81 protein-coding genes (2 of these 81 running past the window's edge) are annotated in these 115,343 nt (G+C 39.9%); 36 read left to right on the top strand and 45 right to left on the bottom strand.

What is annotated here, in order from left to right; translation table 11 throughout:
• On the top strand, window positions 1-1,248 hold the 3' portion of the coding sequence (locus tag V6R21_RS06700) for a M28 family peptidase (RefSeq protein ID WP_334242001.1). 372 nt of this gene lie to the left of the window's left edge; 1,248 of the gene's 1,620 nt are visible here — the last part of the coding sequence; its start codon lies beyond the left edge, outside the window; its stop codon occupies window positions 1,246-1,248.
• A 357-nt stretch (window positions 1,249-1,605) separates the two neighbouring features.
• Here the strand turns inward: V6R21_RS06700 and V6R21_RS06705 are convergent, their stop codons facing one another.
• Together V6R21_RS06705 and nagB are read right to left on the bottom strand one after the other, a co-directional pair.
• Window positions 1,606-2,208, bottom strand: coding sequence for a hypothetical protein (locus tag V6R21_RS06705; protein ID WP_334242003.1), 603 nt, complete (start codon window positions 2,206-2,208; stop codon window positions 1,606-1,608).
• Window positions 2,209-2,377: 169 nt separating this feature from the next.
• On the bottom strand, window positions 2,378-4,288 hold the full coding sequence (gene nagB / locus V6R21_RS06710) for a glucosamine-6-phosphate deaminase (protein WP_334242005.1): 1,911 nt from the start codon (window positions 4,286-4,288) through the stop codon (window positions 2,378-2,380).
• 364 nt (window positions 4,289-4,652) lie between these two features.
• Between nagB and V6R21_RS06715 the strand changes: the two genes are divergently transcribed.
• From V6R21_RS06715 to V6R21_RS06740, 6 genes are all read left to right on the top strand, one after another.
• Window positions 4,653-5,387: a phosphatase PAP2 family protein gene (locus V6R21_RS06715; RefSeq protein ID WP_334242007.1), complete on the top strand. Its 735-nt coding sequence runs from the start codon at window positions 4,653-4,655 to the stop codon at window positions 5,385-5,387.
• A 56-nt stretch (window positions 5,388-5,443) separates the two neighbouring features.
• On the top strand, window positions 5,444-6,580 hold the full coding sequence (locus V6R21_RS06720) for an alpha/beta hydrolase-fold protein (protein ID WP_334242009.1): 1,137 nt from the start codon (window positions 5,444-5,446) through the stop codon (window positions 6,578-6,580).
• A 92-nt stretch (window positions 6,581-6,672) separates the two neighbouring features.
• On the top strand, window positions 6,673-7,173 hold the full coding sequence (locus V6R21_RS06725) for a GbsR/MarR family transcriptional regulator (RefSeq protein WP_334242011.1): 501 nt from the start codon (window positions 6,673-6,675) through the stop codon (window positions 7,171-7,173).
• Window positions 7,174-7,219: 46 nt separating this feature from the next.
• The gene (locus tag V6R21_RS06730) at window positions 7,220-7,567 is read left to right on the top strand and encodes a hypothetical protein (RefSeq protein WP_334242012.1); all 348 of its coding nucleotides are present in this window, start codon (window positions 7,220-7,222) and stop codon (window positions 7,565-7,567) included.
• 18 nt (window positions 7,568-7,585) lie between these two features.
• Complete coding sequence (locus V6R21_RS06735) at window positions 7,586-7,972, top strand: hypothetical protein (protein WP_334242015.1); 387 nt, start codon at window positions 7,586-7,588, stop codon at window positions 7,970-7,972.
• 37 nt (window positions 7,973-8,009) lie between these two features.
• Window positions 8,010-8,672 carry an energy transducer TonB gene (locus V6R21_RS06740; RefSeq protein WP_334242017.1) on the top strand — a complete coding sequence of 221 codons (663 nt, stop codon included), beginning with the start codon at window positions 8,010-8,012 and terminating at the stop codon, window positions 8,670-8,672.
• A 104-nt stretch (window positions 8,673-8,776) separates the two neighbouring features.
• Here the strand turns inward: V6R21_RS06740 and V6R21_RS06745 are convergent, their stop codons facing one another.
• The 3 genes from V6R21_RS06745 to V6R21_RS06755 form a co-directional block, all read right to left on the bottom strand.
• The gene (locus V6R21_RS06745) at window positions 8,777-11,203 is read right to left on the bottom strand and encodes a zinc-dependent metalloprotease (protein ID WP_334242019.1); all 2,427 of its coding nucleotides are present in this window, start codon (window positions 11,201-11,203) and stop codon (window positions 8,777-8,779) included.
• A 108-nt stretch (window positions 11,204-11,311) separates the two neighbouring features.
• The gene (locus tag V6R21_RS06750; RefSeq protein ID WP_334242021.1) at window positions 11,312-11,863 is read right to left on the bottom strand and encodes a hypothetical protein; all 552 of its coding nucleotides are present in this window, start codon (window positions 11,861-11,863) and stop codon (window positions 11,312-11,314) included.
• Window positions 11,864-11,925: 62 nt separating this feature from the next.
• Window positions 11,926-12,561 (bottom strand): DUF1801 domain-containing protein, encoded by a 636-nt coding sequence (locus tag V6R21_RS06755; RefSeq protein ID WP_334242023.1) that lies wholly within the window; start codon window positions 12,559-12,561, stop codon window positions 11,926-11,928.
• Between the two features lie 525 nt (window positions 12,562-13,086).
• On the opposite strand from V6R21_RS06755, the gene V6R21_RS06760 reads away from it, so the two are divergent.
• On the top strand, window positions 13,087-14,364 hold the full coding sequence (locus V6R21_RS06760; RefSeq protein WP_334242025.1) for an NAD(P)/FAD-dependent oxidoreductase: 1,278 nt from the start codon (window positions 13,087-13,089) through the stop codon (window positions 14,362-14,364).
• A 239-nt stretch (window positions 14,365-14,603) separates the two neighbouring features.
• Here the strand turns inward: V6R21_RS06760 and V6R21_RS06765 are convergent, their stop codons facing one another.
• The 9 genes from V6R21_RS06765 to V6R21_RS06805 all read right to left on the bottom strand — a co-directional run bounded on the left by V6R21_RS06765 (window position 14,604) and on the right by V6R21_RS06805 (window position 21,497).
• The gene (locus V6R21_RS06765) at window positions 14,604-15,005 is read right to left on the bottom strand and encodes a hypothetical protein (RefSeq protein WP_334242027.1); all 402 of its coding nucleotides are present in this window, start codon (window positions 15,003-15,005) and stop codon (window positions 14,604-14,606) included.
• Window positions 15,006-15,192: 187 nt separating this feature from the next.
• Window positions 15,193-16,416: an alpha/beta hydrolase-fold protein gene (locus V6R21_RS06770; RefSeq protein ID WP_334242029.1), complete on the bottom strand. Its 1,224-nt coding sequence runs from the start codon at window positions 16,414-16,416 to the stop codon at window positions 15,193-15,195.
• A gap of 26 nt (window positions 16,417-16,442) precedes the next feature.
• Window positions 16,443-16,847, bottom strand: a complete 405-nt coding sequence (locus tag V6R21_RS06775; RefSeq protein WP_334244916.1) for a TlpA family protein disulfide reductase — start codon at window positions 16,845-16,847, stop codon at window positions 16,443-16,445.
• 263 nt (window positions 16,848-17,110) lie between these two features.
• A complete protein-coding gene (locus tag V6R21_RS06780; RefSeq protein WP_334242031.1) occupies window positions 17,111-17,566 on the bottom strand; it encodes a hypothetical protein in 456 nt (151 codons plus the stop codon).
• Between the two features lie 410 nt (window positions 17,567-17,976).
• Window positions 17,977-19,179: an NO-inducible flavohemoprotein gene (gene hmpA / locus V6R21_RS06785; RefSeq protein ID WP_334242033.1), complete on the bottom strand. Its 1,203-nt coding sequence runs from the start codon at window positions 19,177-19,179 to the stop codon at window positions 17,977-17,979.
• A gap of 164 nt (window positions 19,180-19,343) precedes the next feature.
• Window positions 19,344-19,778 carry an RrF2 family transcriptional regulator gene (locus tag V6R21_RS06790; RefSeq protein WP_334242035.1) on the bottom strand — a complete coding sequence of 145 codons (435 nt, stop codon included), beginning with the start codon at window positions 19,776-19,778 and terminating at the stop codon, window positions 19,344-19,346.
• Between the two features lie 188 nt (window positions 19,779-19,966).
• Window positions 19,967-20,446 carry a hypothetical protein gene (locus V6R21_RS06795; protein WP_334242037.1) on the bottom strand — a complete coding sequence of 160 codons (480 nt, stop codon included), beginning with the start codon at window positions 20,444-20,446 and terminating at the stop codon, window positions 19,967-19,969.
• An 18-nt stretch (window positions 20,447-20,464) separates the two neighbouring features.
• The gene (locus V6R21_RS06800) at window positions 20,465-20,950 is read right to left on the bottom strand and encodes a YdeI/OmpD-associated family protein (RefSeq protein WP_334242039.1); all 486 of its coding nucleotides are present in this window, start codon (window positions 20,948-20,950) and stop codon (window positions 20,465-20,467) included.
• A gap of 4 nt (window positions 20,951-20,954) precedes the next feature.
• Window positions 20,955-21,497: a 3'-5' exonuclease gene (locus V6R21_RS06805; RefSeq protein WP_334242040.1), complete on the bottom strand. Its 543-nt coding sequence runs from the start codon at window positions 21,495-21,497 to the stop codon at window positions 20,955-20,957.
• Window positions 21,498-21,679: 182 nt separating this feature from the next.
• Here V6R21_RS06805 and V6R21_RS06810 point away from each other — a divergent pair, with 182 nt between their 5' ends.
• On the top strand, window positions 21,680-23,755 hold the full coding sequence (locus tag V6R21_RS06810) for a M48 family metalloprotease (protein WP_334242042.1): 2,076 nt from the start codon (window positions 21,680-21,682) through the stop codon (window positions 23,753-23,755).
• Between the two features lie 66 nt (window positions 23,756-23,821).
• Here the strand turns inward: V6R21_RS06810 and V6R21_RS06815 are convergent, their stop codons facing one another.
• On the bottom strand, window positions 23,822-24,652 hold the full coding sequence (locus V6R21_RS06815; RefSeq protein ID WP_334242044.1) for an alpha/beta hydrolase: 831 nt from the start codon (window positions 24,650-24,652) through the stop codon (window positions 23,822-23,824).
• Between the two features lie 244 nt (window positions 24,653-24,896).
• Between V6R21_RS06815 and V6R21_RS06820 the strand changes: the two genes are divergently transcribed.
• Window positions 24,897-25,340, top strand: a complete 444-nt coding sequence (locus V6R21_RS06820) for a MarR family winged helix-turn-helix transcriptional regulator (RefSeq protein ID WP_334242046.1) — start codon at window positions 24,897-24,899, stop codon at window positions 25,338-25,340.
• Between the two features lie 91 nt (window positions 25,341-25,431).
• The gene (locus V6R21_RS06825; protein WP_334242048.1) at window positions 25,432-25,845 is read left to right on the top strand and encodes an organic hydroperoxide resistance protein; all 414 of its coding nucleotides are present in this window, start codon (window positions 25,432-25,434) and stop codon (window positions 25,843-25,845) included.
• A gap of 75 nt (window positions 25,846-25,920) precedes the next feature.
• Here the strand turns inward: V6R21_RS06825 and V6R21_RS06830 are convergent, their stop codons facing one another.
• Window positions 25,921-27,390, bottom strand: coding sequence for a DUF389 domain-containing protein (locus V6R21_RS06830; RefSeq protein WP_334242050.1), 1,470 nt, complete (start codon window positions 27,388-27,390; stop codon window positions 25,921-25,923).
• A 286-nt stretch (window positions 27,391-27,676) separates the two neighbouring features.
• Here V6R21_RS06830 and V6R21_RS06835 point away from each other — a divergent pair, with 286 nt between their 5' ends.
• Both V6R21_RS06835 and V6R21_RS06840 read left to right on the top strand, forming a co-directional pair.
• A complete protein-coding gene (locus tag V6R21_RS06835) occupies window positions 27,677-29,758 on the top strand; it encodes a glycoside hydrolase family 97 protein (protein ID WP_334242052.1) in 2,082 nt (693 codons plus the stop codon).
• A 59-nt stretch (window positions 29,759-29,817) separates the two neighbouring features.
• Window positions 29,818-29,979, top strand: a complete 162-nt coding sequence (locus V6R21_RS06840) for a hypothetical protein (RefSeq protein WP_334242054.1) — start codon at window positions 29,818-29,820, stop codon at window positions 29,977-29,979.
• Window positions 29,980-30,048: 69 nt separating this feature from the next.
• Here V6R21_RS06840 and V6R21_RS06845 read toward each other — a convergent pair whose 3' ends face one another.
• Both V6R21_RS06845 and V6R21_RS06850 read right to left on the bottom strand, forming a co-directional pair.
• Window positions 30,049-30,270 (bottom strand): hypothetical protein, encoded by a 222-nt coding sequence (locus tag V6R21_RS06845; RefSeq protein WP_334242056.1) that lies wholly within the window; start codon window positions 30,268-30,270, stop codon window positions 30,049-30,051.
• Window positions 30,271-30,455: 185 nt separating this feature from the next.
• On the bottom strand, window positions 30,456-31,598 hold the full coding sequence (locus tag V6R21_RS06850) for an acyl-CoA dehydrogenase family protein (protein WP_334242058.1): 1,143 nt from the start codon (window positions 31,596-31,598) through the stop codon (window positions 30,456-30,458).
• Between the two features lie 453 nt (window positions 31,599-32,051).
• Here V6R21_RS06850 and V6R21_RS06855 point away from each other — a divergent pair, with 453 nt between their 5' ends.
• Window positions 32,052-32,504, top strand: a complete 453-nt coding sequence (locus V6R21_RS06855) for a hypothetical protein (RefSeq protein ID WP_334242060.1) — start codon at window positions 32,052-32,054, stop codon at window positions 32,502-32,504.
• A 48-nt stretch (window positions 32,505-32,552) separates the two neighbouring features.
• Here the strand turns inward: V6R21_RS06855 and V6R21_RS06860 are convergent, their stop codons facing one another.
• Complete coding sequence (locus tag V6R21_RS06860) at window positions 32,553-33,431, bottom strand: hypothetical protein (protein ID WP_334242061.1); 879 nt, start codon at window positions 33,429-33,431, stop codon at window positions 32,553-32,555.
• Between the two features lie 632 nt (window positions 33,432-34,063).
• Entirely contained in the window at window positions 34,064-35,911 is a 1,848-nt protein-coding gene (locus V6R21_RS06865) for a CocE/NonD family hydrolase (protein ID WP_334242063.1), read from the bottom strand.
• 196 nt (window positions 35,912-36,107) lie between these two features.
• Between V6R21_RS06865 and V6R21_RS06870 the strand changes: the two genes are divergently transcribed.
• Window positions 36,108-36,575 carry a MaoC family dehydratase gene (locus tag V6R21_RS06870; RefSeq protein WP_334242065.1) on the top strand — a complete coding sequence of 156 codons (468 nt, stop codon included), beginning with the start codon at window positions 36,108-36,110 and terminating at the stop codon, window positions 36,573-36,575.
• A gap of 50 nt (window positions 36,576-36,625) precedes the next feature.
• On the opposite strand, the gene V6R21_RS06875 is transcribed toward V6R21_RS06870, so the two are convergent.
• The 8 genes from V6R21_RS06875 to V6R21_RS06910 all read right to left on the bottom strand — a co-directional run bounded on the left by V6R21_RS06875 (window position 36,626) and on the right by V6R21_RS06910 (window position 46,331).
• Window positions 36,626-37,714, bottom strand: coding sequence for a hypothetical protein (locus V6R21_RS06875; protein ID WP_334242067.1), 1,089 nt, complete (start codon window positions 37,712-37,714; stop codon window positions 36,626-36,628).
• A 282-nt stretch (window positions 37,715-37,996) separates the two neighbouring features.
• Window positions 37,997-39,241 carry an aminotransferase class I/II-fold pyridoxal phosphate-dependent enzyme gene (locus V6R21_RS06880; protein ID WP_334242069.1) on the bottom strand — a complete coding sequence of 415 codons (1,245 nt, stop codon included), beginning with the start codon at window positions 39,239-39,241 and terminating at the stop codon, window positions 37,997-37,999.
• Window positions 39,242-39,362: 121 nt separating this feature from the next.
• A complete protein-coding gene (locus V6R21_RS06885) occupies window positions 39,363-39,965 on the bottom strand; it encodes a hypothetical protein (RefSeq protein ID WP_334242071.1) in 603 nt (200 codons plus the stop codon).
• A 154-nt stretch (window positions 39,966-40,119) separates the two neighbouring features.
• A complete protein-coding gene (locus tag V6R21_RS06890; RefSeq protein WP_334242072.1) occupies window positions 40,120-41,532 on the bottom strand; it encodes a PP2C family protein-serine/threonine phosphatase in 1,413 nt (470 codons plus the stop codon).
• 886 nt (window positions 41,533-42,418) lie between these two features.
• Window positions 42,419-43,774, bottom strand: a complete 1,356-nt coding sequence (gene creD / locus V6R21_RS06895; RefSeq protein ID WP_334242074.1) for a cell envelope integrity protein CreD — start codon at window positions 43,772-43,774, stop codon at window positions 42,419-42,421.
• An 18-nt stretch (window positions 43,775-43,792) separates the two neighbouring features.
• A complete protein-coding gene (locus tag V6R21_RS06900; RefSeq protein WP_334242076.1) occupies window positions 43,793-45,319 on the bottom strand; it encodes a DUF4153 domain-containing protein in 1,527 nt (508 codons plus the stop codon).
• Window positions 45,320-45,411: 92 nt separating this feature from the next.
• Window positions 45,412-45,714 (bottom strand): winged helix-turn-helix domain-containing protein, encoded by a 303-nt coding sequence (locus V6R21_RS06905; RefSeq protein WP_334242078.1) that lies wholly within the window; start codon window positions 45,712-45,714, stop codon window positions 45,412-45,414.
• The gene (locus tag V6R21_RS06910) at window positions 45,711-46,331 is read right to left on the bottom strand and encodes a hypothetical protein (RefSeq protein ID WP_334242079.1); all 621 of its coding nucleotides are present in this window, start codon (window positions 46,329-46,331) and stop codon (window positions 45,711-45,713) included. Before V6R21_RS06910 ends, V6R21_RS06905 begins: the two co-directional genes overlap by 4 nt.
• A 190-nt stretch (window positions 46,332-46,521) precedes the next feature.
• Between V6R21_RS06910 and tsaB the strand changes: the two genes are divergently transcribed.
• The 10 genes from tsaB to V6R21_RS06960 all read left to right on the top strand — a co-directional run bounded on the left by tsaB (window position 46,522) and on the right by V6R21_RS06960 (window position 67,018).
• Window positions 46,522-47,205, top strand: a complete 684-nt coding sequence (gene tsaB / locus V6R21_RS06915) for a tRNA (adenosine(37)-N6)-threonylcarbamoyltransferase complex dimerization subunit type 1 TsaB (protein WP_334242082.1) — start codon at window positions 46,522-46,524, stop codon at window positions 47,203-47,205.
• An 86-nt stretch (window positions 47,206-47,291) separates the two neighbouring features.
• The gene (gene priA / locus V6R21_RS06920; RefSeq protein WP_334242084.1) at window positions 47,292-49,826 is read left to right on the top strand and encodes a replication restart helicase PriA; all 2,535 of its coding nucleotides are present in this window, start codon (window positions 47,292-47,294) and stop codon (window positions 49,824-49,826) included.
• A 493-nt stretch (window positions 49,827-50,319) separates the two neighbouring features.
• On the top strand, window positions 50,320-51,705 hold the full coding sequence (locus V6R21_RS06925) for a right-handed parallel beta-helix repeat-containing protein (protein ID WP_334242087.1): 1,386 nt from the start codon (window positions 50,320-50,322) through the stop codon (window positions 51,703-51,705).
• Window positions 51,706-52,987: 1,282 nt separating this feature from the next.
• On the top strand, window positions 52,988-54,367 hold the full coding sequence (locus V6R21_RS06930; protein ID WP_334242089.1) for a NosD domain-containing protein: 1,380 nt from the start codon (window positions 52,988-52,990) through the stop codon (window positions 54,365-54,367).
• A 633-nt stretch (window positions 54,368-55,000) separates the two neighbouring features.
• Window positions 55,001-57,955 (top strand): SusC/RagA family TonB-linked outer membrane protein, encoded by a 2,955-nt coding sequence (locus V6R21_RS06935; protein WP_334242091.1) that lies wholly within the window; start codon window positions 55,001-55,003, stop codon window positions 57,953-57,955.
• 97 nt (window positions 57,956-58,052) lie between these two features.
• Window positions 58,053-59,618 (top strand): RagB/SusD family nutrient uptake outer membrane protein, encoded by a 1,566-nt coding sequence (locus tag V6R21_RS06940; RefSeq protein ID WP_334242093.1) that lies wholly within the window; start codon window positions 58,053-58,055, stop codon window positions 59,616-59,618.
• 493 nt (window positions 59,619-60,111) lie between these two features.
• Window positions 60,112-63,282, top strand: a complete 3,171-nt coding sequence (locus tag V6R21_RS06945; RefSeq protein ID WP_334242095.1) for a SusC/RagA family TonB-linked outer membrane protein — start codon at window positions 60,112-60,114, stop codon at window positions 63,280-63,282.
• Between the two features lie 95 nt (window positions 63,283-63,377).
• Window positions 63,378-64,886 carry a SusD/RagB family nutrient-binding outer membrane lipoprotein gene (locus V6R21_RS06950; protein ID WP_334242097.1) on the top strand — a complete coding sequence of 503 codons (1,509 nt, stop codon included), beginning with the start codon at window positions 63,378-63,380 and terminating at the stop codon, window positions 64,884-64,886.
• Window positions 64,887-64,966: 80 nt separating this feature from the next.
• Entirely contained in the window at window positions 64,967-66,049 is a 1,083-nt protein-coding gene (locus tag V6R21_RS06955; protein ID WP_334242099.1) for a hypothetical protein, read from the top strand.
• A gap of 120 nt (window positions 66,050-66,169) precedes the next feature.
• The gene (locus V6R21_RS06960) at window positions 66,170-67,018 is read left to right on the top strand and encodes a hypothetical protein (RefSeq protein ID WP_334242101.1); all 849 of its coding nucleotides are present in this window, start codon (window positions 66,170-66,172) and stop codon (window positions 67,016-67,018) included.
• 43 nt (window positions 67,019-67,061) lie between these two features.
• Here V6R21_RS06960 and V6R21_RS06965 read toward each other — a convergent pair whose 3' ends face one another.
• From V6R21_RS06965 to msrA, 7 genes are all read right to left on the bottom strand, one after another.
• On the bottom strand, window positions 67,062-67,820 hold the full coding sequence (locus V6R21_RS06965; protein WP_334242102.1) for a hypothetical protein: 759 nt from the start codon (window positions 67,818-67,820) through the stop codon (window positions 67,062-67,064).
• A 114-nt stretch (window positions 67,821-67,934) separates the two neighbouring features.
• The gene (locus tag V6R21_RS06970) at window positions 67,935-68,807 is read right to left on the bottom strand and encodes a DUF5777 family beta-barrel protein (RefSeq protein WP_334242105.1); all 873 of its coding nucleotides are present in this window, start codon (window positions 68,805-68,807) and stop codon (window positions 67,935-67,937) included.
• Window positions 68,804-69,343 carry a YceI family protein gene (locus V6R21_RS06975; protein WP_334242107.1) on the bottom strand — a complete coding sequence of 180 codons (540 nt, stop codon included), beginning with the start codon at window positions 69,341-69,343 and terminating at the stop codon, window positions 68,804-68,806. The genes V6R21_RS06970 and V6R21_RS06975 overlap by 4 nt, the downstream gene beginning before the upstream one ends.
• Complete coding sequence (locus tag V6R21_RS06980) at window positions 69,340-69,705, bottom strand: hypothetical protein (RefSeq protein ID WP_334242109.1); 366 nt, start codon at window positions 69,703-69,705, stop codon at window positions 69,340-69,342. Before V6R21_RS06980 ends, V6R21_RS06975 begins: the two co-directional genes overlap by 4 nt.
• Window positions 69,706-69,844: 139 nt before the next feature.
• Window positions 69,845-70,276 carry a DUF4174 domain-containing protein gene (locus V6R21_RS06985; protein WP_334242111.1) on the bottom strand — a complete coding sequence of 144 codons (432 nt, stop codon included), beginning with the start codon at window positions 70,274-70,276 and terminating at the stop codon, window positions 69,845-69,847.
• Window positions 70,277-70,357: 81 nt separating this feature from the next.
• The gene (locus V6R21_RS06990) at window positions 70,358-70,822 is read right to left on the bottom strand and encodes a hypothetical protein (RefSeq protein ID WP_334242113.1); all 465 of its coding nucleotides are present in this window, start codon (window positions 70,820-70,822) and stop codon (window positions 70,358-70,360) included.
• Window positions 70,823-70,971: 149 nt separating this feature from the next.
• The gene (gene msrA, locus V6R21_RS06995) at window positions 70,972-71,643 is read right to left on the bottom strand and encodes a peptide-methionine (S)-S-oxide reductase MsrA (RefSeq protein WP_334242114.1); all 672 of its coding nucleotides are present in this window, start codon (window positions 71,641-71,643) and stop codon (window positions 70,972-70,974) included.
• Between the two features lie 300 nt (window positions 71,644-71,943).
• On the opposite strand from msrA, the gene V6R21_RS07000 reads away from it, so the two are divergent.
• From V6R21_RS07000 to V6R21_RS07035, 8 genes are all read left to right on the top strand, one after another.
• The gene (locus tag V6R21_RS07000) at window positions 71,944-73,110 is read left to right on the top strand and encodes a hypothetical protein (protein WP_334242116.1); all 1,167 of its coding nucleotides are present in this window, start codon (window positions 71,944-71,946) and stop codon (window positions 73,108-73,110) included.
• A gap of 70 nt (window positions 73,111-73,180) precedes the next feature.
• Window positions 73,181-73,678: a hypothetical protein gene (locus V6R21_RS07005; RefSeq protein WP_334242118.1), complete on the top strand. Its 498-nt coding sequence runs from the start codon at window positions 73,181-73,183 to the stop codon at window positions 73,676-73,678.
• Window positions 73,679-74,110: 432 nt separating this feature from the next.
• Window positions 74,111-80,401, top strand: coding sequence for a PAS domain S-box protein (locus V6R21_RS07010; RefSeq protein ID WP_334242120.1), 6,291 nt, complete (start codon window positions 74,111-74,113; stop codon window positions 80,399-80,401).
• A 33-nt stretch (window positions 80,402-80,434) separates the two neighbouring features.
• Window positions 80,435-80,983: a SiaB family protein kinase gene (locus V6R21_RS07015; protein ID WP_334242121.1), complete on the top strand. Its 549-nt coding sequence runs from the start codon at window positions 80,435-80,437 to the stop codon at window positions 80,981-80,983.
• A gap of 57 nt (window positions 80,984-81,040) precedes the next feature.
• A complete protein-coding gene (locus tag V6R21_RS07020; protein ID WP_334242123.1) occupies window positions 81,041-81,421 on the top strand; it encodes a SiaC family regulatory phosphoprotein in 381 nt (126 codons plus the stop codon).
• Between the two features lie 501 nt (window positions 81,422-81,922).
• Complete coding sequence (locus V6R21_RS07025) at window positions 81,923-86,098, top strand: PAS domain S-box protein (protein ID WP_334242124.1); 4,176 nt, start codon at window positions 81,923-81,925, stop codon at window positions 86,096-86,098.
• Window positions 86,099-86,133: 35 nt separating this feature from the next.
• Complete coding sequence (locus V6R21_RS07030; protein ID WP_334242126.1) at window positions 86,134-86,679, top strand: SiaB family protein kinase; 546 nt, start codon at window positions 86,134-86,136, stop codon at window positions 86,677-86,679.
• Window positions 86,680-86,750: 71 nt separating this feature from the next.
• On the top strand, window positions 86,751-87,131 hold the full coding sequence (locus V6R21_RS07035; RefSeq protein ID WP_334242128.1) for a DUF1987 domain-containing protein: 381 nt from the start codon (window positions 86,751-86,753) through the stop codon (window positions 87,129-87,131).
• 49 nt (window positions 87,132-87,180) lie between these two features.
• Here the strand turns inward: V6R21_RS07035 and V6R21_RS07040 are convergent, their stop codons facing one another.
• The 3 genes from V6R21_RS07040 to V6R21_RS07050 are packed head-to-tail and all read right to left on the bottom strand — an operon-like array spanning window position 87,181 to window position 90,573.
• The gene (locus V6R21_RS07040; RefSeq protein WP_334242131.1) at window positions 87,181-87,876 is read right to left on the bottom strand and encodes an N-formylglutamate amidohydrolase; all 696 of its coding nucleotides are present in this window, start codon (window positions 87,874-87,876) and stop codon (window positions 87,181-87,183) included.
• Window positions 87,873-89,102, bottom strand: coding sequence for a glutamate-cysteine ligase family protein (locus V6R21_RS07045; protein ID WP_334242132.1), 1,230 nt, complete (start codon window positions 89,100-89,102; stop codon window positions 87,873-87,875). Before V6R21_RS07045 ends, V6R21_RS07040 begins: the two co-directional genes overlap by 4 nt.
• Window positions 89,074-90,573, bottom strand: a complete 1,500-nt coding sequence (locus V6R21_RS07050; RefSeq protein WP_334242134.1) for a RimK family protein — start codon at window positions 90,571-90,573, stop codon at window positions 89,074-89,076. Before V6R21_RS07050 ends, V6R21_RS07045 begins: the two co-directional genes overlap by 29 nt.
• A 498-nt stretch (window positions 90,574-91,071) precedes the next feature.
• Between V6R21_RS07050 and V6R21_RS07055 the strand changes: the two genes are divergently transcribed.
• A complete protein-coding gene (locus tag V6R21_RS07055) occupies window positions 91,072-92,661 on the top strand; it encodes a tetratricopeptide repeat protein (RefSeq protein ID WP_334242136.1) in 1,590 nt (529 codons plus the stop codon).
• A 78-nt stretch (window positions 92,662-92,739) separates the two neighbouring features.
• Here V6R21_RS07055 and V6R21_RS07060 read toward each other — a convergent pair whose 3' ends face one another.
• From V6R21_RS07060 to V6R21_RS07070, 3 genes are all read right to left on the bottom strand, one after another.
• Complete coding sequence (locus V6R21_RS07060; RefSeq protein WP_334242138.1) at window positions 92,740-94,656, bottom strand: outer membrane protein assembly factor BamB family protein; 1,917 nt, start codon at window positions 94,654-94,656, stop codon at window positions 92,740-92,742.
• A 280-nt stretch (window positions 94,657-94,936) separates the two neighbouring features.
• The gene (locus V6R21_RS07065; RefSeq protein ID WP_334242140.1) at window positions 94,937-96,268 is read right to left on the bottom strand and encodes a peptidoglycan DD-metalloendopeptidase family protein; all 1,332 of its coding nucleotides are present in this window, start codon (window positions 96,266-96,268) and stop codon (window positions 94,937-94,939) included.
• Between the two features lie 23 nt (window positions 96,269-96,291).
• Window positions 96,292-96,678, bottom strand: a complete 387-nt coding sequence (locus V6R21_RS07070) for a BlaI/MecI/CopY family transcriptional regulator (RefSeq protein WP_334242142.1) — start codon at window positions 96,676-96,678, stop codon at window positions 96,292-96,294.
• 497 nt (window positions 96,679-97,175) lie between these two features.
• Here V6R21_RS07070 and V6R21_RS07075 point away from each other — a divergent pair, with 497 nt between their 5' ends.
• Both V6R21_RS07075 and V6R21_RS07080 read left to right on the top strand, forming a co-directional pair.
• Entirely contained in the window at window positions 97,176-106,343 is a 9,168-nt protein-coding gene (locus tag V6R21_RS07075; protein ID WP_334242144.1) for a malectin domain-containing carbohydrate-binding protein, read from the top strand.
• Window positions 106,344-106,430: 87 nt separating this feature from the next.
• A complete protein-coding gene (locus V6R21_RS07080; RefSeq protein ID WP_334242146.1) occupies window positions 106,431-109,220 on the top strand; it encodes a T9SS type A sorting domain-containing protein in 2,790 nt (929 codons plus the stop codon).
• 62 nt (window positions 109,221-109,282) lie between these two features.
• Here the strand turns inward: V6R21_RS07080 and V6R21_RS07085 are convergent, their stop codons facing one another.
• From V6R21_RS07085 to V6R21_RS07100, 4 genes are all read right to left on the bottom strand, one after another.
• On the bottom strand, window positions 109,283-110,845 hold the full coding sequence (locus tag V6R21_RS07085; protein ID WP_334242148.1) for a hypothetical protein: 1,563 nt from the start codon (window positions 110,843-110,845) through the stop codon (window positions 109,283-109,285).
• A gap of 94 nt (window positions 110,846-110,939) precedes the next feature.
• Window positions 110,940-113,213, bottom strand: coding sequence for a hypothetical protein (locus V6R21_RS07090; RefSeq protein ID WP_334242150.1), 2,274 nt, complete (start codon window positions 113,211-113,213; stop codon window positions 110,940-110,942).
• Between the two features lie 179 nt (window positions 113,214-113,392).
• On the bottom strand, window positions 113,393-114,988 hold the full coding sequence (locus V6R21_RS07095; RefSeq protein WP_334242152.1) for a hypothetical protein: 1,596 nt from the start codon (window positions 114,986-114,988) through the stop codon (window positions 113,393-113,395).
• Window positions 114,989-115,157: 169 nt separating this feature from the next.
• Window positions 115,158-115,343 carry the end of a 7TM diverse intracellular signaling domain-containing protein gene (locus tag V6R21_RS07100; RefSeq protein ID WP_334242153.1) on the bottom strand. Its footprint extends 1,983 nt past the window's final position, so only the last 186 of its 2,169 coding nucleotides appear in the window; its start codon lies off the right edge, out of view — the gene reads right to left on this strand; it ends in the stop codon at window positions 115,158-115,160.

Below are 115,343 nucleotides of genomic sequence, written 5' to 3' on the forward strand. Positions count from 1 at the left end.
GGTTTCAAAGCAAATATCTTTGAAGACTTTTATCCTTATGGCAACTTTGAAGTAGCTGAGTCAGATACGGAGTTGGTATTTGCTGGTTATGGTCTTGAGACAGAAACATACTCAGATTTCAAGAACATTGATGTAAAAGGCAAAGGTGTTGTCATCCTTGAGCAGAACCCGAAAGACAAAGAGGGTAACCTGATTGGAGGAGAGGCAAACCTGAGACAGAAGATCAAGACCCTTAGTGATAAGGGAGCTAAGTTTGTAGTAGTAGCCCAAGAATCTGATAAGGCTTTTCAGGCAAAGCTGAACATGTACAAAAACTATCTGCAAGGTGCAGCGCTGTCGTTCAAAGAAGCTCAGACAGCACCATTCGGTATGCTTTTCACAAGCCCATCTAACGCAGCGAAACTGTTGGGTGTAGATGCAGGTAAGTTTGAGAAAGCACTGGCAAAAGCAGAAAAGAAAGGTGAGTCTCCTGCGGGCAGTTTTTCAGCAACAGCTAAGGTTAAAGCTGAGTTGTTGAAGCGCAAGGTGAGAACGGAAAATGTATTGGGCTTTATTGAAGGAACGGACCTGAAAGACGAAATCCTTGTAGTAACGTCTCACTACGATCACGTTGGTGTTACTGATGGCGTAGTTTACAACGGTGCGGATGATGATGGTTCAGGAAGTACGGGTCTGTTAGAGATTGTAGATGCTTTCTCTCAGGCTATGAAAGACGGTAACAGACCAAGAAGAAGTATCCTGTTTATGACCTTTACAGGAGAGGAAAAAGGTTTGTTAGGTTCTGAATACTATACAGACCATCCGGTATTCCCATTGGATAAAACAGTGGCAGACCTGAATATTGACATGATTGGTCGTGGCGATGAAGCGCACAAAGACAACCTTGACTTTGTTTACATCATTGGTTCAGACATGTTGTCATCAGACCTACACAAGATCAGTGAAGCTTCTGCTAAGAAATTTACGCCTGAGCTGACATTGGATTATCACTATAACCGTAAGGATAGCCCTGAGCGTTACTACTACCGTTCAGACCACTACAACTTTGCGAAAAATGGTATTCCGGTAATTTTCTACTTCAATGGAACACATGAAGACTACCACCAGCCTACTGATACTCCTGACAAGATTCAGTATGAGCAGCAAGCGCTAAGAGCACAATTGGTTTTTGCTACTGCTTGGGAGTTGGCTAACAGAGCGGAACGTCCAGTGGTAGATCAAAAAGAAGAAGAGAAGGCAGAAAACTAATCATTCCTGCTTTATAAGAAATAGAAAAAGCCATATCAAGCAAGCTGTTTGATATGGCTTTTCACTTTATAAATGATATCCGTATAGCATTTGCTTATAGCCAGACTTAGATGGCGAAGTAAGCAATGATTTCTAGAGCACCAACGGCAAGACCAGCCACTAATCCATAGAGCATGGCTTTTTCCAATACCTTGCTTGGTACCGCATCTCTTTTTTTCATGTATTGCCAGATTTAAGGTTCTTGCTTGACTTGCTTGTTACCTACATTGGCTTTAGCTGAAGCACATTTAATTGTGATAGGTTGCTTTACAAGTATAAGCACTTGATTTATGGTATTTGCAATAATAAACGTTTAGTTTACATTTTCAAATATTCAACTGGATTCTTCTGCGCTATAATTACCATGCATAACCGAAAGAAATCCCTCCCCCATTGTGTAAATGTATGCTCTCTAATAGCTGGAGTATACATTATTCGTATCAAGTTTTCCTTGATCCTGCTTTGATAACGATACCCCAGATTCCAAAAAGGAACCAGTTGTGTTCTTCCTGTCTTTTGAGTAGCATCTGTCGTATTGTCTTTGGCATTGAAAAAGAAAAATGGTGTTGCTCTAAACCCGATCTCTAAAAAATGGCGCTTTTTCCCAATCAAGTAGTTGAGCATTAATGGGATTGCTATATAGTTAGCATTGTCAGATTTATTATCGTCGGGCTTAATTGAAAAAGAGGACAATCCAATGCGGGTACCGAATCCTCGATTGGTACCCTTTGTCAGTCTGAAATCATAATTGAGGGAGTAGAGTATACCATTTCCTCCAAACTCAACGAACATAGTGTGAAGTAGCTCATCTGGTGAAGGACTTTCATCTTTCTCTTTAAGATAATGCTGAGCTTTGAGGGATGCCGTGTTTAGTAATAGGAAATAGGATAAGGTTAAAATGAAAAAATAGTACAGACGCATTGTTAGAGGATTTCGTAGATAAAAAATTGGGTCACCTAATATAATCCAATACTAAGTAGAATGTGAAATCAGTGTGCTTTTGAGTTGGAATGAATGGAGAGGAACTTGTAAAAACAAAAAAGCACATCAACTGATGTGCTCTTTCTGTTTGTTCTATTCAAAAATTAACTTAGAAAATGTATCTCACAAAGGCTTCCATGGCTGCATATTTTGATAAGCCAAGGGAGTCATAGAGTTCCGCTGTTTTAGCATTTCTTTCTTCAGCTCTTTCCCAGAATTCACGGTCATCATCACCTTGGAACATCACATTGTCTTTTTGTGATTGGTGATGGAAGATCGCTTTACGTTTTCTGTGTACCTGCTCAGGCGACATCGGTACTGCCATTTCAATTTCATGGACAGGCCATTCGTGCCATGCACCTCTATAAAGCCATACCCAGCAGTCTTTCATGTAGTCTTTATCCTTCAACTCCTCGAGTGAGGCAAAGATCGCATCCAAACATACACGGTGAGTGCCATGAGGGTCAGCTAAATCACCAGCAGCATAAATCTGGTGTGGTTGTACCTTTTCAATGATCTTGGTAATGATAGAGATGTCCTCTTCACTGAGTGGATTTTTTCTGACCTTACCCGTTTCGTAAAATGGCATATCCAAGAAATGAACACGCTCTTCAGGGATATTCATGGCACGCATTGCAGCAAGTGATTCCTCACGTCTGATTTTTCCCTTGATAGCTCTTACTGCAAACGAGTCAATATCTCCCTCTTCTTTAGCATTCAGGAAACCTAAAATCTCCTTGAACTGACTTTTTGACTCAGGTGTACTGAAATTGAAGTGGTCGTTGAATGACTTAACAAAGCGAGCATAACGACGTGCATCATCATCAGATACAGCAATATTACCAGATGTTTGGTAAGCTACATGAACCTCATGACCTTGCTGTACGAGACGGTCAAGCGTACCTCCCATCGAGATAACATCATCATCAGGGTGAGGAGAGAAGATCAGTACACGTTTCTTTGCTGGCTCAGCTCTCTCAGGGCGTTGTGTATCGTCCGCATTTGGCTTACCTCCAGGCCAACCTGTAATCGTGTGCTGCAGCATATTGAATGCCCTGATGTTGAGGTCATATACAGGACCATGAACAGTTACCAACTCATTTAGTCCACTCTCATTGTAGTCATGCTCAGTCAGCATCAAAACAGGTTTGTTGATTTTCAGAGAAAGCCAAACGACTGCTTTCTTGATCAGCTTATCGTCCCACTTACACTCTCTTACCAGCCAAGGGGTTGTATATCTTGTCAATTCCTGAGAAGCAGGTTCATCGAGGAATACCGTTACATTCTCATGTTTTTGAAGGAAAGTAGCAGGTACCTTGTCAGAAATTTCACCTTCTGTCATTCTGCCAACAATCTGTGCTTTACCAGAACCCCAAGCCATCATCACAATGCGTCGAGCTTTCATGATAATGCCTACACCCATTGTGATAGCTCTTCTTGGTACGTTGTCCAATCCGCCAAAACCAGCTGCTGCATCTTTACGGGTTAAGGCATCCAATGTTACCAATCTGGTTCTTGAGGTCTCAGTAGAGCCTGGTTCATTAAAACCAATGTGACCTGTACGACCAATACCCAGGATCTGGATATCGAGACCGCCCGCAGCCTTTATTTTCTGCTCATATTCAGCACAGAAAGCATATATATCTTTGATGTCAAGTGTACCATCAGGAATGTGAACATTCTTCATATCGATATCGATATGGTCGAATAAGTTCTCTTTCATAAAGCGTACATAACTGTGTACTGACTCAGGTTGCATCGGGTAGTATTCATCGAGGTTAAAAGTAACCACGTTTTTGAAACTCAACCCGTCTTCCTTGTGCATTCTGATCAGTTCATCGTAAACTTTTAGTGGAGATGAACCGGTAGCCAGTCCCAACACGGCTTTTTCACCTTTTTCGGCTTTATCCCTGATCAAATCAGCGATTTCACGTGCAATTTCAATAGACCCCTCTTGTGCTGAATCGAAAGTAAGTGTTTGTAACCTCTCGAATTCTCTATCTGGCATTACTGCGTTCATGGTATATCTTATTTGAAGTGGAATGTTGTTAATCAAATGTATTGTTTATTGGCTTTTTCTAACCAAGGTTGACGTTCCTATGAACAGAACAATGGTAGCAGGATATAATGCTCGTTTGTTCGCTTCCTACCAAGACAAAGATGGTTATATAATTTCTCAGAAAGTATCACTGAAACTGGGGAAAAGCAGAAATACCAAGAAGTGGTTATGAAACAGGGTGTGAAATGCTGCTAACTATTTTTTTCATGGAATGTTTAAATTTTTTGTAAATATTATTAAATTTGAATGAATTGTATTTGAGTAATTATTTATTGCATTACTCAAATATATAGATCTTTAACCTACTATCATTCAATCTATTATTATGAAAAATCAACTATCAGTGATGCTATGCATTTGCCTATGCATCTTTACATCCATTTTGTGTGCTCAGCAGCCTGACTCCTTGAATTCCCTTCCAACAAAAGCAGACATTCTCAACCTTGATCTTCCTAAACAGCCTTCAGCCAAATGGTATAAGTCAACCTTGTTCAAGACAACAGTTGTACCTGTAGCACTAATTGGTGGCGGTATGGCACTTTGGAATCAGAGAGATGAGGTCAAGGCATTGAGAGATCAGTATTTTGCAGACTTTCACACCTCTATTGATGACCACATGCATTATGCTCCTATAGCGGCAGTTTATGGGTTGAACCTTTTTGGCGTAAAAGGAAGAAATGGCGTAGGGAAGGCTACACTTTGTTTATTAGCCAGCTATGCTATTGCTTCTCCTATTGTAGCAGCCTTGAAAAAGAATACTAATGTCACTCGTCCGAGTGGAGGCGAAAACTCTTTTCCTTCATGGCATACTACGAGGGCATTTGTTGCAGCGTCTTTTCTGCATAAGGAGTATGGAAAGAAAAGTATCTGGTACAGCATAGGTGGTTATACCGTGGCTACCGCTACGGGTGTTTGTCGGTCGCTAAACAATGCCCATTGGGTGTCGGATATTTTGGTGGGAGCCGGAATCGGAATTCTGACAACGGAGGCAAGTTACCTGTTAATGGATTGGGCATCCGGCAAGTTGAAGAAAAGAAAGCTTGGAGACGCGTTGAAGTAAAAAAAGCGCATATTTAGCAATTGGAACATTCAATTACTTTTTAAGCCAATTGCATAATGAAAATAAACATACTGACAGGTTGCTTACTGATATTATTGTTTGCTTGCTCTTCTGAAGATAAAGTGAATGTAAAGATTGTATTGGAATCACCTGAATTGGAAGCAGACACCGAAGTCTATATTACAGGTAATGACTCCTTGCTTGGTAATTGGAATCCTGGAAAGGTGAAGATGAAAGCGAAAGGCAACGGGCAATGGGAAAAGACAGTAGCAGTATTACCTGAGACACCTTTGGCATTTAAGTTTACCCTTGGTTCATGGGAAAGAGAAGGAGCTGATGCGAATGGACAACCATTGCCTGATAACTCATTAAAAGTACATGCTGATACATCAGTAAGTTATGCGGTGAACTTCTGGAGAAATGGAGAGAAAATACCAGTAGAAGGACAGGTTACAGGTATTGTCAAGTATCATAAGGCAGTAAGAGGCAAAGGACTTCAACCTCGGGACTTGATTGTGTGGCTGCCACCTAATTACGATGATGAGGAAGGCAAAAATTACCCAGTGCTTTATATGCACGATGGCCAGAATATATTTGATCCTAATACAGCTTCATTCAAGGTAGATTGGCGAGTGGATGAAACAGCTGATAGCCTTATCAGACGTGAGCTTATCGAACCCATCATCATTGTGGGAATTTACAATACAACTGATCGCTCTAAAGAATATATACCAGGAAAGAAAGGAACTGCTTATATGGATTTTGTGGTCAATACGGTAAAACCAATGATAGATGAAAAATACCGTACACTGCCAGATCGTGAACATACAGCAACAGGTGGCTCATCAGCAGGTGGGATTATTTCTTTTATGCTGATGTGGGAGTACAATGAGGTATTCTCTAAAGCTATTTGTATGTCACCAGCCTTTAAAATTCAAGATATAGATTTTGTGGATGACGTATTGGATTATACAGGTCCTCAGAAAGATATCAAGGTATATATTGACAATGGAGGAGTTGAACTTGAGGAGAAGTTACAACCAGGAGTAGATGAGATGTTGAAAGCACTTAAGTCAAAGGGCTATAAAGAAGGGGAAGACTTTTGGTGGAGACATGACCCAAAGGCAAAACATTTTGAAAGTGCTTGGGCAAAACGAATGCCGGATGCTTTGGAGGTATTATTTAGGAAGTAATCAATCTGCTATTCTTAATGTTTGATATTATTTTTCATTCAAAACTTTCAATAATTATTGAAAGTTTTGAATTTCTGTGTTACATTTGATTTATGAAATACGGAGAGGCAAAAGAAAGGTACTTACAGGCTTGGGGAAGCTTGGGTAGCAGTTGGGGCGTGAGTCGTACAATGGCACAGGTTCATGCACTGTTGATGATCTCTACACAACCTGTTTCTACTGAAGAAATAATGGAAGAGTTGTCAATCTCAAGAGGGAACGTAAATATGAATGTTCGTGCATTGATCGATTGGGGTTTGGCTGAAAAGGTTTTTGTTCCTGGTGAACGCAAAGAGTTTTTCCGAACAGACAAGGATATTACGAACCTAGCTGTTCAGGTAGCGAAAGAGCGTAAGAAAAGGGAGCTGGAACCAATCCTTAAAGTTCTTTCTGAAGTAAATTCAGTAGAGGGGGATAGTCATGAAGTAGAGGAGTTTAGAAAAGTAACCACAGACTTACATCAGTTTGCATCTCAGTCTGATATGGTCTTGGAGCGATTTATCAACCAAAAGAGTAATTGGTTTCTGAAAATTCTAGGAAAACTCACCAAGTAATTTTTTTTATTCAAAAGTTTCAAAAATTATTGAAAGTTCAATAAGTATGAATCAAAATGAAATTGCATTTGGCTTGTATCTGATTGTAGCCACATTGACCACTGTTCTATTGGGAAAAAAGCTTTATGTCAAAGGCGAGGTATTCTTGAAGAGTATTTTTTCTGGAACTCCTAAACTGGTACAGCCAATCAATACAATTCTACTTATTGGCTTTTATCTGGTCAATATAGGGATGGTACTAGTTTACTTTACTCAAGAAATGAACCTATTGACAGTACTGGATATAGTGGAGTTTTTATTGACAAAGCTTGGGGGGATCTATTTGATAATAGGAGGGATGCATATGTTTAATTTATCTCTGTTCCTGTATTTGGAACATAAATTTGATTTATAATATCTAACTCAAAACAACATGGAAAATCTAATTATTGTAAAAGCTTATGTAATCTATTTACCAATTGTAATTGGCTTGACAGCATATGTAGCACATCAATTGTTCAAAAACAGTAAAGTGTTTATGCTAGATATTTTTCATGGTAGGGAAGAGATTGCAATGGCTACAAATCAGCTCTTCAAGATTGGTTTTTATCTGATAAATCTAGGGGCAGCACTTTTCATTCTTAAAATTTATCAACTTTCTAGCAATCAGGATATGATTGAAAAGCTTAGTTATAAAATTGGAGGTTTTTCAATCTACTTGGGTATTACTTTGTTTATGAACCTGTATCTATTTTTTAGAGGCAAAAGAAAAGCCAATACAAAAAGAATGGCTCTGAATCATGGGATGACTGAGGAATAAGGTATTTGAGTGTGAGTATTCCCAATATGGTTAGGATATGATGACATTACTATTTTTTACTAGAACTATGAATTATAAGAAGTTTTCTTTTTTAGTACTCCTGTGTTTTGTTGGGAGTCAGTTATTAGCTCAAGGTTATGAAACGGGAAAAATAAAAAGGGGAGTAAAAGTGGGGGTGTGGATGTATTATGATCAGAATGAAGAATGCCCCAGCTTAGTGATAGATTATGATAAGGCTTCAGTAATCTGTATTAAGCCTGATCATGAAAAGTACATGGTTAAGTTAGATTCCTCAAATTGGGTTCTAAGTGAGTTAAGTCGGCAGCCTCGATACATAGGCAGTTATCAGGAATTAATGCGAATTTTAGGTAAAAACATTTCTTACCCCAAAGTAGCTAAAGCAAAAAGAGTACAAGCTCAGGTATTTCTTGAGTTTGAAATAAGTGAGCATGGTCGAGCAACTAAATACCAAGTTTATAATGACCCAAATAATTACTTTACAGATGAAGTTATAGAAGCCTTTAAGTTAGTTCCTGACCTATGGTTAGCAGGTATTTATCAAAGTAAAGCAGTTCCAGCTAAAATGCTGATACCTATAGAATTTAGGATAAATAATTTGGATGCAGACCTTAATGGTATGACAGAATCTGATTTTTTAGGCAAAAAGCTAAATACTGTAGTAGTTATGGCTTATTTATAACGGATCAATATTTTTACAAGTTAAAGCGTATATAAGTAGCTTGGATTATATTAACCCCATCAATTAATTAACTGATGGGGTTATTTCTGAAATTTGAACATCCATTAAAAACCACAATGCATTCCAATAGGTGATCCATCAGGGATTTTTTCAACTTGATGGTCTGCAAATGCATCTGGGTTGAGCTTAAATCGCTTGATTTTTTCAGCCAATAGTAAGTTGTGTGCTTGCCATTCCGGAGCTTTTGACTTTTTGTTTTTCAGCCAGTTTTCCAGATTCTCTATTTGATAAAGTGCAATGGCTTTAGCCTGACTACTAGCAGAACTATTGGCTGCCAATCCCAATAAGTAATGCAGTGTTCTCTCATTGACCATTCGCTGTATTTCACTTTGGTAACTGTCTGGATTGGAATTGTTATCATCCATTTTTATGGTTGCATCCAGCAGTGTATTGGTAATATCCAACAGTGAAGGTTGTGTCTTGTCCATTGCATGGTGTTGTATCAGTCGGGTAGCCCGTTGTCCATTTAGCAGAAGGCTGAGACAGTGGTTGACCGAACTTTCAGCAGCAGCAATAGGATCGAAAGTAAGACCTGTATGTGACCCAAAGTGTTCTCTTGTTTTACTATACCCCATAGGCATCGGAGGTATATTGTTCAGTACTTGGTTAGGCACACTTAAAAACTGTGGTGTCAAGGTTTTGAGTAATGCATCGAGCGCTTGTTTTTGTTCATGAGGTGTAACAAAGCTTACTGCTTCCTGCCCGTCTCCCTTGACAGCATAGGTGTAGTGTATTCCTCCAATCACTTTTGCGGTAGCTTCCGCCTGATAACGATGCATAAGATAGACAGGAACCAATATGTCTTCAAATGTAGCCATTGGGCTGCCATCAGAGAGGCTGTTTGGGTTGATTTTCTGTAAGGCAACTTCTCTGACTTTGATTAAACGCTGAAGCTCTTGGGCTGCGTTTTGTCCATTGTCCCAAAGGTGTGCGTTTGCAGCTGCACTGCCATATGGACGTGCATCACGGTCTGAAAGGTAACGCAATTCTTTCTGGAGACTTTCTTGAATGATCTTTTCAAGTGCTGTTGGTTTGTCAGATCCTTCAGGGAAGTCACTGTAACCCCATTTAATTACCTGCTTGTCCCATTCGCCAATTCCGGTAGCATAGGCATTTGAGATGTCAATGCTGCCATTTTCACTTAACTCAATAAGTGGATGTGGATAGTCCATAACAGATGCCCTGTTATTCACACTGGCGGCAAAGTTATGGGCAATGCCCAAGGTATGTCCCACTTCGTGTGCAGCCAGCTGACGCAATCGTGCCAATGCCATGGCTTTCATCTCTTCTGTTGGGTGTACACCATCCTCAGATGGACTCAGAAGTCCCTGTGCGATCAGGTAATCCTGACGTACTCTTAAAGACCCCAAGGAGATATGTCCTTTGATGATTTCACCTGTTCTTGGATCAATTACTGATGCCCCATAACTCCAACCTCTGGTGGATCTGTGTACCCACTGAATAACATTGTATCGGACATCCAAAAGGTCTGCATCTTCAGGAAGCAGCTCGACACGGAAAGCGTTTTTGTAACCTGCTGCTTCAAAAGCCTGATTCCACCACGAAGCACCTTCCATCAATGCTGAACGAATTGGTTCTGGAGCACCACGGTCAAGGTAATACACAAGCGGTTCGATGGCTTCGCTGACAGAGGCGGCAGGGTCTTTCTTCTTGAGCCTATGACGGACTGGAAGTCTTTTGGTAAGCGGTTGGTCAATAGGAGTGGCATAATCCTGATAGGAGATGGAAAAGAAACCTGAGCGTGGGTCAAAAGGTCTCAGTTCAAAGTCATTGTCAGGCAATTCAATAAAGGAATGTCGCTGTCTGACTGTAATAGCTTCAGGACTTGGTACTACTGATCGAACCCAAGAGCCTTCAGGGCTTCCAGTGAAGGTCAGGATTACCTCAAACTCTGAATTCTTTGGAAAACTCTTGGTTCCCTCCTTATAAATGGCAGAGCGGCTACCGTCAAGTTTGTAATTACCTTGTTTGGCATTTTTGAGGGTGCCAGTGACATTATGAACATCACGAATAAAGAAGTCTGTAGCATCTACCCAAAAAGCACCATTTTCTTCCTTTTCAATCTTAAAGCCCCAAAGTACCGATTGTGCAAAAGCTTCCCTAACAGACTTAGCTTCCTCTGGATTGTCACTGACTGCACGGTAATCATAATTGGGTTGAATCAACAAGATTTTGTTACCTGCCCGTTGGAACTTTACAACTCTGTTGTGTCCTAACTGCCCTCTATCTAGCCCTATATCATTGGAGCCAACTCCACTGACAAGCGAATTGACATAAAGAAACTCCTTGTCCAGTTGATCGATTTTCAATTGAACTTTCCCAGTTTCTGTAGCATAACTGAAATCTATAAAACCCGAATAAGTAACCTCCTTGCTAAATCCTGAAGGAGCGTAAAGTGATAAAAAAGTAAGAATGAGAAATCCTAAAAAGAATTGGCTGTTTGTCTTCATAGTCAAAAGTTTAATTATTTGACTATAATTTATGAAAATAATATGAGAGTCATTGTAGGTGTAAGTGTTTAGTTGATTGTAGGTTAGGATGTAGCAATGAAATAAGTTTTAATCTTCAATTAAGTTAAAAGGAATGTTATTCTCCTTACATTTATCCAATAGCTTTTCAATGACTAGATTCAGTAAATCTTGATTTAAATCTCTCTTATAAATGAATTTTTTTACAATATCATTTTTGCTGGTAATGCAGATTTGATCCTTTTTTAACTTGATGTGTTGAATGTTGTTAAAACTGATTTCATGCTGTTCATTTAAGATGCCGAGTCGCCACTTAATTTTTTCTTCGCTTATTTCTAGAAATGGTGAAGTAGAAAAAAGAGACATGTCAAACATCCTTTTTATAAATCTTGGTAATTTCTTCTTAATAACGGTAGTGGAGAGAATAAGCACTGATAGTTCTAGTATAAAGAAAATATTAAGCAGGTCTTTTTCATAAATATATTCACTTATCATAATTAGATCCATAAGCAGCACTACGGAAGTAACTCTTTTTATTTTTCTGTCAATCTTGTGGTCATGGTCTGTTTTGTCCCTTCCGTGTACTACTTTAAAATAGCCTTCTTCCTTTATTATGGATAAATTGAACTCTTCTTTAATCATGGGTTAATTAAAATTGGATGTTCAAAAAGTATTGATTATTAGTTGTTTAGTTGGGTTGGTTCTCAGATGTATTTGTGGGATCCATCACAGTTAGGCATTTTTTTGGAATGTCCACATATACAGTCATTCAAACCCTTTCCATTGAGGATTCGCATTGTGTTTTTCTCAATCCTTGATTCACGGGTCTTGGATTGTTTAGGTTGTGAAAAGTGGAGTAGGTATCCTCTTTGTCTTCCAGGAGTCAGGTTTTCAAAAGCAGCTTTAAAGTCAGGGTCTTTCTCAAACTTTAGTTCTAATTCTTCTGGTACACTAAACTCTACGGTCTTTTTTGTTTCTACACTCAAACCTGCTTTCTCTACCTCTATTGCTTCAAATATATAAGCTTTGATAGTCGGCTCTAGCTTTTCAATTTCAGAAATGTCTGTAAATCTTATTTGTCGTGCAGATTGAACATTCTCAGTTTGCTGCACTAAAATACCTTCAGCATCATTGAGTAAAGCCCCTTTGTGAAATAGGAGTGCACAATAGTTTTTAAACTCATGAATTAAAAGGACGTTATTCTTTTTTAGAGTGTAGCAAGGGTGCATCCACTTATATTCTTCTTCTAGCCCACATTTGGCAACAATAGCTCTTAGCCTTGTCAGCTCTTTTTGCCATTTTCCTACATTGCTTAAGTATTCATCAACTTTAGGGTGCATAGTATTATGAGTGTTATATGTTTGATGCTTGTAACCGGTAGATCATCAGTAGGTTTGTTGTTCGTATTTATAATTGATCTTATCGTTAGGTTACATTTAAATAGTTAAAAATTTATTTCGGATAACTTACTGATAAAAAGGAAACCCAACCTAATATTATCCAAATAATAAACCTAGAGAAAGAGGGGCGATAGTAACGTGTTTTTTTACCTAGTTAAGGAGTAAATAGTCATACCTTCTTGGTAACCTTATGGCTGATAGAGCAGTTTATGAGTAGGGTAGTTAAATCAGGGAATGTTTATTTCTTAAACTGGCTTAAGTTTTTTCTGTATCAGGACTTGTAAGTTTGCTTAATATTAAGTGACAGTACGAACCCAGCAATGTAAACCGTTAACATTATTGGGTTCGTGTTGTTTTTGAATTTATAAAAGGTACTGTCAGGACTCCAAAAGCAGCTCATTCTGTTGACTTACTCATATTTACATAAAGCTTCCTTATATTATTGCAGTCTTAGAACTTGAAGTTATGAAAAAAACAATCGTTGTCGTTGGTGGTGGGTTTGCCGGAATTGAATTTGTCAAGAAGATGGCTAACAATGAACACTATCAAGTAATCTTGGTAGATGTGAATAACTATAACTTTTTCCCTCCATTGATCTATCAGGTCTCAACCGGTTTTATGGAGCCTTCAGCCATAAGTTACCCGTTCCGAAAGATTTTGCGCAAAAAGAAAAATGTCAGGTTTCGATTGGGTGAACTGAAGAGCGTCGTACCGGAAGAGCAAAAGATTGTTCTAAGTAATGGCGAGTTGCATTATGATATTTTAGTCATGGCAACAGGTACAGAGAGCAATTTTTTTGGTAACAAGAATATTGAGCAAAACAGCTTGCCAATGAAGACCATCAGTGATGCACTTTCGCTACGTAATACAATTTTGACAAGACTGGATCGGGCTACCCGATTTGAGGAAAGGGAAGAGCGAAAGAAGTTGCTCAGCTTTGTCATTGCTGGGGCTGGTCCTACAGGGGTTGAGCTTTCGGGTATCCTTGCTGAAATGAGGGCTTCTATTATGAGAAAGGACTACCCAGAACTAAGCCAAGAGGATTTGGGTGATATTTTCCTGATTGATGGTAACGATGCTGTATTGGCTGTAATGTCCAAAGATGCACAGCAGTATTCGGAAAAGAAGCTTCGCCAGTATGGGATTGAAATCAAGCTGAATACCTTGGTGAAGGATTTTAAAGATGAGACGGTTTACCTGTCTGACGGAACAGAAATTCCTTCCAAAAACTTGATATGGGCAGCAGGGGTGAAGGCAAAGCAGTTTGAAGGTTTTAACGCTGAGTGCATTGGACCTGGTGGGCGTATGAAAACAAATGCCTATAACTTGGTGGAAGGGTATGATAATATCTATGCCTTGGGTGACTGTGCTATTATGTTCACGGATGAAAACTATCCTAAAGGACACCCGCAACTTGCCCAACCTGCGATTCAGCAAGCTAAAAACCTGACAGAAAACTTATCAAGGGATAAAGACCGCTGGAAACCTTTCAAATACAAAGACAAAGGTTCATTGGCAATTATTGGTAGAAATAAGTCAGTGTTGGATTTTCCAGATCAGAAGCATAGCATGAAAGGATTTTTTGCTTGGCTGATATGGATTTTTGTCCACATCATGGGCTTGGTAAACTTCAAAAATAGGGTTCGTACATTTTTCAACTGGATTGGCTATTATATATTCAAAGACCAGTCTTTCAGGATGATTATCAAACCTAGCAGAAGAGATAAGAGTAAGGATGCATAGGGGATCAGTTGATCTAAAAATCTAAATTATATAGGAAAGTAAAAAGACCTTCATTTCTGTACTGCCAGAATATGAGGGTCTTTTTAGCTTAAGATGAAGTACCTTTAATAGCCTGTTACTCCTCTAGCTTTTTACCAATCACTTTTTCATTTTCCTGAATCAATGTTACACTGATTGTTGTTCCATTTTCATCCTGACTGAAGGTTAGTTGGGTTTGATGACACTAATAATGAGGAAGTTCATTTTATTTGTTCAACAATGTATAAAGTATTGGATATCCTTTCAGTCAATTCAAAATCCCTTGATTCAAAGTATAGGTAACCTTCTTCTATTTTCTTAGCACTCTCTTTAATCCACTCCTTAAGTAGCTCCTTGTCATTTTGTTCAAGTTCTTTAAAAATGACCTTTCTATTGTTATATAGGTCAGCATAATAAACTTCTACAAAATCAATAAAATTGCTGTATCCATTTGAAGTGATTTCAAGACTCCAATCTGATAACATTAATGGTAATTCTCTAAGGATTTTATAAAGCTCAATAAATACATTGTGTTCAAAATAGCTTCCATAATTTACATCATATCTCCACCAAGCCCAGAAAAAACGTATGATTGCATCTCTTTCAGCCTGGTCCCATTCCATCCATTTGCCATATTCGAGCTTTCCAAACACAACAAGGACATCCTTCTAAAATAGTATTAAAAGGGTACTTTGAGAAAGTCTTATATAAATCCTCTATAGCTATTTCAAAAGCTTCTACCATTTTTGTTCAGTCATCTGCGTAAACTTTCTTATTTAACTAAATTGAGATTCTGATAATATAAACTCATTAATTAGTTTTCTTTTGACTATTTAACTGCTCTAACTTTTCCTTTGACAGCGGATTGCCATCTATTTCAATAGCCTTGCCGTATGATTCGGCTGCCTTATCAGTGCTCCCTTCTGAAAGATAATAATCCCCTATGGAATCATGTACATTGGAGCTGTTTGGGAAGTTTTTGACATTCAATGCGAAAAATAAAATGGCACCTTGCAAGTCTTCCTTTTGCAGAAAGAAATAGCCTAAGTCATTGACCTGCTCCTGACTAGGTAATACTTCATATTTCAATTTTTCAGATACATTCTGGTAATGTCCTATGACTTTGCTAAATAAAGCTTCTCCTGTAATTTCAGGAGTAGTTCTAAGGATTTTGTCAAGGTCAAGAACATGCCAACTGAAGAAATATTTTAAGCCTTCATATGTGGAAACCGTTGGGACACTGATATGATTTTCGTTTGAGTAAAACTTCCATTGATAGGTCAGTTGATTGCTTACCATTTGGTCAAGTGCCTTTGCAAAAGTCAAGGTAGATCGTATGGTAGAAGTAACCCAAGTAGTGTCCTGAAGGGCAGTAAGTGTATCCATACTAGCAGGCATTGTATTGGCTACAGCCATATAGAGTAACTTGTCTTTGTAGCTTCCATTTTGAAGTAGCTCAACAGACTGATGATAAAACCGGTTTTCATGGGATTTGAGGCCGGGGTCAATAGCCAAGTAATTGGTGAAAAGTTCTGGATGGTTTGTGAGGGTACTAACAACAAATGACCCACCCGTGGAGTGACCAATCAATGTACGGTATGGAAGAGTAGCGTACTTGCTGTCTACATAGGGTATCAATTCACTTTCGATAAAGTTGGTAAACTTTTCGATACCACTGGAGGCAGGTTCACCTTCTGCCGGATCGTAGGGCTTTAGGTCTCTCTGGCGGTTGGTGTTGGGAATTGCGACAATGATTGATTCAGGACAAGAGGTATTGCCAAAAGAACTCATCTGTTTGACTAATCCAGCTGTGGAATGGAAGTACGCATTTCCATCCAGCAAGTAGATAACAGGGTATCGGGCATCACTAGCACTATCAAACGAGCTGGGGAGGTAGATCCAAATGCTTCTTTGCTCTTGAAGTACTGCTGAATATAGACTGTCTACTTTGCCAATGGTCAGTAGGTTATTGTCTTGTGCACGACAGTAAAATGCCGATAAAGAAATTAGTAGAACGGTTAAGAAGTTTTTCATATAAAGTCTATTGTTTTAGTTCTGTATCAGTTTCTCAATGCTATATCTATTTCTTCTTCAAGTGCAAGTGATGGTTCGTTAATGTTAGAATTAATTATTTTTCCATTTTTCCCAATAAGAATGTACCTAGGAATTGAGTTAATGTTGTAGTGGTTTCCAAATGCTGTATGCGTACTATTCTCAATAAAAAGGTCAAAGCCATCATTAGTAGGATTATCTTTTTCAACAAAGTCTAACCATCTATTCGTTTTTTCGTCAACAGAAATCATTAGAATCGCTAAGTTTGAGTTGTCTTGGTATTTCTTTGCAAAATCTTTAATTCTAGGTCTATGATTTAAGCATGGTCCACACCATGTCGCCCATGTGTCGATTAAAACAACTTTTCCTTTGAAATTTTTTAATTGGACTTCTTTTCCAAGAGTCGTAATTATTTGTTGAGAAGATGAAGTTCATCTCTTTGCTGATGAATTCATTATTGCTAGAGTGTAAATAGTTTAAAAGTGAATCACAAGAACTACTAGAGCTAACGTTGTTGTTGGAGATGTTGATTTCAAATTTTTTATTTGGTTCTAAATATAGGAGGTGGGAGTTCAGAAGCGGAATTGTATTTTTAGGTTTCCCCATTTTAAGTTTACCAAATGTTTATCTGTTATTTCACACTGAAAATTGGAGTTTTTGGGTTTAGCCAATGAGCTTATGATCTAGCTTGTTTGAATGCCTGCTTTTTGACTTCAATTTCAGTAAGCTTCAACTGGATTTCTTCTATATCTTTACTGGCCACATAACCTTTTACCAAAGCAGAGATAATTATAATCTTCATAAGTATTCCATTCGCTAAACTAGGAGGGTATATAGCACCAGCCAATAGGGTGAATCCTATATAAATGCTTATACCTGCAATGATTGATTTTCTTGGTTTTTTGCCAGCCAGAAGAGCAAGTCCTGCAAAAGTCAAGACATAAATGGTTGCTATAACAGTAAATACCGTGTTGTTTCCGTTTATGCCTTGAAATATGCCAAATACATTAATCAGTGCAATGGCTAAAAGTATTAATCGGGCTTCTCGTACCTTTCTTTTGCAAGAAAGCATCAGGTTATAGTTGATCACTTCATCTTGCCTGTTTATTTTTTCTTCTTGATTGATATTCATGAGATTTAAAAAGTTTTGATTAAAAAAAATAATTTGTCAAAATACAATCTAAAGTAAATCCTTATATAGTACAATCTGATTGTTGTTTTTTTGCTGTAATATCAGGTCCTGCCATTTGTTTCTGCACTGAAAACGAACCTAACAGTTTCACCAGTGGAATGATTGTAATTTTATCTCATTTGAGAATTCAAATTCTATATCTTCTTGGTTGTATTTTTTGTCTCAATGAAAGCTTACAAAGCTTGTTTGTAAGATCTCGAATCTAATAAATTATTCAGATTGTTAATTATAGAATTGGTTGACAGGTTAGACATTACTAACAGCGGCAATAAATTGTTGATAAAAAGTGCTTAGCCAAAAAAAGCCATTGACACTGAAGTCAATGGCTTTTTGCTGTCCAAAAATAAGGCTTATCCGACAGGGCATTCACTTTTTTTCAACTCGTCCATCGGACCGAAGAATTCGAAGTGAATATCTTCCTCTTCAACAGACAGTCTTTGGAGGATTTCCATTACATCTGCCATAAATGGTTTAGGCCCACAGAAATAAAATGCTGGTGAACCTTCTGGCATTACAGCTTTCAAAATATCTGCTGTCAACAGACCCTTGTAGTCTGGCTCGTCATGCTCCAGAGACTCGTTGTAGATGACTACAGACTTGCTGTTTTCGTTCAGGTGTTCTGCTATCTCATTGCGGAATGCATGTGTCTCCGAATTGAGGGCACATTGTATAAATGTAACCTTCCGATCTGTTTTAGCCAGTGCTTTGTACATGCTGATCAGTGGCGTAATGCCAACACCTCCGGCAATCAGTACAACTGGTTTTGTGGATTCTTCCAGCTTGAAATCTCCGGCAGGTATACCAATTTCCACCTGATCTCCTACGTTAACAGAAGCGTGCAGAAAATTAGAAACGGTACCGTTAGGATTACCTTCTTCTTTCTTGACACTGATACGGATCGTTTCCTGATTGCCAAAGTCCGACAGACTGTAGTTTCGGGTATGCAAGTGACTTTCACCAGGGATTTCTACAGATACGGCAATGTATTGCCCAGGCTGGAAAGGCGGTAGGGCACTTCCATCGGCGGGAGCCAGGTAAAAGGAAGTGATGACACTGCTTTCCGCTACACGTTTCACTACTTTGAATTTCTTTTTGCCTCTGTAGCCACCTGTCATGTTTTCTCTTTCGCTGTACAGTTTCTCTTCTTCCTTAATAAAAAGTGAGGCAAGATCACCATAAGCTTCAGCCCAGGCATCGATGATTTCTGGAGTGGCTGCATCGCCCAGTACTACCTTGATAGCTTCCAGCAGGTTTTCGCCTACAATCGGGTACATCTCCGGTGTGATGGACAGGGAACTGTGCTTCTGTGTAATGGCTGAGACTGCCCCTTTCAGCATATCCAGCTGGTCGATATATGTCGCATATTGGAAAATGGCACTGGCCAGTACCCTTGGCTGATCTCCTTTTGCCTGATGTGTCATGTTGAAAATATTCTTCAACTCGGGATGCTTTTCAAATAGCTGTTTGTAAAACTGTTTGGTGATGGCTTCACCATACTGTTGAAGTACTGGAGCGGTTGATTTTACAATCTCGATTGTGTTTTTGCTTGCCATGTTTAGCTTCGTTTGAGTGGATAATAGTTTTGATTTATTGTGTATTGATCAAGGTCCATTCATTATCATCAAGTAACTGTTGCAGTGATCATAGCTGATAACACATTGTTAAATGTATTTAGATGAATTTAAGACCTTTTTATCCTTTATTAGTTTAAATTTTTTTATCTCTTCAAAAAGCTTAAGCCTTTGTCGAGGTCAAGCGCCAGTTCTTCCAAAGAGGTTTGGCTCAAAAGCTGCTGAATGTCATTTCTGATTTTAAGAAAGCTGTGGTGAAGCGGACATGGCTTCTCATCATTGCATTTAGGTAATCCAAGCCCACACCCTGTAAATAGTTGGTCGCCGTCAATGATGCTGACAATCTCGATCAGTTTGGTCTTGCTGGCATCTTCCGGTCTTACTTCAAACCCACCGTTTGGCCCTTTAACAGATTGCAGGACTTTATTTTTAGTTAGCTGTTGAAGGATTTTAGCAGTGAACGCTTCAGGAGAGCCAATTTCTTTAGAAATGGCTTTAAGGGAAGTTCTTTCTCCATGAATCGATTTTGTGGTAATAAAGAGCATTGCCCTGATTCCATATTCACATGCTTTTGAAAACATCTTGTCCGGGGTTTTTGTGTGGGGCAAAAGTAAGTGGAAAATCTATTTCGGACAAATTTATCCTAATTAAAAATCTAATCATTTGTAAATACCATAAGTGGGTGATGAATAATGGTTTCTCAATCAGTGAAATCTGATGCTAACAAATGAGGAGGCAATTGAAATATTATACAGAAAAAAATGAAAGTCTATTGGAGACTTTTAAATGTTTCAATAGCAGATTGGAGCGTAGTGACAAGGGTATTTTTAGGAATGTCAATATGATAAACTTCCTTTGGCTGATGATCAGCATTACAGTTAGACTTGTCCCAACAGTGCCATACCAGTAAAGTTGAATCACCTTGATCAATTGCAAAAATAATATATTGGTCAATGGTCTCGTCTATACACCATAAGTGTTTGAAGTAATTTGTATCGTTATCATTAACCCTTTCTAATAGTAGTTTTTGGAATACTTGAGTTGGAGAAATCCCTTGAAATGATGGGTTTTTAAAATCATGCTGATAAAGCTTGTCCATCATTTTTTCAAGAGCATAGATATAGGTAGGTAAGTAGACAGGTTCGTCACTGATCAGCTTATTACCAAGGTAGAGCCGGATTGTTAAGCATGTCTTTTGAGGTTTTCCGATTATTTCAAAAGAGATATCTTGCTGTTGTCCAATTGTCATCACTTCAGTTGAATTGATTTAGTCATAAAACTTTAACCCTTGCTGTACCTTATCCATCATTTGGATAATTCTTTTGGCTTTGGTTTCATCGGTTTTGGCATTGTAAATCCAGTCCAGATAGGCTTTTTGTTCGCTATCAGAAAATGCCTGAAAATTCTCCCAAGCTTCTTTGGATTCGTTTTTGAAACATTCCATGATTTCGGCAGGTATCCCCAGAGGTGTTTCGTCCGAATAGAGGATGATATGTACTATATCACCTTCCTTTTTCTTGATCTTCTTTCTGATTTCAGCTTTTACAGGCAGAAATAATTTTTTGTTGCCCATCGGCATCAGTTTGTAGTGGTTCAATTCATAGTCATCTATTTTTCCCTTTACTTTTACCCATCCAAATGGGTTCTCCTTGTTCTGACGGGTTTCTGGTATTTCTGCATAGGTCCAGCCGCCTTTGCCGGGAAACTTTTTCAACAGGTAGTTGGCGTTTACGAGAGGTTTTTCTTCGGACATATTCTCAATAATTCCATTTATCAAAATACTTCAGAAAGATCTTGGCAATGTTTCGGGCATCATCAATCCCCCGATGGTGTGTTCCTTCCAATATAATTCCTTCACTTAAGAGTGCGTTTTTCATTCCAATCGCACGTTTCAGTTTTTTGAACTTGGCATACTGGTGCTTTAGACTGATGTGCTTGTCAGTCCAACTTGAATCAATACCATAAAGGAGGCAGTCGCTTTCAAATTGCTTTTTGTCGTAATATCCCCAAGAGCACAGCATGTAGTCTTCCGTATCAAATTGGAACCACTGTTTAAATGCTTGAATGGCTTCAGGAAAATGAGGAGCGTGGTCAATATCTTTTTGCTGTATGGAAGTCAGTTCTGTACAAAAATCACTCAGCTTGGGATTTTTTAGTGGTTTAACAAACTGCTCAAACGATGATATGATTTCTTGTTTTTCATTAACCAATACAGCGCCAATCTCGATTGTCTCATTCTTGTTTTTATCCATTTCTCCTTCCCAGCAGGTTGCCTCTAAATCTAAGATGATGTAGTTCATGTATGTTTAGTCCCTTATTGTTTGTTTATAAAAGTCTTAAAGTAGATCAATTCTTTTTTTAGTACAATTTCCCATTGTGCAGGCGTATGAAAAAGAATTGGATTTAGCTTCATTGGGGGAATTATCAAAAATCTAATGGCAACCTAATTCAAACATGAACTAAAATTTAAAATTGAATGAGAATGTATGAAATCAAACTGAGTCCAGAGTTTAAGTCCCAGACAAAGAAATCTATTTTTTCTATCGTATTTTTTATTCTGACCTATCTTATACTTCTAATATTGGCAGTAGGCTTAACGGCTCTGTGTGTATTTGGAGGTATTATGATTGTAATGACATTCCCAAGAATTTTAGGAATCGTTTTGGGTATTGGCTTGGCCAGTATTGGTTTTCTTGTCCTGTTTTTTCTGCTGAAGTTTATTTTCAAGTCACACAAAGTGGATCGTTCTCATTTGCAGGAGATCAAAAGGAAAGATGAACCTGAACTATTCAATATGCTGGATGCGATTGTTCAGCAAGTAGGAACCACCTTTCCCAAAAAAGTTTATCTATCTGCTGATGTAAATGCAGCAGTTTTTTATGATTCCAATTTTTGGAGCATGTTTCTGCCCGTACGCAAAAACCTACAGATTGGGTTGGGACTCGTGAATACCGTCACAGATATTGAGCTTAAGGCAATCTTAGCGCATGAGTTTGGGCATTTTTCTCAAAGGACGATGAAAGTGGGCAGCTATGTCTACAATGTGAACCAGGTTATTTATAACCTGTTGTATGATAATGAATCCTATGATAATGTGATTCAGTCATGGGCAGAAGTGAGTAGTTACTTTTCAATTTTTGTGGTGATCGCAGTACGTATCATTGAAGGAATTCAGGCAATATTGAGAAAGATGTATGAGGTGGTAAACAGGAATTATATGGCGCTGTCCCGTGAGATGGAGTTTCATGCCGATGAGATTGCAGCCAGTGTTACGGGTTATAAACCTCTGAAAAGTTCCCTGTTGAGGATTAAGTTGGCTGATCATGCTCACCAGTCTGTACTAAACTTTTATGGAGAGAAGGTTAAAGAAAATTTTAGGAGCGGGAACATGTTTCAGGAACAGTTTCATGTCATGAACTTTCTGGCGACGGAAGATAATATTCTGTTGGAAAATCAGCTACCAATGGTGTCCTTGAATGACCTTAACAGGTTTAACAAGTCTAGGCTTGTGATCAAGGATCAGTGGGCTTCGCATCCAAGCACTAAAGAGAGGATTGAGCGGTTGGAGCAGACAGGTTTGACAGCAGAAAAAGAAGTACATCAACCAGCAGGTAGTATCTTTCAGAATATAGAAAATACATACAGACATCAGACGGCAAAACTTTTTGAATCGGTTCAATATCAGGGAGAGTCGAAGGAGATGACCTTGGAAGAATTTCAGGATGCTTATAAAGCATACTATGAAGCCAATACTTTCTCTCGTTTCTATAATGGTTACTATGATGATAAACAACCAATCCGTTTCGATCTGAAGGCAGCAGCCGTAGAGGAGGAAACCACAGCCACAGCGGAAACTTTATTCTCTAACCAGCAGATTGAGCTGGTATATACTGCTTTCTCCTTGCAGAATGACATTGAGACCCTCAAACAGCTGGCAGGTAGTGGGCATGCGATCAAGACTTTTGATTATGACGGGAAAAAATATGCTAGCAGAGAAAGTGCAGGGCTTGCATCGAAACTTGCTGAGGAACTGAAGGAGCTTAATGAGCAGATCAAGCAGAATGATATCCGAATTTTCCAATTTTTCCTAAAACGAGAGCAGGAGTTGGGAGAGAGTTTACAGCTTAAAGCAATGTATCAGACATTTTTTGACTATGATACACAGATTGATGCAAAGAGCGGATTGTATACTGAGATGTTAGAAGCGCTTCAGTTTATCAACTATAATTTGCCATTTGAACAGATTCGGGAAAATTTTGCCAATCTAGCACCAAAGGAAGCAATCTTGAAACATGAGATTAAGGAACTGATGGAGAGTGAGCGTTATCAGCAGGAGATTACGCCAGAGATGCAAGAAAACTTTGAGCAGTATCTGTCAAAAAAATGGGAATACTTCGGACATGAGAATTATTTTGAACGACCACTTGAAATGCTTTTCAAGGTACTGAATAACTACGGTTACCTGTTGTCCAGAGGGTATTTTCTGATGAAGAAGGAGCTGCTTAATTATCAGGAGGAGCTGGTGAAGCGTCAGGAAACACTAGGAATAACAGGATGAGTATAGAATATGAACATACTTAATCGAAATCCCTCAACCATGATATTCACGGTTGAGGGATTTTTTTTATTCTCCTTTTTTGAGCTTTGTGATCCTCTTTACTTCATTCAGCAATAGCGGAAATGCAGGCTCTGTCATACCATGTCCGTAGCCATCCAGTTCAAATAGTCTGGTGTCCTTGTGACCTGCCACTTTCATCATACGCATCAGGTAGGCATTTTCTTCATACCTGCCGAGCATTTCCAGTTCCCTGTCACCTGTGATCAGTAGGAGCGGTGATGCATCCGGACGAACGTGGTAAAGTGGCGCTAAGTTATCCACGATAGGCTGTGTACCCGGAATACCTCTTTCTTCACGCACTGTAAAGTGGGTGATGGTGTGACCACTGAAAGGAATCAGTCCTGCGATGTCGTTGGCATCTATATCATGTTTGCCCAGCCATGACTTGTCCAGTCCGACCATGCTGGCAAGGTAACCACCAGCTGAGTGACCTGACACAAAAATCAGGGAAGGATCTCCTCCGTATTCCTTGATGTGCTTAAATGCCCAGCTCACTGCTGCGGCAGCATCTTCTATATAGGTTGGCGCTTTTATTTTTGGGTAAAGGCGATAGTTTACCCCAATTACGCATACTCCTTTTTCCTGTAGTGCGGCAGGCAGTTCCTTTTGTCCACCAGTCAGTCCACCACCATGAAACCATACAATGGTAGGAAAGTCCGTTACATTTTTCGGATAGTAAATGTCCAGAACACAACGCTCATTGATATAGGCATCAGACTTGTTGATGTCATCGCTGTAGTAATGGATGTTGCGTTTGGTTTCGTACGCTGTTGCTTTTTGTGCATAAGTGGTGAATGCAAGGAAAAAAGTCAGCAGTGTTAGTATTAGCTTATTCATTGTTGATAGGCTTTATATTTAGTGAATCTGAAATTATTTTAAAGCTAGTTGATTTTACTTTTGACCTTCTGAATCAGTTGTTGATCATTGGTTTATTACTAGTAATGATTATTTATCGCCTCAATCTAATTCATTCCTTATTTTGTTCAAATTTAGAGATGATATAATCACATTCAATTCAAGTATAAATTCTTTCGATTGAATAAATTGTGTAAAATTAAATTGTATACAATATATTTGTGTCATGGAAAACGATAAACAAGAAACTTGTGAGTGGTTAAAGCTGGATAATCAACTGTGTTTTCAGTTGTATGCATTGTCCAGAAAGATTACACAACTCTATGGACCAATGCTGAAAAAGCTGGATATCACTTACCCACAATACTTGATTTTTCTGGTGATGTGGGAACATAAGGAGTTATCCATTAAAGAAATAGGGTCGAGGTTGCATCTGGATACAGGAACGCTGACCCCTATGCTAAAGCGGATGGAGCAGAAAGGGTGGCTAACCAGACAGCGTGATAAGCAGGACGAAAGAGTAGTCAAGATTGCGTTGACAGAAAGCGGTTGGTCGTTGCAGCCTAAAGCCGTAGATATTCCAAAAGATCTGGTATGTGCTATGCACTTGGATTTGGAAGAGGCTGCACAAATGCGAGAGACATTGAAGGCATTAATGCAGAAACTGTAAGCATTACTCAAGTTTCATTGATGATGCTTTTTGAATAAGAAATTATAGTGACTTAATAATTCAACAAACAGAATATCTAAACACAATCAACATGAAAAATGCATTGTACACAGCAGCTGCGACTGCTTCTGGTGGAAGAAATGGAAAAGTAGTTTCAAGTGATGAAGTATTGGATCTTGAAGTAAGAATGCCAAAAGAACTGCAAGGCAGTGGTGGGCCTTTTACAAACCCTGAACAGCTTTTTGCGGCAGGTTATGCTGCGTGTTTTGATAGCGCACTTGGTTTGGTGGCTAGACAGCAAAAAGTAAATATCTCTCCATCTACTACAGCTGAAGTGAGCATTGGTCAGGATGAAACTGGTTTTGGCTTGGGTGTAAAGCTGAAAGTAAGTATTCCTGAGCTAGAAAGAGAGCAGGCGCAGAAGTTGGTAGAAGCAGCTCACCAAGTTTGTCCATACTCAAAAGCTACAAGAGGTAATATCGAAGTAGCATTGGAAGTGATCTGATAGTTTAGTTAGTTATAAATGTGCTTTTTCACCAAAAAGGGACAGTCTTTAGTTATTGACTGTCCCTTTTGGTTTTTATTCAGTTTGTATAATTAATGAGTCTACCATAACATTTTGTTTCTCCAATAGCAATAAGACTTTTAACCTGATCGCTTCATTGACTTTCTTGGCGTTATAATTGGGTGGTGTAGCTTTCCATTTAAGTTTTATATAATAGAGGGTATCCCTTTTTCCATTATTGTCTTCCGAAATTTCTTTTGATAAGGACAGCTTATTGAGGTTGGGATAGTCAATCATTAGTGACTTCCTGAGATAAGTCAAGTCCCAGTCAGCATTTTCGTTCTGCTGTGTGATTTGCTTAAGGGAATCTATCTGATCCTGGTAATACTTAATCGTTCCTTTTGTATGTTTCTCTCCAGCTTGTGTAATTAAGCTTTCAATGGCACGAACATCACTGTACTTGAACTGACGCTGAAATACTTTTAGTGATGTATTATCCAGATCATAATTAGGAAGCTGTGTCCGCCATAAAGCAATGGTTTGGTCTGGAATACTTCCGTGTGTCACATCCAATTCCATAAAGGTGGAATCTCGGTTGATGTAGGTGCTTCTGAAGTAAAGCTTGGTGTTCTTGTCGGTAATAGAGGGCTTGATGACTTCTGTGTAGAAATTATCGGAGTTGCTTAAGAAGATAGACTCTTTCACCAGTCGGTAGAACAGTAATCCGGAAGGGAGCATAACAATCAAGGTTCCGAACAGGATATACATCTTGACTTTGTGCTGTAATTTCTCATTCAGGAACTGCCGAACGGGAAACTGGATAAACCTGATGACCAAAACAGTGGATAAGCAGATAAAAAGGGAGTTTAGCAGGAACAAGTACATGGCACCAAAAAAGTAATCCCATTTTCCTAATGCAAAACCATATCCGGCAGTACAGAGAGGAGGCATTAGTGCTGTAGCAATGGCTACCCCTGGTACAACGGTATCCCTTTCACCTCTGGTGGCGGCAATAATACCTGCAAGCCCACCGAAAAAGGCAACCACAACATCAAGAATAGTGGGGAATGTTCTGCCTAACAACTCAGAGGTCTCCTTCTCGATAGGGGAAATGGTAAAGTACAGCGTAGAGGTTATCAGGCTGACAATGACCATTCTCATAAAGTTCCTTAGCGAACGGATGATAAGCTTGAAGTCGATCATGCCTACGCCAAGCCCGACTCCCCTGATTGGTCCCATCAAAGGCGAGATAAGCATGGCACCAATAATGACCGCAGGTGAGTTGGTATTCAGTCCTACAGATGCAACCGCAATAGAGCATATCAGTACCCAAATATTGTAGCCTTTGAACTCAACACTTTTCTCTATAGAAAGTATTGTCTGTTCATAATTGACGTCCTCATCAAAGCGAAGGCTATCTCTGGCATCATTTAATACCTGTTTGATGAGTTCACTAAGACTTTTTGAGGGTAATGCAGTAGGGTCCTCTTTGACGGGGCGTTTGAACCGAGGAAGTTCGTGGGGTTTTTTATGTTCGTCTTTCATACAGTCAGCCAAGAGGCATCAGTGAAGAATATATGCATTTACTGTTTCATAACAAGCATGAAGAATCTTTGGGTTCAAGAATGTATAGGAGAAAAAGCAGGAGAATTTTGTAGAAATGATAATGCGGCTTCACCATTAATTTGGTAGAGTGCAGATAGTATAATTGATGATCTGAGTTAGGTCATTGTTATCACAGTTGTTTCCTGTGTATTTTTAGATTAGAAATCTACTGAATAGCCTAAAGTGGCCTAGTCAGTTTAACTATTTTTTTATCAATTAAACTATCATGAAGAAGTTACGCTTTTTACTTCAATTTGTTTTTATCTCATTTCTGCTGTTTATGTCACAATGTGGGACTAAACAGTCTTCAGAAGTGGTTTCTCCTGATGGGAAACTGAAAGTTATTTTTTCATTGAATGAAGCAGGTAAGCCTTTTTATGCTGTACAATTTAAAGACAAGGCTATATTGGATACTTCTGCATTAGGCTTCCATTTCAAAGAACAACATGCTTTGGAAGAGAATTTTGAAATTATAGGAGTTGAACAGATGACCTATGATGAAAAGTGGAATCCTGTATGGGGAGAAGACAAGACTTTCTATAATCATGGTAATGAAATAAAGGTATTGCTTCGTGAAAAGATGGGAGATGAAAGGCTCTTGAACATTTATTTCAGGGCTTATGATGACGGTGTTGCCCTTCGATATGAAATTCCGCAGCAACAACGTATTTCTCAGTTTGAGATCACGGATGAACTGACGCAGTTCAATTTTACAGGAAATCCTACTGCATGGTGGCAGCCTGCCAATTTTGATACTTATGAGCTAAGGTATGCTGAGTCTCCATTATCTGAGGTATCGGGAGCCAATACGCCTATCACGTTGAAGGCAGAAGATAGCCTATACCTGAGTGTGCATGAAGCGGCATTGACTGATTATTCCGGCATGACATTGAAACAGGTGAAGGGAAATCTTTTTGAAGCGGATTTAGCTCCTTTTTCACCAAATGGAGATGTGAAAGTCAAGCAACAGGTGCCTATGCTGACACCTTGGAGAGTGATCAAGTTGGCAGAAACGGCTGGCGGATTGATTACATCTCATTTGATAGAAAACTTGAATGAACCAAGTAAGATCATCAATACATCATGGATCAAGCCCGGTAAGTATATTGGTATTTGGTGGGAGATGCACCTGAAAAAAGGAACTTGGGAGAATAAAAATGCTTCAGACTTTGAATCACTTCCGTTTGGGGGAAAACCGGAAAGTGGTCAATCAGGTATAGATAAAAGCCATTCAGCCAATACAGCCAATGCCAAGAAATATATTGACTTTGCCACCAAACATGGCATTAATGGTTTACTGATTGAAGGCTGGAACTTTGGCTGGGAAAGAGGATGGAAAGGTTTCAACTTTACCAAAGCCTATCCTGACTTTGATATCGCAGAGGTGGTACGATATGGGAAAGAACACAATGTATTCCTGATAGGACATCATGAAACAGGTGGTGAGGTCGGCAACTACGAAAAACAGTTGGAAGAAGCTTTTGCCTTTTACAATCAGTTGGGAATTCCGGCAGTGAAAACGGGGTATGTGTCCAACGAAGGACCTGTTGATATTAATGGAGAGAAGTTCCACCATCATGGGCAGCGTATGGTACAGCATTATAGAAAAGTGGTAGAGACAGCTGCCCGATATCAGATAATGGTTGTTGCACACGAACCCATTAAGCCAACGGGAATTCGTCGTACTTGGCCGAACCTACTGGCAGCTGAAGGTACCCGTGGACAGGAGTACAATGCTTGGGATCAGGAGGGAGGAAATAAACCTTGGCATACGACGGTATTGCCATTTACCCGTATGCTAGCAGGTCCGGTTGATTTTACACCAGGTATTTTCAATATCAAGTTTGATGAATACAGTAAGGAAAACCGTGTAAATACAACCTTAGCCAAACAGTTGGCACTTTATGTAGTACTTTATACGCCAATGCAGATGGCTGCCGACTTGCCAGAGCATTATGAAGGAAATGAGGCATTCAAGTTTATTGAGGACGTTCCTGTCAACTGGGATGAAACCAAGGTGTTGAATGGTGAAATAGGAAACTATGTGACCATTGCCCGACGTCATGGAAGTGATTGGTATATTGGAGCAATTACAGATGAAAATGCAAGATCAGTAGATATAGGGTTGGACTTCCTGAGAGAAGGGGCTACTTATGAGGCAACGATCTATGCAGACAGTCCCGATACAGATCTTGAACATAATCCTGCTGCATTTGACATCAGAAAACAAGAAGTGAAAAAAGGCAGTACGCTTACTTTGAAAATGACGCAAAGTGGTGGACAAGCCATAAGCCTTAAGATGAAATAAACCAATGTGCCGAAAAAGTGACCTATTTTACTTTTTCGGCTTTTTCTTTAAAAGAAACTATGAGACAGTTACTGGTCAGGCTGATGCGTAAGTTTTGGGGAGAAAGGGGAGATGAAAATTTCTCTACCTCACAGGTTTTTGTGTTTGCAGCAGGTTTGTCGCTCGTAGGAATTCTGGCATTGATGATTTTGCTGACGCTGATAAGTACATTGTTAGGATAAAAAGAAAGGCCGGTAGTACAAGTACTGCCGACCTCGTTATTAAAACATCCTAATCCATAAGAATGTGGTTTAATAATAACCTTTATAGGAAGGGCATATTGCGTTCCCGCCATGTTTAGCCCATTTTTCCTTCAGTTTTTTATGCTTCTTAATGCGTTTTTCCGTTGCCTTCATAGCCCTGTATCTAGCTGTACTGTTGTTTTGTGTCGCACAGGATGAAAATGATAGTACTGCTATGACCATTAAAGATACTTGAAGTAAACGGATTTTTGAGTTAGCGAGTAGTTTCATGAATGGTTGGTTTTATGAAACATAATTCATGATTGAATATAAACACGGTGCAAAGGTATGTATTGCAGATGTTTATGAGTTTTAAAGCTTGCTAATAAGTAATAAGGGAGGTTGAGAGGGGGATATAAAAAACTCCGCTCCCTGTCAGGAAGCGGAGTGTATTTGGTGTTATATGTGTGTAGATACTACTCTTTCAGGATGGCTCTAGAGATGACAAGTTTCTGAATCTCGGAGGTACCTTCCCCAATTGTACACAACTTGACATCCCTGTAGTATTTTTCTACTGGGTAGTCTTTGGTAAAGCCATATCCGCCAAAAATCTGCACAGCTTCATTAGATGCCTTGCAAGCAATCTCAGAAGCATAGTACTTCGCCATAGCAGACTCTTTGTTAATGCTTTTTCCCTGATTCTTTAATTCTGCAGCTTGCCAAATCAATAGCCTTGCAGCTTCGATTTCAGTAGCCATATCTGCCAGCTTAAAGGAAATACCTTGAAAAGTAGCAATTGGTTTACCAAACTGTTTACGCTCCTTGGCATAAGCAACAGAAGCTTCATAAGCACCTTGAGCAATACCCAAGCTTAAGGCTGCAATTGAGATCCTTCCACCATCCAGAACCTTCATGGATTGAACAAAGCCTTCTCCGACTTTACCCAGTACATTGTCTTGGTGTACACGACAGTCCTGAAAAATCAATTCGGCTGTCTCAGATGTTCGCATACCAAGCTTACGTTCTTTTCGGCCAGCGGAAAAGCCAGCTGTACCTTTTTCAATCACAAAGGCAGTCATGCCGTGAGAGTCTCCTACATCTCCAGTACGGGCAATCACGACAGCTATATTTCCACTAATCCCATGTGTAATGAAGTTTTTGGCACCGTTTAATACCCAATAATCACCATCTTTCTTGGCAACGGTCTTCATATTACCAGCGTCTGATCCTGTGTTAGGTTCTGTAAGTCCCCAAGCACCGATCCATTCGCCTGAAGCCAATTTTGGTAACCATTTTTTCTTTTGCTCTTCATTGCCGAATGCCAGTATGTGTCCAGTGCAAAGTGAGTTGTGGGCTGCCATTGAAAGGCCAATTCCTGGGTCAAATTTCGCAAGTTCAGCAATAGCACGGACATACTCATGGTATCCAAAACCACTACCGCCATAAGCTTCCGGAACAAGGACGCCCATCAGGCCTAATTCACCTAGTTTTTTGAAGACCTCGACAGGGAAGTGTTCGTTTTCATCCCATTCATCTCGATAAGGAGCAATGTGCATTTCTCCGAAATCACGCACAGACTGTGCGATCATTTCCTGGGTTTCTTGTTGTAATGTTTGCATATGTATGTATGGTTAGTAATAAAAGTCAGTGAGCCAAATACAGCCTGTGGTGTTGAGCTATAAGATGGTGTGTACTCGCTGACGTGGGTTTAACATAGCTTCCTGACAAGGTCAGTCAGCTTTTTGAATATGTGTCAGTTTATGGAGGACTTGCAGCAGAAGAGGCAGAACATGTATGTGGTTAGTGGTTCTGTTATTTAGCTTCGTACTTCAAGCCTTGCGTTTATATATTGTGTCTATTGTATTATTAGGTTATAGAATTATAAGAATAACTAAAATATTGGAACAAAGACAGTCTCTTAGTAGAAAAAGTTTACATGAAGACGCTATAATACAGGAAGAACGTGAATGTCCATGATGAGGAATATCTATAGGGAGATGTGAGTCACTTTTGTGTTTTAAGGAGAGCCTTAAATGTGTGGCTTATTATAAGTTTTATCTAAAGATTCTGTTTTGAAAACTATACAACTTGATGCTTCAGGGAAAATACCAAGCAAAATATTAAAACAGTATGGAGGACCTTATTCTTTTTTGAAAAAGGCATTTGTAAGTGGGATATCTCTAGCAGGGCTTGAATATAAACCCGAAACAGCCGATCATGCTGATAGAAAAGTATCACACTTTGAGAAATTACAAGACGGATTAGCGATTAGGGTTAATATGGGACAAAAATCAATATGCTTTTTGTTCTCATTTACGGAAATACAGAAAATCAGGCTAATGGTCGCAGCACTTTCAGACATGAAAAAAGCAGACCATTCAGGGAAAAGGGTTGGCTACTTAAGCCTATCGAATGGGCAGGAAAAACTCCAGTTTTTTGTGCCTTACTCAAAAGTAGGTGAAACAGCCAAGTATTTTGAAGCAATTGAGTTTACTTCTGTATTTGAGTTATGTGATAAAGGGTGAAAAACACTTCAGGTGGTTTAAATCAACACCTGAAGTGTCAGTTTAGTGTCATTGAATATATTCAATTCCTTTGTCAGGAAACCACTTCATAATCAGTTTGTGGAGTCTTTTTCGTGTATTTGGAATTCCTACCTTTACTGGGATTTTAAGTAAATCCATTTTACGTAACTCTTCTAACTCTTCATCTTGAGTTAGCCCACCTAGATGTGCTTTAACAAAGAATGAAGTGATGACTTCATTCCATCCCTCTTTGTTACCCCAATAGTGACCAATAATATCATCTGAAGCGACCATAGGAGTATCTTCATCAGCACATAATGCAACAGAGAAAGCAAACTGTTCAATCAGTCTTCTTGTGACTCCTCCTTTACACATGTCATCACAAATAGATAGGGAAAGGGGGATTGTATTCGAAAAATTTTTGTGAGAAATTCCAATTACTCCGGCGTTCCACATACAGTGTTCTGCATTGATAGTTACTCCGCCAAACGATTTGCCATTTGACTGGTCCCACATTTTCTTTTCAGTTTTAGAGCCTAATTCTGAAAGCTTTCCCTCATTAAGGTGCATTGTGTTGAAACCTTTGTCTAACCTGTTTTTGATTTCGGCTAAATCCCCATATAGAAAAGTGTCAGAATCAAGGTATAGTAATGATGTGTCTTTAAACTCATAGGCTATAGCTTCAACAGCTTTGATTTTAATCCTCCAAAAGAAATCATAAGGACCTCTCCAATCATTTAATGTTTGTTCATCAACACTCTTAACAATGACCCTACTGTCCTTTAAATGACTATAGTAAGAAGGAGCGTCTGTTACAATGATAATGTGGTCTACAAAGTCTTTTTGTAGCAGGAATGTGTATATCGAAAAGTTTGCCTGCTTGTGATTTTGGATATTATCTCCAAAAACAAGGTAGAGAATGTTCATTCTAAAATCTTTAGGTGTAGTGTGTAGTGTTAAATTGATTGCACCAATCGAAACGGATAGCTGTTTAGTTATGCAGTTGCTGTGCCACTTCCGTTGCAGACTGGTCGCAAAGATTGTGAAAAAAATGTTAAAAAGTGAAGAGGGTTGTCATCTAGGATATGGAATGAATATCAGAAGCAAGCTTAAAGGCATAAATTAAAGTTGGTAGAAGTAGGAGAGTGGGCGGTTGAAGTATGTAAAACAAAAATATAGTATGAAGTACAATGTTTTGTTTGAAATAAAGCTGAAAGTGAAGCTTTGAAAGAAATGCAGCGTTAAAAGATCAAGTTTTTGTAATACAAAAAGGTGAAAAACAACTCATAGTAAGTAAAGGCTTGATATGTTAAAAATATTCAAAATTCAATTTTTTTTGAAAGTATAATACCTATGAAAGATAGATGGTCTAGTTTTTGAAAAGATTACAGTAATTGTTTGAATAATGTAATATGATTGATAGAGTTAGCCTTATTAACCTTAATATCCTGTTTTGATGACTCATTAAGCAGCCCCGATTTCGGGGCTGTTTTTTTTGTAGGTAGCCTTGAACCAAGTAATGACTCGATTCAAGGCATTATTTTAATTAAATGGAACGCTTACTTCACAATGGAGACTTCCAAATAACTTCCTTTTTCATCGTGATAAACCTTGTGAGTGGCTTTTATAAAGTCGCTTTCTTCTGCATCAAATATATTTTCCACATACTTCTGAGGATTTCTGTCAAACAGAGGGAAAAACGTACTTTGGACTTGTACCATAATGCGGTGCCCTTTCTTGAAAGTGTGCAGCACATCTTGTAGTGGTAATGTTATTTCTGTACGCTTTTCAGGTGTAAATGGCTCTGGCTTACTAAAGCTGTTTCGGTAGCGTCCACGCATGATTTCACTACGCACCATTTGCTGATATCCTCCCAAATCCTTTTTGCCTTTTTCCTGTGTAAAGTCTTCAGGGTATACATCTATTAGTTTTACGACCCAGTCAGCATCAGTACCTGTCGTTGAAACGGTCAGTTTAGCAAGCAGTTCACCCGCAAGTGTTACATCTTCGGTAAGTATATCTGTCTGGAAAACCAACACATCTTCCCTTTTGCTGGCAAAGCGTTGGTCGCTGGCCATATAAGGCCTTGGTGTAAATCGTACTTCAGGGTGCTCAGTATGAGGTACAGGGTTGGTCGGGTCACTGATAAACTCTGAGTAAGTGTCTTTTCCCTGTTTTGATTTTGTTTCAGAAAGCATTCCATCTTGTTGGAAGTAGAGCTTTTTCTTGATAGTGTTGGCTGAAGGCCATTTATCAAATTTCATCCACTGCTTTTTTCCTGTATCAAACAGGTAAGCTTCAGGTAAAGGGTTTTCCGTTTTCCCTTTCAGATGATGGGCAAAGAATGGAAACTCGATTTCCTTTTGGTAAAAGTCAGAGATGTCAGAACCAAAGTATACATCACTGATGATCTGATCGCCTTTTACCCTTGCCCAATCTCCATGAGTCCATGGTCCCATGACAATTCGGTTATCCGCTTTTTTGTTACGTTTTTCGATAGTCTTGTAAATATTGAGAGGCCCGTAAAGGTCTTCAGCATCAAACCATCCACCAACTACCAGTACAGCATGGTCAATGTCATTTAAATGAGGCAATAGGTTTCGTTTTTGCCAGAACTGATCATAGTTAGGGTGGTCAGAGAGTTCTTGCCAAAAGAAATTGTCCTGTTTATAGTACTGGTCTGTGTTTTTAAGTGGACCTAGTTCCAAAAAGAAATCATAAGCACTTTTATCTTTTTGGGGCATCGCCATCTTGTCTCTGTACCATGCTTCTGTAGTCTTGCTATCTTTTTGGTAGCCGAATACAGGAGTTGCAAACCAATAGCTAAGTGTATAAGCTCCGCGATGGTGGAAATCGTCAAAATAGAAGTCCGCAATTGGTGCTTGTGGTGAAGCTGCTTTTAGGGCAGGGTGCGCTTTTACATTGCTGACTGCTGAATAGTGTCCGGGGTAGGAGATACCCCATGTTCCGATGTTTCCGTTATGTCTACCTTCTAGTTGCTTGAGGAGGTAGTCAATTGTATCATAAGTGTCGGTACTTTCGTCTGTAGCTTTCGGATCTGACTTCGAATCTACAATCGGGCGCATGTTGTCAAATTTTCCTTCTGACATATAACGACCACGTACATCCTGATATACAAAAATATAAAGATCCCTCATCAGATAGCTGGAAGGACCCAGTTTGGTTGGCATATTACCTTCTCCATAAGGTCGGATACTATAGCAGGTACGTTGCATCAGCATCGGGTACTGCTTGCTGGTATCTTTTGGAAGGTAAACCTGAGTGTGTAGTTTGACACCGTCACGCATTGGAATATCGAAGATTATCTTCTCATAATGCGCTGCAATAAATGCGGAATCGGTTTCCTGAACAGCAGTTCCTGCACTGACTTTGAAAGAAAAAATCATAAGGCAGAGCAGGATGAAAATATTTTTTTTCATAGGAACAAGTATAAATTATTCTGATATTTTCATTGAAAAGTGATATAAACATACAAAGAAAAGGCTAATAACTTATTTAATTCTAAAAAATGGCTCTGAATTAAACTCCCGACATTTGTGCTATATTTGCATTGCACACACATCAAAAAAACCAGAATTAATTATGAATAGAAAAGTAATTGAGAACTACGAGCAGTTTGCTGCATTCGAAGGCAAAGACCTAGGTGAGTCAGACTACCTGAAAATTACCCAAGATCAAATCAACAAATTTGCAGAAGCAACATTGGATCACCAGTGGATTCACACTGATCCTGAGCGTGCTAAGAAAGAGGGCGGTTTTGGAAACACGATTGCTCATGGTTACTTGACACTGTCAGTAGTTCCTTACCTTTGGGAACAGATCGTGGATGTAAGAAACCTGAAAATGCTGATCAACTATGGTATTGAGAAGCTTAGATTTAACCAGCCTGTAGTAGTTGGTAGCGAATTGAAGCTGAAAGGCAAAATGAAGTCTATTGCCAACCTGAGAGGAATCACTAAATGTGAGATTGACGTGGTAATGGAAATTAAGGACAGTAAGAAGCCTGCTTTTACAGGAACTATTATTCTACTGTATCACTTCAATGACTAATGCTACAAGAAAAAGGTCGGTAAAATTTAGTTACCGACCTTTTTTGTGCATTATTTGATCATATACCGTTTGTAGGTAGCTATCACGTCATCAGAGTTTTCAGGTCGAAATGCTTCCAGCTTTTTGTATTGGGCTAATTGGAAGTTGCTTTCCATATAATTCCACCATAATAAGAGATACCTTTCTGCTTGACCTCCATTACTATAGATCTTCTCATAAACGACAAACTCAGGGTTGCTTAAGTTGAACTGAATTTCTGCCATCTCAATAAACGCAGGATCATAGAGCAGCTTCATATAGTATTTGAGATTATCCCAATATTGCTGATAGTTCCGTTTGCCTGCATATCGGGCAACAGCAGACCTTAAAGGTCCACCAAAAGCAGGGTTGGCACCGGCTGCCATATAAGTAGCCATCATTCTCCCAGCAGCATCCAAGTTCTTGAGGTGATCGAAGCGATCGTCGGTCAGTGATAAATGGTGTAGCAGTTGCCCTCTGGTGTAGTCCTCAACCAGACCTCTCAGTTTTTTTCCATGCTGATAATCCACCATTTCATGATTGTTATCTAAGGTTTTGAGAGAAAATTCCTGTGCAATTTGAGGTTGCATATGGCAAAGACCAATTCCGCCATCATCTGTACCGTTTGGGAGGTACGCAACACCATTAGATTCTTGCATAATCATTGCCAGCAGAATTCCGGGCGGAAGGTTATAACGGTGTTCTACAGCGTCTGTAAGTGGCTTGAAGCGTATACTCCTTAGAAAAGTTCCTACCTCCTTTTCGTAAGTAGAGCCTTTAAGCCCATGAGAATACTTCTCTCCCAATAGTTCCAAATCCAATGGAGGTTCAGACTCCTGAGTTGATCCAAATGCTAAGGCAAGCTTTCTGAAGTCATTTCTTTCAACTCTGACTTTGCTATTATTATTGGTAAATTGAATCAGTTGATTAAGTCGGTTTTGGAAGATTTGGTAAGGAACTTTCTCAGCCTTTTTGACCTCGGTATAATACCCGAATACCCATGCATTGTTTTTCAGCTGATACCAATAAGCATCCTGTTGTTTCCCTCCTGAAAGTGTAATGGAGTAGGGGATTGGCGTTCTCTGTTGAATTTGGTATTTGGTGTTTTTCTCCCCAGTCATTACCCTTGTTGAATGCGCAGAGGGATAAGAGCGGAGGTTCATGTTTTCTGTCAACTTTAAGGAAGGACTACATGCAGAGAAAACTACAACGCATAAAGACAAACAGGTATTTCTAGAGAGCATATTGATCAACAAAATTTAGTATTGGTATTCTGAAATAATACAGCACTATGATTAAAACCAATTGTAAATATAAAAACCTTCAGGTTTGGAGTTTTCCATCACCTGAAGGTTTTAGGTATATATTTTTAAGCCCTGTTGAAAGGCTAGTCTCGCTAAGCGTTATGCTATACGGAATCTTTTGCGAATATCAGCTACAGTATAGCCTTCTTTCTCAATGTTTTCATTAAGCTTCTTGCTTACTGTTCTCAACAGGTTTTCGATATCTTCCAGTTGAAGGTGGTTGCTTACCGTAATACGGATACCAGCTCTTCCGAGTGGAACATTCGGGTAAACAGACAAGTTTGTATAGAAACCTTCTTCCTTCAGCTCAGCACCAATCTTAGTGGCGATCTCGTCTTGTCCAACACCAATAAAGAAGATAGGTGTTTCATCCAAGCCAACCAGTGGCAAGTCAAGCTCTTTACAAAGCTTTTGGAAGTGGTGGATTCTTTGCTTGAGTCTGTCTTGGAATTCGTGGATCTCGTCAGAGGCCATGATATCCAATACTGCTACAGCACCACCAAGAACAGGGTTCTGTACTGGTCCTGCAAAGAATGAACCTACATTAAGTGCCAGTTCCTTTTGCTCTTGTGTTTCGAAAATCACGAATCCACCTCCTACACCAGGGCCTTTACCCATTGATCCGGCAAGAATCAGACGTTCGTGGTATCCACCTGTTTTTTCAAGGTAGCAACCTACACCATTTTTACCTCCGACAGCAATACCATGTGCGTCATCGATGTAAAGGTGAAGTTGTGGATATTTCTTGACTAATTTTACAAGCTCTTCAGCAGGTGTCATATCACCGTACATCGAGAATACTCCATCAGCCATGTACCAAACCTTTTCAAACTTTTGTGAAAGCTCGATGATTTTCTCTTCCAGCTTTTCCATGTTTGAATGTTTGATCTTTTCAACATGCAGACCAGAAGGAATCATTTGCATGATGTTCATGGTAACACTTGCATGTACCTGCTGGTCAAGAATAACAGCATCGTTTTTGACATCCAGCAAAACATTCATTGCAGCACGGTGAGCATTAGTTGTTGTTTGTGCATACAAAGCTGGCTTGCCATAAATTTTTTCAAGACGTTCTTCTATTTGATCATACAAAGGAACGTAAGTGTAGCATCTTGATGATGAGAAATGTACGCCAAACTTATGAATTGCCTCAATAGCAGCATCGCTGATACGTTGATCCAGTTCGAGTCCTAAGTAGCTGCAAGAGCCAAAGTTTAGAACTTCTTTGCCACCCAATTTGAATGAGCGGCCGTTAATTTTTTCTTCGCCAATAGGTTGTTGAGCGATACCTAAGTCAAGCGCCTGCTTTACTACCTGGTTCGTTTGGGATAGAAATTTATCCATTACAGGAAAATATTAAAGATAGTTGTTGAAAATTATAAGGCTTAGCTAAAGTGCTAGAATCAAATGCCAGTCTAAGATACTGGCATTTGACCTACATGTTGAAAGAATAATAAATCAAGAATTAGTCATTCTTTTTCTTCTTCTTGTTTTTGAAATCCTTCCAGTTTTGCTCAGGAATCTCCTCATCCCATACCATACATGAGATTTTCCACTCGCCGTTTACATTGATGAACTGGATGCTGTTAACACCTTGAGCTTCAGGAATTCTTGAATCCAGGTCGATCATACGAGTTTCGTACTCAGAGAATCTGTGAGCAATGCTGCCGTAACCTCTTGTTCTGCTTTTTACTTCTTTCTCATCAAATTGTGTGATGCCGTAGTCATTTTGCAATGCTTGAGCATAAGCAATAAATTCATCTACAGAGAAAGTGATAGGCTCTGGGCCAGCATTGTTGATCATCTTAGCATCTTCGATGAAGATTTCTTTCAACCATTCCAAATGAGGCTCGCCACCTTCTTGGAAGGTAATGGCACCGTAAAGTTTTTCAACGACCACGTCAATCTCAGCCTGATCTCGAGAGCTAACGCTACCACCGTTTACAAGGCGGGCATTGGAAGTAGTTTCTGGAGCAGTTTCAGCCTCAGGAAGTTCGCTACAGCTTGTGAATGCGGTGGCACCAATAAGTAGTGCATACGAAAAAGCTTTAAATAAACTTTTTTTCATAGTTAAATGGTCTTTTAAAAAAATGAAATATTTAAAAAATAATCATGTATGTATACCCTTATTAGGGCACACATACCTGATTGTTGAATATAGTTTTGGATCGAAATAGTAATACGAAAGTTATTGTGTTTGTTGGAGTAGTGTGAGAGGCTGTTTAGACCTCAACTCCCATGACCATTACGTCGTCAATTTGTCGCTTTCTGCCTTTCCATTCAGCGAATTCTCTTTCAAGCTCTTCCCCTTGTTTGGATATTTCTAAAGCAGATAACTCTTCCATTTTGCTGTAGAACCTTCTAGATGAATACTTCTTGTCCAGGATTTCTCCGAACTGATCAGCAAATCCATCCGAGAACAGGTAGAATCTATCTTTTTCATTGACCTTGAATACTTCTTCGTGGAATTCATTGTCAACATTACGGACATTACCAATAGACTTTCTAGAGCCCTTGATAATCGACATCTCTTCCGTTTTTGAGTTGTAGAAAAGGAGTGGACGTTTGGCACCTGCAAAGACACCAACGTTAATTTTATGATCAAGCATCAACAGACCAACTTCCATTCCGTCCGTGTTGCTGTTGCTGTCTCCAGCTATCTTTTCTTTAATTCTAATGTCAAGCTCTTCAAGGATTCTTGCAGGGCTCCAAATTCTATCTGAAAGGATAATCTGGTCCAGTAGCTCTTCTCCTAACAATGTCAGGAATGCACCTGGTACACCGTGTCCTGTACAGTCACCTTGTACAAAGAATGTCTTGTTTTCAACCTTTCTCACCCAGTAGAAGTCACCACTGACAATGTCTCTAGGCTTATTGATCAAGAAGTTACTCTTCTTTTTCAGCTCTTGCAGAGAGTTTCTAGAAAGGGCGTTCTGGATTTTACTTGCATAGTTGATACTCTTAAGCAAGTCCTTGTTTGTTTTTTCCAGTTCACGCTGCTGTTCTTCCATTACTTCCTGTTGCGCCATCAGCTCCTCCTGCTGTACTTGTAGCTCCTCATTTTGGGCTTGAACCTGCTGCTTTTCACGCTGAACCTGCTTGTTCAGTTTAAGCATATAGGCGAAGGAAACCACTGTAGTCATTATAAAACCAAAAAGTCTATCTGATACCAGTTCTTCTTGCTTCTTGTGTGCCAGAAATTGGTTAAGTATCTCAGGATGGTAAATCTCATAGATGTGTAGACCAGCCATGACAACAACTAATAGTGTAAATAAGCGAATGCCTCTAGTACTATTCTTATAGAAGATAACATTCATCATGACTGCCATCAGAAACAGTGCATAGTTTACAGAGCCTTCACTACCACCATTAAAATACCAAGTAATAATGAGGGTAATGGACGTCATTATAAAAAATGGTATCGCAAAAGCGTCATGACGTCTGTTCTTCACAGAGAAGTACAGAAAAATGCTATTGATAATGATTGAGACGATATCAACATAAACGATGTTTATGGATAAGCCAACCATATAAGCACCAAAACCTCCAAGGATATAGAGGACAATACTGATAAGTAAGGTGATATTGAAAAGATCATTTTCGAAAAGATCTTCTCTTCCTGTCCAGATTTTCATGTCTTATTAGTAGAGATATACTCAAAAAGTTATGATGTAAAAAGTTGAATATCGATTCATTAGCGTTATAAAAGTACAAACTTAATTGTAATTATCAACGAATTTCTTGCACTATTCATGTTTAATTCTTTTATAAGTAATATTTTATATTGAAATATTCATGTAATGTAAAATAAGAATAACACTGTAACACTGTGTGTTTTTGTGTTGGTGTGAGTTTTATGTTGTGTGATTGATCCCAGAAAACAAAACCATAAAATGGATATAGGTTGTAATATTCGTTTGTTTCCTTGAGATATTTAATGATGCTTAGGCTGGTATTTAATTACTATAACCGTTACGTTATCAACCTACACACTCACACATTATGATCCTATTTACATGTTTCGATGCTTTTTTTGCCCGTTAATTTCATGGCTATAGCGCTTTTTACGTAAACTATATGCCTTTTTTGATTCAATTCTAATTTTGCCGGACGATCTACAAACTATCTGAGAAGAAATAAAACAAGCTTTTGTCTTATTCTTAGATAAAGTATGGGTGTGTGGTTAGTTATTTGGGTATGAATATGTTCGTATAGATGATAATATGCCAAGATTGATCCTTGTTGTAACATTCAATGATGTACAACCAAGGTTGGCTAGAACGGGGTAATAATGAGGTATTCCTCAGTGTGCTTACTATTATCTGTCTTTGATGACTCCTGTTACAGATAGCAGCTCAAGCAGTAATTGTTTGAATAGAATTAGTTCGGTCAATTTTTAAACGTACGTTTAATTTGATAATTGTATTATATGCTGTTGAAATAGTATTAAAAATATTATGATCTATCAAAAATCCCCTGTACGTATCTGTTACAGGGGGTTTTTGATGTTAAAAATTTAGTTTAATGAATGTCTTGTTGCGGATCATGTAGGTTATACCAGTCAATTTTCCGTGAGAGCACCATCACAATTGCCAGTACTAGCAGTAACCCAATACTACCCATCAGTAGTGCATAATCCTGTAATTGGATGATGGTATAGATAAAGGAATAGGTAATGATCAGGACCAGTCCAAGAAGCTGTGTTAACGTTTTTTTCTTGAAAATACTGCTCACATAAAAAGTGATTAGTCCGATAATAACCAAACTGGCAGAGAGGTAACTCATGGTAAACGAAATATGTTCTGAAAGAGCGATCAGCAGTGTGTAGAAAATACAGATGGCAAGACCTACAATCAGGTATTGGACAGGGTGGATTCTCAATCTGTTGAGTGCCTGAATAAAGAAGAAGACCAAGAATGTAAGGGCAATGACCATCACTGCATACTTGACCGCACGGGTATTTTTCTGATATTCATCAACAGGCATCAGTAGTTCTACACCATAATCAGAGTATGCAATATCAGGTTGATCCCCAATAAATTTCTGTGGATAAGGACGGTTCAGGTCCAATACTTTCCAGTTGGCTGTAAAGCCTTCTTCTGTAATCTCCCTGTCAGCAGGCAAAAAAGCACCATCAAACTTAGGATCTTTCCATATGGATTGTAGGTTGGTAGTGGTGGTTTTACCCAAAGGGGTAAAGTAAAGGCTTGAGCTGCCATTGAATTGTAAGGAAACAGAAAAGTTAGCAGCATTGCGGCAACCCGCTATGCGTGTGCTGATACCTGATGAGATTACCTCTCGTGTAGGAATGCCTGGACTAAACGCATACTCTTTTTCATTCCACTTGAGGCGAACAGCATTTTTGATGCTTCGTAAGTCAGAAAGTCCAAGAGCGATAAAAGCATCATCCCAAAGAATATCTTTTTCATCAACCTTCCATTCCGAAAAGTCAGGGGAAGTAAACTGACCTTGCAACTGGACATCGGCACTGTAGACCACGACTTCATACAAGCTCCGGTAACGTACTTCCGGCGATAGCTTTCCTGTGATTTTTAGGTCTTCAGGTAGGAAGTGAGCATACTCAGTAGTTTTTACCAACTTCTCCTCTTTGAGTTCTTTATCCCAAATTGTGCTGTATTGGTAATAAGGTATTGTCAGGACTACCCCTGTGACTGTTTGCTGTTTTCCCCACTTTTCGCTGACCTCATTTACAGCACTGCGTTTTCTGCTTTCCCTTTCTCTGATAAGGTCTTTAATCATTGCAACGGGAATCAGCAGTACCAGAATGAGGATGCCGACCGTGATCAGTTTCAAGGAGATGGAGGAGCGTTGCCATTGACTGAAGCGTTCCAGTAGGTTGGGCTTTTGAGTTTCCATGTTTTTAGTTTATTAAAGTTATTTGTCGTTTTCTGTAAAATATTGATAAGCCTGCCAGTCTGCAAAATTCCATGATAGCCAGCTTCTGTTACCGACATCGGATTTTAGATTGTCTATTTTGTCTGCCAGCATGTTGTTGTACCTTTCGTTTAGTGAGGGATCATCGAGGTTATAGACCATCTTATCCTTATGCTGATGCAGGATAGGGGCTGTTTTATCAGAGAGTTCTCGAAGTAAAAACCCTCTGTCCAGTACAGGGCTATATTTCAGATTGTAATTCGCAATCATAGTGTCCCAGTTGATTGCCGTACAGCAAATGAGGATCAGAAATGTATTCCAGCCATTGACACGTAACAGGTAAGCAAAACTTTTGCGATGCTCTATTTTATAATACATACTGTAGAGTCCGGCGATTGTCAGAATAAGAAAAACAATTACACCAAGCCTTTTATAAGCCAATCCAAAATGGGCAATGTAATGGTAGTTTCGTACACCGACCGAGATAGCCAGAATGAAATTCTGTATAATCCATGCCTTTGCCAATAGCTTTAGGCGAGGATTTTCTTTGATAAAGTTTAGGTTTTTCCTGAAGTAATAGATTAGAATTCCCATTGAAAGGAAGATACTAGCAATTAATAGCCAAGTGCCTTCGTGTACAAATAGAGAGAGATCCATTCCTGCTTTATACTCAAAGCCAACCCAAATCCAGATGATATCAATTGCATTGACAACAAGTAGCAGTACATTGACCATGATCAGCAGGGTAGCAGCAGAGCGGAATTCATTTTTCAGGGCATTCATTGGAAAGACAGGATAAAATTGTCTTTGCATAGTTGGGATGTCCCTTCGGTTATTTCCCCTTTTCCTTATAATGTTTTCAGGATTTTGTATCTCAATATCCAATAGCATGCCCAACTGACTTTTGAGCAGTACCCACCCTACAATCCATGTTCCGAGGCAGAAGAAGAATATTTTAGAAAAAGAAAGGGATTCCAATATCCAGATAAAGCCCCTCAATGCATCTTCTGTGACATATGCCAAGCCAGAGGCAAATACAGGATTGGCTGCACTGTAAATCCACATAAAAACAGCCAGACAGACAAGTGGCACAACCGTAATACGCATCCAGTACCACCATTTATGAAAAGCCAGCGCTTTTATATCAGGTAGGTGGAGTACAATGGTATAAATGAAAAGCCTTGGGAACTTGAACCATGCTTGTATGGCTGTGACGCCGGCAGAAAGAACATGCATTAATGCTGCTTGGTGCATAAAACCAGCTAATACAGCAAAGGAGATCATATACATTACTTTAGCCATGATAGAGCCATATGCAACTACCATGATAGCCGTAAACAGGTGGCTGGCTAAGGCAATACGGACCGTTTTTCTGCCAATTATTTCAGGGTATATGACCCAAGCACTACCAATAATAAATAGGGTAAACAACAGGGTATTGATGCCCATTACTTCATCAAAAAATAGTTGGATGAAGAGAAAACCGCCTAGTAGCGGAAGAAGTAGTTGATGGATTTTTGAATTCATGGTTATTAATTTAAAGTACTTTGAATCACAAAGTAAGTGTTTCAAATATTGCCCGCATTGATGGTGCGGGCAGTACATGGAAAAGCTGATGCTTAAAGGTTACTATTCTTGATCAGTTGTTCGAGTGCCTCTATATGGTCCTGAAAAGCTTGTTTGCCTTGCTTGGTTGCCCTGTAGGATGTATTGGGTTTCCTTCCGACAAACTTCTTTTCCATCTCAATAAAGTCAAGTTTTTCCAATGCCTTGAGGTGACTGGCAAGGTTGCCGTCAGTAGCGTCAAGGGTTTCCTTCAGCGTAGTGAACTCTACCCAGTCATTGACTACCAGTACTGACATAATTCCTAACCTTATCCTGCTCTCGAATGCCTTGTTGATATTTTCGATTAGATTCTTCACCGCTCGTATTTGTAGTACATGATTCCACCATAAAGGATGTGCAAGATACCGAATCCGATCGCCCAAAAGAAAAGTCCGTAGCCGGAGAAGTAAGCCGCCAGCAGCCCGAGAATGATCTCTCCAATCCCTAATGACCTGATATCCCCAAAGGTATATTTACTGGCATTGACCAGTGACAGTCCGTAAAAAATCAGTGTAACAGGTGCCACCATGATAGCCATTCCTTTAAGCAATAGGATTATAGAGAAAATACCCCCTGTAGCCAATGGAATAGCAAGGTTGAAAACGACTCTTTTGGAGCTGTTGTTCCAAATAGGTTCCCCTGATTTTTTAGCTTTCCTGTAAGAGAAAATAAGCCCTGTTGAAATAGCCAATACCAAAGTGGCAATGCCAATAAAAATCAGTTCCTTAACCGTATTTTCTGAAAAATAGGCTCTGCGATAAAAAATACTGTCATCAGGCTGGTAAGCCCTGAAGTAAACAATGACAGCGGCAATCAGTGCATATACACCGGCAAAAATGCCTGATAGCCCACTAAGCGACAGGAAGCGGCTCGACCGTTCCATCAGCTGCTTGATCTCGGAAATTTCCCTGAGTGCGTCAGCCTGTGATTTCATGTTTTAGTTTATTTTAAAAGTACTTTGTGTTTCAAAGTAAGTGATTGTTTTTTAATTCTGCAATTACCAAGGAAAAGATTTGTCCGAATACGATAATTTTGTGCAGCACTCGCCAAGTGTTAACTTTGATCCGCTGAAATGTAAGACTACCGGTCTTATGTCTCACACCTAAAGTATAACATCTGAAAAAATGATTCTTAGTATAGATACTTCAACTACGGTTTGTTCGGTCGCATTACACCAAACAGACGGTACTTTGGTAGCTTTTTATGAGCTGCATGTAGAGCAATCGCACGCTGAATATTTGAATCAGCTGATTGCAAATGTGATGGGGAATGCCGGTGTCAAGAATACAGACTTGAAAGCAGTGGCAATATCAGAAGGTCCGGGGTCTTATACCGGGTTGCGTATCGGAACAGCTGCGGCGAAAGGTTTTTGCTATACGTTGGAGATTCCATTGATAGCTGTCAGCACGCTGAAGTCAATGGCAAAAGAAATCGCACCTTATTATAAGGAGGGTATATTGCTTTGCCCAATGATTGATGCCCGCCGAATGGAAGTTTATACGGCATTGTATGATACAGCTTTGAATGAAACGGAGAAAGTACATCCAAAGGTGATGGACGAGACCTCTTTCAAGGAAGAATTGGATAAACAGCCAATCGTGTTTTTTGGAAATGGAGCTGATAAGTGCAAAGAAGTATTGGCACATGAAAACAGCACTTTCCTAGACGGTATTGTTCCTTCTGCTAAACATGTAGGGACATTGGCTGCTGAGAAATTTGCCAAAGAGGAATTTGAGGATGTGGCCTATTTTGAGCCATTCTACCTGAAGGAATTCCGAATGACCAAACCGAAGAAGAAAAGTTTATAATAAAGAAGCTGGATGCTGGAACATAGAAGCTAGAAAAAGCCTATTATCTTCTCTATGTTCTAGCTTCTTGTCTCTAGTCTCTAACTATGGACCTCGAACTGACTAGCGAACCAACACTTTTTGTGGAAGTACTACTTCCAGTGCCTATTCCGGGCACATTTACATACCGAGTACCGGTTGCCATGAATGACCTTGTTCAGAAAGGCGTACGGGTATTGGTAGAGTTTGGTGCACGCAAACTGCATACAGGTATCATTGCTGATATCCACAATCGACCTCCAAAAAACTATCAGGCAAAATACCTGCTGGACTTACTGGATGACTCACCAACAGTCAATGAGCTTCAGTTAAAGTTTTGGAACTGGATGGCTCAGTACTACGTGGCAACACCCGGTGAAGTAATGAAAGCTGGGTTGCCGGCAGGCCTAAAGCTGAGTAGTCAATCCCGTATTCAGCTAAGACCAGAGTTTGATATTGAGGAAGCGCTGGATTTGGAAGTGCTTTCGGATAAAGAACTTAGGCTGTTGCGTTCTTTGGAACAGGAAGATTCTATTCCTTATGAACAGGCAGCCGATATTTTGGAGGTAAAGAATCCTTATTATATCGTCAAGGAACTGGTTCGGAAAGAAGCGATTCTATTGTTTGAGGCAGTAAAGGACAAGTATAAACCTAAGACTAAGAAGAAACTTAGGTTGAATCCTATATTTCTGGAAACAGAAGAAGGACTGGAACAACTATTTGCTTCTTTGGGAACTAAGCAAAAGGCCAAGCAGGAAGAGGTATTGATGAAATTCCTGATGATGGTGCCTGTTCTAACCAATCCAGCATCCAATGAGGAAGGGATTGATAAGAAAGAGTTGCTGGAAGGAGGAACAAGTCAGGTTTCTGCCAGTTCATTGACCACCCTGATCAGGAATGGTATATTAGAAGAGTTTGAGTTTATTGTTTCCCGCTTTGAAGAAGATGAATATAGCGCTACCCGTTATCAGGATGCTGAAGTAAAACTGTCAGAAGCACAGCAGGCAGCGGAAAGTCAGGTGCTAGGTTATTTTGAGGAGAAGGATATTGTCCTTTTTCATGGGGTGACTGGAAGTGGTAAAACGGAAGTTTATATAGAGCTGATAAAAAAGGTACTGGATAGTGGCTCACAGGTATTATTTCTGTTGCCTGAGATTGTACTGACAGCCCAAATGGTGGTCCGCTTGAAAAAAATCTTCGGGGATTTACTCGGGGTTTACCATTCCAAGTTTTCGGATAACGAGCGGGTTGAGGTTTGGAAAGGAGTGGCAGATGGTCGCTATCAGGTGGTAGTTGGGGTACGTTCGTCTATCTTTTTGCCTTTTGAAAACCTTGGTCTGATAGTGGTGGATGAGGAGCATGAGCCTTCTTACAAACAGTATGACCCTGCACCTCGTTACAATGCCCGAGATATGGCATTGGTACTGGCACAGATGCACAAAGCCAAAGTGGTTTTGGGATCGGCAACGCCTTCTGTGGAGTCATTTTACCATGCCTTGAATGGTGCTTATGGTTTGGTGCAACTCAAAAAGCGATTTGGTGATGCTCAGTTGCCTGAAGTGACGTTGGCAGACCTTAAACTGGAACGCAAGCGCAAAACCATGAAGGAAGATTTTTCTTCTGTATTGCTCGAACAGGTGCGTAATTCTATCAATGAGCATAAGCAAGTGATCTTGTTTCAGAACCGTCGTGGGTATGCGCCTTATGTGATGTGTGAGGATTGTAGCTGGATTCCGACCTGTCCAAGCTGCTCGGTAAGTTTGACTTACCATATTCATCGTAACCAGCTACGTTGCCACTATTGTGGACATTCGGAAGCAGTGCCTAAAAGCTGTGTACAGTGTGGCTCTACCAAGATTAGGACAATGGGCGTTGGTACACAAAAGCTGGAAGAGGATATCAAGTTCCTGATTCCTGAAGCTAGGGTACAGCGACTTGATCAAGATACCACAAGGAAAAAATACGGATACCAACAGATTATTCAGGATTTCGAACAGCGTCACATTGATATTCTGGTCGGAACACAGATGGTCAGTAAAGGACTTGATTTTGATCATGTAAACCTAGTCGGTGTATTTGATATCGACCGGATGCTGAACTTCCCTGACTTCCGTGCAGAAGAACGTACGTTTCAGATGCTAACGCAGGTAAGTGGTAGGGCAGGGCGAAAAAAAGACAAGGGACTGGTTGTGATTCAAACGAATAATGTAAAGCAAACGATCCTGCATAAAGTAGCCCGTGCAGATTATGAAGCCTTTTTCCGGAAAGAAATAGAGGAACGCAAGCAATATCATTATCCACCATTTACAAGACTGATCAAATTGTCTGTGAAAGCAGAGGATCGTGATAAGGCTTCAGCAGCGGCTGGACTGCTGGCAAGAGAACTGGTTAAGAAATTGGGTGCAAAAAGGGTTTTGGGTCCGCAGGAACCTGTCATCAACAAGATTCGAAACCATTACCTGATGGATATTTTGGTCAAGCTGGAACGCCAAAAAGTAAATCCACAAAAAGTAAAAGAGATCATCAGGGAAGTACTTGGTGAGTTGGATGGTGACAGACAGTTCAGAAAGGTATATGTCAATATTGATGTTGATCCAGTTTAGATAAAAACATAACTTTGAATAGTGCAAAATGAGGTTTTTATCAAATTGTTAATATAAAAGCCATTTCAGATAGGTATTCACATTTAGTTGGGATACCTATTTTTTTAACTATTTGTAGACTGCAACCCGTTTAAATGTTTAATTTATAGGATATTTCACTACTTTTTAAGCTATTTTAACTGATGTTTATCTGTTGGGATTCACTTCCATTAATCTTCCTTTGCTTCCATTAATACTGTTGTTTAAACTAAAAATACAATGATTGCGTCTTTTATTAGGTGATCAGCCAATACAAAAAAAGGGACAGCCACCCTTTAAAGTACAACTATCACGACTTACTATAGTCGTAACCATTTTATCTCAGCTAAAGTCTCATTTCCTCGTTAGCCGGAAAACAGTTGTCCGACAAACTAATGATTTGATTCCCCCTGCTAGACATGCTATGCGGGCAGGGAGCGGGCAATTATTGTGTTTATAAAAACCGTAATAAGGAATGAAATTTTCAAATTGGATTGCAAAGACGTTTTTAATCTCAACTTTTTGTTCAGCAGTCATGATGTCATGCGACTCAGACTCAGATAATGATATTATTAATGACGATACAAGTGTTATAGAAGGGAAGTATATTCCTGCTGATTCAACTGACTTGGTTTCAACAGACCAAATGGCAGATTCAGTATTGACAGATGAAGCTGTTGACCTTGCTGAAGACGAAGTATTGGTAAATGGAGAAGCAGTAAAGGTTGATTTTTGGATTGAGCCAGAAATGGTCTATCTAAAAGCATCAGACCACCCCGAGTTAAATAAGCCAGGGTTGGTAATGGCTTTCAGACCAAGTGAGTCACCAAGGGGTAGACTGGTAATGAATGGTTGGAAAGGTACAAGAGATGAACCGATCACCATTCTGAATAAAGATCAGGTATTGGTAGCTTCGTCGGAACAAGGAAAACATGCACTGTGGTTTACAGAGTGTGAATATATAAGAGTGAGGGGTGACGGTAACCCTTTGTATGAGTATGGGATCCATATAGTGGAGTCAGGTTCAAGCGGAATGTCATTTGACCAGAATACAACAGGGATTGAAGTTGCCTATACTGAAATCGAAAACACATCTTTTGCCGGAATCTTAGCCAAAACTGATAACGCATCAGGTTGGGTGATGAGAGATGTACACTTACATCACAACCATATTCACAACACTCATGGTGAAGGCATGTATATAGGGCAGACATCAGTTGACAATGCCCATAAGATTGAAAACTTATATGTAAACCACAACCTGATTCATGATACTGGGTGGGACTTGTTCCAAATAGCCAACGTACACGGTGATGTCCATATCTTTAACAATACATTTGTCAATGGTGGACTTGAAGAAGAGCCTATGCAGGATCAAGGTTTCCAAATTGGTGACTGGAGTCAGGCAGACTGCTATAATAATATCATATCTAATACAAACTCAAGATTCTTGTTTGTAAAAGGTGGACATGATACTAACATATATAATAACTACTTCTCTTCGACAAAACAGGCAGATGCCATCTTTATCAAGACAGAGAAAAAGCTGGATCCAAGTGCAGAGCTAAAAATTCATGACAACTGGTTCAGGGATTACAATCGTGAACTGTTCTGGTCAATGGTAGGTGATCATGAGGTGATTATTGAGGGTAATAAATATTCCCCTAACAATGATGATTCGGATTTCATTGTGTATAGTGGTCCTGCTTCCGAAGAGAACCACACAGTAACCAATAATGAGCAAATGTCTTTGCCTGCCATTGAGTTGGATGAGGACTATAATATTAAAAGTGGTTCGTATTATGATGGGTATGATTTAGGCTATATGGCTAATGAGTCACATGATAAACGAATGTATTAAGTAGAAATAAGGATTAAGTAAGTCAAAAGGCCGGTACTCTTTATATATAAGGAGTATCGGCCTTTTTTTATGATTTTGAATCTGAGTATCGTAGATCAGCTATCTTAATTGAACGTAAGTTATGGATTAGCATTACTATAATATTAGTGCTTTTAGGGCAGGATAAGCATACATTGTGTCGATGGGATGATTAATATTGACTTTTTATTCAGTGGTATACACTTTCCCTGAAGGGGCTAAATACACTAGCGATGGCCGTTGCATGTGCGATTATCCCATCGTAATGTAGAGTACATTTTTTTAAGCCCTGAAAGGGCTGCATAATCCATAGTTCATGTTGATTGAATAGGTGTGTATGTAGAATTATATACCTAAGAAATTCCCTTCTACAACGTTTAGGAATCTGATAATGGTGGCTGAGTGAAGCCATCGCCAATAAAAACGAATTTAACTTCTAATTAGAGAGACTATAAATCATTGTATGCTGAAGTGATATTTAGGTGAGTGATAAGGCCATCGGTTCTTTATATATAAGGAGTCGTTGGTCTTTTTTATGAGCTCTTCACTTTGAATGTTAGGTTCCTTATTTGTTTAGATGCAGTGGTGAGTCAGTTATTTATATCTCACAAGACTAAAACTAAAGTGACAGAGAGTGTTTAAGGTAATGGCTTTTTAGCTCAGGATACGCTTCAGTTGAACCACCTTTTTTCTGAGCGTGAACATTCCCCGAATTACAGCATTTGAAACAGTTCAAAATCAGGTGAAATCGTGCTGAATTTCTCCTGATTTTGGTCAGATTCTGGTTTTTAAAAATGACCAAAACTGAAAAAGTTTGTGTGAATATGGGAATTTTTTTGAGTCGACACCCCTGTTAACGACTCCAGTGCTGATTTTTTGATAATTGGTAGATAAAATGCCCTATTTTTCAATAATTATAGGACAATTCCCTGATTTTCACTCGAAAAATATAAGATTTTCCTCTTTAAATTTACGTTCGTTTATTTTCCTTAACTCCTATTAATACAAAGAAATAAACTAAAAGTACAAGAATTCTGTCTTTTTGGTGTGCTTGACAACAACGGCACACTGGAAAAGACAGATGGTCTTCCAGAAAATTCCCGCTGATTATTCAGCAATTAAAACGACTAAAAATCATAGAGAGTATTTCTCTTCGTTAGTCAACAATTCAATAATTAAGAAATACAGTGAAGACAGTTTCCCTGACCAAAATGACCTACGGGCAGGGGTGGGAAACTATTGTGCTTACTTAAATCGATATTTTATGAAGTTTTCAAATTGGATTAACAGAGCCCTTCTAATTTCAATGATTGTTCCTGCTACTATGATGTCATGTAGCTCAGATAATGATGTATTAGAAAGTGGTAATGAAGAAGTATTAGCCCCAATAGCAGAAACTGAAGCAACAACAGATACGACAACAACAGATTCAACTGATTATATAGTAGAGGCAGCACCTGCATCACCAATAGGAAATCTTGCTGATGATGAAGTGGTAGTAAATGGAGAAGCCGTTAAGGTTGACTTCTGGATTGAACCTGAAATGGTTTACTTGAAAGCAGCAGACCATCAGGAATTGAATAAGCCAGGTCTTGTAATGGCATTCAGACCAAGTGAGACTCCAAGAGGTAGACTTGTAATGGATGGTTGGAAAGGAACAGAAGGTGAGCCAATCACAATCGTGAACAAAGAGCAAGTGACAGTAGCTTCAAGTGAAGCAGGAAAACATGCACTTTGGTTTACTGGATGTGAGAATATTAGAGTAATGGGTAATGGTAACCCTAAGTTTAAGTATGGTATTCATGTAGTAGAGTCTGGATCGAGTGGTATGTCATTTGACCAGAAGACAACAGGCGTAGAAGTAGCTTATATTGAAATCCAGAATACGGACTTTGCCGGTATCCTTGCCAAAACAGATAATGCTCACGGTTGGGTAATGAGAAACTTGCATATTCACCACAACCTGATCCATGACACGCACGGGGAAGGTATGTATATCGGTCAGACCTCTGTGGATAAGGCACACGCAATTGAAAACCTTCGTGTTCACCATAACCTGATTCATGATACAGGATGGGATTTGTTCCAGGTAGCAAACGTTCAAGGTAATGTAGAGGTGTATAACAACACAATGATCAATGGAGGTAAAGAGCAAGAACCAATGCAGGATCAAGGTTTCCAGATTGGTGACTGGAGTGCTGGTAAGTATTACAATAACGTAATCTCCAATTCGAACTCAAGATTCCTGTTTATCAAAGGTGGTCATGATATTGAGATGTACAACAACTACTTCTCATCATCACAAAAAGCAGATGCGGCTTTCCTGAAGACGGAGAAAAAATACCAGAATGGAGCCCTGTTGAATATTCATGACAACTGGTTCCGTGATTATAATAACGAACTGTTCTGGTCACTGATCACTGTCAACCAAGTGAGAATCGCAGATAATAAATACGCTCCTAATAATGAGAACTCTGAGTTCATTGTGTATGGAAATGGTGCTTCAGAAGCGAATCACGAGATCTCGGGTAATGAGAAAACTCAGTTGCCTGCAATCGAACTGGATGGAGAATACAATATCAAATCAGGTTCATACTACGATGGCTTTGGTCTAGGTTACCAAGCTAACGATACACAGAACTAATAGGATTTAAATAGAGGAATAAACGATTGATCAAAAAGGTCGTCAACATTTATGCATATGCTGACGGCCTTTTTAATGACTTAAAAGTTGGAGAATAAATGAAGTAATTGTACAGTGAAGACAGATAGTGCAGTAGGTAAATAACAAAAAATAGGATTATTTGTAGAAAGAGATATAAAAAGAGGGATTTGTAGTCAGGAGTATTTTCTTAGAGAAGGCATTTTAGTGAATAAGTATAGTTTTGACACTTTCAGAATATTATTCCAATGTTAAAATTGTATTAATAAAAATCTTCTTTAAAGCTTGTTTTTTACTGATATGAGTGTGTTTTTTTATAAAATTTTCAACAAAGAGTTTTATTATTTAAATCCCGTTAATTACCTTGAATCAACAAACAATCTAACTATCTGTGGTTTTTTTGTAGTTATTTAAGAATGACTTCACAAAACAACCTCCCAAAAAATCTCACATCTTTTTACTGTTTACTAATGCACCTTTTTAATAAGGTGACTTCATTTCTCTTACTAAAAAGTTTTCGACGTTGCCTTCTACTATGTCGGTTGACTTGGAGCTAAAAAATCGGATTTCAAGATCAGCTTCAGGTTACTTAAGGAATATCTAAACGACAAACTTATGGCGAAGAAAATCTTTTTATCACTAGCGCTTTTGCCGTTGCTTACATTGGCGGCATTCGCACAAGATCGAACTATTACAGGTAATGTTTCAGAAGCGGGCGAACCGCTACCAGGTGTAACAGTATTGTTAAAAGGTACTACCACTGGCACAATTACAGACTTTGAAGGTAACTATACTATAAAAGTCCCATCTAACGAATCAGTACTAATCTTCCGTTTTCTTGGTTATCAGACACAGGAAATTGTAGCGGGCGCTCAGTCAGCTATCAATGTATCTTTGGTTGTTGATGCAGAAGAACTGGAAGAAGTGGAAGTTGTGGGATATACAAAGAAAGACGTTTCTTCTTCTACTCCAACTGTAGAGAACGTAACAGATATTACAGCACCTAACATGGCTACCGCGATGCAGGGTAAGGCAGCTGGTATCAATATTACACCTCCATCAGGACAGCCGGGTGCGAAAGCGAATATCCGTATTCGTGGTGTAGGTTCCATCTCAGCAGGTACAGATCCGTTATACGTAATTGATGGAGTAATTATGAGCTCCGATGACGGTATTGCGGCTAACCAACAGCAGCAACGTGACCCACTGGCAAGTATCTCACCTGAAGATATTCAAGATATCAAAATCCTGAAGGATGCAGCAGCGACTGCTCTTTATGGTGCTCGTGCAGCAAACGGTGTAATCTTGGTAACAACGAAGAGAGGTTCATCTGGTAAACCAACTATTACTTTCTCTACAAGACAAGGTATTTCACGTTTGAATAAGGGTAATCTGGAATATGCAAACGGTAAAGAATTCGCTGAATTCCATGGAGAAGAATGGAACGGTACTGACACTGACTGGATTGACAAGGCTTTTAGAGATGGCTATACACAAAGCTATGATGTAAGTATGTCAGGAGGTAACGACCAGACAAAATACTATGCATCGGCAGGTTACTATAATCAAGAAGGTATTTTGATAGGTTCAGGTTTTGAGCGTTACTCATTGAGAATGAACCTTGATCAAAAGGTTTCCGATAGGGTAAATGTATCCTTAAATACGAGCTTGTCTCAAATTGATCAGCTGGATGCGTCAAACGGTAACCTTTACTCATCTCCATTGTTGGGCTCATACCTACAGGCTCCAACTGTAAGCCCATATGATGAGGATGGAAACCCACGTGCTTTGTTAAACGATGGTGCAGTTCAAGCTAACTTCTTGCATGATACTCCATTGAATTCTCGTAAAACAAAGTCACTGAATGGTGTTTTGGATGGTAAGATCAATGTCTTGCTTACAGATTGGTTAACAGCTAGTAATACAACGGCACTTCGTTTTGAAAATGCTGACTATACCTACTTCAGTAATCCAAGCTCATATGATGGACGTAGTACTAATGGTAGTCTTGTAGAGTCGCATTTGACTAACTCAACACTGACATCCACTTCACTGCTAAACTTTGATAAGACGTTTGGAGGAGTGCATGAAGTAAGTGGTATCTTAGGTTATGAGTACCAAGAAAACAATAGATCGCTGACGAGTATGGAGGGTACTCAATTCCCTGATGGTCTGTCGAACATGGACCAAGCTGCACAAATCAGCTCAATTGGAGGTAGCAAGACATCATACAAATACTTGTCATACCTGTCTCAGGTGGCTTATAACTATGATGGTAAATACTATGCTTCAGCGTCATTCAGACGTGATGGTTCTTCAAAATTTAGTAAGGAAAACCAATATGGTAACTTCTGGTCAGTAGGTGGTAGCTGGTTTATTTCAAGAGAAGACTTTATGATGGATTCTCCTCTGACATTGGCTAAAATCAGAGCTTCATATGGTACAACGGGTAATGCTAATATTGGAGATTTTGAGGCAAGAGGTTTATATGGATATGATGCCTATAACAAATTGCCTGCGGCATACTACGAGCAACTAGAAAATGAAGACCTTACTTGGGAGATTCGTCATAAATTCAATGCAGGTTTTGATGTTTCTTACAAAGATGTCATTACACTGAATGCAGATTTTTATGTGGAAAACTCTAAGGACCTGTTGCTAGAAGCTCCTCTTCAATCGACTACTGGTTTCTCTATTATAAGAAGAAACGTAGGTGAAGTGCAAAACAAGGGTGTTGAGCTTCAGCTTTCAACCAACAACTTGAAAGGAGAATTTGAGTGGAATACAGCATTCAATATCGCATTCAATAAAAACAAAGTGCTGAAATTAGATGATGACCAATCTTCAGTTGTAGATGGAATTCACATCATTGAGGAAGGCAAGTCTATCTATACCTTCTATCTGAGAGAGTTTGCTGGGGCCAACCCTGCAAATGGAGAGTCATCTTGGTATGTGAACAATCCAGACTTGACTGAGCAAGAAGTAAATAAGATGCTTGAGAGCGATGAGTACTATATGAGAGATGGTCGTTTGGCGACATCTAACTTTGGTAGTGCGAAAAGAGTTGATTCAGGTTCTGCACTGCCTGACTTTACAGGTGGTCTGACAAACAATTTCAAGTATAAAAACTTCGACCTGTCAATATTTATGACATTCTCAGTAGGCGGTAAAATCTACAATGGTACAAAGCGTTTTACAGAGTTGTTTGATGGTGCTGTATCAGGTTATGCGATTACAAAGGAATCGTTAGGTGAAAGATGGGAGCAGCCAGGTGATATGACATACCTACCTGCTTATGGAACAGGATCATCTACTTATCACTCAGATAGAATTCTAGAAGATGGTAGTTACTTGTCTCTGAGAAATATCACATTGGGATATACAGTGCCATCATCATTGGCTGAGAAACTCCACTTAACTAATATCAGACTATTTGCGTCTGCACAGAACCTATTTACCATCTCTGATTACTCAGGATATTCCCCTGTAACTGTAGATGCTGATGGATATAACTTCTTTGAATATCCAGAAGGTAGAATGTTTACAGGAGGTGTAACAGTTAAGTTCTAATACACAGTAAGCAAATGTAATAACCTAACTGACTTGTAGAGTTTTTGCTCTACAGGTCAGAATGAAAAACTGAGTGAACATTTAAATTGAATCAGTCATGAAAATGAATAAATATATATTAGGAGCATTCTTGTTATCAGCAACATTGTCTTCTTGTAACCTAGATACTGAGCCGGAACAACAAATTGAAGTGGATGAGATCCAAGATGTTCCAGGGCAGGTAAGAGGACTTTATAACTTGACTCAGGCTGTGGCATATTATGGTCGTAACTATACATTGTATGGTGATATGGGAACCGACTCTTACGTTTGGGTAAACGGTAGCCGTTTTATCCTGGAGTATGAGATGAATAAGAATGTTAGTATCAGTGAGTCAGATGATGACCGTACAATATTTGCAAGAGCTTATCAGGTAATTACCAATGCCAATAGGATTATTGAAAACCCTGAGGCGAATAAAGACGAAAAAGGGCAAGCATATTTTATGAGGGCTTTGGCTCATTTTGATCTATTCAGGTTGTATGGGGAAATACCTTTGATATTGACAGTTGCTGATGCAGATCGCAGTAACTATCCAGCTAATGCTACTGAGGAGAATATCTATAATCAGGTGATCGACGATCTGAAAGTAGCCAAGGCTAATATTGTGAATAAGGATGTGTCTTATGCAACAGCTAATGCAGCTTCTGCACTTTTGTCCAGAGTATACCTTTACAAGGGAGATTACCAAGAAGTAATCAATGAAGCAGATTCAATTTTGGCTTCCGGAAGTTACAGTTTAACTGCAGGTGAAGACCTTTTTGAATACTTCAATAAAACTGGTGGTAAAGAAACAATCTTTGAGATCGTATTTACAGAAAACCAAACTGCAGGTTCCAATAACTTCGGTTACATTGCTATGTCTAGTGTAGCTGGTGGATACGGTTCATATGCCGTAAACCCTGAGTTTGTAAACAGTTTTAACAGAATAGATAAGGATGGTTTTGCCGATGCTCGAGGAACAGTAGGTCTAGCTACTAAAGATGCAACTGATGAGGCTATGTTTATAGTTGAAGGGGAATGGAATAAGGACAAGGACTCACTGTTTGTCTCTAAACCAGGGTTTATTTACAATAATAAATTCCATGCACAAGACGAGGTGCTAGGCTTGCATTCACCAAAAGTATTGCGTCTGGCGGAAGTACTTTTCAATAAGGCTGAAGCAATTATAGCCTTGAGAGGGGAAGGAGATCAAGATGTGATTGACATTATTGAATCAATTAGAACAGCAAGGTATATCCGTCCAGTTCAAGGAATAAATGAAGACGCAATTGCATATCAAACTAGATTGGATGCATACAATGCCGCTCTTGTAAATGGAGGTACATTGGCAGAGCTTTTAGAAGAAAAGAGAAAAGACTTCGCTTTTGAAGGTCATAGAATGTATGACTTGAGAAGAAATAGTTTGCCAGTGACTGTAAAAGAAGTAGAGCACGCTAAGCAAGCTGAAGGAGTTGATTATGTTTCAGTCGGTAAAGATGGAGAGTTTATACAAACTACTTATGAGGTGAAGGATTTGGTGACGGTTCCTGCTGGTGGTCATCAATTCTGGAGACCAATTCCAGAAAACGAGCAATTAGCAAACCCTAACTTGCACCAGAATTTCGCTGAGTACGGAAACTAATTAGGTGTAGTTGAAGATATAACCACAAAAGGCCCCTCTTAAGAGGGGCCTTTTTATGTTCCAATTTCTTGAATAGAAGTATTGGTTAGCTTCAATAAGTTTTAAATAATTTTCTCTTATCAAGAATGGTTTATATATGAATAAATGATCACTATGAAATAACCATATATGAAGACTATTTATTTAAATGAATACATGTAAAATAGATGATATATTGTTTTGAGTGATTTTGTGTAATAGTGTGAGTATTACTTTTTTATCTTGACTTTGAATAAATATTAGTACTTATGTGTTGTTCTGTACTTTATTATTTAAATAAAAGTGGGTTTATTAATATTTTTTAATGATAAATATTGATTTTTTGATCTAACACTTGTATTATCGTGGCCTATATCGCTTTTACGAAATATTTCATTCACTATGCTTCGGTATGGCGAAACACTTTTTGGTAAAATTCTTTTACAACAAAATTACCAATTCAATTATTCAAACTATGAGAAAATCATTATTACTGTTATCAATGATGCTTGGGCTAATTACAATGGCCTTTGCGCAAGAGAGAACGGTATCTGGTGTAGTTAAAGATGCTACAGGTGAGCCTCTTCCAGGTACTACCGTTCAAGTAAAAGGTACTGCTCAAGGTGGTGTAACAAACCTTGATGGGCAGTTTAAGTTGATTGTTCCTGAGGATGCAACAACTTTAGTGTTCCGTTTGGTAGGTTTTGAAGTTGTTGAACAAACAATAGGAACTCAATCATCATTCTCAATTACTTTAAAAGAGGATGTAAAACAACTTAATGAAGTTGTAGTAACAGCCTTGGGTGTATCAAGAGATGAGCGCTCACTAGGTTATGCAATGCAAGCTGTAGGTGGTGATGAACTTTCAGAAGTGAAATCAACAAACGTAGTAAGCGGCCTTGCAGGTAAAGTATCAGGTGTTCAGATCAACTCATCTTCTACAATGGGTGGTTCATCAAGAATCCTGATCCGTGGTGCTAACTCGATCAACGGTAACAACCAGCCACTTTTCGTAGTGGACGGTGTGCCATTGGATAACTCAAACTTTACTTCATCAAACCAAGAAAGAGGTGCGGGTGGTTATGACTACGGTAACGCAGCTCAGGATATCAACCCAGATGACATCGAGTCAATGTCAGTACTGAAAGGTGCAGCAGCAGCAGCCCTTTACGGTTCTAGAGCAGCGAACGGTGTAATTATCATCACAACAAAATCAGGTAAAGGTAGAAAAGGTATCGGCGTAAGTATCAATGCGGGCGTTACTTTTGACAACATCCTTCGCCTTCCAAACTACCAGAACTCATATGGTGGTGGTGGAGCAGGTGCTTTTGGCTCAGCTACAGATGCTAATGGCAACCCTTACGCTTCATATGCAGTGGATGAGAGCTGGGGTCCTAAACTGGACGGTACACCAGCAAGACAGTGGTACAGCTTTGACGAGTGGCACCCTGACTACGGTCAAGCAACTGCTTGGGAAGCACACCCTAATAACGTAAAAGACTTCTTTGAGACTGGTGTTACTACAAACACTAACGTGGCATTGAGCGGTGGAAACGATGCTTCTAACTTCCGTTTGTCATACACAAACATGGACATCAACGGTGTGATGCCTAACAGTGAAATGACAAGACACACAGTAAGTTTCAACGGTAGCACTAAACTGTCAGAAAAATTCACAGTTTCAACTGTAGCTAACTACGTTTCATCTAAAGCACTAGGCCGTCCAGGTACTGGTTATGATGGAGGAAACATTATGCAACAGTTCAACCAGTGGGGACAGAGACAGTGGGACAACGAGCAAATGAAGCAGTACAAGAACCCTGACGGTTCTCAACGTACTTGGAACAGAAGATCTTACGATGACGGTAGACCTAAATATACAGATAACCCATACTGGACAAGATATGAGAACTATCAGGATGATGATAGAGAGCGTTTCTTCGGTAACTTCGCATTGAACTACAAAATCAATGAGAACTTCTCAGTTTCAGGTAAGGTAATGACTGACTTCTACACAGATTCACGTAGAGAGAGAATCGCAGTAGGCTCTCAGGATATTTCAAAATACTCTGAGGATGTAAGATTCGTGAAGGAGAACAACTATGAGGCAATGTTGAGATACGACAAGACTTTCGATAGTGAGTTCTCAGTAAACGCATTTGTAGGTGGTAACATCAGAAAGCAATCATACAAAAGAAACTACGGTACTACTGTAAACGGTTTGAGCGTTGCAGGTCTTTATACACTGTCAAACTCAAACTCTCCAGCTCAGTTGCTTGATGATGGCTATACTAAGCAAGTAAACTCTGCATTCGCTTCAACTTCATTCGGGTACAGAAACACTTACTTCCTGGACGCAACAATGCGTGTTGACCAGTCATCTACATTGCCAACAGACAACAATACTTACTTCTACCCTTCAGTGACAGGTTCATTCGTATTCTCTGAACTTGGAGCTTTGAGCGGTTCTAACATCCTTTCATTCGGTAAACTGAGAGCAGGTTTTGCAGAGGTAGGTAACGATACTGACCCTTACAATATCCTGACTACTTATTCAGCTGATACAAGAGGTTCATATGGTAGTTTCCCACTTTACACAGTGCCAAATACACTGAACAATGTTGATCTGAAGCCAGAAACTACTCGTTCATATGAGGTAGGTTTGGATACAAGATTCCTGAATGACCGTGTAGGGTTGGATGTTACTTACTACCACAACACGACATTTGACCAGATCCTGGATATCGCAACTTCAGCAGCTTCAGGTTACTCAAGACAATACATCAACGCAGGTGAAATGTTGAACCACGGTCTTGAACTGATGTTGTACGGTACTCCAGTACAGACTGCATCAGGCTTCAAGTGGGAAGTGACAGTGAACTGGGCGAAAAACATGAACGAAGTTGTTGAACTGTACACAGACCCTGAGACTGGTAAGGAAATCAAAAACCTGAGATTGGCTAACGCTCCATTCGCAGTGTCAGTGAACGCTTACAAAGGTGAGTCATACGGACAGATCGTAGGTACAGGATATGTATATGACAACAACGGCAACAAGGTTGTAAACGAGGACGGAACTTACAAAGTGACTGACGGAGTTGTAAACCTTGGTTCATCACTGGCTAAATGGACTGGTGGTATCAACAACACATTCTCATACAAAGGTATCTCACTAAGAACACTGATCGATGCTCGTTACGGTGGTAAAGTATTCTCAACAACAAACATGTGGGGTAAATACTCAGGTATTTTTGAGGAGACTGCAGCTAACGGTGTTAGAGAGAACGGTCTGATTGTAGAAGGTGTAAACGAGGATGGTACGCCAAACACAACTGTAATCGATGCCAACACACACTTCTTTGCAAACGGTGGTTACACAATTGCAGAGGCAGACGTATACGATGCGTCTTACGTGAAGCTGAAAGAATTGGCATTGAGCTACAAATTGCCTAACAAACTGGTAAGCAACTACGGTATCAACAACGTAACTTTCTCAGTTGTGGGTAGAAACCTGGCGATCCTTTATAGCGAGCTGCCTCACCTTGACCCAGAAGTAACAGCTTCAGCGGGTAACATTCAAGGTATTGAAGGTGCTCAAGTACCTAGTACAAGATCTATCGGTTTCAACGTGAAGTTCAACTTCTAATTAGGGAATATTTCTATAGGATATAAATGATGCTTATGCTCAATATATTCTAAGAACCTAAAGAATTGATCAACATCTTAAAGAGAATAATTATCATGGCAAATACAGTATATAACAAATTCAAAGTGGCTGCAATGGCAGGTATGTTGCTTTTCGGTGCAACAGGCTGTAACCAAGACTTTGAAGAAATGAATATTGATCCGGATCAGCCTTCAGTGGTAGAGCCAGGTTTCCTATTGGCTTCAGCTCAAAAAGGTTTGATGGATGACATGTGGGATGAGTGGGCAAACGGACGTTTCGGTCTACTTTACTCTCAGTTCTGGGCACAAAACAGTTATACATCAGAAAGCCAGTACAAGGCAAGACCTTCTGAGGATAACAGCAACTGGACTAATTGGTATGCAGGTGGTCTGAAAGACCTTCAGGCTGTGATTGACCTGAACAATGAAAAAATTGCAGCAAATTCTTTTGCTTCAGAGGCAGAGAAAGCAGCAGCAGTTAACCAGAATGCGGCAGCAGAGATTATGAAGGCATACATGTTCCAAATGATGACAGACATCTGGGGACCAATTCCTTACTCTGAAGCACTTACAGGAAACAAGACACCTAAGTATGATTCACAGGAGTCTATTTATATGGACCTGTTGGTGAAACTGGAAGAAGCATACAATAGCATTGATGCAGATGCTCCAGCTTTTAGTGGTGATGCACTGTACAATGGTAATGCTGTAGCCTGGCAGAAATTCGCAAACTCATTGAGAATGAGAGTGGCGATGAGAATTGCAGATGTGAAGGAAGATGTGGCTAAAGAAAACTTTGCTGCAGCCTACAATACAGGTCTTTACTTTACTAGTAATACAGAAAATGCTGCAATTGTATATGCAGCAGCTCCTCACAACAACCCATTGAATGAGGACCGTAAGACAAGAGAGGACTTTGCAGTAAGTAACACGATTGTTGATCAGATGCTTGCTGACAATGACCCAAGATTGTCTGTTTTTGCAGAGCCAGCGGCTAATACTGGTACATTTATCGGTATGATCTATGGTGAGAATGAAAATATTGCCAACAACCTTCCTGTAAATGCAGTATCTCAGCCAGGTGCAGCTGTATTGGATGCGCAAGCTCCAGGTCTATATATGGTTGCAGCTGAGGTAGACTTCCTATTGGCAGAAGCTGCACAAAGAGGCTTCATCGGCGGTAGTGCAGCAGCTCACTTCAAGCAAGGTATCCTGACGTCAATGGACCAGTGGGGTGTTGACAAAGCGTCAGCAACAGCTTATGCAGATGCTCAAGTTTATGATGCAGCTAACTGGAAAGTATCACTTGGTGAGCAGAAATGGTTAGCCTTGTACATGCAGGGACACCAAGGCTGGATCGAGTGGAGAAGACTGGATTTCGGTATCTTGAGACTTCCTAAGGATGGAATCCTGATCTCAGGTCTGAGCACAATTCCTACAAGAAGACAGTACCCTATCGACGAGCAAACATTGAACGGTAACAATTATCAGAGTGCCCTGACTGAAATCGGAGGTACTGATAAAATGGATGCACGTGTTTGGTGGGACGTTGCTGAAGGAACAGTTGTGGACTACAGCTATTAATATAGGCTTGTAGGAGAAGCTGTAAAGCTTCTCCTACAAAGAGCTTTTTATATTTTGGTTAACAGACAAATAACAGAAAAATGAAATTCAATAAATATATAGCAACAGCTTCTGTATTGGCAGCACTGAGCCTAGGGTCATGTGCAGGTGAAGCAGAGCAAGATTTTTTAGTGCCAGCTAATAGCTTTGGCTACAGTACAAAATACAGTTTCACAGACCTTGACAAAATTATGATCAGCATTGATGCAGAAGGTGTTGATGCGGCTGTTTTGGAGCAGGTTGTAAGAGATGAGGATGGCAATATCCTTCAGATCAAGAAGCTGGGTGATATGACGATCTCAGGAGGCAAGGCTTCAATCGAGCTGAACCTGTCTGATGCAGAGCTGTCAAGCGTAGGGGATGAAGTAGAAACTCAGTACACTGTGACTAGAGGTGGTAGCACCGAAACTTACAAGTACAGCACGATTGCAGTAACTTCACCAATCAGCTTTGAAGCAGATGAGGTGATCCAGAACGGCAAAGATGCTTTTGTAAGGTTTGAAGTAGGTACAGCCAATGCAACAGTTTCAAATGTAGTAGTTGAGAGCGCAGTACTGAAGTATGATGAGGACAACGCTGATGTAGCATTTTCAGCAGTGGCAGGTGATTTTGACCTGGCAAATGACAGTGTTAGCCTGAATGGTGTGGACTACTCACTGTATGATACACTTGCATACAAGGTAATAGTGAATGGAACGTCTACAAAAACAGTATTGGTTCCAGTGAACAAATACACTTTTGATAGCAAAGGAGAGGATATGAAATATGCAGGTCAGACATTCACTTTCATGGAGGATGTTGAGACTGTAGGTTTCGATATCGTTTCAGGAACAGGTAATGACTTGGGTATTACAGGTCTTGGTACAACTATGTTTGTGAAAGCAGCAGATTTGGATGTATCAGATAAGTTCCAGGCACAAAACGCATACGATGCAGGGACACCGGCAGCTTCTTTGGCAGGTCTAGTAGATGGTGACATTGTTGTTTATAAGTCAACATACACAGACGAGGACAACAAAGAGCATACAGTGTTCGGTACATTGACAGTTGATGATGTTACTATCACACTGGATGCAGATGGAGCAATTGAGGACAAGTCAATCTCTTTCTCTTTCCAGAACTAAGAGATAGCTCATATGAATAATAAGAAGGCTACCATGTAAAGTGGTAGCCTTTTTTCATTGACACAGTAAGAGAAAATCACTAATATACCATCAATGATGAAGGACTAACCCAATATCACTATGGCTATAACTAAAATAAGACAAACGATTTTTTTGATGGTAATGCTGTTGACTCCAATGGCTGTTTGGGCTCAAAATGGCAGCTTTATGGGGAAAACAAAGGATTTTAAATACCGAAAGAATATAGGGAAAGAGTTTTCTTTTGAGGAAGAACTTGAAAAAAGGCCAGAGGAGAGTAGGGATACACTCTATTTACTGCAAAACTGGTGGCTTCCGGGAAAAGTAGTGCTTGAAAATGGTGACACTGTACAGGAAGAGAAAATACGTTATGACTTGGCTTGGAATCAGCTTGAAATACTGAAAGAGCAGGAAGTCATGAAGGATACATTGACCTTGGATAGTACCTATCAAATCATTGATTTGCGCACTTTGAATCAGTTTGTATTAAAGGACTCATTGGATGGGGAAGAGTTTGTTTATCACTACGTCAATGGTCATAACTATTCTATAGAAGGGGTGCCACTGGTAGGTGTTTTTGAAGTATTGGTGGATGGTCCCTGTCAGCTGATCTCACGGATTATGCTGAAAAAGGTGCGAGCCTATATTGATTATATGGATAATAGTTTACAGGCTGATTTGGATAATGACAGCAGAAATATCCTTAATGATGAGGATGATTATAAGATCAGGACAGAAGAGCGTAAAGAAGAGCTGTATTGGGCTTCGGAAAGTGGCAACCTGACGAAGGTTGATAGCAGGAGGAAAAAGGCTTTACAATATTTTGGTGTCTATGGGAAGCAGATAGACAAGTTTATGAAAGAGCATAACTATACATTCCGCTCAGATGATGACCTAAAAGAAATTACGACTTTCTATAATAGTCTGCTGAAACAGGCAGAAGAACAATAAACAAGAACCCCCACTTTTTACCATAAAAAAGTGGGGGTTAATTTTATAACTCATGGTGATAGGTGATTTCTCTTTTCTCCAGATAATCACAGTTGACATCATTGCTGTTTTTGGCAATTCTTGTTAGCCAGTTTCCTTCACTATCCATCTCTGTATACTCATAAGTAACGGTATTGTTCAGATCGGGATATGTCTTGTCGTTATGAGTGTATGTGTCTGGAAAACCCTCACTGTTATAAGTGTAGGTGTCAATAGTGGCAATATTCTTTTTAGAGGTCAGTTTTGTGATCTTAACACAACGACCTTGCGCATCATATTCAAGGTGTATTTCCTCAATAAGTGTTTTGTACTCATTCCATCTCTCTGCATAGGTCGGCAAATCTTGATCATTGAATTCTGCAAAATCAAAGCTTTCGGTTGCCATCAAACTGCCTGATACCCTGAAACCACTGTATAGGTTTGATCGGGCATAGAACCTTTCAGTTACAATTCCTCTATCGTCAAGGTGTTCTTTCAATTTACCATTCTTGTTGAACACCATCACGATGTCGTGCAGTGTAGCAGGCTTGACCACTTCGTCTTTATAAGTAGCTTCTTCCCATTTACCCTCATACTGAACGGCACAAACATAGGAAACCTTTACATTTTGGATATCACTTTTCAGTCTATCAACACCCCAATGGTCAGTGGATGGAAGTGACTTCTCAGGGTTAGTATAATAGTATTCGTTAGCTTCAGGGTACTTATTTCCAGATAGGAATAAGGTCGTGATCGCTAGTAGCGAAGTAAAAAATAAGTTCATTGTTATAGATTTAGTTTTTGCGCTATAATACTTAGCATAGGTTATGCTCAAAGTTAATGACTGCATTAAAAAAAACAATTTATCAGCCGTATGTGATAGCTTTAAATAGGGCGGTTATTTTTTGTTGCGGCCAATGTAGAATACTCGGGTGATGTTGAAACCGAAATGAATGTCTCCCTCAAAGAAGTCATCAATGGTTTCCGTAATAAATGACTTTTCTACCATGGCACGTGCATTGGTAAATTGCAGTTGGAAAACATGTCCTCCTGTTTCTATATCAACTCCGATACCAAATGCATTGTGATAAGGAGAATCAGTCTCTTCATTTATTCTCAAATAATATTCAGAAGTAATAGCAAGGCTTTGGGTGATCTTATACCTGCCAGCAAACCCAATGGCAAACATACCGTTCTTTTCTTTTTCCAATAAAACCAAGTTACGGTGTACAAATGAAGGCATCACTTGAAGCGAAAGTTTATTGCTGAACTTACGGGCAAGTAATAACTGATAGGTGTAAGCTGTGCGGCGTTGAAAACTCTCTTCTATATCAGGGTTAATCTCTTTCTGTCCGTTATATGCAATGCTGGTAAATGCTGTAAGTGAAATAGGTACTTTGTCATCCTGCTGTAAAACTTTGTATTTGAGATAGGCATCTATTGTTTTTTCCAGTGAACTTCTCCCAAGAGCAACTGTCAATCTATCTGTTACTCCATATTCCAAAGCCAAGCGGATATTAGCATCATCTAGTCCAAAAAAGGTATCAAAACCCTCTTTGATAGTTCCAAAGCGGTGTGATATCACAAACTCTAATACATTTTTTCCACGTGTTTCTACAGAGTGACCATTGATAATGCGTGTTCCTTTAAAAGTACCTTGCGCAATACTTGTAGCCCATCCTTTTTCTTCCTGCTTCAACTCCTCTAACAGGTCGTCTTGTGCGTAAAGAAAGGATGGGAATAGCAGCAGGAAAAATAAGAATCGTTTCATGGGATAGGGGCGTATTTTATTTCCATTGTGACTTCTACGACTTCAGCAATGTTGTAGAACACCACTTTTGGGATCTTAATATCAAAATCAGCAAGCCGGATAGGAAAGCTGCTTTTTAAAAGTATGATACCATCTTCCTTCACAATTGTACCCGTTGCCGTGATTTCTTGTTCAACTCCATGAATGTTGATTTTGCCTATAGCTTGAACCTCTTGTGGTGAAGGTGATGGCGTAGATAGTCCAGTGATTTTACCCTTGAAAGTACTTGTAGGGTACTTCTCACTTTCAAGGTACTTTTCATTAAAGTGTTCCTGCATCAGCGACTTTTCAAACTCAAATCCTGTAATAGGCACCACAAAGGCGATCTCATTATTGGAAAGGTCAAGTATACTGATGACTTGTTGATTTTCTGCCGAGATATTTTCAACAGGAGCTTCCGAGTAAAAAGAGACCGTGGCACTTTCAGACTTGTATCGTTGTGCCTGAGAGGTGGATATACAAATGAGTAAAAGAAATATATAGAGTAGTGGTTTCATTCTGGTGCACCCTGTCTGACCCAACAGGAGATGGTTTGTATTTCAGTTGCTGTAAGTGTAAGACCTGATGTATTGGGAGGCATTGAGCCTGAAGCTGTACGTTGACGGATACTGTTACGGTTGGAAAATACATCACCATAATTCAGGAAATTGGGAGATTGGGTATCAAGATGACAGCCACCAATAGCACAATTGACTTGGATAATCGGTGCGATATCAGTCTCATAAAATACAGCCTCACTGCATGTAGAATCAGGGAGCATATTGTTTTGCTCATTGAGAATGCCTTCTTCACTTTCATTCCCGCAGTTAGAGAAGCAGATAACTATAAAGACACCGATAATTAGTAGATTCCTAATCATGCTAGAGGGGAAAGTTACTTTTTGGTATATATAAAAGATGATGCTTTTCTTACTAACAAAGCTAGAAAGTGAGCAGGTTCTTAAATAATATACGGGGTAGGGTGTCTGTCTGGATTGAGACTATTAGCTATGATTAGTACTATTTTTTCATTTCTGGCTGTCTCATAGGCATACGGTCAATCAGACTAAATATTTCTTGAGGAGAAACAGGATGATATTTGGTTAGTTTCTTGGTGCCGTCTTTTCCAATAAGCAATACAGTAAATTGGTTGTCGGGAACACTGAAGTGTTTTCTGATGGCAGTAGCTTCCAAGTCAGTAATTAGCATGCCTTGCTGATTGCGTACAGTATTTTGATCAATACGAATCAATAGTAACTGTCTGTCCTCTAATTCCTCCTGTTTTTGCTCAAACAGGAGAAGTTGTTCTTTAATGGGATGACTGTCAGTATTTTCGTCAAATAAGAGTAACAGTCGGTTTTTCCATTGAAATTCTTCTAAAGGCATAGGTTGGGCAATTAAAGTATATGAGAAAAAGAGGGAAACAAAGAGGAGAGCAAGTAGCCGTATCATAGGTGATAGTTTTATAAGGAGTAACTATTTAATTACTCCTTATAAACAAACAGTAGAATGAACTAATGTGTCTTAAGCGGTTTAAAAACTTCTGAAATAAGGTCTGCTAGTCAGGGGTGAAAAGGCCCAAGGGATTGAGGTCAGGATAAGGAAAAGTCCAACAGAGAACCAGATAGCCATTGTCTTGAATTTTTCTTTGTCCGTAGGTTTTCTTTTTGCCTTTGCTGAACCAATCGTAACCACGACAATGGCGATCAGCATAACGGTGATATGTTCCATCCCAAAAAATCGGATTTCACGCATATGCACAGCTTCGCTAAAGTTATCAAGGAAGTAATCAACCACAGGACTTATAAAGTAGAGCCAAAGCCCGAGCATTAGTTGTATGTGTGCGACGGTGGCTGTATTATGTCTTACGAGATTATCCAGTTTAGCAAATGGCTTATTGGATAGCCATCCTCTGTAAGCACGAAACAAGGCAAAAAACAGACTTGCTAAAACCAGCCACCTGACAAGTGAATGGGTAGCTAAAAGTATAGGATACATGTTGCTTGGTAAGTTTAGTAAAAAAAGAATCTGTGAAGTGTAGCAAATATAAGGGTTCGACTGAAAGTTTGGGTGTTACAATTGTGATATCCGCTCATAAATAAAAGCCGTAAATACAATTCAGTATCTACGGCTTTTAAGTTGTTGCCTTATTTGTGTAAAGCTTCATCTTTCAGTAATTCAGGGTGTTTTGCCTGAAAAGCTTTTAACCTCGGAATGGAGACGTTTTCCACATATGGTTCGTTGGGGTGCAACTTTTCATAATTCTGGTGGTATTCTTCAGCAGGATAGAATTTCTTCAGTGCTGTGATCTCCGTAACAATAGGTTTGTCGTACTGACCAGAAGCAGCTAAAGCATTCTTAGCCTTTTCCGCTATTTTCTTTTCTTCATCATTCTGGTAGAAAATGATGGATCGGTACTGTTTTCCAAAATCGGGGTTTTGTCCAACAGTGGTAGGATCCTGAGAAGCATAGAATACTTGTACCAGCGTTTCGAAACTAACGATGCTTGGATCGTAATAGACCTCCACAGCTTCGGCATGACCTGTTTCACCACTTCCAACTTCTCTGTAGGTAGGATTTGCTTTTTCACCACCAGCATAACCAGATACGGCCTCATGAACTCCCTTAAGGCTTTCATAAATTGCTTCTACACACCAGAAGCATCCACTTGCAAAGTAGGCTCTCTTGTATTTTGATAGGTCTTGGGCTTCTTGTTTTATATGTGTATTGGCAGTGCTTTTTTGCTCCGTATTGCATGCACATGCTACCATGACAATTATCCATAAGATGGATGCAAAACTTATTTTCTTCAAGATCATAGTACTACGGGTTAGTTGTTAAGCTTAGAACAACCGAAGTGCCTGTTTTGATTTAAGTTTGCTTATCTTTGGCGTTTTTTCACATTATCAACAGAATATGGTAGAGTTATCCACTTTCATACATTGTTTGTGGATAACTACCTGTTTATCTTTATAGAATCAAGAAGGTTACTAACGAAATGTTGATAAGAGGAGGGTTTTAGTAAACAATTCATTCAACATATACACATATGTGAATAAAAAGAGGGTTTTGTTCTACGATTCACTTAGATGTCAACATTTATCCACAGTTTTCAACAAATGAAAAAGAAGAATCAGCCAGCTGTCAAACACCAGGTCAAGAAACTGACTCCTGAAGATCAGTTCAAAAGATTACAGGAAGCCGTTAGGAAGAAAAAACTCAGAAATATCCAGCTGAGACATGATCTTGATATGCTGATCAAACGCTATGAAAGTGAAGTGAAGGCAGAAGAACTGGGGTATTTCAGGCGTATCTACAACTTGGCGGATTGGTTGATTGGTTTGGCAGCTGACAGGCAGTTGTTGGAATGGGAAAGGACGGTTCTGATGCGTTGGGTTTCAGAGCTGATCGATGGAGTGAGCCGATATGCTTATGCCAATGAGCTGAACATGAAAGCCCTTTATGAAAGGTTCAGGCAGCTTTACAGCCAACATCAGGTGGAGATACTGCGTCCGCATGAGAAGAAAAGGCTAAGGGATGCATTTCGGAAATTTGTCACTGAGCAGACAGGACTGAACTTGGAGCAGTTGTTTACTGAGGATGAACTGGAAAAGCTTTTTCTGGAGCCAATGGAATTTGTGGCTAGTGTGAGGGCAAAAATGCAAGAGCGTAATGAAAGGGAAGAAGAGCTTCGTTTTGAAGCAAAGGTAGAAGCCCAGCATAAGGTGGATAAGGATGTGGACATTGAGAATAAAATCATGGCGAGGACTACCTCATTGAATACACTTTTCAAGAAATTGGCAAAGGTGCTTCATCCAGATACCCAGACAGATGAGCAGAAAAAAGCTGAGTTGCACCATCAGATGAGTGAACTTATGGATGCCAAGAAAAACCATGACCTGATGAAAGTGATTACGCTTTACCGGAAGCACTTTGATGAGTTGGACTTTACTTTTTCGGAAGAAGACATGATTGGATTTAATACCATGCTCAAAAAACAGGAAAAGCAACTGGATTGGGAGTTTGAAATGCTTAAGTACCATGACGGAATCAGAAGCCGTATGTTCAAGGCATTTTATGCATATACCCGAAAGTCCGTAGACCGTAAATTTGAAGAGTACTTAACCATCATTCGTGCTGGACAGCGAGAACTGGAAAAGGAATTTGTACAGGCGCAGAGTATCAAGGAGCTGAAACAGTTTATCAAGATGATAAGGGACAGTTCGGCCTACCATGATGACCTGATGTCGGCATTGAGCCATATGTATTATTACGACAGGGGTTAGAGGTGTCGGAACCACAAAAACTGTAATGACTGAAACTCAAATTTTTATTAAATAACTAACTGCTTTTTATATGACCCGTGATAGAAAAGATCGAGGCAATAACGTCTACAAGTTTGTAGTAACAGAAGACGTTTGGATACAGACCAGCCTCAAAGACATTTCATTTGAAAATGACTGGATCAGTTTTGAGAATGGTATCATCAGACTGAAAGGAACAAACAAGCAAGGTTATGCTTGGGATGGTTGTTCCCCCAAAAAGATATGGCTGGATTTGGTGTGGGGGACTCCCGATGGTAGGTTAGATGAAAGAACTGAATTGCCCCTGACATATTATGCTTCTCTTTTCCATGATGCCATTTATCAGTTTAAAGATGAGATAGTGATTAGCAGAAAAGAAGCAGACTTACTCTTCAGGCAAATGATGAAAGAAACAGGCTTTGTTTGGAGTGGGATGTATTACTTTTTTGTCCGAATGTTTGGCGGTTTTTATGGAAAGTGGCTTAAAAAGGAATCGGCTCCTAAAGTGGAAGTAAAGACCTACTCTTGGTTGGAAGTAGTCGCTGTCTAAAAGCATATTGTGATAGTAGATGAGAATTGTACAGAAACAGTAAGACCGTAGTTTTGATAAGGATCGAAACTGCGGTTTTTTTGTTTGGAGTGATTTAGTTATTGAATATAAATATTTTAATATAACAATTTGTAAAAGTTATTAAACCGTAACTTGAATTTTGGATTAGTAAAATCTTAAAATACCCTAAATCAAGGTAAATAGGCAGGTTTTTTAGTTTTTAGGAAATAGGAATTTTCTTATTTCTCAGATTACTTTTTATTCTTATTAATTTTTACTCCCTCATTATTAGGTTGTTAATGATGCTTAATTCTTCATGGTAAGATTATTGTCCTAACAATAATAAGTACAAATATATCATTGAATGTTTGTAAATGTTTATAACAAAAAGGCACACTTATACTAAATACTAACACTCTTTTTTTATTGGGAATGGGAATACAAAAGGATAATATCCAAACCAGCTTGAAACTAGACACCCAATGGAATGTCTTTGTGAGTACTCTAAAGGAGCTTTCTGTGAGTTTAGAGAACCACGATCTGGATTGGACATCAGCTGCTGATCACGTTACTAAGCGTTTGACGGAAGTAACTAAAGCCAACAGGGCCGGTATATGGGCATATAGTGCATTTAGACATAATCTTGAGGCTATCTCACTGTTTGATAGCGATGAACAGGACTTTGTCAGAGATGTTCATATCTGTAGGTACGATGTATCAGATTTCTTTGATTCAATCGAAAGGGGAGAAATTGTCAAAGCAGATAGGGCACAAGAGCATCCGCTTACCGAAGGGCTTTTAGAGATCTACCTGAGACCAGCATTGATCCAGTCTATGCTATACATTCCCCTTAGCTATGGAGGTATACTATATGGTATGGTTGGCCTTGAGTACAAGCATATTGTAAGAAACTGGACTCCAGAAGAGATTCTTTTCCTTTCCTCTGTGACAAATATGATCGCAGTGAATTTCAAGTTGCAGGACGTACATGCCCAGCAATTTGATCAGACACCTGATGAGGATGTGAAAAAAGCATTTCATGAACTCAAAGCCAGAGAGCAGGAGATCATTTCACAGAGAGAGGTTTCATATAAATACAACCAAAAACTCCGTCAGAAAGAGTCAGAGCTTAAGACTATTCTCAATACGATTGAGTGTAAAAATTACCTAGTAAGATTTACACCTGACGGAAAACTCACTTATGTAAGTGATCCATTCCTTAAGTTAGGCAACTTATCAAGAGAGGCGATTAATGGCCGTAACATTGTTGATTTTGTCAAGAATAAAGAAGGACTGGAGGAAATATACAAGAGTATATTAGAAAGGTTAGCAAATGGTGAGACCGTTGAGCGAGACCTTGAAGTTACACTGCCAACAGGTAATTTCTGGATGCATGTAACTTATGCTCCAATGCATAACGAGCAGAATCAGGTCAATGAGGTTTTGGGTCTTTATGCCAATATTACTCATCAGAAAGAACAGGAGCAGGAGCTTAAAGAGAAGAATGAAGAACTGACGGTTTCTGAAGAGGAGCTACGCCAGCAGCAGGAAGAGATCCTGTCTCAGCGTGAGGTGGTAGAGCAATACAATGCCGAGCTGAAGAGAAAAGAAGAAGAGCTGAGTGGTATTATAGGTTCTGTAGAACAGAAAAATTACGTAATCCGCTATGATCTGGATGGATTGATCACTTATGTGAGTGAGCCATTCATGAGGTTATTTGAACCATCAGGTGATGTTCAGCCACAGGAAGAAATGGAGAGTGTCAACCTGAAAGATGTTGAGCCTGCATTTATCAACAATCCACAGGCATTCGAGGAGCATATCTCAAAGCTGAAGCGCGGAGAGGTTGTTGTAAGGGAAAGTGAGATTGCTTTAGAGGATGGCCGTGTTATTTATATACAAGCTACTGAAACGCCAATTCTTGATAAGGATGGTAATATAAATGCAGTATTCAGTATATCAGCGGACATGACAGCTCAGAAGCTGCAACACTTGGAGCTTCAGCATAAGAATGAAGAGTTGTTGACTTCAGAAGAAGAGCTTCGTCAACAACAGGAAGAGATCCTGTCTCAGCGTGAGGTAGTAGAGCAATACAATGCCGAGCTGAAGAGAAAAGAAGAAGAGCTGAGTGGTATTATAGGTTCTGTAGAGCAGAAAAACTATGTGATTTACTACGATATTGATGGAACCATCACTTATGTCAGCGAACCTTTTGTAAAGTTATTAGATCCATCTGGTACCCAGCAACAGGAGGGAGCAGAAAGTATAAACTTGAGGGATGTAGTACCTAACTTTGCGAATAATCCGGAAGTATTTGATGAGCATATCTCAAAGCTGAAGAAAGGTGAAGTAGTAGTAAGGGAAACAATATTACCAGCATCAGATGGTCGTACTGTTTATATACAAGCTACAGAAACACCAATCTTTGATAAGGATGGCAATGTGAAGTCGGTATTCAGTATTTCAGCAGATATTACTGAACAAAAAGAACAGCAGCTTGTACTTCAGTACAAGAATGAAGAGTTGCTGACTTCAGAAGAAGAGCTTCGCCAACAACAGGAAGAGATCCTGTCTCAACGTGAGGTAGTAGAGCAGTACAATATTGAGCTGAAGAGAAAAGAAGAAGAGCTGAGTGGTATTATAGGTTCTATCGAGCAACAAAACTACGTATCCCGTTACGATCTGGATGGTTGGATCACTTATGTGAGTGAACCATTCATGAAGTTGCTCGATCCATCAGGCACACAGCAGCAGCAGCAGGATATGGCGAAGCTCAACCTGAAAGAGGTCGAGCCAGCATTTGTCGATAATCCACAGGCATATGAGGAGCATATAGCAAAGTTGAAGCGTGGGGAAGTAATCATCAGGGATAGTGTAATTCCAACAGAAGATGGTCGTACTATCTACATGCAAATGACGGAAACCCCAATCCTTGATAAGGATGGTAATGTGAAGTCAGTATTTTGTATTTCGGCAGATATTACTGAGCAAAAAGAGCAGCAGATTGTACTTCAGCACAAGAATGAGGAGTTACTGACTTCAGAAGAGGAACTTCGCCAGCAGCAGGAAGAGATCATTGCACAGCGTGAAGCAGCTGAGCAATACACAGTCATGCTCAAGCAAAAAGAGTCAGAGCTGCAAGGAGTCATCAAGTCGATTGAAGGACAGAACTACTTAGTACGCTTTACTCCTGAAGGAATCATCACCTATATCAGTGATCCATTTATCAAGTTTGCAGGCTTGCCTGAAGATGCACTCATTGGACATAGCATTGTAGAGTTCGTTGCTAAAAGCGGTGAAAGTTCTGCTGAAGTATACCAGCAGATCTTGGATAGACTTGACCGTGGTGAAATGGTGGAGCGTGATATTGAGATCAAGTTACCTTCAGGAAAATTCTGGATGCATGTAACTTACTCTCCACTGAAAACACAAGCTGGGGACATCTATGAAATAATTGGTTTGTATGCCAATATCTCAGAGCAAAAGCATCAACAGCTAGAACTTCAAGAGAAAAATGAAGAACTGATTGTTTCAGAGGAAGAGCTTCGTCAGCAGCAGGAAGAGATTATTGCACAGCGTGAAGTTGTGGAGCAATATAACAGGGAACTGAAGCAGAAAGAGGAAGACTTGCAAGGTATTCTGGGGTCAATTGAACAACAGAACTTTGTAGTACAGTTTGATCTGGACGGTGTAGTTACCTATATCAGTGAGCCATTCCTTAAGCTACTGAACTTGACAGAAGATGAGGTACTTGGTGAAAATGTAAGGGATTTTGAAACTGAATTCCGTGATGATCCGGTTGCCTTTGAAGCTTACATGAACAAGCTTCGCAATGGTGAGATAGTGGCAAGAGAGAGCGTAGTTGAAACGCCTTCAGGAGAGACGATCTATACATACTCTACTGATACGCCTATCCGTGATGCTTCAGGAAATGTGAAGTCGATTTTCAATATATCGGCTGACATTACAAAGCAGAAGGAGCAGCAGAAGGAGCTTCAGGAGAAAAATGAGCAGTTGCTGGTATCAGAAGAAGAGCTTCGCCAGCAGCAGGAAGAGATTATCGCACAACGTGAAGTTGTGGAGCAATACAATGTTGAGCTCAGAAAGAAAGAAGAAGAGCTGAGTGCAATCATTGGTTCGATCGAGGAGAACAACTATGTGGTTCGCTACGATGCTGATGGAATGATCAACTATATCAGTACACCATATGTGGAGCTGGTTGATCCAGAAAGACAGTTCTTCAGTGAAAAAGGTGGCATGAACGTGAAGGAAGCTGACATGGAATTTGTCAACAATCCTGAGCGCTTTGAGCAGTACATGAGCAAACTGAAGCGGGGAGAAGTTATCGAAAGATACATAGAGCTTGAGTTAGGTGAGGAGCGTACTATCCACATGCACGTGACTGAGACACCTATTTTTGATAAAGATCGAAACCTGATCTCCGTATTCAGTATATCAACTGATATTTCAGAACATAAGAGACAGCAGCAGGAGCTTCAGAAAAAGAACGAAACACAGGCTGTTCTGGAGGAAGAACTTCGTCAGAATCTGGAAGAATTGCATGCGACACAAGAAGCTACCGAGGTAGAAAAAGAGCGTATCAAAGCAATTCTGGATGGTTGTGTGGATGCCGTTGTCAATATCAATGAAATCGGAATCATAGACTATGTCAACCCAGCAGCTATCAAGCTTTGGGGATATGAGGCAGGTGAAGTACTTGGTCAGAATGTGAAAATACTGATGGGAGGTGAGCACAGAGCCAACCATGATCAGTACTTGTCTAACTACCGTGAAACGGGCATAAGAAAGGGTATTGGTATTAGCAGAGAATTGGAGATTCTAACAAAAGATGGTCGTAAAGTGCCAATTTTGTTGACCCTGAGTGAGTCCCAATCTGCAAAGGGTAGAACCTTTACTGCTTTTGTGAAAGACATCACGTTACAAAAAGAGCAGGAAGAAGAAATCAGACAGAAGGGTGCTGAACTTTCAGCAGTCCTTAATACAATCGAAAGCAGAAACTACCTGATTCGCATCAACCCTCAAGGTATTATTACCTATGTAAGTGAACCTTACTTGCAGTTGATGGGAATGGCTAAGGAAGATGTTGTTGGGCAAAAGACCAGCGCATTGACCTCTAAAAAGGAGGATGCTACAGATGACTTCTACAAGCAGATCCATACTCGCTTGATGAATGGAGAAAGAGTGGAGCGTGATATTGAGCTTACTTTCCCAACAGGTAAATACTGGATGCACATTACCTATTCACCAATGTTTGATGCCAATGGTGAAATAGAAGAAATTTTGAGCCTTTGTGCGAACATTACTCCTCAGAAACTACAGGAGCAGGAGCTTCAGGAGAAGAATGAAGAATTGCTAGTATCTGAAGAGGAGCTTCGTCAGCAGCAGGAAGAGGTGATAGCACAGCGTGAGGTTGTAGAGGAATATAACATAGAACTCAGAAAGAAAGAAGCCGAGTTGCAAGGCGTTCTGGATTCTATCGAGCAAATGAACTACCTGCTACGATTTAAAGCAGATGGGGAAATCACTTATGTAAGTAAGCCATTCCTGAAACTGGCAGGCATTACAGAAGAAATGCTGGTAGGAAACAGTGTCGTTGACTTTGTTGGTAATAGTGATGATGTGATAGGGAAATTCACCGACATGCTGCGAGAAATGAAGGAAGGTACAATGGTAGAGCGTGACCTTAAGATTGACCTACCTTCAGGAACTTACTGGATGCATGTGAACTATACGCCACTGTTTAACGAAGAAGGCAACATTACAGAGATTATAGGTCTGTATGCCAATATGACTGAGCAGAAAATGCAGGAAATGGAGCTTCAGGAGAAGAATGAAGAACTGCTAGTATCTGAAGAGGAGCTTCGTCAGCAACAGGAAGAAATGGTTGCTCAGAAGGAGGCATTGGCACAGGTGAACAGTACACTGGAAGCAAAAGAGTGGAAAATTCAGCAGAGTATTTTGGCTGCCGAATCGATACAGCAAGCTGTATTGCCACAGAAGGAAAGACTCGAAAACCTACTGAAATCATACTTTGTACTCTACAGACCGAAAGATATTGTATCAGGAGACTTCTTTTGGTTAAGACAGGTAGAAGGCAAAACAGTACTGGCAGTAGCAGACTGTACAGGTCACGGTGTACCAGGTGCATTTATGACCATGATTGGTAATAGTTTGCTGGATAAGATTATTAGCGGAGAGAAAAATCTGGTACCATCTGAAGCATTGGAGAGACTTGACAAAGAAATCAAGTATGTGCTTCGTCAGAAAGAAACTGGTAACAATGACGGTATGGACATCGCTATTGCAGTGATGGAATCAATGCAAGGAGGCGGAATGAGGATTAGCTTCGGTGGAGCAAGACTGGCTATGTATTACCAGCACAATGGTGGTACGCTTGAGAAAGTGGATGCAACCAGACGCTCAATCGGTGGACATATTGCCAAATCCCCTCGTGAGTTTACAGATCAGGTAGTGGAATTGCCAGCAGGAAGTAGGTTCTATTTCTCAACGGATGGTTTCACCGACCAGAATGATAAAGAGCGTAAGAGCTTTGGACGTAAGTCATTTATGGGAATGCTGGAAGAAACCTACAAGTTCCCAATCAGGTCACAGCGTTCAGAGATTGAAAACCGCTTTATCAAGTACATGGATGGCACTGAGCAGCGAGATGATGTATTGCTGGTAGGTGTAGAAGTAAACTGATTGCATTAACTGATTTTGAAAACAGATAATAAAATGACTATAGATTTTAGTTTTCCATATGCGGCAGGCACTGCCTCTGACAATGTACTGATCTATTACAAAGGGTCTTTTGAAGAAGAAGTGTTATCTACTGTTGGTGCTAGTTTGAGAAAGCATTTTGACGAAATGCCTAAGTTAGGACGCTCAGCTTTTGCATCATTTGTAGAGATGGCTCAAAATATTTCTCTTTATTCTGAAGAAAGGAATATTTTCTCGGCAGATAACAAAACCAACGGAATTGGTACGTTCTTAGCTGAAGATTTGGATGATAAGGTTAAAGTGACTGCTACGAATTTGGTGAATGAGAGTCAGCAGAAAGAAATACTGGCTAAGGTGAAGAAAGTCAATGAGATGGAACTCAAAGACTTGAAAATGTGGAGAAGAGAGATATTGCGTAAGCCACCAGAGAAAGAAGGTCATCAGGGTGGTGGAATTGGCTTATTGGAGATTGTACTGAAGTCGGGTTCTCCACTTGATGTTGAGATCTCTATAGTGAATCAGCAGTATGCGTTTCTTTCACTTTCAGTATACCTGAATAAGTAGTATTTCACTTAATATCATCGTAGAATCAATTATTACAACACTATTCAAACTAGCATTATGGAGTGGCTTGAAAACTATAAAGAGGGCGTCTATAGACCAAATATATACTTTGATAAAGACAAAGCGATTTGTACTATAAAAGGTGAATCTTTTATGGAAAATGCTGCCCAGTTTTATAAGGAGTTCTCCCTTTGGATTGAGCAGTCATGCATTAGTAGTATCCTGAAAGAACTTCGTTTTGAAATGGAGTACTTTAACTCAAGTTCTGCAAAAGGATTTAGAGTGATGATGCAAAAAATCCATCAAATTCAGGATGGCGGATATGCACTGAAAGTGCTTTGGTGTTTCCCTGAAGAGGATGACAATGATATGGAGATGGAAGGTGAAGACCTGATCGAAGATACAGAAGTGGAAATGGAACTGTTGCAGTTAGCTTAATTTCTCACCTCGAAAATTATAATTCCCTTTAGACACTTAGCTAAAGGGAATTTTTTTATTGTACTCTATTTGATATGTGAAGAAAGAAGATAGTTTTTATTGACAATACCTGTGGTATTGGTGAAAAACTATCCATGATATACCTAATACTTTTACTACTCATAAATACTGTTTAGCCTGATTGAGTATCTTTCTAACCTGATATAAGAAAAATTAACATTGATTATTTTTTGACTTTTAGATTGACCTTACAACATTGAAATAGCGCTTGGGAAATAGACTTTAACAAAGGGTAACTCATTGCTTGTCAATTCTAAAACTCCTCCAAATTCACTGTGTTATATATAGGTTAAATTAGAATTACCTTCTGAAAATTTGGTTACAGTCAGATATTGAAAGTAAAATATTATGGCGCCAAAATTTTATATAATCATTCTGTTATATAATATTACAAAACGCTATTGCTAAATAAACTAACAACAAGTCATTCACTTTTTAAGAATGTATACACTAAAAAATCAAATCAGCGAACGACAAGACATACAATGGAATGTTTTTGTCAAAACACTTCATGAACTAATTGCAAGGTTAGAAGATGGCAATCACGATTGGACATTTTTTGTCAACTATGTAAGTAAACGACTAGCAGAAGTTACAAAATCAAGCAGAGCCGGAATTTGGATGTACAGCGAATCGAAGCAAACATTTGAATCCATATCCTTATATGACTCTGACAGACAGATCCCTAATCAAGAGATACACCTTAGCAAACAAGATATTCCCGGCTTTTTTGAAGCATTTCAGAATGGAGAAATAATAAAGGCTGACCGTGCTTTAGAGCATGCTCTTACTACTCAACTAGCAGAAGTTTACTTGTTACCAACAGGTATTCAGTCTGTGTTATACATCCCGATTAGCTATGGTGGTAAGCTATATGGTATGGTTGGACTCGAATTCAAGCATATTATTAGGATGTGGACAGCTGAGGAAGTTTTACTTCTAACCTCTACTGCTAACATTCTGTCTGTGAGCAGGAGGTTCCAGATTGAATATGGTAAATACTTTAACCTAGTTTCAGATCAAGACGATACACAAGCCACTCGTAAAAACCACAACGAAAGAGAAAGACTTGATCTCAAAGAAAAAGAACTGAAAGTCATCCTTGATACCATCGAGCGTAATAACTATTTGGTTCGCTTTTCACCAGAAGGGGTAGTGACTTATGTAAGCGAAGCATTCCTGAATTTTGTAGGCCTAACAGAAGATGTTGTACTAGGTAGTAACGCTGCGGAATTTATTGCACAAGGAGAGGAGACTTCACCAGAAGAAAATGAGGAAGTTAATCGCCGCCTAGGCAATGGAGAGATCGTGGAGCAAGACTTGGAACTACATGTACCTCGAGGTAGCTTTTGGGTGCATGTAGCTTACTCAGCGATTATCTCTCCAGAAGGAGATATATTAGAGATAATTGGTCTTTACACTGATATTACAGAACTGAAGACTCATGATATAGCGCTTCGCGAGAAAAATGAAGAGCTATTAACTTCAGAAGAGGAACTTCGTCAGCAGCAGGAAGAAATCTTGGCCCAGCAGGAAGCAACAGAAGCGGAGAAAGACCGAATCAAGGCAATCTTGGATGGTTGTGTGGATGCCGTAGTGACAATAGATGGTAGGGGAACGATAGAATATATCAACCCATCTGCGGTGAAGCTATGGGGATATAAGCCATCAGAAGTACTTGGTCAGAATGTGAAGATGCTGATGGGTAGCGAGCATAGTACCAACCATGACCAATACCTATCTAATTACCATCATACAGGAGAGAAAAAAGTAATTGGCACCGGAAGGGAAGTAGAGTTGGTAACCAAGGATGGTCGCCGAGTTCCGATCCTGCTGACGTTAAGTGAGGTAGAGACATCATCAGGCAAAAGCTTTACCGCATTTGTCAAAGACATTACAGAGCAGAAACGTAAGGAGAAGGAGTTACGAGAGAAAAATGAGGAGCTGTTAACTTCAGAAGAGGAACTTCGTCAGCAGCAGGAAGAAATCTTGGCACAGCAAGAGGCGACAGAAGCGGAGAAAGACCGAATCAAGGCGATCTTGGATGGTTGTGTGGATGCCGTAGTGACAATAGATGGCAGAGGAACGATAGAATATATCAACCCATCTGCGGTGAAGCTATGGGGATATGAGCCATCAGAAGTACTCGGTCAGAATGTGAAGATGCTGATGGGTAGCGAGCATAGTACCAACCATGACCAGTACCTATCTAATTACCATCATACAGGAGAGAAAAAAGTAATTGGCACCGGAAGGGAAGTAGAGTTGGTAACCAAGGATGGTCGCCGAGTTCCGATCCTGCTGACGTTAAGTGAGGTAGAGACATCATCTGGTAAAAGCTTTACCGCTTTCGTAAAGGATATTACGGTACTGAAGCAGAAAGAGGCGGAGGTATTAGCCCAGCAAGAGGCGACAGAAGCAGAGAAAGACCGAATCAAGGCAATTTTGGATGGTTGTGTGGATGCTGTTGTGACAATAGATGGCAGGGGAACGATAGAATATATCAACCCATCTGCGGTGAAGCTATGGGGATATGAGCCATCAGAGGTGTTAGGTCAGAATGTGAAGATGCTGATGGGTAGCGAGCATAGTACCAACCATGATCAGTACCTATCTAATTACCATCATACAGGAGAGAAAAAAGTAATTGGCACCGGAAGGGAAGTAGAGTTGGTAACCAAGGATGGTCGTCGAGTGCCAATTATGCTAACACTAAGTGAGGTAGAGACATCATCTGGTAAAAGCTTTACCGCTTTCGTAAAGGATATTACGGTACTGAAGCAGAAAGAGAAGGAACTGCTCGAGAAAAATGAAGAGTTGTTAACTTCAGAAGAGGAGCTTCGTCAGCAGCAGGAAGAAATCTTGGCACAGCAAGAGGCGACAGAAGCGGAGAAAGACCGTATCAAGGCAATCTTGGATGGATGTGTAGATGCCGTAGTAACAATTGACGGTAGGGGAACCATCGAATATATCAACCCATCTGCGGTGAAGCTATGGGGATATGAGCCATCAGAGGTGTTAGGTCAGAATGTGAAGATGCTGATGGGTAGCGAGCATAGTACCAACCATGATCAGTACCTATCTAATTACCATCATACAGGAGAGAAAAAAGTAATTGGCACCGGAAGGGAAGTAGAGTTGGTAACCAAGGATGGTCGTCGAGTGCCAATTATGCTAACACTAAGTGAGGTAGAGACATCATCTGGTAAAAGCTTTACCGCTTTCGTAAAGGATATTACGGTACTGAAGCAGAAAGAGAAGGAACTGCTCGAGAAAAATGAAGAGTTGTTAACTTCAGAAGAGGAGCTTCGTCAGCAGCAGGAAGAAATCTTGGCACAGCAAGAGGCGACAGAAGCGGAGAAAGACCGTATCAAGGCAATCTTGGATGGTTGTGTGGATGCCGTAGTGACAATTGACGGTAGGGGAACGATAGAATATATCAACCCATCTGCGGTGAAGCTATGGGGGTATAAACCATCAGAAGTGCTAGGTCAGAATGTGAAGATGCTGATGGGTAGCGAACACAAAGCGAATCATGACCAGTATCTATCTAATTACCACCAAACAGGGGAGAAGAAGGTATTAGGTACCGGAAGAGAAGTTGAGTTGGTGACTAAAGATGGCCGACACGTACCAATCTTGCTGACGCTAAGTGAAGTTGTAACGGCAAATGGCAAAAGCTTTACGGCATTTGTGAAAGATATTACGGAGCTGAAGCTAAAAGAGACAGAGCTTTATGAGATGAATGAGGAGCTGTTAACTTCAGAAGAGGAACTTCGTCAACAAAACGAAGAAATGATAGCTCAAAAAGAAGCACTGGCTGAGGTAAACAGTACTTTAGAAGCGAAGGAATGGAAGATTCAGCAAAGTATTTTGGCTGCGGAATCTATTCAGCAGGCAGTATTGCCTCAGAAGGATAGACTGGACAATTTACTGAACTCTTACTTTGTACTTTATAGACCAAAAGACATTGTTTCAGGAGATTTCTATTGGCTTCGAAAAGTGGAGAACAAGATCGTACTGGCAGTGGCAGACTGTACAGGACATGGTGTTCCTGGTGCATTTATGACCATGATTGGCAATAGCTTGCTGGATAAGATTATAGGTACTGAAAAGACGCTTTCACCTGCAGCAGCACTTGAATCCCTTGACCGTGAAATCAAGCATGTATTGCGTCAGGAAGAAACGGGCAATACAGACGGAATGGATATCGCCTTGGCTGTTATGGAGCCGATAGAAGGCGGTGGCATGCGAATCACTTATGGCGGAGCGAGGAATAGTATATATTATCAGCAGCCAAATGAATCAATTGAGAAGATTGATGGTACCAGACGTTCAATTGGTGGATTCATTTCTATCTCAAACAAAGCATTTACAGACCATGTGGTAGAGTTGGCAGCAGGTAGTAGATTCTATTTCACAACAGATGGATTTATCGACCAAAACGATGAGAACCGTAAAAGCTTTGGTAAAAAGAATTTTGCCGCTATGCTGGAGGATACAAGCCACTTACCGATCGAGATACAGCGTGAGACGGTTCTGCAGCATTTCCTCAATTACAAAGAGGGTACTGAGCAGCGAGATGATGTACTACTATTAGGGGTAGAAGTAAACTGATTGCAATTCATTGATTTTGAAAAAAGAACAATAAAATGGCTATAAATTTTGGTTTTCCATTTACGGGAGTTACTTCTGACAGCATAATGGTCTATTATAAAGGGTCTTTTGGAGAAGAAGTATTGACAAGTGTTGGTACAAGTCTCCGAAAACACTTTGAAGAAGCTCCAAAATTGGGACGTTCAGCATTTGCGTCTTTTGTTGAAATGGCCCAGAACATATCATTGTATTCGGCTGAGAGAAATATCTTTTCTGCCGACCAAAAGAGTAATGGTGTTGGATCTTTCTTGGCAGAAGACCTAGATGATCGAATTCGAGTGACAGCGACCAACCTTGTAAATGAAGAGCAACAGGCAGAAGTGTTGCGAAAGGTCAAAAAGGTGAACGAGATGGAGCTTAAAGACTTGAAGTTGTGGAGAAGGGAAATCCTGAAAAACCCTCCAGAAAAGGAAGGACATCAGGGTGGAGGTATCGGTTTGCTTGAAATAGCATTGAAATCAGGCTCACCGATTGAAGCCGAAATTTCATATGTGAATAATGAATTCGCATTCCTTTCACTTTCTGTGTACTTGAATAAGTAATAGTGCCGATTTACACAAGTTAAGTGACATATAATCTAATACATAGCAAACAGGATCAAACGAACGTTTTTATGGAATGGCTTGAAAACTATAAAGAAGGAGTCTACAGACCTAACATATATTTTGATAAGGAAAATGGAATTTGTACTGTAAAAGGGGAGTCTTTTATGGAAAATGCAGCTCAGTTTTATAAGGAACTGTCCAATTGGATTGAGCAGTCATGCACTGAAAATATATTGCAAACCCTTCGTTTCGAAATGGAGTATTTCAATTCAAGTTCTGCAAAAGGCTTTAGGGTGATGATGCAGAAGATTCATCAGATTCAAATTGATGGATATGGCTTAAAAGTCCTTTGGTGCTTTCCGGAAGAGGATGACAACGATATGGAGATGGAAGGCGAAGATTTGATTGAGGATACAGCAGTAGAAATGGAACTATTGCAAATGGCTTAATCAGCAACAACCATAACCCCTTCAGGTCAAGTTACCTGAAGGGGCTTTTTTAGGGTTTTACCCAATTGGAAAGTGTTTCAGTGAGTACTTTCTTAATCTCCATATCCATAGTATTATGCTTGCTGAACTTTTGATTGACTTCCAATTCCACCCCTAGATAACCTTTAGGGTACTTTTTTCTGAGGTATGTTGTCAATCCGTCAGCCGTACCAAGGTAGGGGTAGTTCATTCTTACTTTAAACCTTGGGTTTAGGGCATTGATATGTTGTTTCCATTCCATCGCCCAACTTTTTTCCAATTCCTTTTTGGGATCATAAAGCAACCCGATATCCGCAGTGCGAATACGTCCATTCAGTATTGGAGTAAAAGAATGTACAGAAAGGTGAAGCACCTGATAGCTTTGGTTGATTAATCTGGACACTTCATGTTCAACCTTGTTTCTGTAAGGCAAGTAATACTGCTCAATAATCAGTTGCTTTTCCTTTTGATCAAGTAGAAGGGTAAAAGGGGAAAACAACTGTGTATGATGTAAAGAACGATTTAACTCAATCAAAAGGCGCGAAGTGGTTGAAGAGAGTGCAAAGGTGTGGTCAATATGTTCAGTCAAGAACTGGAACAGGTCAAGAGCACCTAAGTCATACCCCTTGTGGGATTTCAACACTTCTCTTTTTTCCATAAACAGTGTCTGATAAGCATGAGGGATTTGGTTTCCCCCATGCTCACAGGTAATGATCAGCGCTTTCATCCAAAGATGCGGTTTTCAGACAGGCAAGTAGCAAGTTCATTGAAAACCTCCTTGATGCGGGCTTCGTCAGGTTGCATACCTACTGCTTTGGAAATACGTGTAGCTAAAGACCCTTTTGTAAAAATATGCTCCAACACCTCTTGCATCTCAGGTGCCAATCTTGAGCCCACTTTATCATAAAGGTGCATCCAGATAGCAGAAGCTTTGAGTGCCATTGCCTTTATGCCAAATAGCGCAAGGAAAGCTTCATCCCTGATAATCGCATTTTCACCTTCCTTAATCACTTTCAGGAAAAGTTCTTTAAGCCTTTGCTCATCCCATGACTGTTGAACGATTACATTGGACCATGTCTCTTCAACCATGACCTTCAATGACTCAACAATCAGCGCTGCAATGGCGATGTCAGCGGCAGGACACTCCTGCAAGTCAATAACCCTGATCTCAATAGCACCGCGGTCAAAGCGAGCAATAGCACCACGCGAGTTTAGGAAGTGGTGATCTGTAACCCCTTCCGTATCAAATGGCTTAATGGCTTCAATGATCGGCTCGAAGATCTGCTTGTGATAACTGGCTTTATCAAAAACCTTTTCAGGAACCAGTGCACCTGTCAGAATAGGTATACGCAATTGGTTCTGTAAATATGCATGCATTCGGGTATCCTTGTAGCCTGTATATTGACCATCCAATATGGGCGAACTTGCTGAAAGTGCAGGTATAATTGGTAGTAATACCCTGATAGCAGCATGTAGTTTTCCGAATTCTTCATCATTGGCAAAAGGCAAGTTGATATGCATACTTTGCAGGTTTGACCAACCATGACCACGGCAGTCAAAAATGCGGTTGTAAAGTGCATAGATCTCGTTGTATTCATGTTGCCAAAGTTGCGTTTCCGAATCTGGGTCCATCAACGGGTGTACGGCTGTCGGCATCAGTTGGGCTTGCAAAGGAGCAAGTCTTTTGTTGATATCTGTAACCTGCTGATGGAACAGTTGTGACAGTCCGTTCAGAGACTTGACAGGTTGAGCCGTTTTGAGCTCTACCACATGTGCTACTAACTCGTTGGACCAATCGATATCACCACATTCAATATCTGAAACATAGCTTCCTACACGGTTATGGAAAAGCTGATCTACCACAGGTGTTACCTTGAGGGAAGATTTGTCCACCACCATATATTCCAGTTCGATGCCTGTTACCTCAAACAAGCTGTACTTTTTGTTTGCCATTCTTAGCAACTGATATTTTATCTTCTATTTTATTTTTAAGTGACTGCATTATCAGCAGATATAGCTCATCCTTGAGCAGGAAGTCTTCAACGCCCGCATCAATACTTGGGTTGTCGTTGACTTCAATAATAATAGGCTTGCCATTTACCTCTTTGACATCCACTCCAAAGAGGCCATCCTTGGCAATCAGGGAACAGGCTTTTAGAGAAACCTCCAGTATGTCTGCAGGAACTTCTTCTGCTGGAACACAATCAAAATCCCCTTCTTTTTCCTGCTTCGTACGGCTGTTCCAGTTATAAATCTGCCAATGTCCTTTAGCCATATAGTAACGGCATGCATAAATGACTTTGCCATCCAATACACCAATTCTCCAATCAAAGTCAGTGTAGGCATACTCCTGAGCAATGATCAGGTCTGATTCCTTGAATAATGCTTTCAAGGTAGCCTCCAACTCTTCTTTGGTCTTTACTTTTTTTACCCCCAATGAAAAGCTCGAGTCTGGTAGCTTCAGTACACATGGCAATCCAAGGGTAGGAATAATGTCCTTCTTGTTCCGTTGGTGTACAATCATGGTCTTCGGCTGCGGAATATTATTGACCGTCAGCAGTTCTGCCAGGTAAACTTTGTTGCTGCATTTCATGATGGCATCAGGAGAGTCGATCACCACGATACCTTCTGATGCAGCACGCCTTGCGAAACGGTAAGTTTCATCGTTGACGTTAGTTGTTGTCCGTATAAACAGTGCATCAAAAGCGGACAACCTGTTGAAATCCTGTGGCTTAATGATTTCTACAGCAAACCCGATCTTGGCAGCCATATTGGTAAACTTCTGCAACGCCTCTTTATTTGATGGCGGTGAAGGATCCTTGTCATTGATAAGGATTGCCAGATCGTAGATAGAGCTATCTTCTTTAGGCATCACATAACGTTTGCGGGCAAAGTACTCACGGGCAAACTGTTCTACATATGGAAGATGGTCTTCTGGAATATCATTTAGAGCAATGGTTCTGACGTTTTGCAGTATCCATTCCTCTTTGCTTTTAACAAACTTTGCTCTCAGCAATGGCACTTGTAGGTGCTTGTGCAGCTCACGGCAAAGCTGTACGTATTGCTTGGCTACGTTTTGTCCAAAGTAAACACTCAACTCAAACTCATTGGACTTGATCTTTTTCAGTTTTTGCTGAATCAAGTCATATAGAGAATCCGATATTACCCTGACTAAAGCACGTGCTTCAACGTCAATAATATTTTTGACATCAGGTAACGGTTTATGTCCACGGGCTTCTGCCAACAGAGAGACATAATATCCTTTTGATTGATAGCTGTAATCTTTGCACAGGTTGAAAATCCGTACGTTTTTCAGCATTGAATAACGATTGTCAGTCAGGTAATCTTTTGGTGCAATAATATCCACTCCCTCGATGCCAAACTTCCACTGCTTAGGATTGTCAACAACAATAATTTTTCTCATTTGAAATATTGAGATATAGGACATTAGCTTGAAGGCACACAAGTCAAGGTGGCCTTTTTACTATGTACTTAAACTATATATTTATAAACTAAAATGGTAATGGAGAGGCAGGGCAAAACCAGTCTTTACAGTTTGCCTGTCTTTGGTTGGAGACTCATTGGCACAAATCCCATGTGCAGGAGTCTACGGGGCGGTTTCAATGGTGAATACCTATAGGTGATTCAGTTGTTATAATGGAAAAATGGTCATTCCGCTATCCGGAATCAAACAACCTTTTCGTGTCTCTGTTTTCGGGAGCGAATTTATAAAAAGGAATGAGATTGCAAGCTTTTTTTAAGTTTTTTATTTCATCTAGGAATAAGTTTTGCTTTGAGTCAATAAAAATCTGTACGACAATTGAATACGCAGCGTTATTGTTGATATTTTTAAACCCTGAAATAAACCCAACATCCAATGGTTTTCACCATTATAATTTCATCTACTAATTTTTTTAGCCTTATGGAGCGAAATAGTAAACCCATTTTATTGGTACTGTTATTCTTTCTGAACTTTAACTTTTTGTTAGCCCAAAGTACTACGTCAGAAATCAATGAACTTTTAAGAAAAGCAAAGCAGGGAGATGTTTTGATTCAGTTCAGTTTAGCAGGATTGTATCATTATGGTCAAAATGTTAGTCAAGATTATAACAAAGCCCACTACTGGTATCGTAAAGCTGCTGAGCAGGGACATGCCTTAGCCCAATTTAATTTAGGGCAAATGTTATACAAAGGTATTGGGATTGACCAAGACTATGAAAAGGCATTTTACTGGTATAAAAAAGCAGCTGAGCAAGGGCACACATTGGCTCAATATAGTATGGGAGATATGCTATATACAGGAACTGGTGTCAGTCAGAGTTATGAGCGAGCATTTTATTGGTATCAGCAATCTGCTCAAAAAGAGCATACGCTTGCCCAGTTTAGTTTGGCAACAATGTATGAACAAGGTTTACACGTTGAGCAAAATTATAAAGAGGCTTTTAAATATTATAAAAGCTCAGCCGAAAAAGGGTATGTACTTTCCCAATATTATCTGGGAACAATGCTCTATGATGGAAGAGGCACCAAGCAAAATGAAGAACAAGCATTTTATTGGTTTAAAAAGTCTGCAGAACAGGGAGATGTAGACGCACAGTTCTATATAGGCTGGATGTATAGCCAAGGAGAAGGCGTCGGAAAAAATGTTGAACAAGCTGCTTATTGGTTTAATCAGGCAGCGAAACAAGGTGATGCAGAAGCACAGTATCACTTGGGGCAAATTCATTTCCTTGGAGAAGGAGTCCAAAAGGACTATAAGCAGGCGTTTTATTGGATTAATAGGTCGGCAGAACAAGGTAATGTAGACGCTCAATATAGCTTAGGTTTAATGTATTATGAGGGGAATGGAACAGACAAGAATTATAAGCAAGCATTGGAGTGGTTTCAGAAAGCAGCCAATCAAGGCAATATAGATGCCCAGTTTTATACAGGTTGGATGTATAGTGAAGGAGAAGGTACCCAGAAGGATTATCAGCAAGCTGTCTATTGGTATGGTAAGTCAGCGGAGCAGGGTGATGCCAATGCACAGTATAACCTTGGTCTTATGTATTATAAGGGAGAAGGCATTTTACAGGACTATAATCAAGCATTTGAATGGTTTAAAAAAGCTGCTGAGCAAGGTGATGAAATAGGTCAATTCTATTTAGGATGGATGTATGGGGAAGGAGAGGGTACAGATATTAACCATCAGCAAGCGCATTACTGGACTAAAAAAGCAGCAGAGCAGGGAGATGCTAATGCTCAATATAATTTGGGTGTGATCTATTATAAAGGTGAAGGCGTTTCAAAGGATTATCAGCAAGCATTTCATTGGTTCAGAAAGTCTGCCGAACAAGGTTATTCAGATGCCCAATATGATTTGGGAGGGATGTATTTTTTGGGAGAAGGAGTTTCTAAGAGTTATCAGGATGCAGCCTTTTGGTTTAAGAAATCTGCAGATCAAGGGAATAAGGAAGCTTTACATAGCTTAAGTGAATTAAAAGAACAGGGGCTTAAAGCGAGCTTTGAATGATCTTATTTCAGAATGATGGAACATAAAAAAATCCTTGGACCATTATAGTCCAAGGATTTTACCTAACTCTTTATAATCTTATTTCAGGTTGAAAACCTTAAGTGTATTATCGCTTGATGAAAGCAGCGTACCTGTTTCGTGGTCAAGCATATAAATTACTTTTCGGTCATCTCCAAAAACAAAACGGCTATTTTCTTCACCTGTATTTTTGTTGATTTTCACGAGTTCTAACACATCCCCTGACTCCGCTTTAGTTCCAGACAAGAAGTAAGCTGTATTCTTGTCAGCGATTGGAAGACCTCTCATCTTAGATTCTTTTTTCAGCTTACGATAAACTTCATATTGAGCAGCTGAAACAGCTCCCAAAGCTTGCGCATTTTGAGAACTCATAAACAGTCCACCGCGTGCTATTTCCTCTCCATTTTCGTCATTAACTACTACTTCAGTTGACAGGAGACCTCCAATAATATTACTGGAAAGTAACGCTGTTTTAAGTAGTACGTCGGTTTTAAGCTGTTTGAAATATTGATGATATTTTACATTTCCATTTTTGTCCATGAAAACATATTCATGATTACCAGTAACGAAGTAACCGTTTTCTGTAGGTTCAAAACCTGTAATTTCTTTAGGTTCTTCAATTTCTAGTTTAAGGCTTTCCAGTTTTTTCTCAACAGCATTAGGGTCAAAGAAGTAGAACTTTTTTCTGTCCAGAATAGCAACCTTGTTGTTAGCATCATCAAAAGCAATCATTGATTCAAAACTTATACTTCTGTCTCTCCAGATTTTTTTGCCAGTTTCTTTGTCAAAGAGTCCAACATTGCCGCCGCTATAGATAAAAAGACCTTTTGCGTATTCTTTCTTGATTGTATACCCTTCTGTTTCCTCATCCATATCCAGCTTTAGAGGCTTTTTCCAAGCTTCTTTACCGTCTTCTAGATTTACCAGCATAATTTTGTTGCCATAGAAAACTTCGTACCCTTTTTCTGTGAATGATACATCGTTGATGTAGTTAGCCTCAAAATCTTTCTTCCACTTATTTTCTCCAGTTTTGAAATTATAAATGTTGATGCCTGACTTGTGAATAGCCATAAACTCATCATCGTTGACTATGCGATGTTTTACAAAGTTACTTTCCAACTTGACAGCCTTCTTCCAAAGCTCAGTTCCATTGGAAAGGTCAAGAGCCATGATCTTCTTGCTTAGGTTGCTACTATTAATAGTAACACCAGGCATGGAAGAGGAAGCTTGAACTACCAATACAATATCTTGCTTGTTGTTCAGGAAGAAATAACCAGGTTTAACTTCAGAAGTCCACTTTGTAGTACCCGATTTACCATCAAGCAACAAAAGGTTTTTGCCCTCTTTGTAGAGGATGTCGCCATGGGCAGTTGCTTTAGGAGTTGTAGGGGAAGCAAATGACATATCAGTTACGGCATTAAGCATTTTGCCTGCCAGTCCATTTTCTTTCAGGGTAATGTCCCATACGATTTCGTGGCTTTTAAGGTCAATGCAATAGAGTTTAGTGTTGCCATCAGCACTCAGTACTTTAAGAAGCAATGTATAAAGCTCTGGGACAATGTCATGACCAAGGATGTTTGTGTAATCATGTTTTCCTTCTCCCATTATGACCTTGCCTGAAGCTACATTTACTAAGGCTTTGTTGATTGAAACATAAGGAGTAAATGGGATTTCTTGAAAAGCTTCTTTAACCAATTCTTCAGTTCCAGTACTTACACCCGCCAAGCTAGCTACATTGTTGACTTTTTTAAGGGCTTCATTAGCTGCAGATTTTTCCAATTGCCACATTGGTTGCTGATCTACTACATTGATGCCATAATAATACTTGCTTGTTTCTACTACAGGAACACCAGTAAAAGAATGTTTGAAAATTTGTTTTACTGAACCTTCAAGTTGAAACTCCCAGTCTGGAGCTGTTTGAGAAAATGTATTGAAGACAGTAAGAAAAAGAGTAAAAAATAATAGTAACTTTTTCATGGTACTTATTAGATAAATAAAAAATTATAAGCGATGAAACTTAATGAAAAAAACGTAAAGATTATATAAAAAATGCAATTGCAAATATAGATGATACTTGAACAGTTACAACATGTTATTGTGATATAACCTTAAATTTATCTGTGATTTAAATATTAGTAATGTTGTTCTCTTGAATAGATTTATACTTGAAAAGTGCAATTTTTTAAATGAATAATTACAAAAAATAAAGAGCCCCGATTTTCAAGTGAAAATGGGGCTCTTTTATAATAACTTGGGGTTATTTATCTCCTAAATAATCGGCTGGATTTACATGTTTACCATCCTTCATAACCTCATAGTGTAGGTGTGGAGCTGTAGATGCACCACTGCTACCAACAAGTCCAATAACTTGTCCTTTTTTTACCTTTTCTCCCTCTTTTACTTTAATCTCGCTAAGCTGCGCATAAAGTGTGGAGAAAGTCTTGTCATGGTCAATGACGATATAGTTGCCGTAACCTTTTTTCTCTGTAGCAAAGTTGGTCTTTTTGATAATGCCGTCAGCAGTGGCTTGCACAGGTACGCCAGCTTTTGTGGCAAAGTCAATACCCCTATGGAATTTCTTTTCTTTTAGAATAGGGTGGAGGCGCATGCCAAAAGCAGAAGAAAGCCTGACCAAATAACCATCTTGTATTGGCGAAATAGAAGGTGGATTATCTATTGCTCTAGGGATCGCATTAGTTGGGATTGGAACTACTGTGGCAACCGTGGCGGTAGAATAATCTGTAAATAGTAGGGTAACGCCTACTACAATAGGCAATGCAATAATTAGTTTCCATAGGGAAACACTATTTTTAGTATTCATTTTAATTAATCTCTTTTTAAGTGTTGAACTGTGAAAGCCATTGCCCAGTCCAAGGTATTGGCTGGTTTCAGTAAGTAATAACTGTTGGTAAAGCAGCTTGTCAGTACCGTTAGACAGTACGATGGCATCGGCAAGGAACTCATGGTTGTCCTGTATGGCTTTGATATGAAAGAAAACAAAAGGGTTGAACCATAGCCATGCAGCCAGCAATTTTGAAAGAATGACATCAGCAGTATGCAGCTGGTTTGTGTGACATTGTTCATGACGTAGGATTTCTGAAATACCCGCATCCGTACATCGGGATTCGGGTACAAAAATCCATTTTCCCCATGAGAATGGCGGAAGAACTTCAGGCAGAAGGATAACTTTCGTGCCCTTCAGAGAGGCAAGCCTTCCCTTGTTACGAAGCTTTAATATCTGAAAAGTACCTGCTGTCATCCGGAAGATTTGAACAGCGACACCAGTTAGGTACAAAAACATCAACCAAGGAAGCGACCTGCCTCCATCATGGGAAATGTCTTGCGACCAGCCTTCTGTTTGAAGGTTGTCGGTAAATACATTTCCATTTGGAAGCAATGTTATTGGCTCAGCAGGTAAGCTTACTGATACCAAGGGAACTAGAAATGAGATGCCCAAAGAAAAGAGCAGGTATATACGGTTCCACTGAAAAGCGGATGATTGTTTGAGTAATACCCAAAAAAACAGGTAAAAGATAACCTGACATCCGCTTACCTTCAGCAGGTAATAAGAAAGTGCTGTAAACGTCATAAGATTTGCCTGATTTAAGCAGCCTACTGGTCTCCGGCAGCTTTTCTTTTTTCAATTTCCTGTTCTACAATACTCTTAATTTCTTCAAGTTCCTTCAAGTCCATTTCCTTGTCACCTGCAAAAAAGGAAGCGAAGCCTTTCAGTGAGTTGTTGAAAAAGTTTTTCACCATACCACTGAAGTGCGTCTTGAAATAAGCCTCCTTGCTTACGGCAGGATAATACTCGTTTACTTTTCCATAGGTGTTAAAACCTATAAACTGTTTTTTGACCAATACTCTAATGACAGTGGATACCGTCGTATAAGCAGGTCTAGGTTCTGGTAGCTTTTCCACAATGTCTTTTAGGAAAGCCTTGTCCAGCTTCCATAATACCTGCATGATTTGTTCTTCCGCTTTTGTCAATTCTTTCATGCTTCAAATGTATGACTATATTTATAGTAATACAACTATTACTATAAATATAGTTATTAATGAGTTTGAAAAAACTTTAATTGCAAGCGTAAAACTGATAACAGATTTGATCAATTACTAATGGAAGTTTATAGGAGTAGATATTTAGATTATTTCATGTAACATTGTATGTAATTATTAATGGAAACTTTCATTCAATATTTTTTTGATACAGAAAACAACCAGCAGACGGAAGTCTCACTTTTATAAAACCAGATACAATTCAATTACCCTAAACTTAATCCAGCTTTTTATGCAAGAAGTACATCACCGCCCCTTCAATCAAAACTAACTTCATTTTTATATATGATCTGTTAGTCATGCCAATATTGATGGTATGTCCATAACAGCGTGTCTACTTGTAAGTCTTACAGGGTTAGTCCTTGTACAGGTTTATCAATAGATGTCTGCTATCTAGTCATTCCTATACATTTTTCAACCTAAACCCAATTAAAACCATGTTCAATTATTTACTTGACAAGGAGACTGTCAACCATTTATGTTGGCGTTTCCTATTGTTTATAGTATGCTATTGGGGTGTTCAAACGGCAGCCCGAGGACAATGTACAGATCCTTCCAACATTACAGTTCTTGATTGTAATCAAGTAAAAGTGAGTTTGCCTTATACGCTGACTTTTAATGGTTCAGAAGGAGGACTTGTCGATCAAGCTGGATTAGGGACAGGATTTACAATGGTCGACCCACCATCAGCTCGTATAGCAGCGGATGACCCAGTTTCCAATATGACAGTGTCAGGTTATGAGTCATCCCGTTTGAGCGTTAGCGAAAATACATTGATTTTTAATGCAGCAAAAGGCATTGCCTATGTGGAACCAGGAACCAGTACAGACACCAACTCCCAAATCAACACCTTAGGAGTGGGGTTTGATGCTTCACAGAGTTTTGAGATCACAGCTACAATTACTGACCAGTTCTCTGATGATACTAATAACTCAGAGCAGGCAGGCATCTGGTTTGGTTTGGATGAGGCCAACTTTGTCAAGTTGGTGGTGAATAACAATAACCAGGTTGAAATCAGAAGGGAAATAGATGATGTTTCTGCCGGAAATGCAACAGATGGAGTGAGTGCTACGGTCGCAAACCTGAAAACATCATTGGTGAAATTAACCTTGAGGATAGATGTAACAGCACAAACCATGACAGGCTACTATAGTGTCAATGGTGGTACAGATGTAGAAGTTGCTTCATTGGAACTACCGTCAAGCTACATTAATGGGGCAACAGTCGGAGGAGAATCCATGTCATTTGCAGGTTTGTTTGCATCCAAAAGAAGAGAGGTTGCCGGAACAATAGTTGAATATGCATTTGATGACTTCCAGTTAGCAGCTATTGAGGCACCGACTTGTCCACCAATTTCAGTATTGGATTGTAGCGAGATCATCAAACCACTTCCATTTTCATTAACCTTTGATGGAACAGAGGGTGGATTACTGGATGGAGATATGGAAGGTGTAGGTTTTACTATGGTAGACCCGCCAAGTGCCAGAATTTCAGAGGATGGAACCATCAGCAATGAGGATGTTCCCGGTTATGAGCCAAGCAGGTTGAATGTTGAAGGTGGATTTCTGAATATAGATGCAGCAAAAGGAATTGCTTATTTGAAGCCTTCAGGAGATGGCAATACTTCTACTGAAACCAATTCCCAGATCAATACCTTAGGTGTTGGTTTTGATGCTTCCCAAAATTTTGAAATTAAGACCACTATTACCAACCAATTCTTTGATGGAAGTAACAACTCAGAGCAAGTAGGTATCTGGTTTGGTTTGGACGAAGGGAACTTCGTTAAGTTGGTAGCAGGAAATAACGATGCCATCGAATTAAGAAGTGAGGTGGGAGATGCGACACAGAACGCAGATGCAGTTAGTATAGGAGTAGCAAATATTGAAACATTTGATGTTGCGCTCAGATTGGAAGTGGATGTGACAGGTGGTACCATGACTGGTTTTTACAGCTTGGATGGTGAAGCAGAGGTATCTGTTGGTTCGCTACCTTTGCCATTGGCATATATCAATGGTGCAGTGGTTGATGGTCAGAATGTATCTTTTGCAGGAGTGTTTGCATCCAAGAGAAGAGAAGCGGCAGGAACTTCTGTTGTTTATGAAATTGCCGATTTCAGTATTGAATCAACCGTTGAGCCACCTGTAGGTTTTACAGTCAATGTTAACTTCTCTGATGAAGCATTTACGCCACCATCAGGTTATGAAAAAGACTTTGGTGAAGCTTATGGAAATAGAGGTAACGGTTATACCTACGGGTGGATAAGTACAGAAGATGGCACTCCAATTTCACTGGTAGGACAAGGCAGAGAAAGAAACTTTGATATAGATCCATTATTGAAGACGCTGATTCATATGGATCACCCTTCAACACCTCCAAGTGGTTTTTGGGAGATTGAAGTGCCTAATGGGATTTACCAAGTGACAGTAGGGGTTGGTGAGGCATCAGCAGGAAATGATCCAGAGGTGCATAGAGTAAATGCTGAAGGGGTCAACATCATAAATAACTTTGAACCGTCAGGAGCCAATGGTAGCCTGACAAGGTTTTCAAGTGGTTCGGGAATCGTTCAAGTAACTGACGGTAAGCTTACCCTTGATTATTTAGGAGGTGGGGAGAATACCAAACTAACGCATGTTCAGATAGCACCTAGTAATGGAACACTTAGGCCAGCAGTAGTCAGCATTCAGGACGGAACTAACAATGTCATTCCGGATGGGGCAACCAATGTTTCAGTGGAGATTAACCTATCAACATCAGCATTGTACTTGCCAAATGGAAGTTTGGATAATAATACAGTGGATGCTTCTACGGTCACTTTGACTAGATTATCTGACCAGACATTAGTCCCAGCGAATGTTAACTCGACAGGTGGTGGCGATGCCATTACATTGGTTCCATTGTCAAATCTGGACCCAAACACTTCATATCGATTGGATATTACCGATGGAGTGGAGGATTTGACTGGTGTCGCAATGATTCCATATGCACTCACCTTTACAACAGGTAATGCTTCAACAGGTGAAGAAACCAACCTTTCAGAGGTGAACTTCACAAAGGTTGATTTAAGTATAACAGGTCAGCACTCCAGTTTGGAAATTGGACCTGATGGCAAGCTCTATGCTAGTACAATCAATGGTGAAATTAAGTGTTTTGAAATCCAATCTGATGGTACTTTGGCTAATCAGGTGACTTACTCACCATTTGGAGGGCCTAACAACAAAATTATTGTAGGATTAGAATTTGACCCTTCTGCAACTCCAGATAACCTGTTGGTATGGATATCTTATGAGGATACCTTTACGTTCAGTGGAGCGCCTGATTGGGATGGAAATATTGGACGCTTGAAACTTGACCCTGCCAGTAATCAGGTATTGGAAAATGTACATGTAATTGATAACCTGCCAAGGTCATCACGAGACCACTTGTCTAACAGTTTGGAGTTTGGTGCTGATGGCAAGCTTTACATGGTACAGGGTAGTAACTCGGCCATGGGACGAGGTGATGGAGCTTGGGCAAACAGGGAAGAAAGACTTTTGTCTGCGGCTGTATTAAGTCTTGATGTTAATAATTTGCCAACGAGTTTGCCTTTGGATGTGAAAACGGATGAAGGAGGTACTTATAACCCATATGCCTTGAATGTACCACTGACTATTTTTGGTACAGGAGTACGAAATGCCTATGACTTGCTATGGCACAGTAACGGACAGCTTTATGTTCCTACCAATGGTTCAGCGGCAGGTGGTAATACCCCAACCAATATTGAAACAGACCCGCTTTACATTGCGCCTCACCCAAGTGCTCCTATCAATACAGACCCAGATGTGCCGGCTATTACCAGTGTAAACCCAACCCAGAATGATTGGTTGTTCAGGGTGGTTCAAGGAGGTTATTACGGACATCCTAATCCACGACGAGGGGAATATGTAATGAACAGGGGAGATATTGACGTTAACAATAGCGGCTATAATGGTATTGCTCCAGCCTCTAACTATAGGGGAGATGCGTTCAACTTTGAGCTGAACAAATCACCGAATGGTGTGATCGAATACAGAAGCAATGCTTATGGTGGCTTGATGAAGGGATTGATTATGGTGGTGCGCTACAGCCAGCAGGATGATATCATCATTCTTCAGCCAGGTGGAGCAAATCAGGACATTATCAATGACATTGATGGAACAAGTATAGGGTTGGATGGATTCAATGACCCATTGGATCTAATTGAGGATGTAAGAACAGGAAACCTGTATGTATCCGAATATGGAGGTGGAGGTAAGATTACCTTGCTGAAACCTGATGTTCAGGCTACAGATGAAGGAATCTTTGCACTAGATCAGAATGAGTTGGTAATGGAGCAGATTATTGCCAATGGAGCTACTACTCAAACTGTAACCATCACTAATGATGGTAACTCTACCATCTCCAATATGCAGGTGAATTTGGTAGGTAATACAGGCAATGCTTTTGCCTTGGACCTAAATGGCACCTTGACATCACTTACAGCAGGTCAAAGCACCACATTTGATGTAACTTTTGACCCTGCTGCTTTAGGAGGTTTTCAGGCGCAAGTCAATATCACAGGAGACAATGCTTATGAGAGTATTTCCTTGCCACTAAAAGGATTAGGTAAAACAGGTGAAGGAGGCAGTAATGAACCTTCTTTACAACATATATTGACTACTTTCTTTGGAGGAACGGCGCCGGATGTAGGAGATGATAATCCTAATACAAATATCATTCATAGTCAGGAAGCTCAGTATACGTCTGATTTGCTTGGGGAAGAAGTGGTAGGACAGCTTTTTGAGAAGGCAGGAAATGGAAATGTAACTTTGGAACTGTTGGCAGTATATGGTCCAACCGGAAGTAGCCCAGTGGTAAGTTTTGGTTGGTACGGAGAAAACAACTCAGCCAGCAAGACGACATTGTTCTCAGTGGATAACAGTCCAACCACAAATGGACAGCGCTTGCTTCCTGAGATCAACAGCGGTGGAAGCTTATCATTTGACCCATCAACATCCAAGTTTGGTTTCTTCAGTATATGGCCAGCATTTAGTAATAGGGAAGTCTACAGTGAGGACGTACTCAATACTTTTACAGGTGCTATTCCACACCACGTACGTGTATATAAAGTACCAGGAGAACTGAACAGCTACATCATAGCAACGGAAGAACATATTTCAGGATTTGACTTCCAGGATATAGTGGTCATAGCTCGAAACATAAAACCTGCGGACGCTATTTCAGAACCACCAGTAGCAGGAGGAATCAAGGTAAACTTCCAGAATCCGGCAGCCAATCCACCTACAGAGTGGTTAAAGGACTTCGGTCAGGCTTATGGAAGCAAAGGAGACTACGCCTATGGTTGGGTTGTACCAGGCACCAATACTCCGTTGGATCTTTCTGTGGGTGGAAGTAACCCAGGAAATGGTCGAGACAGAAGTGGTGGTACAGCTATAGGTGAAGCGCTTCTTGAGGAAACCTTGATGCACATGCAGTATGATGATGTAAATGGAGGAACTGCAACAAACGGAACAAGTGCAGAAGGGGCTTGGGAGTTTGAGGTACCGAATGGTGTGTATCAGGTAACCATTTCAGCAGGAGATACGGATGATGAGAACCAGATTGGAACACACCATGTCATCAATGCAGAAGGCGTGGAAATCATCAACTCAATTACGGTTAACTCGGATGCGGGAACGACAATTATTGCTGAGCAGGGAACGGCTACAGTTACGGTAACAGATGGTAGATTGACCCTTGATGCCATTGGTGGTTTCAATACCAAAATCAAAACCATCACCATTGTTCCTGTTGGACAGCCACTTGTTACAATGGAATTGTCAGGAAGTGAGTTGGGAGAAAACCGTTTTGGTGGAGATGTAACAGTAACACTGTCAGCTACACCACAAGGCGAAGCGACATCAGCTACAGTAGATCAGTACCAGATTAATGACGGTCCACTGCAAAATTATACAGGTCCATTTGTCGTAAGTGATATCGGGAGCTATACCATTAAGGCAGTAGCAACAGATAATTTGGATAGGACTTCAAACTTTGTGGCAACACCATTTGTGATAATTAACCCTACAGGGGCAATTGTGAGCCTTGAGAATATGACCAAAGTACCAGGTACATCCATAGGCTTTCCAGCGGATGATTTCTATGTATTCCATCGGAATGCAGTCGGTTCTACTTCAGCTACCGAATGGCATGATGACAATACCATGCGAATCCATAACGATGGTACAGGCGTGATGCAGCTAGTAGATATCCAGTTGCAAAGTGGCAGTAACTTTACCATCCTAAGTATTTTGGATGAGGGAGACGCAAATGTGACATTGCCTGTGGAAATACCAGTTGGAGGACATGTTGATGTTGCTTTTGAAATCAGTTCGGCTCCAGGTGGAAAAGGAATCCTACAGGAGCAGGTGGTGATTGTGACAAATGCAGATAATGATCCAGCTTTGGAAGCAACACTCAGTGCTTCATATATGGCAGGTGTAGAAGGTAATAATGAGATAGATGTGCAGCAGGTGATGAATGTTTTCGGTTTCCAGACTTCCTTGAATGGACAGCCGAGACCAAGCTCAACTTACCCATCAGAAGCATCTGTTAATGATGGTTCACAGGGTGACCTGATACTTTCTCCAACTTTTGTACAGGCAGACCCATCACAGCCGGTAAGTTATTTGAGGCTAGCGGCATTTCATGGTTCAGGTGGAGCTCCTGCGAATGTGGGCAATATCACTTCCAACCATGGTGGAGAATGGCACCAGTCTTTGCTTCCTCGAGCAACTAATTCTTCTAATGTGATTTCTGGAGGTTCGTCAGCTACGCTTAGCGGTCCATTTAATATTAGTATAGCGGGTTATACGACGGAAGGTACAGGGCTAGGTGGCGATAATCCATTGCTTGGCGTAAGGGTTTACAAGGTCGTCAATAGGATGGGTGAAGTAATGCCAAACCACTATATAGTGGTGCAGGATTATATCGGAAGTGGTTGTGGAGCAGGGTCAGCTAACTGTGATTGGAATGATAACGTGTTGTATGTCATGAATATCAAGCCAGCTGAAGAGCCTTCGCAGATTGCTACATTGGACGATCAGAATGTAATCGCTGAAACACCTTTCAGTATTCCTACATCGCAGGCATTTGATATAGGCTACCCAGGTAACAAGCTGAAGTTTGCAGCCAATATTTTTGGAACAACAGACCCTCTCCCTGTATGGCTGGCTATCAATGCGACAACAGGTGAGATTACAGGTACCCCGCCCGCAAATGCGCCTTCATCTATCGAGATAGCAGTAACGGCAACAGATGACAACGGTATTGATATTATGACCTCATTTACCTTGAATGTTACAGGTCAGACAGAGGTTGAGTTTGTCTTTACACCTAGCCAATTAGACTTTGTGGTCAATGAGGATAACCCTGCCAATCAGGATGCCGAATTGAGTGTCAATTTGGAAGGTCAAAGCCCATTTGTACAACTTTCCGCTCAGGATGCGCCATCGTGGTTAATTTTACCAGATCCTGCGTTAGGTACACTTAGTTTTGGCATTGATGCAACAGGTTTGACAGCCGGAACCTATCAGACTGTCGTGACAGCAAGCGATGCAGGAAGCAATGTAGACGATGGACAGTTGATCATTACCTTGGACGTGCAGGCTCCACTTAATCCTATCAGTTTCGAGGTGACTACAACAGAAACATCTTGTATAAGCGATACCGGTACAGCAACGATCACCGCTCTAACTAGTGTAGGCGATAATATTGAAATCTCTTGGAGCCATAATGCTTCGCTGAGTACTGCAACAGCTTCAAACTTGGCAGAAGGAGATTATTCGGTGACAGTGACAGATACAGATCTGGAAATTAGCAGGACTGTAGCATTCACGATAACCAAGTCTTTGGCAGATTGTCCATATATCGTGCGTATCAATGCAGGTGGACCAGCATACACTAATACAGATGGGGAAATGTTTATGGACGGAACATCCTCCAACAGTGTATTTGAGATGTCAGGAGCATTCTACACCATGATCAATGATGTGGATATTGAAAATGCTACGGATGATACCATCTACCTGACAGAAACTTCGGGCAGAGATCAGGGAGGTCAGTTCTTCTATAACTTCCTGAACATGAATGAAGGCGAGTACCTGATCAGGTTCCACTTTGCCGAGATCTATTTCAGTACTGGAGGTATCAATATTAACAATGCATCACCTCTAGTGGGTAGCAGGGTATTCAATGTGAATATTGAGGGATTGCCAGTATTAGTAAACTTTGATGTCAATGAGGAGACACAATCTCCTGCTCCACAAGCGGTTGTTCGGGAATTTATGACTACCGTAACAGATGGTACACTGAATCTGGATTTCTACTTAGGTTCGGAAGGTACTAACAACGCACAAGTTTGTGCCATAGAGGTGATTCAGGTGACTTCTGGTGGAGAAGAGACTACCTTGAATGTAGAAGTTGGAACACTTTCTAATATGGCATCGATATCAGTGGATATGAAGCTTTATGAGGAAAATGCAACAGGAAGCAGTAGCCCACTTTATGAGCGTTCGGTCATTGCAGATCAGGTTGGACAACAACCAAATGGTTTGATATTTAGCCTGAATGATATCCCAACAGGTAACTATGTGATGGCGCTGAAAGCAGCACATACCCTGACAGAGTTGCAAAACATCAATCTTCAGAATGGGTCGAACTATGTAGATGCAGGGGCACTGCGATTTGGTAATGCAGACAATGATGAGGATATAGGGATTTCGGACTTTTCCATCCTTTCAGGAACCTTTGACACAACGGACCCTAGGGCTGATTTCAATGAAGATGGTGCTGTAGATATTAAAGATTTCTCAATACTGTCCAGTAACTTTGGTCAAGAAGGGGATGTATTTGGTGAACAGCTTAACAATACAAGGCTGGCTGCTGCACCTGCAATACCTGTACAGAATGGAGCGATTAATCTGAAAATGAATGGTACCCTAAAAGCAGGTGAATTGGTAACGATGCAGGTACAGGTAATGACGGCCACTGAAGGCGTAGATGCAGCTTCGGTAGCATTGAACTTCGATGCTGATTTACTTGAAGTCATGGAACTGAAGGGGACAGACCTGTTGCCTGTAGCGTTGAAGGTAACCTACTCTAATGAAAACGGGACCTTACAATATACTTCAGGTACTTTAGATGATGCCGTTTCAGGTACTTTTGATCTGGTGACAGTAGTATTTAAAGTAAAAGAGAATGCTACGCAAGCAGCTGTACAGATTGCAGACGGAAAGTGGACAGACCTGATGTATGCCGGTTACTCAGTATTGGGAGATACTTCAGGAGGAGCATTTGCGGGAGCACTTGGTAAGTTCGAGATGTATCCAAACCCATCATCAGATGTTGTGTACCTCTCACTTCCTTCATCCGTGAAAGAAAGCTTTAGCGTACTGATCACAGATACAGCTGGCAAGCAAGTCTTCCTATCATCAGATACATCTATCCTGACAGAAGGTATATCCAAGTCAGCGATAGGTTCAAATGGCTTCTTTATGGTCACTGTCGAAGTAGATGGTATTCACTACCGCAAGAAGTTATTACTGAAATAAACCTCTTTTATTGAGCTGTCCAGTAAAAGGACTGGACAGCTCATGGTCTCATCTTCTAGTTCAACTAACCTTTAATCCAATTCAATAATGAAATTCATTACGCAACAGTATATGTCAGCATTGACTGTCATATTATTGATGCTGTTCTCGGGAGTAGCAGTCGCACAGGATGTGACTTTCGCCCTGCAAGCATCGGATAACAATGTAAAACCAGGAGAATCATTTACAGTTTCACTGAATACCTCAGCAGGCAATGGGCAAGGCTACAATGCGGCTGCCTTGGAAGTCAACTTTGATAATACTTACCTTCAGGTAACAGATATTGTATGTGCAATGCCTGTAGTCTTATCTTCTACAGAGGTAGGGGAGGCTAATACAAGTGGTAGTGTGGTATGTGAAGGCGGTAATTTGGATGGAGATATTTCTGCTACTACAAATGGTTTGTTGGTGATCACATTTACGGCATTAGCTGAGGTACCTTCAACAGCAGTTACTATAGGTGAATCGTCAGAAATGCTATTTGGTACCGCTGAATCCTTGAATGTAATTGCTCAAAATACTGCGGTAACGATTGAAATCCCTGTTTGGGAAATAGAAGCTTCGGCAGGGACTAATGGAAGTATATCACCCTCAGGAACTGTTCAGGTAACGGATGGGGAAGATCAGTCTTTTTCCATTACGCCTGCTGACGGGTATAAGATTGCTACACTTTTGGTGGATGACAACACTGTGTCAATCACAGCCAATTATACATTTTCCAATGTCACAGCCAACCATACGATTAGTGTAACTTTTGAGGAGATTCCACCTCAGACATACAATATACTGGCATCCGTTCAAGGTCTTGGAAGTATTACCCCTAACGGGAATGTCAGTGTAGTTGAAGGAGATGATCAAGAATTTACTTTTGTACCTGACATGGGATATGAACTTTCTGACGTGTTGGTAGATGGTGCTTCTCAAGGTGTTATTACGAGTTATACATTTACTAATGTAACACAGGGACATACGATAGTAGCTGTTTTCACTCCAACAACTTCGACCTCCTATACCATTAATGCTTCAGCAGGGGCTAATGGGAGTATCACCCCTTCAGGAGCAGTACAAGTGCCAGAAGGTGGAGATCAGGAGTTTGTCATTAACCCTAATGGAGGATTTCAGGTTGATCAAGTATTGGTAAATGGTGTTAATCAGGGACCTATTACGAGTTATACATTTACAGATGTCAATGAAAACAAAACAATCTCTGCGACCTTTAAAGCAATAGACCAGTTGGAAGGGGCGACACTTTCTATCTCACCTTCAGACGTTGAGGTTTTTAGTGGGCAGACATTTACCGTAAACGTATTTGCCAATTCAGGTGCTCAGCCATTCAATGCCGCAGAAGTGCATTTGAAATATGACCCGACTTATCTTTCGGTACAGTCAGCTAATGATGAGGGAAATTTAAACACCCTATTGATCCCGTTGACTTTTGACAATGGTGTAGGAACCGTGGATTATGCAGCAGGTGTATTGGGCGGAGAAGTGTCGGGTGATATATTGTTATTTACCTTGACCTTTGAAGCTGTTGCACCGATCTCATCACCTGGAACATTATTGACCTTCAATGACAGATCTGTAACCCTGAAAAATGACATTGCAATTAATGGTATTTCAATCCTTGAGCAGACTATAGGGAGCAGTGTGGTTATTAACAATACAGCGGAGCTGAACCTACAATTGAACTTGCAGGGCAGGGGAGAAAATAGTACACCATCTCAAATGGCAGTCCCTGTAAATGTAAAACTCTATAACGAAAATGATAACTCATTGGCGTATGAGTTCAGCAATGTTGTGGCAGATGGAACAGGAATGGTTTCGGTAAATGGCATTTCTCCAGGCGGTTATATGATGACGGTTAAAAACCACCATACTTTGCAGCAAGCACAGTCTGTTATGCTGAATACAGGAGCCAATAATGTTACTTCCGAAATGTTGAGAGAAGGTGATGCCAACAATGACAATATGGTTTCAATACTAGACTTCTCTATTCTGGCGGCTGCTTTTAGTACAGAGTTAGGAGACCTCGGTTTCAATGGGAATACGGACTTCAATGAAGATGATCAGATTACGCTTCCAGACTTTTCATTGTTGGCATTGAACTTTAGTGAGGTAGGGGAAAGTGCCTTGAGCAGTGGTGCAAGAATCAGTGAGAAGCCTTCCTATAGGGATATTCAGAAGGCAGTTACAGCAAGGTTGGTGCCTGCTCCTATCGAGGGCTTCAAAAACAGGTTTAAAGCTATTGTCACGTTGGAAACAGGCGAGTTGCCTATAGATGCGGCAGCACTTCACCTGAAATATAATACTGAGCAAATTCAGGTACTGGATGTCAAATACCTTGATGTGTTTGAAATGGATTTGGTGGAGAAGGTAGATAATGTCAAAGGAGAGATCACTTATGCGGCAGGGACATTAGAAGAAAGGCCGTCAGGTATTATAGAGGTGATGGAGATTGTTTATACATCCAACTTGCCTATACATGCACATCAGTTTCAGTTTGGTAAAACGTTTCCTGTAGCTACAGATGTAACCTATGCAGGATATTCTGTCTTGAATAAAGCAGTCATTGGCGCTGAAAATGGGTTTGTGAATGGTTTAACAGTTTACCCGAATCCATCTAGTAGTGAGGTCAATATTGTAATAGGAACTCATCAAAAAGAGTCCCAACTCAAAATCTATGACAGGACAGGAAAGTTGGTGGCAACTTATGATGTAGCTGCGGATCAAACCCAGATACAAGTGGTAAAAGGTAGGGAAAACCTGATCGAAGGACTTTATCTCGCTGTCTTTAGAGAAGGAGATAAGTTTGTGTCCAAACAGTTTGTAATCCAATAAATAAGTTAACCTTATAATAGTAGTGCCTCTTTCCTAACTATTTGGAAAGAGGCGCTTTTTGTTTAGTTGTAATTTTCAGGATTGTCTTCAAATACTCGCAAGAAGTACCTGCCTTTTAGCTTGTCATAATATCCTAGAATATAATCATTACCTTGCTTTACCAATGTCTTGGCAATAACTTCATCTTTCCAGTTTAAAGTATAAAACTCAATCCTCTCCAATACATTTGGCGTTGTGAATTTTGGGATATATTCTCCTGTTTGCTTATCAAATAACGATTTTATATAGTTGCTTTCTATATTTTTATTAGCTGTAATAAGCGCTATTGGATTAATATAAACACTTACACCTACAGATGGAGTTAATATACCAGCAGTGATAGGGGCAAGGACAGTTAGTTCTAATCCCGCACTTACCGTTGATAAAGCTAAGGCAGCAGTACCATCAGAAGACCTTTCATTATCTCTTACAAACTTGAAAGCACCCCATGTTGCTTCTATATTCTTTTGGGCTTCATAAACAGAAATTCCAAGATGTCCATCTAGTGTTTCTTCAATGAAATTATGATCTTTTAGTTGGGCTCCCCCTTTCTTCTTTTTACTTTTCCTTCTTATATGATGATTTGTATATGCACTATTTTTTATGGTAATCGAATCTCCTTTTTTTGTTCTGTATTCTTGAATTAGCTCATTGGTATTAAAGTCAGTAATACTCAAGCATGACTCTTTGGAAGATACAATCACCTGATAAAGTTTATTGTCATGATAATATGAGTTAGATGTATAAGTAGTGAACTTACCAAGCTCGATAGAAGGATGCGAAAAATACTTTACCTCATGGCTAAAGTCATAAAGATTTATTTTTATTGAAATGGTTTGTTCTCTAGGTCTATCAAGCGTAAGCAAGAGATTATTACCATCTATATATAGTTTATTATTTTGGGCACTCAGTAATAAAGGATTTACCTGTTGACTTTCAATATTGGTAAATCGGTGATTATTGGAATATAATGTTGAGTGTAGTAAGGCAGAGAATAGTGAGTCTTTTACTACCTCATTCTCCTCAAAAAATGACTGCAAACCTGTTTTTAGATCAATATCTTGAACTTGGTTGATATTAAGATCACCCACTTTTAAAATTCTTAATGTAGAGCTGCTATCTAGTAATGTTAACAGGTAAAAACTGTTTTGATGAGTAAAAGTCGAAAGCAGCTTTTGATCTGTTAAAGGAAGCGTCTTTGGGAAAGTAGTACTTTTTGATGTGCCTTCATTAAGGTTAAATTTTATAGAGCTTAATTCATCTTCATTTTTTGTAGTAAAGAATAATGTATGGGAATCATCATTAGTTACAGACCCTAGCGTCTTGATAAATCTTTCAGGCTTTTCAGCCTCCAAGATATTTCCTAGGTACTCGTCTTGATCCCAAATGCTAAGGTGTACCTTTTCCTTATTGATAAAGAAAAGCATATTGGGTAAGTAACCATTTTCTGCTACAATAAATGATTCCGCCTTGTCATCAATATTATAAGATCGACCAAAGTTAAATGCACCTAGTAATTGTTGTGAAAAAGCGTTTGAGGTAAAAAACAACAATAAGAGTAGTCCGATAAAAGATCTGTAATTCACAATAGTAAAAAGTTTGATAGTAGATACGAAAAGTAGCCTGAGGGATAAAACTTATATGTTTTTATCCCTCAGGGGGTAATATCATTCCAACCTGTTATTTGATCAGTACTTCTACACTGCCACTATCCTGATGGATAATGCTCAGTTCTGAACTGATTAGGTCTTCCATTTGGTGTTCTGCTGCAATATCAATCAAAAGGCGACCAAGGAACCTATAGTTGAATGGGTTGTTGTGAGCTCCTATAATATCATTCAGTTTCTTGCCTGATTTATTGAGGTGCTTTTCATATGTTTTGCCTGCTTCGATCGCATGCTGAAGGTCACGGACGTCTTTCTTGAAGCCATTGACTCTTCTCCATACAAAGTTGTGGGAAAACTGACCAGCCATTGAGTAGTAGCCATTATCAGCAGTACTTGGCGTTTCAGCATTTTGTGCTTCCCAATTACGAGTACGATCCGAAAGCGCAGAAGCCTGACTAAACCCATGTTGCAATACAACCAATACATCTCCCTCTGTTCTTGGGTTTTGCTTTAGTAGTAGCTGAGCATAACCAAAGTAGTTCAGGATACGGGTTTCAGGTGTAAGTCGGCTTTCAAATTCCGGCAGGTATGGAAGTGATGCAGCCAATGATTTGGCAATGGCATGGTCACTAGCATTGACAATCAGTGGGAAGAAGCGTTCAAAATCACCTTCCTCAATGGATAACTTGCAGAGGAACTGAATATTTTCTTTCTCTTGATGGCTTTCATACAACCGTGCTATGGTTTCATGGACTTTATGGGAAGGAAGCAGGTTCCAAGTCGCAGCCCAGTCTACATATTTAGCCACTTCGTCCTTGCTGACTCTCTTTTGTGTATCAGACCATTGGAGCATTAACCCATAATCCAGTTCCTTGCAGGAGGGTTGAGCTTCAAGAGGCATCGGTGTTTCAGCAGAAAACCTAAAATAGGCATGTCGGTCATTTTTAGCATCTACCGAACGGCCTCTTTCTATGTAATAATGGAGTTCATGAGCTCTTTTACCTGTCTTTGGGTTGAGCTGTTCAGTAGCCACTATCTCAGAGTCCTTGTATGCTAACTTGGCTGACAACTCGAAGTTTCCGACTGCAATACGGAAACCAAAAGAGTTGCTGATCTTGGTTGATGCCATTTTCAAGTAGGAGTGAACCTCAACGTCAGGAGCTTCCTTACTCTCAATAGCTTGCCATACTTCCTCTAGATTCAATTTGATCAGGTTTCCGCTGAAACGTTTCCAGTCAGCCTCAGTCATGCTCGCATCAAAATAAGCCTTGCTACTGCCTGTTCTACTCATTTCGAGTTTCAAACCGAGTGACAACTGTACTTTTAAAACGGTTTCAATGATGGACTGCACCTTCTCTTTGAGTTGTGTAAGCTCCACCATGATGTAGTCCTTCCCTGCTTGAATGTCCCAACCCATTACAAGGCAGGCAATGTCTATGGCAGACTGGTAGTCAGCAGGTATTTGGTCTTCTGCATACTGTAGTCCCTGTTCAATTTTTTTGGAAGATGTTTTGAGTGCAGCATCCAATAGCATGGTTACTTTTTCTTCCAGCTCTTCAGGGTTTGCTAAAGACACATCCAAACCAAAGTTTCCATTTAGCTGTATCCCTTTTTCCTTGACCTTGTCAATTGTCACACGGATTTTATCAGAATCCTCTTTGGATACCAAGAATGTAAGGTTATCCTTGATTTCAATATGGGCCTTTGCTTGTGCTCCAAATCCTGTTTGAAGGTTGAGCGCCTCATCCAGTTTTAATACTTTACTCAGTTGCTTAAGGGCAATTGTCATGATATGTGCCCACTCGATAGAAGCAGCAGCTTTTAGCCCTCCGTTTAATTGGTAGCCCATCGTTTCACCAATATCCAGTGTAGAAGGATTTGTGTCACCGAATACAGAAAAGAAACTGGTTAAATCCCTCGCAGTAGCAGTCACTAACGTGGAGTTGATAGCATGTTTTCGGTAGATAAACATGGTGAAATCCTTGCTGAACTCTGTACCAAAGCCTAACTGTCCTAGAGCACTACTTCCACTTCCTTTCAGGTAACCATTAAAACGATAGCCAATCAGGACGTTTTCTTTTAGAAACTCCTCTGGATCATATCCTTTGAAGGCGATATCCTTTTCAGGTTCACTTTCCCCTTCTAGGTCATCTAGACTGTTAAACAGTTTGGCTTCAATAGTGGCATTGCCATCTACCAGAAAGTTAAAGGCATTGCTAGGAATGGAAAAAGGTTGTTTGAAGGCAGCTTCCTTGAACAGTATATGTTGGAAGTCTTTGTCTCCAAGTGCTTTGTCACCAACCTGTTTCAATATGTTGGCAAGGTCAAGATATTGTTGGATGTCCATTTTAGTTTTTAGGGTTATAAAAGTGGTGTAGACTAGTGTATTTATTAGTCTTAAAAAATGTGAATTCTATATTATGAAATTCGAAGAAAAAATAAGAGTAAATTGATTCTTTTTGAAAGAAAACAGGCAGCCAATTTTAAAAAATAGCTGCCTGCTGAATTATGTATAGACCTTTTCTATTAGAGGTTCAATGGGAAGTTGAAACCAAAGTAAGGCATCACTCTGTTTGAAGGTTTAAATTGACCTTCTCCCACTTGTTGCCAAGTCCACTGGTAATCCACACCAACAGTCAAGAAACGGTTCAGCTTGTAAGCAGCTCTTGCAACAGCCAGTGAGTTTTCGTCAAATGTGAAAGCATTATCCAATGAAAGCAGGTTGCCTTTGATATAGTGAGCATTCAGGATGATCTTATCAAACAGGTTTACTACTTCTGCATTAACGTTAACCATTGCTGGTGCATTCTCGCCGATTTCATCAGGAAGCATTAAAGCACCACTAAGTCTTACTTTCTCAAGTAAGGTAGCTGACACGCTTCCGTAGATACCTTTGGTAGGTTCTGTTACGTTTGCCAGTGCTAGGATTCTAGCATCCTTGTTGATCTCGTAGATAGAGTTGAAGAACTGAGGGATAAAGTTTCTCTCATAGTTAACTCTCTCGATTTTAGCTGAAGCTGTCAGTAACTTGAAGATAAGGCTTGCCTGAAGCTCAATACCGTAAGAGTAACCTTGTCCGCCTTCGAAAGCAGTATAACCGTTTTCAAAGTCAGCATCATCAACGCCTTCATATTCAGGTCGTTTTTTAGCTAGCTCGATCGCTTGGTTTCTTGCGTTAGTAGCAATGTCTTCTTCAGTGATTTGGTCTTCAGTCGGAAGCTCATTATTGGCAGCAGTCATATGCTGTACATTGTAAGCCGTTAACTCACCAATAGATACTTTTTTATCTAGTTTGGCAAACTGACCGTATGCTCTTAAGCGTAGGAATCTCAGGTTGATAAGGCTGATGCCTGCATCAGCACCGTATGAGTTGATGCCTTTGTTCTGCATCAACAGGTTGTGTTGTACCTCAAGTCCATTCTCAACAGTTTTGTCTCTGTCACCAACATAAGTACCACCAATCTCAAATGTACGGATTACAGGTACAGGTAAGTTGCCAAAAGGACGAACGTAAGGACGAACTGCTAAAAGGTTGAAAGATTTAACGTTGAAGTCAGAGTACATACCTTCAAGGCCTGCCACTTTACCGAAACGAACGTCCCAACCTAGACCAACTTTTCTTCTTTCAAAGGAGGTTGCATTGGTGTAGTTGTTTACGAGCATGCCATAACCGATGTAAGAGTTAGACATGTCACCTACTTGTATGTGGAATGGGTCACGTTTTTTTACACCATACCTAACGTAACGAATCATACGAAGGGCACCTACACCATTTTTAAATTCTTCTGAGCGGAATTTTCCATTTTCAACATTTACTGAAAGTGGAATATCAAGACCTACTCCCCATTTGCCAAGTGTGATTTCAGGCTTCAGTCTTAGGGTAACGTAGTGTTCACCACCGATATAGTTGTAACCAAGATTTCCTGCAAATTGGTTTACACTATCCATGGAGCTCAAAACGTCCAATGTGTTGTTGATGGCATTGGCTTCATCTGCCGAGCCAGTAGGGCCATCAGTTGTTTCTACAGCCGTGTTGTCATTGGTTGTGCTAGGCTCCTCCTGTGCCATCAGGCTGGCAGAGGTAAGCATAGCGAAGAGAAACAGTAAAAGTTTGTTTTTCATTTTAGCGATTTTTAACTAAAAAATTGAAATAGTTCTATTAAAAACGCCGTATTGTACAAATTATTATGGTGTAGAGAAGATGAAATTTACAGTTGTTTACATATGGTAAAGGCTACCATTTTTAGATGGCAGCCTTTTATTATCGGAGGATTAACTAAACTGAGTAAATTTATATGCTAATGCCCAAGACCAATAGGTCATCGATCTGAATATTGTCACCTTTCCAGTGCTCGAAGGCATTAAGCAAGTGATGTTTTTGTTTTTCCATAGGCATTCTATGCATCGCAGCCATAAGCCCTTTCATTCTTTTTATAGAATACTTTTTGTCACTGTCACCTCCAAACTGATCCTGAAA

It is taken from the genome of Limibacter armeniacum, assembly GCF_036880985.1.
Taxonomy (GTDB): domain Bacteria; phylum Bacteroidota; class Bacteroidia; order Cytophagales; family Flammeovirgaceae; genus Limibacter; species Limibacter armeniacum.

Coding starts and splice junctions, on each gene's coding strand:
- V6R21_RS06705 (WP_334242003.1), bottom strand. CDS start 2,208: ATGCGTCTGTACTATTTTTTCATTTTAACCTTATCCTATTTCCTATTA.
- nagB (WP_334242005.1), bottom strand. CDS start 4,288: ATGAACGCAGTAATGCCAGATAGAGAATTCGAGAGGTTACAAACACTT.
- V6R21_RS06715 (WP_334242007.1), top strand. CDS start 4,653: ATGAAAAATCAACTATCAGTGATGCTATGCATTTGCCTATGCATCTTT.
- V6R21_RS06720 (WP_334242009.1), top strand. CDS start 5,444: ATGAAAATAAACATACTGACAGGTTGCTTACTGATATTATTGTTTGCT.
- V6R21_RS06725 (WP_334242011.1), top strand. CDS start 6,673: ATGAAATACGGAGAGGCAAAAGAAAGGTACTTACAGGCTTGGGGAAGC.
- V6R21_RS06730 (WP_334242012.1), top strand. CDS start 7,220: ATGAATCAAAATGAAATTGCATTTGGCTTGTATCTGATTGTAGCCACA.
- V6R21_RS06735 (WP_334242015.1), top strand. CDS start 7,586: ATGGAAAATCTAATTATTGTAAAAGCTTATGTAATCTATTTACCAATT.
- V6R21_RS06740 (WP_334242017.1), top strand. CDS start 8,010: ATGATGACATTACTATTTTTTACTAGAACTATGAATTATAAGAAGTTT.
- V6R21_RS06745 (WP_334242019.1), bottom strand. CDS start 11,203: ATGAAGACAAACAGCCAATTCTTTTTAGGATTTCTCATTCTTACTTTT.
- V6R21_RS06750 (WP_334242021.1), bottom strand. CDS start 11,863: ATGATTAAAGAAGAGTTCAATTTATCCATAATAAAGGAAGAAGGCTAT.
- V6R21_RS06755 (WP_334242023.1), bottom strand. CDS start 12,561: ATGCACCCTAAAGTTGATGAATACTTAAGCAATGTAGGAAAATGGCAA.
- V6R21_RS06760 (WP_334242025.1), top strand. CDS start 13,087: ATGAAAAAAACAATCGTTGTCGTTGGTGGTGGGTTTGCCGGAATTGAA.
- V6R21_RS06765 (WP_334242027.1), bottom strand. CDS start 15,005: ATGGAATGGGACCAGGCTGAAAGAGATGCAATCATACGTTTTTTCTGG.
- V6R21_RS06770 (WP_334242029.1), bottom strand. CDS start 16,416: ATGAAAAACTTCTTAACCGTTCTACTAATTTCTTTATCGGCATTTTAC.
- V6R21_RS06780 (WP_334242031.1), bottom strand. CDS start 17,566: ATGAATATCAATCAAGAAGAAAAAATAAACAGGCAAGATGAAGTGATC.
- hmpA (WP_334242033.1), bottom strand. CDS start 19,179: ATGGCAAGCAAAAACACAATCGAGATTGTAAAATCAACCGCTCCAGTA.
- V6R21_RS06790 (WP_334242035.1), bottom strand. CDS start 19,778: ATGTTTTCAAAAGCATGTGAATATGGAATCAGGGCAATGCTCTTTATT.
- V6R21_RS06795 (WP_334242037.1), bottom strand. CDS start 20,446: ATGACAATTGGACAACAGCAAGATATCTCTTTTGAAATAATCGGAAAA.
- V6R21_RS06800 (WP_334242039.1), bottom strand. CDS start 20,950: ATGTCCGAAGAAAAACCTCTCGTAAACGCCAACTACCTGTTGAAAAAG.
- V6R21_RS06805 (WP_334242040.1), bottom strand. CDS start 21,497: ATGAACTACATCATCTTAGATTTAGAGGCAACCTGCTGGGAAGGAGAA.
- V6R21_RS06810 (WP_334242042.1), top strand. CDS start 21,680: ATGTATGAAATCAAACTGAGTCCAGAGTTTAAGTCCCAGACAAAGAAA.
- V6R21_RS06815 (WP_334242044.1), bottom strand. CDS start 24,652: ATGAATAAGCTAATACTAACACTGCTGACTTTTTTCCTTGCATTCACC.
- V6R21_RS06820 (WP_334242046.1), top strand. CDS start 24,897: ATGGAAAACGATAAACAAGAAACTTGTGAGTGGTTAAAGCTGGATAAT.
- V6R21_RS06825 (WP_334242048.1), top strand. CDS start 25,432: ATGAAAAATGCATTGTACACAGCAGCTGCGACTGCTTCTGGTGGAAGA.
- V6R21_RS06830 (WP_334242050.1), bottom strand. CDS start 27,390: ATGAAAGACGAACATAAAAAACCCCACGAACTTCCTCGGTTCAAACGC.
- V6R21_RS06835 (WP_334242052.1), top strand. CDS start 27,677: ATGAAGAAGTTACGCTTTTTACTTCAATTTGTTTTTATCTCATTTCTG.
- V6R21_RS06840 (WP_334242054.1), top strand. CDS start 29,818: ATGAGACAGTTACTGGTCAGGCTGATGCGTAAGTTTTGGGGAGAAAGG.
- V6R21_RS06845 (WP_334242056.1), bottom strand. CDS start 30,270: ATGAAACTACTCGCTAACTCAAAAATCCGTTTACTTCAAGTATCTTTA.
- V6R21_RS06850 (WP_334242058.1), bottom strand. CDS start 31,598: ATGCAAACATTACAACAAGAAACCCAGGAAATGATCGCACAGTCTGTG.
- V6R21_RS06860 (WP_334242061.1), bottom strand. CDS start 33,431: ATGAACATTCTCTACCTTGTTTTTGGAGATAATATCCAAAATCACAAG.
- V6R21_RS06865 (WP_334242063.1), bottom strand. CDS start 35,911: ATGATTTTTTCTTTCAAAGTCAGTGCAGGAACTGCTGTTCAGGAAACC.
- V6R21_RS06870 (WP_334242065.1), top strand. CDS start 36,108: ATGAATAGAAAAGTAATTGAGAACTACGAGCAGTTTGCTGCATTCGAA.
- V6R21_RS06875 (WP_334242067.1), bottom strand. CDS start 37,714: ATGACTGGGGAGAAAAACACCAAATACCAAATTCAACAGAGAACGCCA.
- V6R21_RS06880 (WP_334242069.1), bottom strand. CDS start 39,241: ATGGATAAATTTCTATCCCAAACGAACCAGGTAGTAAAGCAGGCGCTT.
- V6R21_RS06885 (WP_334242071.1), bottom strand. CDS start 39,965: ATGAAAAAAAGTTTATTTAAAGCTTTTTCGTATGCACTACTTATTGGT.
- V6R21_RS06890 (WP_334242072.1), bottom strand. CDS start 41,532: ATGAAAATCTGGACAGGAAGAGAAGATCTTTTCGAAAATGATCTTTTC.
- creD (WP_334242074.1), bottom strand. CDS start 43,774: ATGGAAACTCAAAAGCCCAACCTACTGGAACGCTTCAGTCAATGGCAA.
- V6R21_RS06900 (WP_334242076.1), bottom strand. CDS start 45,319: ATGAATTCAAAAATCCATCAACTACTTCTTCCGCTACTAGGCGGTTTT.
- V6R21_RS06910 (WP_334242079.1), bottom strand. CDS start 46,331: ATGAAATCACAGGCTGACGCACTCAGGGAAATTTCCGAGATCAAGCAG.
- tsaB (WP_334242082.1), top strand. CDS start 46,522: ATGATTCTTAGTATAGATACTTCAACTACGGTTTGTTCGGTCGCATTA.
- priA (WP_334242084.1), top strand. CDS start 47,292: ATGGACCTCGAACTGACTAGCGAACCAACACTTTTTGTGGAAGTACTA.
- V6R21_RS06925 (WP_334242087.1), top strand. CDS start 50,320: ATGAAATTTTCAAATTGGATTGCAAAGACGTTTTTAATCTCAACTTTT.
- V6R21_RS06930 (WP_334242089.1), top strand. CDS start 52,988: ATGAAGTTTTCAAATTGGATTAACAGAGCCCTTCTAATTTCAATGATT.
- V6R21_RS06935 (WP_334242091.1), top strand. CDS start 55,001: ATGGCGAAGAAAATCTTTTTATCACTAGCGCTTTTGCCGTTGCTTACA.
- V6R21_RS06940 (WP_334242093.1), top strand. CDS start 58,053: ATGAAAATGAATAAATATATATTAGGAGCATTCTTGTTATCAGCAACA.
- V6R21_RS06945 (WP_334242095.1), top strand. CDS start 60,112: ATGAGAAAATCATTATTACTGTTATCAATGATGCTTGGGCTAATTACA.
- V6R21_RS06950 (WP_334242097.1), top strand. CDS start 63,378: ATGGCAAATACAGTATATAACAAATTCAAAGTGGCTGCAATGGCAGGT.
- V6R21_RS06955 (WP_334242099.1), top strand. CDS start 64,967: ATGAAATTCAATAAATATATAGCAACAGCTTCTGTATTGGCAGCACTG.
- V6R21_RS06960 (WP_334242101.1), top strand. CDS start 66,170: ATGGCTATAACTAAAATAAGACAAACGATTTTTTTGATGGTAATGCTG.
- V6R21_RS06965 (WP_334242102.1), bottom strand. CDS start 67,820: ATGAACTTATTTTTTACTTCGCTACTAGCGATCACGACCTTATTCCTA.
- V6R21_RS06970 (WP_334242105.1), bottom strand. CDS start 68,807: ATGAAACGATTCTTATTTTTCCTGCTGCTATTCCCATCCTTTCTTTAC.
- V6R21_RS06975 (WP_334242107.1), bottom strand. CDS start 69,343: ATGAAACCACTACTCTATATATTTCTTTTACTCATTTGTATATCCACC.
- V6R21_RS06980 (WP_334242109.1), bottom strand. CDS start 69,705: ATGATTAGGAATCTACTAATTATCGGTGTCTTTATAGTTATCTGCTTC.
- V6R21_RS06985 (WP_334242111.1), bottom strand. CDS start 70,276: ATGATACGGCTACTTGCTCTCCTCTTTGTTTCCCTCTTTTTCTCATAT.
- V6R21_RS06990 (WP_334242113.1), bottom strand. CDS start 70,822: ATGTATCCTATACTTTTAGCTACCCATTCACTTGTCAGGTGGCTGGTT.
- msrA (WP_334242114.1), bottom strand. CDS start 71,643: ATGATCTTGAAGAAAATAAGTTTTGCATCCATCTTATGGATAATTGTC.
- V6R21_RS07000 (WP_334242116.1), top strand. CDS start 71,944: ATGAAAAAGAAGAATCAGCCAGCTGTCAAACACCAGGTCAAGAAACTG.
- V6R21_RS07005 (WP_334242118.1), top strand. CDS start 73,181: ATGACCCGTGATAGAAAAGATCGAGGCAATAACGTCTACAAGTTTGTA.
- V6R21_RS07010 (WP_334242120.1), top strand. CDS start 74,111: ATGGGAATACAAAAGGATAATATCCAAACCAGCTTGAAACTAGACACC.
- V6R21_RS07015 (WP_334242121.1), top strand. CDS start 80,435: ATGACTATAGATTTTAGTTTTCCATATGCGGCAGGCACTGCCTCTGAC.
- V6R21_RS07020 (WP_334242123.1), top strand. CDS start 81,041: ATGGAGTGGCTTGAAAACTATAAAGAGGGCGTCTATAGACCAAATATA.
- V6R21_RS07025 (WP_334242124.1), top strand. CDS start 81,923: ATGTATACACTAAAAAATCAAATCAGCGAACGACAAGACATACAATGG.
- V6R21_RS07030 (WP_334242126.1), top strand. CDS start 86,134: ATGGCTATAAATTTTGGTTTTCCATTTACGGGAGTTACTTCTGACAGC.
- V6R21_RS07035 (WP_334242128.1), top strand. CDS start 86,751: ATGGAATGGCTTGAAAACTATAAAGAAGGAGTCTACAGACCTAACATA.
- V6R21_RS07040 (WP_334242131.1), bottom strand. CDS start 87,876: ATGAAAGCGCTGATCATTACCTGTGAGCATGGGGGAAACCAAATCCCT.
- V6R21_RS07045 (WP_334242132.1), bottom strand. CDS start 89,102: ATGGCAAACAAAAAGTACAGCTTGTTTGAGGTAACAGGCATCGAACTG.
- V6R21_RS07050 (WP_334242134.1), bottom strand. CDS start 90,573: ATGAGAAAAATTATTGTTGTTGACAATCCTAAGCAGTGGAAGTTTGGC.
- V6R21_RS07055 (WP_334242136.1), top strand. CDS start 91,072: ATGGAGCGAAATAGTAAACCCATTTTATTGGTACTGTTATTCTTTCTG.
- V6R21_RS07060 (WP_334242138.1), bottom strand. CDS start 94,656: ATGAAAAAGTTACTATTATTTTTTACTCTTTTTCTTACTGTCTTCAAT.
- V6R21_RS07065 (WP_334242140.1), bottom strand. CDS start 96,268: ATGACGTTTACAGCACTTTCTTATTACCTGCTGAAGGTAAGCGGATGT.
- V6R21_RS07070 (WP_334242142.1), bottom strand. CDS start 96,678: ATGAAAGAATTGACAAAAGCGGAAGAACAAATCATGCAGGTATTATGG.
- V6R21_RS07075 (WP_334242144.1), top strand. CDS start 97,176: ATGTTCAATTATTTACTTGACAAGGAGACTGTCAACCATTTATGTTGG.
- V6R21_RS07080 (WP_334242146.1), top strand. CDS start 106,431: ATGAAATTCATTACGCAACAGTATATGTCAGCATTGACTGTCATATTA.
- V6R21_RS07090 (WP_334242150.1), bottom strand. CDS start 113,213: ATGGACATCCAACAATATCTTGACCTTGCCAACATATTGAAACAGGTT.
- V6R21_RS07095 (WP_334242152.1), bottom strand. CDS start 114,988: ATGAAAAACAAACTTTTACTGTTTCTCTTCGCTATGCTTACCTCTGCC.